We start from the raw sequence: 87,652 nt of genomic DNA on the forward strand, positions 1-87,652 counted from the left end.
GCCGAGCTTGCCCTTGACCAGGTCACCGGCGGCGGCGATCTCGTCGGCGACCGCCACCTCCGTCACCACCAGTTCGTTGCCCTGACTGTCCCGGGCCCCGGCGTAGGCGTGCAGCACCGGAAGCCCGACCGCACCGATCGCGGCATCGATCTGACCGTTGCGCCACGCCCGGCCCATCGTGTCGGTGACCACCACCGCCACCCGCACCCCGAGCGCCACCTCGATCGCGTCCCGCAGGGCGGCGGCGCTGGCATCGGGATCCTCCGGCAGCAACGCGAGTTCGGAACCCGCCACGTTCGAGCCGTCGATCCCCGACGCCGCCTGCACGATCCCGAGCCGGTTCTCGGTGATCAGGGTCCGCCCCTTGCGGGCCACGATCCGGACCGCCTCCTGCTCGACCAGCCGCCGCCGGGCCGCATCGCGCTCCTCCGGGTCCGTCGGCGAGGACACGATCCGGCCCTCCACCTTCGAGAACACCTTGCTGGTGACCACCAGCACATCACCTTCGGCCAGCCACGGCGCCGCCGCGACCACCGCCGCGGCGAGGTCGTCGCCGGGCCGGAACTCGGGCAGACCGGTCACCGGCAGGATCTCGATCGCACCGCCCGGCGCGTGATCGAGCCGGGACACCCCGGCGGGGTCGGTCACAGCGTCACCCCCGCCACGTCCAGCGCCGCCCGCACCATCGCCGCGGTCACGTCGGGGTCCGACATGATCAGCGGCACCCTGGCCACCTCGACGCCGGGGACCTCGGCGGTGTCGGTGTCGTGGACCAGCCAGCCGTCGAGGATCCCGGTCCCGCCCCTGGCCCCGTACCAGCGGCCGATCGCCTCCGCCGACGTTTCCACCCCGATCACGTCGAGGCATTCGTCGGCCATGCCGCGCAACGGTTTTCCCCCGACGATCGGCGAGATCCCGACCACCCTCGCCGCGGTGGTGCGCAACGCACCCCGGATCCCGGGCACCGCCAGGATCGCCCCGACACTGACCACCGGATTCGACGGCGCCAGCAACACGATGTCGGCGTTCTCGATCGCCTCGACCACCCCCGGCGCCGGGGCCGCCTGCTCGGCGCCGATGTGCGCGAAGCTGTGCGTCGGCACCCGCGCGCGGTACCGCACCCACCACTCCTGGAAGTGGATCGCCCGCTGCTCCCCGTCCTCGGGATCGGTGATCACGACGTGAGTTTCACTACGGTCGTCGGTCACCGGCAGCAGCGTCACACCCGGCCGCCACCGGTTGCACAACGCCTCGGTCACCGCCGACAACGGATACCCCGTCCGCAGCATCTGGGTGCGAATCAGATGCGTCGCGATGTCCCGGTCACCGAGCCCGAACCAATCCGGTTTCGCACCATAGGCGGCGAGTTCCTCCCTGGCATTCCAGGTTTCACCGGCATGCCCCCACCCACGCTCGGTGTCGATACCGCCGCCGAGGGTATACATGCAGGTGTCCAGGTCCGGGCAGATCCGCAGCCCGTGCATCCAGACGTCGTCACCGACATTGACCACAGCAGTGATGCAATGGCCGGAATCGGCGCCCCCACCACCGGGCGCATCGGCCCCGAGCAACCTCCGCACACCTAGCAGGAACCGGGCCCCACCCACCCCGCCAACCAATACAGTCACGTTCACGATGCAAGCCTAGGCGGTGGCCGTCCGCCTCCTGTGAGCTGCTTCCCCGGAGCGATTCGCGAGCGCGAAATAGTAATCGACTTTGGGCGGTTAGCTTGACCGCGACACGCTGGGCGTGTCTAATCACAAATATGTCATTCCGACGTTGCGGGCGTGGAATCACTTGCAGCGGGGATCAATTCGAACGAATGTTCGAACGGGTGGCAGGGGTGTTCGGGTCGGGGTACATGATCGATCGAAATTTTCTGCGCTATCACAGGTGAGGAGGCGGAACGATGCCCAATGAGCAGATCGAGTCGGAGACTCGCTGGAGCACAGTAAGCGACGAACCGCAGACCAATTCCGAAGCAGGCGCAGCGGACGGCGTCTGTGTTCAAGAAGTCTGTGTGCAAGTAATTCCTGTGCCGGAACTCGTCGCACAGGAAGTCGAGACGACGGGCCCCCGCCCGGCGTTGAGTCTGGTGACAGGTTTCGACGAACTGTTCGAGACCATCGAGGATCAGTGGCAGGAACGAGCGCTCTGTGCGCAGACCGACCCTGAGGCCTTCTTCCCCGAAAAGGGAGGCTCCACCCGGGAAGCGAAGCGCATCTGCCTGGGCTGCGAGGTGCGGGACGAATGCCTCGACTACGCACTGGCCAACGACGAGCGGTTCGGTATCTGGGGTGGCCTGTCGGAGCGTGAGCGCCGGCGCCTGAAGCGGGGGATCGTCTAGTCAGTCTTCGTCGCCCGGCAAATCCGGGTCGATGACCTCGGGTTCGACTCCGAGGTACGTACTCACCTGCTGTACGAGCACGTCGTGCACCAGGTCGGTGAGGTCGTCCGGATCCTTGGCGCGCTGTTCGAGCGGTCGCCGGAACAGGACGACTCGCGCCCGCGTCGTGGATCCGTGCCGGTCGATGCCGGCCGGGATCAGTCGGGACAGCGGCACGGGCCCGTCCGCCACGACCTCGGCGGGCCAGTTGACCGAATCCGGGTCGAGCGCATGAATCTTCGGGACCTCGTCGACGGCGATGTCCAGCTTCGTCAGGCGTTCACGCCAGCGCGCGTCGATCGGCGCGAACGCCTCCAGGACCACCAGATCGAACTTCTCTGCGCGGCTCCGTCGTGCCGGCGCGTCCGGAGGGAAAACGGACCCGCGGATTCCCCGTCCCCGTCGGTCGACGGATCGGGTGGTCACGGGACGCCTGCGTCGTGCTCTGGACATGGTGTGGACATTACGACAGCCGCACACTCTCGGTGTGTCCGAGTAGGTGTCGGGCCTTCGTGGGGCTAGGCTCCCTAGCTGTGAGATCTCTGCGTCGATGCTGCCGCCCCGGGTGCAAGAACCCCGCTGTCGCGACGCTCACGTACGTCTACTCCGACTCCACCGCCGTCGTCGGCCCGCTCGCCACGGTCGACGAACCGCACTCGTGGGATCTGTGCGAAACGCACGCGTCGAGGATTACCGCACCCAAGGGCTGGGAACTGGTTCGGTACGAGGGTGGGTTCTCGTCGAGCACCCCCGACGAGGACGATCTGACCGCGCTGGCGGAGGCCGTGCGGGAGGCGGGCCTCGGCGATCGCGGGCGGTCCGAACGGGCCCTGTCCACCGAGGATCGCGCGGAGACCGGCACCCAGCCCGGCCCGGCGCGCACCGGTCGTCGTGGCCACCTGCGGGTACTTCCCGACCCGTCCAACTGACGTCCCAGCCTGTTCCGGGCCTGCGGTCCGCGGCGTGCCGTGCCCGCGACGGGCAGGCATTAGGCTTGCGCCAGCACTGGTGCTCGTAAAGGAGAAACAAGAAGTGGCGCGATCAGCCGAGTCCGTACATGCCGTGATCAAGGCTTACGACGTGCGGGGTGTCGTCGGTGAACACATCGACGCCGCGTTCGTGCAGGACGTGGGTGGCGCATTCGCACGACTCGTTCGCGAGGAGAGCGCCACGAAGGTCGTGATCGGCTACGACATGCGCGCGTCCTCGCCGGATCTGACCCGCGCGTTCGCCGACGGCGTCACCGCCCAGGGCCTGGACGTCGTCCTCATCGGACTCGCGTCCACCGATCAGCTGTATTTCGCTTCGGGGATGCTCGACTGTCCGGGTGCGATGTTCACGGCGAGCCACAATCCGGCGAAGTACAACGGCATCAAGCTGTGCCGCGCAGGCGCGAAGCCGGTGGGGCAGGAGACGGGCCTCGCCACGATCGCGGCCGAGGTCGTCGACGGGGTTCCCGCGTTCGCCGGCGCTCCCGGCACGGTGTCCGAGGAGGACGTGCTCGAGCAGTACGCGAGTTTCGTCCGCGGACTGGTGAACCTCTCCGACCTCCGTCCGCTGACGGTGGCCGTCGACGCGGGCAACGGAATGGGCGGGCACACCGTTCCCGCCGTGTTCGAGCCGATGCCGGTGAAGCTGGAACCGCTGTACTTCGAGCTCGACGGCACGTTCCCGAACCACGAGGCGAATCCGCTCGACCCGGCCAACCTCGTGGACCTGCAGCGGTACGTCCGTGAGACCGGTGCCGACATCGGTCTGGCCTTCGACGGCGACGCCGACCGCTGCTTCGTCGTCGACGAGCTCGGCAACCCGGTGTCGCCGTCCGCCGTCACGGCCCTGGTCGCCGAGCGGGAGCTGGCCAAGGAGCCCGGCGCGACCGTCATCCACAACCTCATCACGTCCCGCGCGGTGCCGGAGCTGGTGACCGAGCTGGGCGGACACCCGGTCCGCACCCGGGTGGGGCATTCGTTCATCAAGCAGCAGATGGCCGAGACGGGCGCGATCTTCGGCGGCGAGCACTCCGCGCACTACTACTTCCGCGACTTCTGGGGCGCCGACTCCGGCATGCTCGCCGGACTGCACGTCCTCGCGGCACTGGGGGAGCAGGATCGTCCGCTGTCCGAGCTGATGGCGAAGTACGAGCGGTACGCGGCGTCGGGAGAGATCAACTCGACCGTCGCGGACGCCGCCGAACGGACCGACGCGGTGTTGTCGGCGTTCGCCGAGCGCACCACGTACGTGGATCGGCTCGACGGTGTCACGGTCGAACTGACGGACGGCGCGTGGTTCAACGTGCGGGCCTCCAACACCGAACCGCTCCTGCGACTCAACGTGGAGGCGCCGACGACGGCCGAGGTAGATGCACTCGTTACCGAGATACTGGGCATCGTCCGAGCCTGACTGCCATAGTTGGAACTACAGGTTCTGCTCGTGCTGCGAATGTGGCTTGCACTGATGAAGGAAGGGGGTGCGGTGTCATGACAGCGCCGACGCCCCTGCTCGATCTAGACGACGGGGACGCACTGGTTGCGGCGGACACCGAGGGTGCGTTGCGTTCCGCCGCCATGGGTGGTGCCCAGATCCGGGCCACCCGGTCCGCGGTCGAGGAGGGGGCTCTCGAACGACTGCAGGGGCTGCGTCCGCGCAGCGTGGTGGTGGTGACCGGCGCGGGGCGTGCCAGCCGTGGGGCGGCGATCCTGACGGCGGTCCTCGCCGAACGGATCGGTTTCCCGCTGGTGCGCGCCACCCGGACCCCCGTGTGGGTGGGCCCGCTCGACGTGGTGGTGGTGGCCGGCGACGACGCAGGCGACCCCCGGCTCGTGCAGGCCATCGACGCGGCGGTGCGCCGCGGCGCGGAAGTGGTGGTGGCGGCACCGGACGAGGGACCCTTGCAGGCCGCGGCGGCCGGACGCGTCGTCATGTTCGCGCCACGTGTCCGGGCACTCACCCGGCACGGTCTGCTGCGGTACTTCGCCGTTCTGCTGGCCGTCCTCCGGGTGCTCGGTTCGGAACGTTGGGGCGACGAGGTTCCCGACCTCGAGCAGATCGCTGACGCCGTCGACGGTGAGGCGCTGCGCGACAGGCCGAACAGCGAGGTGTTTCACAATCCCGCGAAATCGTTGGCCTCCCGCATGCAGGGACGCCGCATCGTGCTCACGGGCGATACGGAGAGCACGGTGGAACTGGCCCGGCACGGCGCCGAAGCGCTACTGCACGCGGGCCGCGTGGCGACCGCGTCGGAGCTTTCGGACGTGCTGAGTGCGGCGGGTACGTTCCGTGTCGACCAGGCGCTCTCCGCGCACGACTCGATATTCCACGATCCCGAGCTGGACGGTCCGCCGCCGGCGAGCCCGGTGCGCACGTTCGTATTGTCCGCCGACGCCGATCGGATGCTCGTCGAACGCAGGATCGCAGCCCTGGGCGACGTCGACCTCGTCGTCGCGTCCTCGGACGAGGGTCTGGTTCCGTCTCAGCGTCCCGAGCTGGAACAGGCGGCGGTCCTCGTCGGCAGACTCGACATGACGGCCGCGTATCTCCAGTTGATCGGCGGTATCTAGTGCACCGACTCGAAGGTGCGCTCCGGTCCTACGCGTGGGGATCGCGCACAGCCATCGCACAGCTGCGTGGACTTCCGGTTCCCACGGCGCATCCGGAGGCGGAACTGTGGTTGGGCGCGCACCCGGGTGATCCCGCCCGCGTCCTCACCGAGGAGGGGCCCCGGTCCCTTCTGGACCTGGTGCATTCGGAACCCGAACGCCAGCTCGGCAAGCGGAGTGTGGAGACGTTCGGCGAACGGCTCCCGTTCCTGCTGAAGTTGCTCGCGTCGGAGGAACCACTGTCGTTGCAGGCCCATCCGAGCGCCGAGCAGGCGTGGGAGGGATTCGCCCGGGAGAACGAAGCGGGAATCCCCCTCGAATCCTCGGTGCGCAACTACAAGGACGCCAGCCACAAACCCGAACTCGTCGTGGCCCTCAGCCGGTTCCACGCGCTCGCCGGATTCCGGGACCCTCAGCGGACGGTCAAACTGCTCGAGGCGATCGCGGTTCCGGAGCTGCAGCCCTACGCCGGCCTGATTGCCGGGCAACCCGACTCGGACGGTCTCCGCGCGCTGTTCACCACGTGGATCACGTTGCCGCAGCCGGTGCTCGGCGCGCTGATGCCGAGGGTGCTCGACGGATGCGTCGCCTATCTGTCGAACACCAAGGACGGTGAGTTCACGGCGGAGATCCGCACGGCCCTCGAATTGAGTGAGGTGTATCCGGGGGACGCGGGTGTTCTCGCCGCGCTCCTCCTGAACCGGGTCACTCTCGAACCAGGGCAGGGCCTGTACCTCGACGCGGGCAACCTCCACGCCTACCTGCACGGGATGGCCGTCGAGATCATGGCCAACTCCGACAACGTGCTGCGCGGGGGACTCACGCCCAAGCACGTTGACGTTCCGGAGTTGCTGCGCGTCCTCGACTTCGACACCGTCGACATTCCGATTCTGGAGGCGGAAGAGCGCCCGAGCCGTGGCGAATTCGTGTACTCGACGCCGGCGCCGGAATTCGTCCTCGCGCGGATCGACCTGTCGCCGGACGGCCCCACGGAGCACCGGCTCGACTCGGAGGGGCCGCACATTCTGCTGTGCACCTCGGGTTCGGTGGAGTTGCGGTGCGGAACCGATGCCCTCGAACTGTCCCAGGGCAACGCCGTCTGGATCGCGGCCGAGGACCCCGAAGTGGTGGTGACCGCAGGCACCGAGTGTGCCCAGTTGTTCAGTGCGAGAGTCGGCCCGCCGATCGCGTAGCCTGTGATCCGCCCTGCGATCCGAGAAGGGCTCCGCGGCCCGTCGTGAGGGTCGTGTGCGACCGAGAGGAGAATTCAGTTGTCGGCTCATGGGGGAAAGAAGGCGATTCTCGCCGCGCTCGGCGCCAATGCCGGTATCGCGGTAGCCAAGTTCGCCGGCTTCCTGATCACCGGCTCGTCGTCCATGCTGGCGGAATCCGTGCACTCGGTGGCCGACACCTCCAACCAGGGCCTGCTCCTGCTCGGCCAGAAGAAGGCCGAACGCGCCGCCGACGATCTGCACCAGTTCGGTTACGGGCGTAGCCGGTACTTCTACTCGTTCGTCGTCGCGCTCGTGTTGTTCAGCCTCGGTTCGCTGTTCGCGATCTACGAGGGCATCCACAAGATCCAGCACCCCGAGGGACTCACGTCGCCCCTCGTGGCGGTGGTCATCCTGGTGATCGCCATCGGGCTCGAGACGTTCAGCTTCCTCACCGCCGTGCGGGAGTCGCGTCCCCTCAAGGGACGGGCGAGCTGGTGGGGATTCATCCGCACGTCGCGCAGCCCGGAGCTTCCCGTCGTGCTGCTCGAGGACACCGGCGCACTGGTCGGTCTGGTTCTCGCGCTCGGTGGTGTCGGACTGACGATGCTCACCGGGGATCCGGTGTGGGACGGTGTCGGCACCCTCTGCATCGGCGCCCTGCTCGGAATCATCGCGATCATCCTCATCGTCGAGATGCAGAGCCTGCTGATCGGTGAAGGAGCCACCGCCGACGAGGAGTCGCGTATTCTCGCCGCTCTCGTCGACGGCGAGAAGATCGAGCGCGTCATCCATTGCAAGACGCAGTACCTCGGACCCGAGGAAATCCTCGTGGCCGCGAAAGTGGCCGTGGCCGCCGGATCGGACATCAGCGCGGTCGCCGAAGCCATCGACGAGGCCGAGGCGCGAGTGCGCGGCGCAGTCCCCGCGGCTCGACGCATCTACATCGAACCCGACCTGTTCCGGGCAACCGAAGGCATAGGCTGAACGGCAACTTTCGATTGAGGAGGCTGATATGGCCATCCAGGACAAAGGCAGCGGAGAACCGCACCTAGGCGGCAGGCCGACCGGATTGTTCCGCACCAAGTCGATCGAGCAGTCGATCCGGGACACGGACGAACCGGAAACCAAGCTCCGCAAGGATCTGACGGCGTGGGACCTGACCGTCTTCGGTGTCGCCGTCGTCATCGGCGCCGGAATCTTCACGCTCACCGCGCGCACCGCAGGCAACGTCGCCGGTCCCGCCGTGTCGGCGGCGTTCGTGATCGCCGCCATCGCGTGCGGGCTCGCCGCGCTCTGCTACGCCGAGTTCGCCTCGACTGTCCCGGTGGCGGGCAGTGCGTACACGTTCTCCTACGCGACGTTCGGTGAACTGATCGCGTGGATCATCGGCTGGGACCTCATCCTCGAATTCGCGCTCGCCGCGTCGGTCGTCGCGAAGGGCTGGTCGCTCTATCTCGGTGAGGTGATCGGCAACCACACACCGGTGGCGCAGATCGGCTCGGTCACGTTCGACTGGGGTGCGGTACTCATCGTCGCCATCATCACCGTCGTGCTGGCAACGGGCACCAAGCTGTCGTCGCGGGTCTCACTCGTGATCACCTCGATCAAGGTGGCCGTGGTGCTCGTCGTGGTCGTGGTCGGCGCGTTCTACATCGACACCGACAACTACTCCCCGTACATCCCCCCGTCCGAGGCGGGCAGCACGGGCGAGGGTATCCATCAGTCCTTGTTCTCCTACATCACGGGCGCGGGCGGCAGCACGTTCGGCTGGTACGGACTGCTGGCGGCGGCGAGCCTGGTGTTCTTCGCGTTCATCGGGTTCGACATCGTCGCCACCACCGCCGAGGAGACGAAGGATCCGCAGAAGGCGTTGCCCCGCGGAATTCTGGGATCGCTGCTGATCGTGACGGTCCTGTACGTGGCGGTGACGCTGGTGCTCACCGGGATGGTCGACTACCACGAATTGTCCGGGGACAGTTCCAATCTGGCCACCGCGTTCGGCATTCACGGAATTACGTGGGCGAAGAACCTGATCTCGTTCGGCGCGCTGGCGGGCCTCACCACCGTGGTGATGGTGCTGATGCTCGGGCAGACCCGGGTTCTGTTCGCCATGTCCCGGGACGGGCTGATGCCGCGGCGGCTGGCGCCGACCGGCAAGCACGGCACACCCGTTCGGATCACCGTGCTCGTCGGTGTCGTGGTGGCCGTGCTCGCGGGCATCTTCCCGATCGGCACCCTCGAGGAGATGGTGAACATCGGAACGCTGTTCGCGTTCGTCCTCGTGTCGATCGGCGTGATCGTGCTGCGCCGGACCCGCCCGGACCTGCCCCGCGGATTCCGTGTCCCGCTGGTGCCGTGGGTGCCGGTCCTCGCCGTCCTCGCCTGCCTGTGGTTGATGGTGAATCTGTCCGTCGAGACGTGGATCCGGTTCATCGTGTGGATGGCGCTCGGCGTGATCATCTACTTCGCCTACAGCCGCCGCCACTCGATGATGGAGAGACGAAGCCGCGGCGAGGTCTGACACGCAACGGGATTGGACGTCCGGGGGTCGGAGCGGCAGTACCGGGCGAGTGCCCCGGAGGCGGCGGGCACTAATGTCGTCGCCATGACTTCGTCGCGTGTCCGGGTGCCCTATCAGGAGGCTGCGCGGCTGCTGCTGCGTCAGTCGGTGCTCGATGCGATGCGGGATCTCCTGTTCGAGAAGGACTGGTCGGACATCACGATGTCGGATGTCGCGGCCGGCGCCGGGGTGAGCAGGCAGACGCTCTACAACGAGTTCAAGTCCCGGCAAGGGCTGGCGGAGGCGTATGCCCTCCGGCTGGCCGACGAGCTGGTCGACGCGGTCGACGAGGCGCTCGTGGCGAACGTCGGGCAAGGTCGCGCCGCGCTGCTCTCCGGATTCACCGCGTTCTTCGCCGCCAGCTTGTCCGACCCTCTAGTGCAGTCACTTCTGCGTGGCGAGACCAAGCCCGATCTGCTGCGCCTGATCACAACCGAGAGCGCGCCGATCATCGAGCGGGCCTCCACTCGGCTCGCCGACGTCTTCCAGCGGGGCTGGGTGCGGGCGAACCCGTCGGACGCGGGGATTCTCAGCCGCGCCATCGTGCGCCTCGCTATGAGTTACATCTCGATGCCACCCGAATCCGAGGCCAACGTCGCCGAGGATCTGGGTGCCCTTCTGGGACCTTTCGTGGACGAGGCGGTCGACGGGGCCGATCGGGAGTGACCGCCCCGCGGCGCAGCCTCACGTGAGTGTGACCCTCGGGCCGCAGTACCGATAGCCTTGACCGAAACAGCAGTCAACCAGGAGAGGCAGATGACGACCTCAGTTTCAACCACGCCCGTGGCCGAGAGCCGAAACGGGATCGATTTCAAGGTGGCGGACCTTTCGCTCGCCGAGTTCGGCCGCAAGGAGATCCGGCTCGCCGAGCACGAGATGCCGGGACTGATGGCGCTTCGCCGCGAGTACGCAGAGGTGCTGCCGCTCAAGGGTGCTCGCATTTCCGGTTCGCTGCACATGACCATCCAGACGGCCGTCCTCATCGAGACGCTCACCGCGCTGGGCGCCGAGGTCCGCTGGGCCTCGTGCAACATCTTCTCGACGCAGGATCACGCAGCCGCCGCGATCGTCGTCGGCCCGCACGGCACGCCCGAGGAGCCGCAGGGCACCCCGGTCTTCGCGTGGAAGGGCGAGACGCTCGAGGAGTACTGGTGGGCCGCCGAGCAGATGCTCACCTGGCCGGACGCCGACAAGCCCGCGAACATGATCCTCGACGACGGCGGCGACGCCACGATGCTCGTCCTCAAGGGCGCGCAGTTCGAGAAGTCCGGCGTCGTGCCGCCCACCGACGACGAGCGGGATTCCGACGAGTACAAGGTGTTTCTCGCCCTGCTGCGTCAGTCCCTCGAAGCGGACAAGACCAAGTGGACCAAAGTTGCGGAGTCGGTCCAGGGCGTCACCGAGGAGACCACGACCGGTGTCCTTCGTCTCTACCAGGTCGCGGCCGCCGGTGAACTCGTGTTCCCGGCCATCAACGTCAACGACTCGGTCACCAAGAGCAAGTTCGACAACAAGTACGGCACCCGGCACTCGCTGCTCGACGGCATCAACCGGGGCACCGACGTGCTGATCGGCGGCAAGGCCGCGCTCGTCTGCGGTTACGGCGACGTCGGCAAGGGTTGCGCGGAGGCTCTGCGCGGACAGGGTGCCCGCGTCGCGGTCACCGAGGTCGACCCGATCAACGCCCTCCAGGCGCTGATGGACGGCTTCGAGGTGAAGACGGTCGAGCAGGCCATCGGCTGGGCCGACATCGTGATCACGTCCACGGGCAACAAGGACATCATCACGTTCGAGCACATGCAGCAGATGAAGCACCAGGCCATCCTGGGCAACATCGGCCACTTCGACAACGAGATCGACATGGCCGGCCTCGAGCGTTCCGGCGAGGTCACGCGCATCAACATCAAGCCGCAGGTGGACGAGTTCCGGTTCAAGGACGGCCACTCGATCATCGTGCTGTCCGAGGGCCGTCTGCTGAATCTCGGCAACGCCACCGGCCACCCCTCGTTCGTGATGAGCAACAGCTTCTCCAACCAGGTGATCGCGCAGATCGAACTGTGGACGAAGCCGGAGGAGTACGACAACGAGGTGTACCGCCTCCCGAAGCACCTCGACGAGAAGGTCGCGAAGATCCACGTCGAAGCGCTCGGTGGCACGCTCACCAAGCTCACGAAGGAGCAGGCGGAGTACATCGGCGTCGACGTCGAGGGTCCGTTCAAGCCCGAGCACTACCGGTACTAGAGATCGCGGCGTCCCCCGGTCCGTCGCGTACGGGCCGGGGGATAGCCTTCTTCCTCGTGGGAAAACTGATTGCGCTGGAAGGCCTGGACGGCGCGGGCAAGCGAACACTCGTCGGCGCAGTGGTAACACGCCTCACCGACCAGGGTCTGACGGTCGGCACCCTCGACTTTCCGCGGTACGGCAGGTCCGTGCACGCTGATCTGGCGTCCGAGGCTCTCAAGGGTGCGCACGGTGACCTCAGTGACTCCGTGCACGCGATGGCCGTGATGTTCGCGCTGGACCGGTCCGGTGCCGTCGGGGAGCTGTCAGCGCTGCTCGCCGAACACGACCTGGTGATTCTCGACCGCTATGTGGCGTCCAACGCCGCGTACGGTGCGGCCCGGTTGCATCAGGGGGCGGACGGGGAGTTCGTGGGTTGGGTGGAGAACCTCGAATTCGAGCGGCTGGGGTTGCCTCGGCCCGACCTGCAGCTGTATCTGGACGTTCCCGTCGCGCTGGCCGCGCAACGCGCCCGCGGCCGCGAATCGGCGGATGCGAGCCGGTCGCTCGACGCCTACGAACGCGACCGTGGACTGCAGGAACGCACCGGCGAGGTGTACCGCGAGCTGGCCGTGAAGGACTGGATTTCGCCGTGGTGGGTACTCACCCCGGACACCGATCCGGTCACGCTCGCCGAAAACCTGGCACTCTTGAGTGACGACACGGCACGCCGTGACGAGAAAGAACACGGCACGCCGTAACGGCGAACGGGCTGTTACGGCCTCCGAAGATGCAACGATAGGGACATGAAGCCAAGGATTCTGGTTGTCGACGACGACACTGCGCTCGCGGAGATGCTCACGATCGTCCTCCGCGGCGAAGGATTCGATCCGTATGTGGTGGGGGACGGGACCCAGGCGCTCACCGCGGTCCGGGAGACACGCCCGGACCTGGTGCTGCTCGACCTGATGCTGCCCGGCATGAACGGCATCGACGTGTGTCGGGTCCTGCGAGCCGATTCCGGTGTCCCCATCGTGATGCTGACCGCGAAGACGGACACCGTCGACGTGGTCCTCGGATTGGAATCCGGCGCGGACGACTACATCATGAAGCCGTTCAAGCCGAAGGAGCTGGTGGCGCGGGTCCGGGCACGGCTTCGCCGGACCGAGGACGAGCCGGCCGAGCTGCTCAGCATCGCCGACATCGTCATCGACGTCCCCGCCCACAAGGTGAGCCGGGGCGAAGAACTGATCTCCCTCACCCCCCTCGAGTTCGACCTTCTGGTGGCTCTGGCGCGCAAACCGCGACAGGTGTTCACCCGTGAGGTCCTGCTCGAGCAGGTGTGGGGTTACCGACATGCAGCCGACACCCGACTGGTCAACGTGCACGTTCAGCGTTTGCGGGCCAAGGTCGAGACTGATCCCGAGAATCCCGAAGTGGTTTTGACGGTCAGGGGGGTCGGCTACAAGGCCGGACCGCCGTGACAGGTGTTTCCCGATGGCGGCGTCGTGTCAACCGACGCGTTTCGCCGATCCTTCGGTGGGGTCACTCACTGAGCAATACCCTCGCGCACACGTGGCGTCGTTCGCTGCAGCTGAGGGTCGTCGTCTCGACGTTGACGTTGTCGCTCATCGTCATCGTCGTGCTCGGCGTCGTGCTGACGAGCCAGATCACCGACCGTCTGCTCGAAACGAAGATCAACGCGGCGACCGAGGAGATGGACCGTGCCCGCAGCACGGTCGAAGGGCAGCTGGCCGGCGCGGACGACAGTAGTTCGCCCACCACCCAGCTCGACGGTGCCCGGGCCGCGCTGACGAACCGGGAGCCCGACGCCGGTCAGGCGTCGGGGTCGGCGGGAACGTTCGATCCTGTGCTGATCGTGCCGGGTGACGGTCCCCGCGCCCCGACGTCCAGCGGTCCGGCGGACCAGATCCCGGAATCACTGCGGGCGTTCGTCCAGGCCGGTCAGGTGGCCTACCAGTTCGCCACCGTGAACGATCCCGAAGGCTATTCGGGGCCGGCACTGATCGTCGGAAGCCCGACCGCGTCCGCTATCTCCACGCTCGAGCTGTACCTCGTGTTCCCGCTGGCCAGTGAGGACCGCAGCCTGTCACTGGTGCGCGGCACGCTGCTGGTGGGTGGTGCGGTGCTCGCCGTGCTGCTCGCGGCCATCGCGCTCCTCGTCGCCCGGCAGGTGGTTCTGCCCATCCGGTCGGCGTCCCGGATCGCGGTGCGCTTCGCCGACGGCCGGCTGAAGGAACGCATGCCCGTGCGCGGCGAGGACGACATGGCCCGGCTGGCGATGTCGTTCAACGAGATGGCGGAGAGCCTGTCGAAACAGATCACCCAGCTCGAGGAGTTCGGAAATCTCCAGAAGAGATTCACCTCCGACGTGAGCCACGAGCTGCGGACACCGCTGACGACGGTGCGGATGGCGGCCGACCTCATCCACGACGGCAGCGACGATCTCGACCCCGTGCTCCGGCGGTCGTCGGAGTTGCTGGTCGCCGAACTCGACCGGTTCGAAGGGCTGCTGGCCGATCTCCTCGAGATCAGCAGGCACGACGCCGGTGTCGCGGAACTGGCCGCCGAGCAACTCGACGTCCGCATGTGTGCGCGTGCGGCGATCTCGACGGTCCGTCACCTCGCGCGCGAGAGCGGAACCGAACTGATCGTGGACCTGCCCGATCAGGCAATCATGGCCGAGGTGGACCCGCGTCGCGTGGAACGCATTCTGCGGAACCTCCTCGCGAACGCGATCGATCACGGAGAAGGCAAACCGGTGCTGCTGCGCCTGCGCGCCGACGACAGCGCTGCGGCGTTCATCGTGCGCGACCAGGGTGTGGGCCTGCGGCCTGGCGAGGAGAAGCTGGTGTTCAACAGGTTCTGGCGGTCCGACCCGTCGCGTGTGCGACGGTCGGGCGGTACCGGCCTCGGACTCGCGATCAGTGTGGAGGACGCGAATCTCCACGACGGCAGGCTCGAGGCATGGGGCGAACCCGGCGAAGGGGCCTGCTTCCGGCTGACACTGCCGCGGGTGCGGGGCCGCAAGGTCGTGTCGAGCCCGCTGCCGCTGAAGCCGGGAACCGCGAAATACGTTCAGGGGCAGCCTGTCCCGGGCGACACCACGTTGCCGGTGCGCAACGAGAGCCCGGAGACGGCGGCCGACGAGTCTCACACGGTTCCCCAGAAGCGTGAGCGTGCGCACGTCGGTGACCGAGACGGTTCGCACCTTCCGGAGCGGGACCTGTGACGCCCGGCAGGCGATCCGCCCTGCTGTCGCGGTCGGTGTGCGGAGCGATCGTCCTCGCGGTGCTCGTCACGGTCAGTGGGTGCGCGAGCCTCCCGGATTCGTCCACACCGCAGGCGATCGGCACGATCAACCGTGACTCGCCGGGATCGAGTGTCGCGGCCCCCGCGCCGGGGCGCGAACCCGACCTGCTGCTGCGTGACTTCTTCAAGGCCAGTACCGATCCGTCCGACCGGCACCTCGCGGCCCGCCAGTTCCTCACCCCCGGTGTGTCCGGCAGGTGGGACGACGCGGCCAGCGCGACCATCGTCGACAAGGTCGACGTCCTCCCGGAGACACGGTCGGCCGACCAGGCGACGTACACGATCCGCGCCAACAAGGTGGGGCAGCTCGAGCCCGGTGGACTGTACGTGGCGGAGGAGGGCAGTTTCGAGACGAAGATCAGTCTCGAGCTGCAGGGCGGTGAGTGGCGGATCTCCGAGCTCCCCGCAGGCGTGATCCTCGACCGGGCGCAGTTCCTGAACACGTACCAGCGCAAATCGCTGTACTTCCTCGACCCGGCCGGGACGACGGTCGTGCCGGATCCGCGCTGGGTGTCGGGCGCCCAGGACCAGATGGCGTCGCAGCTGATCGGTCTGCTGATCGACGGGCCGAAGGCCGCCCTGGCCCCGGCGGTGCGCAACGAGCTCGGCGACGGCGTGTCGGTGCGCGGCCCGATCACGAAGGCCGACGGCCGCACCGCGCAGGTGGGGGTGGGGCTCGGCGGGATCCGGATCGACTTCGCCGGCGTGCCGCCGATGGACGCGCAGGCGAAGCAGCTGTTCGCGGCGCAGGTGATCTGGACGCTGGCCAACGCGGAGATCTCGGGCCCCTACGTGCTGCTCGCCGACGGCGAGCCCTTCGACGAGCGGTTCCCGAACGGGTGGACCACCGCCGACGTCGCGTCCATGAATCCGTTTGCGACGTCGAGCGCCACCGTGGGGTTGCACGCGCTGCGCGAGGGTTCGATGGTGAGCGTCACCGAGACCGGTGTCACTCCGGTGCCCGGGTACTTCGGTTCGGCCCGCAACATGCGTTCGCTCGCGCTGTCGCAGGACGGAAAGCTGGTCGCCGCCGTCGCGGACACCGGGCGTCCCGCGCCGGAACCCGCGAGTTCGCTGATGGTCGGCGCGTACGAGGACGGTGCCGCGTCGGTGCTCGAGGGCGGCGCGATCACCCGCCCGACATGGGCGCCCGACAATTCGGCGATCTGGGCAGCGGTCAACGGCAACACGGTCATCCGAGTGTTGCGCGAGCCCGGCACCGGCCGGACGTCGGTGGTCAACGTCGACGCCGGCGCCGTCACCGCGCTGGGTGCCACGATCACCGAGTTGCGGCTGTCCCGCGACGGGGTGCGCGCGGCTCTGATCGTCGACGGCAAGGTCTACCTCGCGATCGTCACCCAGATGCCGGGCGGTGAGTACGCCTTGACGAATCCCCGTGCGGTCGCGATCGGTCTGGGCAGCCCGGCGCTGTCCCTGGACTGGAGCACCAGTGACACGATCGTCGTCGCGCGCGCGGCCTCGGACATCCCGGTGGTGCAGGTGGCCGTCGACGGTTCGCGGATGGACGCGCTGCCGAGCCGCAACCTGACCGCGCCGGTGGTGGCCGTGGACGCGTCGACGACCACGGAGTTCGTCGCAGACTCCCGGGCGGTGTTCCAGTTGAACAACAACGATCCGGCTGGTGACCGGTACTGGCGGGAGGTTCCCGGGTTGACGGGTGTGAAGGCGATCCCGGTCCTGCCGGGCTGAGGCTGTCGGCGCGGTCGCCGATACTGCCCGCATGCGCGCCCTGCCCGGCCTCCGGAACCTGCTCGACCTGATCCTGCCCGCCGAATGCGGCGGGTGCGGGGTGCCGGGCACGCAGTGGTGTGCCCGCTGCGCCACGGAGTTGGCCGACGATCCCGTGCTGCTCCGGCCCCGCGTCGATCCCGGGGTCGGGGTGTGGGCCCTCGGAACGTACTCGGGTGCCCGCCGCCGCGCCGTGATCGCCGCGAAGGAACGCGGGCGGCGCGATCTCGCTGCGCCCCTCGGATCCGCCGTCGCGGGCGCCCTGGGCCGTCTGCAGCAGTGGGGTGAACTCGTCCCACCGGACGTGGCCCCGGTGGTTCTGGTGCCGGCTCCGACGCGTCCCCGGGCGGCCCGTGCACGCGGCGGCGACCCCGTCACCCGGATCGCCGTCGCCGCGGTGGGGGACAGGCGCGTGTGCCCCGCGCTCGTGATGCGGCGCGCCGTGCGCGATTCGGTCGGACTGAGCGCGGATCAACGTCGAGTAAACCTCGAGGGTGGCGTCCGGTTGACGCGCAAGGGTGAAGGATTCGCGCGGCACCTCGCGTCGGAACCGGCAGCACTGCACCGGGTCTCGGTGGTATTGCTGGACGACGTGTCGACCACCGGGGCGACCGCGGCCGAGTCGGTCCGGGTGCTGTCGGGGGTGGGTATCCGAGTGAGCGCGGTGGTCGTCGTGGCGGGTGTCAGATGAAATTCTGCCGAACAGTGGCACTCGCGCGCGTTACGTACTAGCGTCGCGGACACACCCGAAAACACAGGTAGGAGGTGGAACTTCGAACCTGGTGCCGGGCGGACCCCCTTCCGGCATTGCTCAAACTCGCCGCCGCCCATCAAGGGGCGGGGCCGTAATCGGGAGGTACGAGTGACGACCCCTTCGCAAGCCTCGGTTTTCGTCGACGACAGCACATCGGATGCACAAGAGAAGACGGATACCCCCAACGCCGAGATCGTCGTCAAGGGACGCAACGTCGAGGTACCCGACCACTTCCGCGTGTACGTCTCCGAGAAGCTGTCGCGCCTCGAGCGCTTCGATCCCTCCATATTTCTGTTCGATGTCGAACTTCACCACGAACCCAATCGACGCCAGAGGAAAAACTGCCAGCGCGTCGAGATCACTGCCCGAGGCAAGGGGCCGGTAGCCCGAGCCGAGGCATGCGCCGACAGTTTCTATGCAGCATTCGAGTCGGTGACCGCCAAGCTCGAGAGCAGGCTCCGCCGCACCAAGGATCGCAAAAAGGTCCACTACGGGGAAAAGACCCCGGTGTCGGTGGCGGAGGCCACCGCCGCACTCGCCGAGGACGACAGTCTCGGCATCAGTCCCGACATCTCCCTGGACGGTCAGGTGTCGGACGAGCACACACCGGGTCATGTCGTGCGTACCAAGGAACACAAGGCCACGCCGATGACCGTCGACGACGCTTTGTACGAGATGGAGCTGGTAGGACACGATTTCTTCCTGTTCCACGACAAGGAGTCGGACAAGGCGACCGTCGTCTACCGGCGGCACGCGTTCGACTACGGATTGATACGTCTGGCGTGATGTACACCCGTTCCGCCTGACGATCGGAGCGGTCGGTCTACTCGTCCGATCGCGGAAGCGCCTACCATGGAATCCGGCCGGGGTTCTCGGACCTCCGGCCGGATTTTGTGTGTCACCCATCCACTGCCGAAGATTGAGGACGAACAAGACTGTGCCGTCGCTGTCGCTATCGAAGCTGCTCCGTGTTGGTGAAGGTCGCATGGTCAAGCGGCTCAAGCACATCGCCGACCACGTTTCCTCGCTGTCGCCCGAGGTCGAAGACCTGACCGACGAGCAACTCCGCGCGAAGACCGAGGAGTTCCGCGCCCGCTACCGTGACGGCGAGACGCTCGACGAGCTGCTGCCCGAGGCGTTCGCGGTCGCCCGCGAGGCGTCCTGGCGGGTCATCGACCAGCGGCACTTCCACGTGCAGATCATGGGCGGCGCCGCCCTCCACTTCGGCAACATCGCCGAGATGAAGACGGGTGAGGGCAAGACCCTGACCTGCGTGTTGCCGGCGTACCTCAATGCGATCGCCGGGGACGGCGTGCACGTCGTCACGGTCAACGACTACCTCGCCAAGCGCGACTCCGAGTGGATGGGCCGTGTCCACCGCTTCCTCGGCCTCGACACCAGCGTGATCCTGTCCGGCATGTCGCCCGCCGAGCGTCGCGCAGCCTATGCGGCCGACATCACATACGGCACCAACAACGAGTTCGGGTTCGACTACCTGCGCGACAACATGACGCACTCCCTGGACGATCTCGTCCAGCGCGGTCACAGCTTCGCCGTCGTCGACGAGGTCGACTCCATCCTCATCGACGAGGCCCGGACACCCCTCATCATTTCCGGCCCCGCCGACGCGTCGAGCAAGTGGTACGCGGAGTTCGCCCGCATCGCGCCGCTGCTCAAGCGTGACGTGCACTACGAGGTCGACATCCGCAAGCGCACCATCGGCGTCCACGAGGCCGGCGTCGAGCTCGTCGAGGACCAGCTCGGCATCGACAACCTGTACGAAGCCGCCAACTCGCCGCTCGTGAGCTACCTGAACAACTCCATCAAGGCCAAGGAGCTCTACACGAAGGACAAGGATTACATCGTCCGTGACGGCGAAGTGATCATCGTCGACGAGTTCACCGGCCGCGTCCTCGTCGGTCGCCGGTACAACGAGGGCATGCACCAGGCGATCGAGGCCAAGGAGAAGGTCGAGATCAAGGCCGAGAACCAGACCCTCGCCACGATCACGCTGCAGAACTACTTCCGCCTCTACGAAAAGCTGTCGGGCATGACGGGTACGGCCGAAACCGAGGCCGCCGAGCTGCACCAGATCTACAACCTCGGTGTCATCCCGATCCCCACCAACCGGCCGATGGTCCGCGTCGACAACGGCGACCTGATCTACAAGACCGAAGAAGCCAAATTCGACGCCGTCGTCGACGACGTGGTGGAGCGGCACGAGAAGGGCCAGCCGGTCCTGATCGGCACCACCAGCGTCGAGCGGTCCGAGTACCTGTCGAAGCAGTTCACCAAGCGCGGCGTGGCGCACAATGTGCTGAACGCGAAGTTCCACGAGCAGGAAGCCCAGATCATCGCCGAGGCCGGCAGGTCGGGCGCCGTCACCGTGGCGACCAACATGGCCGGTCGTGGTACCGACGTGGTGCTCGGCGGCAACCCCGACATCATCGCGGACATCGCGCTCCGCAAGCAGGGCCTCGACCCCGTCCACACGCCCGACGACTACGAGGCGGCGTGGGACGACGTCCTCGACCAGGTCAAGGCCGAGGTGAAGGCCGACGCGGACAAGGTTCGCGAAGCGGGCGGGCTCTACGTCCTCGGCACCGAGCGGCACGAGTCCCGGCGTATCGACAACCAGTTGCGCGGCCGGTCCGGCCGTCAGGGCGATCCGGGTGAGTCGCGGTTCTACCTGTCGCTCGGCGACGAGTTGATGCGACGGTTCAACGGCGCGGCGCTCGAGTCGATCATGACCCGGCTCAACCTGCCCGACGACGTCCCCATCGAGGCGAAGATGGTCTCGAAGGCCATCAAGAGCGCACAGACGCAGGTCGAGCAGCAGAACTTCGAGATCCGCAAGAACGTCCTCAAGTACGACGAGGTGATGAACCAGCAGCGCACCGTCATCTACAACGAGCGCCGCCAGATCCTCGAAGGCAAGGACATGGAGGGCCAGGTCGAGAAGATGATCACCGACGTGGTCACCGCCTACGTCGACGGCGCCACCGCCGAGGGATACGTCGAGGACTGGGATCTCGAACAACTGTGGACGGCCCTCAAGACGCTGTACCCGGTCGGCCTCGACTACAAGGAACTGGTCGGCGACAGCGACGACGGTGAGACCACGGACATCACCGCCGACGAGCTGCGCGAGACCCTGCTGAAGGACGCCCACGACGCGTACGCCCGGCGCGAGGCCGAGATCGACGGCGTCGCCGGCGAGGGGTCGATGCGCGAACTGGAGCGCCGGGTCCTGCTGAGCGTGCTCGACCGCAAGTGGCGCGAACACCTCTACGAGATGGACTACCTCAAGGAAGGCATCGGCCTGCGGGCGATGGCCCAGCGTGATCCGCTCGTCGAGTACCAGCGTGAAGGTTTCGACATGTTCGGCGGCATGCTCGAGGGTCTGAAGGAGGAGTCGGTCGGATTCCTGTTCAACCTTCAGGTCGAGGCGGCCGCCCCACAGGCGGCACCGGCCCCGGGCGTCAGCGTCACCGCGGCGTCCGCAGCGGCGACGGCGTCGGCCTCGCCCGCTCCGGCAGCACCGCGGCCACTGCCCACCCAGGAGGCGGCGCAGCGGGCGCAGGGCACGGCGGCACCGTCCGCTCTCCGCGCGAAGGGACTGGACGACGGCGAGCCCCGCGGGCTCACGTACTCCGGGCCTGCCGAGGACGGCAACGCCCAGCTCAGCCGCCGCGGGGCGGCCGAGTCGGACGATGCCGCCGACGCCGGAACCCGTCGCCAGCGGCGTGAGGCCGCGCGGTCGCAGTCGAAGAGCAAGAAGGCCCCGCGGACCAAGCGCAAGCGCTGACCGCAGGAGCAGAAGATCAGCCGATCACCAGCGAGGTGACGGTCCAGCCCGTGTCGGACTGCTGTTCGACACGGGCTGCGATCACGAAGATCCGCGGACCCCGGCCGTAGGTGCCGAAGGCCTCGAACGCGCGCGGCTCCACCGCGCGCAGGTGCACGCGGACGAGCGTCGCGACACCGAGTCGCCGGGCGGGCGACTCCGACAGAGCGAGCGTGCGCACGACGTCGACGAGCGACGGCGTCACCAGCGGCCGCAGTTGCCGCACGTTGCGGCGCCGATCCAGCACTTCGAGGACCAGCCGGAACGCCTGCTCCGTGAACCGCTGGACGTCCGGCGACGGAAGAGGAAGCGTTCCCGGCTGCGTCACGGCGGTGCGCGGCGACGCTCCCGAGTGGGGCGACGAGCGGTGCCTGCTGCGCCCGGGTGCGTGCCGCCCGCCCGACGGCGCCGCCGAACGCCCCGGCAGAGGCGGCGCGGGAACGTCGCCGGCCACCGGCTCGAAGCGCGGCACCCGTGACAGGAACGTGTAGGACTCACTCATTTCTTACCCCCCGGTTTCGGCATGAGACGGCCGTCGTAGCGGTCATACTCGCACGGATCCCGTCGTCGTGTCGCCGAACCGGGGAGCGGACCCTAGGGTGGGGACGTGCGGGGATTGATATTGGACTTCGGAGGAGTTCTCGCGGGTCCCGGTTCGGACATGGACGGCCTGTCGTCCGTCCTGGCCGGTGCCCGGATCCGTGGGGTGCGGACCGCGATCCTCAGCAACGATCCCGGTGGTCCTGGCGCGCAGTGGCTGCGGGAACTCGGTGACGGCCGGCTGGTCGATCAGGTCGTGCTGTCCGGGGATGTCGGTGTCGCCAAACCTGATCCGCGGATCTACCGGATGACGGCCGACGCGCTCGGTCTGACCCCGGGGGACTGTATCTTCGTCGACGACCTGTCGGTCAATGTCCGGGGTGCGGTGGCCGTCGGGATGGTGGGTATCCACCACGTCGACGGCGGCGCCACCGCGGACGAGATAGCGATACTTCTCGAGGTCGATCGAGACGGGATGCAAGGGGGACAGGCGCCGACATGGTGACGAGACTGACTACGCAGGACGCGTCGTTCTATTTTCTCGAGGCGAGCAGTACGCCGATGCACGTGGGGTCGCTCGCGATCTTCCGCAAGCCGCGAAACGGGTTGTCCTACGAGGAATTACTGAGCCTCGTCGAGGAACGGCTGAGCCTGGTGCCGCGCTACCGGCAGAAGGTGCGGGAGGTGGCGCTGGGACTGTCGCGGCCGGTGTGGGTGGACGACCAGGACTTCGACATCGAATACCATGTCCGGCGGTCGGCGCTGCCGAAGCCCGGATCGGATGCCCAGTTGCACGATCTGGTCGCGCGGCTCACGTCCCGGCCACTCGACAACACGCGACCGCTGTGGGAGATGTACCTGGTGGAGGGGTTGTCGAACAACCGCTTCGCCATCTTCACGAAATCCCATTCCTCGCTGGTCGACGGCGAGACGGCGCTCGAGATCGGTCAGGTGATCCTGGACCCGGCGAAGACCCGGCGGCCCATGGCCGAGGAACTGTGGATGCCGAGCCCCGCCCCCAGTGAGTCCACTCTCATCGCCGGGGCACTGGCGGAGATGGTGGCGAGGCCGGGCGAAGGGTTGGCGGCGCTGCGGATGACGTTGGGTGACATGGCGTCTGCGCTCGGCGAGACAGTGCGCGCCGTCGGCAAGGTCGCCGCCGTCGTGCGCACCGCCACGCAGGTGGCGCCGGCGAGTCCGCTGAACGCGACCATTTCGCGCAATCGACGCTTCGCGGTGGTCAAGACCGAACTGGGTGACTACCGGAAGATCCGCGCGCAGTACGGGTGCGAGGTCAACGACGTCATCCTCGCCGTCGTATCGGGCGCGATGCGGTACTGGCTGCTCTCGCGCGGCGAACCGGTGGCCGAGTCGACCACGGTCCGGGCCATGGTCCCGATGTCCGTGTACGCGACGGATCCCGAGGCCGACGACGAGGCGTCACGCCGCGGTGAGTGGGCGGATCCGCGGAGCATGGTGTCGTCGTTCCTCATCGACCTGCCGGTCGGGGAACCGAATGCCGTGGTGCGGCTGTCGCACGTGGCGCACGCCATGGAGGCGCACGCCAAACAGAGTCAGCGGGTCACCGCGGAGACCCTGGTGCGTTTGTCGGGTTTCGCGCCCGCCACGCTGCACGCGATGAGTGCCCGTGTCGCGAGCAGTTTCTCGCAGCGGATGTTCAACCTGATGATCACCAACGCACCGGGCCCGCAGCTGCCGCTGTATGTCGGGGGAGCGCGGATGCTCGAGATGTATCCGGTGTCGCCGCTGCTGAAAAACCAGACTTTGAGCATCGGCCTGACGTCCTACGACGGCAACGTCTACTACGGTTTGAATGCAGACCGTGACGCCATGGCCGACGTGGACGTGGTGGCGGCGCTGCTGTACGAATCTCTCGAGGAGTTGTTGGATGCCAGCCGGTGAGAAGTCCGCGGTGCGAATGACGGGTGACGCATGACGAGGGTGTACGTTCCCGCGACGATCGAGATCCTCCACCGGCTCGTCACCGACCGGGAGTTCGATCCGATGAGCCGTACCGCCTTCGCCGTCACCCCCACGCTCCGCGAGGCGTACTCGTCGGGCGACGACGAAGAACTGGCCGAGGTCGCGATGGCCGAGGCGGCCCGGGCCTCGCTGCGACTGATCGCCGGCCGGGTGGGGGAGAGCGGGAGCGACGGGGTTCGCTTCCGTCGCGCCGTGGTCGCGGCGGACGTGGACGACGTGACGCCGCGGCCGGACCTCGACGACGCCGTGGTCCGGTTGCCCGGTCCCGTGACGATCGGCACGGTCGCGTCGGTGCACGTGGACCTCGCGGAGGCGGAGCCGGACATCGAACGAGCCGTGTCGGCGATCGACGAGGCCGATCTCGGGGACCCGGACGCCGAGTTCGTTCTCGGTGACGCGGAGGATCATGTGCTGGCGTGGTACGCCACCCAGGAGCTTCCGTTCCTGCTCGAACTGCTCTGACCGGCACGTCCTCTTACTTCGGGGTAACCTACGGTACCGTAACTTGATAACCTACGGTAGCGTAGGTCGTGACGGAAAAGGTGGAGGTCGGATGGGTCTGAAGGATTGGATCGAGGCGCCCGCAGCAGCGGTCGTGCCCGCCAAGCGGTCCAAGCTCAATTGGTTGCGGGGCGCGGCGGCACGGCTCACGACGCCGTTGCTGCCCGACGACTACCTGCATCTGGCCAACCCGCTGTGGTCGGCTCGTGAACTGCGTGGGCAGATCGTGGAGGTGCGCGCGGAGACCGCGGACTCGGCCACGATCGTCATCAAGCCGGGCTGGGGATTCGACTTCGACTACGAGCCCGGCCAGTACATCGGCATCGGTCTGCACATCGACGGACGCTGGCACTGGCGCTCGTACTCGCTCACCTCGCCGCCGAACTGGGACGACAAGCTCATCTCCATCGCCGTCAAGGCGATGCCCGAGGGATTCCTGTCGAGTCACCTCGTCAACGGTGTGCCCTCGGGAACGATCGTGCGGCTCGCGACCCCCACGGGCAACTTCGCGCTGCCCGACCCGCCGCCGGAGCGGATCCTGTTCCTCACCGCGGGCAGCGGCATCACGCCTGTCATGGCGATGCTGCGCACGATGAACCGGCGCGGTCAGCTCCCCGACGTCTTCCACGTCCACTCGGCACCCACCGACGCCGACGTGATGTTCGCCGACGAGCTGATCCAGCTCCACGAGGAGCACGACGACTTCAGGTGCAAGATCCAGCTCACCCGCAGCCAGGGCAAGTTCGCGTTGTCCTCGCTCGACGAGGTGTGTCCCGACTGGCGTGAACGGCAGACGTGGGCCTGCGGGCCGCTGCCGATGCTCGACGAGATCGAGACGCTGTGGCGCGACGAGGGCATCGAGGGCAAGTTGCACCTCGAGCGGTTCGCCGTCTCCCGCGCGGACACGTCCGGCGAGGGCGGGACCGTCACGTTCGCCAAGGCAGACAAGACCGTGACGATCGACGGCGCCACCACTCTCCTCGAGGCCGGTGAGCAGGTTGGTGCACTGATGCCGTTCGGCTGCCGGATGGGTATCTGCCAGACCTGTGTCGTGCCGATTCTTGCCGGGCACGCCATCGACCTGAGGTCCGGCAAGCAGCACGCCGAAGGTGACCGAGTCCAGACTTGTATCTCCGCGGCGGCAGGGGACTGCACGCTCGACGCGTGAGCGTGAGCGTGTTGTTCACCTGACTCCGCTATTCTCGGACTCTCACCAGACGGAGGAGCACGGTGGCGATCACCGACATCAAAGAGTTCGCGCATCTGACCGAAGCGGACATCGAATCGCTCGGGCGTGAGTTGGATGCGATCCGGCTCGACGTGGAGGATTCGCGGGGCGTTCGCGATGCCCGCTACATCCGCCGGGCCATCAGGGCGCAACGGCTGTTGGAGCTCGGTGGCCGGCTTGCGTTGTTCGGAAGCCGCTACCGCCCGGCGTGGCTTGCGGGCACCGCCTTGCTTTCCCTCTCGAAGATCATCGAGAACATGGAACTCGGTCACAACGTGATGCACGGCCAGTGGGACTGGATGAACGATCCGGAGATCCACTCCATGTCGTGGGAGTGGGATCAGACGGGCCCCTCGGAGCATTGGAAGCGGGCGCACAACTACTCCCACCACACGTTCACCAACATTGTGGGAATGGACTCCGACGTCGGATTCGGCATCCTCAGGATGACCCGCGACGAGGAGTGGCGGCCGATCAATCTGCTGCAACCCGTCGCCAACGTCATCCTGGCCGCCACGTTCGAGTGGGGGATCGCGCTCCACGACCTCACCTTCGCCGCCGAACTCGAGGGTGCCGAGAAGGGGCAGCTCAATTCTCAGGCCAACAAGGATTTCGCTCGCAAGATCTTCCGCCAGGTCGGCAAGGACTTCCTCCTGTTCCCGGTGCTCGCGGGGCCTGCGTGGAAGTCGACGTTGTCGGCCAACGCCACCGCCAACCTCGTGCGGAATCTGTGGGCCTATGTGGTGATTTTCTGCGGGCACTTCCCGGACGGTGCCGAGAAGTTCACAGTGGACGAATACGAGAACGAGACCCAGCACGAGTGGTATCTCCGGCAGATGCTCGGTAGCGCCAATTTCGACTCCGGCAAGATCATGGGATTCATGAGCGGCAATCTCAGCTACCAGATCGAGCATCACCTGTTCCCGGACCTGCCGAGCAACCGGTACCCGGAGATCGCGGTGAAGGTCCGGGCGCTGTGCGAGAAGTACGACCTGCCGTACACGACGGGTTCACTCGCCAAGCAGTACCTGCTGGCTCTGCGCACGATCCACAAGCTCGCCCTGCCCGACCGGTTCCTGCGGGCGACGGCGGACGACGCCCCGGAGACGTCCTCGGAACGCAAATTCCGCGACGCCCGTGATGCGGGTGCCGCCATGGTCGAGACGTTGCGCACGGATCCCGTCACGGGGCAGCGGCGGGGTCTGCTGTCGGCGTTGCGCGCCCGCGCGGAGGCCAAGATTCCTCGACGCCGACGGTGATTTCACTCACACCTACACTCAGGTAACCTACGGTGTCGTAACTTACGGTACGGTAGGTCGAGTCAGCGCCTATCGGGTGTGAACTGTCGACCCAGCCAGGAGGAGGTCCCCCATGGCGATTGCAGACGTCAAGGAATACGCACATCTCACCGAAGCCGACATCGAGTCGCTCGGACGCGAGCTCGATGCGATCCGGCGCGATATCGAAGAGTCCCGCGGGGAGCGTGACGCGCGCTACGTGCGAAACACGATCAGACTGCAGCGTTCCCTCGAAATCGGTGGCCGAGCCGTCCTCTTCGCGAGCAAGCGGCGTCCCGCCTGGCTGGCGGGCACGGCCTTGCTTTCCCTCTCGAAGATCATCGAGAACATGGAGCTCGGCCACAACGTCATGCACGGCCAGTGGGACTGGATGAACGATCCCGAGATCCACTCCACCTCGTGGGAGTGGGACGTCACGGGACCGTCCGCTCACTGGAAGCAGACGCACAACTACATTCACCACAAGTACACCAACGTCCTCGGCATGGACGACGACGTGGGATACGGGCTGCTGCGCGTCACGCGGGACCAGCGGTGGAAGCCGTTCAACGCCGGCAATCTCCTGTACAACACCCTGCTTGCGCTGTTCTTCGAGTACGGAATCGCGGCGCAGCATCTCGAACTCGGCAAGGTCGCCAAGGGGCGCGTGCCGAGCGAGGAGACCCAGCGCAAGCTCCGCGAGGTGGGCGAGAAGGTCGGCAAGCAGATCCTCAAGGACTATGTCATCCACCCCGCGGTCACGGGTCCCGCGTGGAAGAGCACCCTCACTGCCAACATCGCCGCGAACATGATCCGCAACGTGTGGACCAACGCGATCATCTTCTGCGGGCACTTCCCGGACGGCGCCGAGAAGTTCACCAAGGCGGACATCGACAAGGAAACGCCGGCCCAGTGGTACCTGCGGCAGATGCTCGGTAGCGCGAACATCGAGGGCGGCAAGCTCATGGACTTCATGTCCGGCAACCTCAGCTACCAGATCGAGCATCACCTGTTCCCCGACCTGCCGAGTAACCGCTACGCGGGGATCGCCGTGCGGGTGCGGGAACTGTGCGACAAGTACGACCTGCCGTACACGACCGGGCCCTTCCTCGTGCAGTACGGGAAGTCGTGGCGAACCATCGCCAAGCTGTCGTTGCCGAACAAGTACCTCAAGGCGACCGCGGACGACGCACCGGAGACAGCGTCGGAGCGCAAGTTCGGTGGAAACACCACGGCGACAATCGATCCCGTGACCGGCCGCCGTCAGGGTCTGAGTACCGCGATCAAGCGCACCCGCAAGCGCCGCGGTCTGCGCGCGCTGCTGTCGCGCTAGAAAGTTCCGCTACAGACGCGGTTCGTCCCTCACCAGGCTTCGTTGGACGCGATGGCCGTGAGGAGGTGACGGACCGCGTCGACGCGTTTGGCGGCCTTGCCCTCCAGCTGGTCGAGCGCGCATTCCGGGTCCGCGGGCGGGCCGAGGTGGGTACATCCTCTCGGGCAGTCCTCGATGGCCGCGGCCAGATCGGAGAACGCGGCCACCACGTTCTCCGGGGAGATGTGGGCCAGTCCGAACGACCGGATGCCGGGAGTGTCGATCGCCCAGCCGCCCGTCGGAAGCGGCAGCGCGACCGATTGCGTGGACGTGTGGCGGCCCTTGCCGACACCGGAGACCACGCCGACAGCCCGGTCGGCATCGGGCACGAGGCGGTTGACGAGAGTCGACTTCCCGACCCCCGAATGGCCGATCAGCGCAGTGAGTCGGCCCGACAGCATCGACAGGACCTCTTCGACCGGATCGTCGCGACCGGCCACGATGACGGGGACGTCGAGGTCGGCGAACGCGCTCGCGAACTCCTCGGGCGGTTCGAGATCGCTCTTCGTCAGGCACACGATGGGACTCAACCCACCCGCGTACGCGGCGACGAGCGCACGTTCGACGAATCCGGTCCGTGGCGGCGGGTCGGCGAGCGCCACGACGATCAGCAGCTGCTGGGCGTTGGCTACGACGATCCGCTCGTACGGATCGGTGTCGTCGGCGGTGCGTCGCAGCACCGTGGAGCGTTCGGCGACCCGCACGATCCGTGCCAGGGTGTCGGGCTTGCCGGACAGATCACCGACGACGCTCACCTCGTCGCCGACCACGATCGGGGTGCGGCCCAGTTCCCGGGCGCGCATGGTGACGAGGGGACGCTCTGGGTCGCCGCCCAGCACGCAACCCCACCGGCCGCGGTCGACCGAGACGACCATCGCCGACTCCGCGGCGAGGTGCTCCGGCCGGGTCTTCGTGCGCGGGCGCGTTCCTCTGCCCGGGCGTACCCGGACGTCGGACTCGTCGTACTGCCTGCGACTCAGAAGCTCGCCTTCCGCTCGGTGCCCGAAGCTGCGGACAGCATTGTGGCCCAAAGGTTCTCGAAGCCGGGCAGGGTCTTGGCCGTGGTGCCGACATCCTCGATCTCGATGCCGTCGACCCGCAGCCCGACGATGGCACCCGCGGTCGCCATGCGGTGGTCGGCGTAGGAGCGCCACGTCCCGCCGTGCAGCTCTGCCGGGACGATCGTGAGGCCGTCCTCGGTCTCGGTGACGTTTCCGCCGAGCGAGTTGATCTCGTGTGCGAGTGCGGCCAGCCGGTCGGTCTCGTGACCGCGCAGATGCGCGATGCCCCGCAGGTGCGACGGCCCGTCCGCCAATGCGGCGAGCGCCGCGACGGTCGGCGTGAGTTCGCCCACGTCGTGCAGGTCGATGTCGATGCCGGTCAGCTGCTGCGGGCCGCGGACGGTGAGGTTCGCGCCGTCCAGCCGGACGTCCGCGCCCATCGCCAGGAGTATCTCGCGGATCGCGTCTCCGGGTTGCGTGGTCCTGCTCGGCCACAGGGGAACGGTCACCTCACCGCCGGTGACGGCGGCGGCGGCCAGGAAGGCGGTGGCATTCGACAGGTCGGGTTCGATGGCCCGGTCGACGGCCCGGACGACACCGGGGCTCACCCGCCACGTGTCGGCCTCCCCGCCCGTCGCCGGGGTCGTGACCTCGACACCCGACTCGCGCAGCATCTCGACCGTCATGTCGATGTGCGGCATGGACGGGACCGTCTTGCCGTCGTGATGCACCGTGATGCCCTCGTCGAAAGCGGCCGCCGACAACAACAGCCCGGAGACGAACTGTGACGAGCCGGACGCGTCGATCGTGACCCGTCCACCGCGCAGCGAACCCGCACCGCGGACGGTGAACGGGAGGGAGTCGCCGTCGATGTCCGCTCCGAGACCGCGCAGCGCGTCCAGGATCGTGTCGAGGGGCCGGGTGCGCGCCTGCTCGTCCCCGTCGAAGTGAACCGTTCCGCTCGCAAGCGCGGCGACCGGCGGAAGGAACCGCATGACGGTGCCCGCGAGGCCGCAGTCGACCGCACCACCCTGGAGGGGTCCGGGGGTGACTTGCAGCGTCGTGTCGGCGCCGGCCGTTTCGATGCTGATGCCGAGCGTGCGGAGCGCGCCGATCATGAGGTCGGTGTCCCGGCTGCGCAGTGCCCCGGTGAGGGTGGACGGACCGTCCGCGAGTGCGGCGAGGATCAGTGCGCGATTGGTGATCGACTTCGATCCGGGGAGGGCGACCGTCGCGACGACGGGCGCTTCGGCACGGGGGGCGTTCCACAGGCTCAGGCTCACGGTCTCCATCTTCGCCTATCGGGCGGGTCGCCGGGCCGGGTGGGCGGCGTATCGCGGGTGTCGGTGGTTCGTGCCACTCTGGTGGGCATGTGCGGCAGGTATGCGACCACTGCGAATCCGGCGACACTCGCGGCCGACCTCGATGCGATCAACGAGGCGGGCGAGGAGGAGGGTCCGCCCGACTACAACGTGGCGCCCACAACGCAGGTCCTGACGGTGGTCGACCGCCACGACGCCAGGCGGATCCGGCGGATGCGGTGGGGGCTCGTGCCGTCGTGGACGAAGGAGCTCGGCAAGGGGCCGGTGCTGTTCAACGCGCGAGCGGATTCGGTCGACAACAAACCCGCCTTCCGGAATGCGTTCAAATACAAGCGCTGCCTGGTTCCGATGGACGGCTGGTACGAGTGGCAGGCCGAGGTCGATGCGGCGGCCGCAGGCAAGAAGACCGGCAAGGCGAAGAAGATCCCGTACTACATGTCGCCGGAGGACGGCTCCCGCCTGTACATGGCTGGGCTGTGGTCGGTCTGGCACGATCCCGCGGTCGAGGAGTCGCCCCCGGTCCTGAGCTGCAGCATCATCACGGTCGACTCCGCCGCCCAGCTGGAGGACGTGCACGACCGGATGCCGCTGGTCATGCCGCGCGACCGGTGGACCGCGTGGCTCGATCCCGAGCATCCCGCGTCGACGGATCTGCTCGCGGTGTCACCCGACGCCATCGCCGACATCACCATCCGGCGGGTGTCCACACTGGTGAACAGTGTGAAGAACAACGGACCGGAACTCCTCGACCCCGACACGGCCGGTCGTGACGACGCGCAGGTGGGGGAGCAGATCAGCCTGCTGTGACCGCCGCGGTGACGGCTCCGCTGAGCCGCACCAGGTCTGCGGGCGCGAGTTCGATCTCGAGTCCGCGCCTGCCGGCGCTGCACAGTACCCGGTCCCAGTCGAGCGCCGACGCGTCGACGACCGTCGGGAGTGCCTTGCGCTGTCCGAGCGGTGAGATGCCCCCGAAGACGTACCCGGTGGAGCGCTCCGCCTCGGTGCGTTCCGCCATCACGGCCTTGCCCGCGCCCAGCGCCGCGGCCGCCGCTTTCAGCGACAGTTTCTCCGGCACCGGCACGACCGCCACCGCCAGCTTGCCGGTGTCGAGTTTTATCACCAGCGTCTTGAACACCTGGTGGGCGGTGACGCCGACCGTCTCGCCCAGGGCGTCGACGGCCTCCGAACCGTACGATTCCGCCCGCACATCGTGTGCGTAGCTGTGCACGGTGTGGTCGATACGGTGTCTGACGAGCAGCTTCGTCGCGGGAGTGGCAGTTCCGGCCATGGACAGACACTCTGCCACGCGGTCGGGAACACAGCGGACGGGAGGCGTGTTGGTACCTGCAGAAGAACAGTGCATCGAAGGGAGTGGTCCGTATCGTGATGTCCTCGGTGATGGAGCCCACGTCGCGTCTGCAGTTGGCGGTAACGTTGACGCCCACGGCGACCGAAGGGATCAGCGTGCAGGAACATGACCGTCCGACGGCAGACCAGGCCGAGCCACAGGACGAGTTGATCGCGCGTTTCGAAAGGGATGCGCTCCCACTTCTGGATCAGCTGTACGGCGCTGCTCTGAGGATGACCAGGAACCCGGCGGACGCCGAGGACCTCGTGCAGGAAACGTATGTGAAGGCCTACACGGCGTTCCGTTCGTTCCGCGAGGGCACCAACCTCAAGGCGTGGCTGTACCGGATTCTCACGAACACGTACATCAACTCGTACCGCAAGAAGCAGCGCCAGCCCGCGCAGTACCCCACCGACGAGATCACCGACTGGCAGCTGGCGGCGACGGCGGAACATTCGTCGACCGGTCTGCGGTCCGCCGAGGTCGAGGCCCTGGACGCGCTCCCCGACGACGACATCAAGGAAGCACTCCAGGCCCTGCCCGAGGAGTTTCGGATGGCCGTCTACTACGCCGACGTCGAGGGATTCCCGTACAAGGAGATCGCCGAGATCATGGGCACCCCGATCGGGACCGTGATGTCGCGACTGCACCGCGGGCGCAAGCAGCTCCGGGGTCTGCTCGCCGATGTCGCACGCGAACGTGGATTCAACCGTGGGGAAACCGGCGAGGTGCCCGGCGGCAGTGTAGTGAGCGCGGAGCAGGAGGTTTCTCGGTGAGCGAGCAGGACGAATTCGAGCAGCTCGATTGCTCCGCCGTCATCGCGGACGTCTGGCTGATGCTGGACCGTGAATGCGACGAGGCGTCGAGGGCGCGGCTGCAGAGGCACCTCGACGAGTGCGGGTCGTGCCTCGAGGCGTACGGGATCGAGGAGAAGGTGAAGAGCCTCGTGAACCGCAAGTGCGGCGGTGAGCACGCACCGGAAAGCCTGCGTCAGAGGCTCTCCATCGAGTTGCGGCGGACGATCCTCATCACGAATACCGAACCTGACGCATAACCCGTCAGAACAGCAATCAGGGGCCGGAAAGCAGTGATGCTTTCCGGCCCCCGGTGCGTTCTACGGCGCGTCAGGCGTTGGGACGCTTGCCGTGGTTTGCGGCGTTGCCCTTGCGACTGCGCTTCTTACGACCACGCTTACCCATGAGTAGATCTCCCTTCTTTTCACCACAGTCTTCCACGTGTGGTTGGGTGTCCTTGCAACAGGGCTTTCTCGATACCCGGGAGTGAAGGATCACAATGGCAGAAGACGTGCGCGCCGAAATGGTTTCGACGGTGTATCAGGTTGTGGTGAGCGCGGGTGACGAGGTGAAGGAGGGCGACACCCTCGTCATCCTCGAATCGATGAAGATGGAGATCCCCGTCATCGCCGAAGAGCCCGGCACGGTCACGTCCGTGGACGTCAAGGTCGGCGACGTGATCCAGCAGGGCGATCTGATCGCAGTCATCTCCTGAGCTGACACCCACCGACGATGTCCACACTGAGCGACCTGCTCGCCGAACACACCGACCTGCCCGGCGAGGCCGTCGATCATCTCCAGCGAGTCGTCGGCGAATGGCAGTTGCTCGCCGACCTCTCCTTCGCGGACGTTCTGCTCTGGGTCGGAACGGATTCCGCCGCCACCAACCCGACCGGCACCGTGATCTGCGTCGCGCACTGCAGGCCCACCACCGCGTCGACCGCGTTCCCGGAGGACGTCGTCGGGACCGTCGTGTCGGAGTCGGAACACCCGCAGGTGCTGCAGGCGCTGCTCGAGGGCAGCGTCGTCCGCCCCGAGAACGGCGGCGGGCACGCGGGTCTGCCGCCGCGCGGGGAAGCGGTCCCGGTGCGGTGGAACGGCGAGGTGATCGCGGTCCTGAGCCGGGACACCAACCTGTCGCACCAGCGGGCGCAGAGCCCGCTCGAGGTCGCGTATCTCGACTGCGCCGAGGATCTGTGCCAGATGATCAGCGACGGCACCTTCCCGATCCGGGAGGCCCGGTCGGACACCAACTCGAGTCCCCGTGCCGGCGACGGCTTCATCCGCCTCGACACCGACGGCAGCGTGGTCTACGCGAGTCCCAATGCGCTGTCGGCCTATCACCGGATGGGTCTCAGCTCGGACCTGATCGGTCAGAACCTCGCCGCCACCACACGGTCGCTCGTGACGGACCCGTTCGAGTCGCAGGAGGTCGCCGGGTACATCCGCGACACCATCGCCGACAAGCCGGGCCGCCGCATGGAGATCGAAGCCAGGGGAGCGACCGTCCTGCTCCGGGCGCTGGTCCTCAAACCCGGCGGGAAGCGGGTCGGCGCCGCTGTCGTCGTGCGGGACGTCACCGAGGTGAAGAGGCGGGATCGCGCCCTGCTCAGCAAGGATGCGACGATCCGCGAGATTCATCACCGGGTGAAGAACAACCTGCAGACCGTGGCGGCACTCCTGCGACTGCAGGCACGGCGCACCAACAACGAGGAAGCCCGGCAGGCGCTGAGCGAATCGGTGCGCCGTGTCACGTCGATCGCCCTCGTGCACGACACGTTGTCGATGTCGGTGGACGAGGAAGTGAACCTCGACGAGGTCGTCGACCGCCTCGTGCCGATCCTGTCCGACGTGGCGACGGTGAGTACGCCGATCAAGGTCCGCCGGGAAGGCAGCTTCGGGGTGTTCTCCGCGGAGCGGGCCACGCCGCTGGTGATGGTGCTGACCGAACTCGTGCAGAACGCGATCGAGCATGCCTTCGAACCCGGCGCTCCGGGCACGGTCACCATGCGGGCCGAACGCTCTGCGCGGTGGCTGGACGTCGTGATCCACGACAACGGCAGGGGATTGCCGCCCGGTTTCAGCCTCGAGCGGTCCGACCGTCTCGGTCTGCAGATCGTCCGGACCCTGGTGGCCGCCGAGCTGAACGGTTCCCTCGGGCTGCATCCCGGGGCGGAGGGTGGAACGGATGCCGTGTTACGCGTACCGCTGGGCCGTCGTGGGCCGCGGTACTGACCGGCGGGCAAGCAAAAGGCCCGGCACCATGTGGTGCCGGGCCCGTCTCTTCGGAAGTATCAGACGGTGGTGCGGGCACGCGTCCGAGCGTTGCGACGCTTGAGTGCGCGTCGCTCGTCTTCGCTCATGCCGCCCCACACACCGGCGTCCTGGCCCGACTCGAGTGCCCACGAGAGGCATTCGGCGGTCACCGGGCAGCGGTTGCAGACAACCTTGGCATCAGCAATCTGCGCGAGAGCCGGACCGCTGTTGCCCACAGGGAAGAACAACTCGGGGTCTTCGTCGCGACAGATTGCCTTGTGGCGCCAGTCCATCCTTCTGCTCCTTAACTGGGTGCGTAGTGCACCATTTCGTCTTCATGAGTTCATGTGTGCGTAGAGAATGTTTCCGCACTGTTGCTTGTGAATGCTTTCACGAACTGGCGGGATGTCAATAGAAAACCGCCGCACCGTGGGGGAGCTCACGTAGTTAGGCTGCCCTTCGAGGCGCGCCGTCCTTTGTACCCCATGCAGGCACTTCCCGCTAGGTGAAAACGGGGATTCTCGAGATCTGCTCAGGCTCGCGCCGGCGCGACCACATCCAGCGCTTCGGGCACCGACACGAACTCGACGACCTTGCGAAGTCCGATGTAGTCGCCGTCCATCTGCAGTCCGATGGGCTCCGACGCGGAGATCCGCACGCACGGCACGTCGTCGACCCGGACCAGCTTCTTCGCCTTCGGGCGGGTTCCGGGGGTCAGCAGCTGGCGGGCCACCCGCAGCGTGGTGAGGATCGCGGTGGACCGCATCGCGAAGACCCCGAGGCCGGTGTCGTAGGTGGTGTCGGGATTCGTGTGGACCTCCCGCTTGTTCAGATATGTCCAGGGACTCGCGTTCGACACGAATGCGTAATGAACGCCCTCGACCGGATCGTGATCGGGAACCTCGACGGTGAGCGTCGGCTCGGCGTATTTCGATCGGAAGAACACGCGCACGGCCGCGCGGACATAGTGCGCCGGCGTGGCCGGCCGGCCGTTCTTGCGGTGCATGTCGACCGCCTCACACACCTGGGCGTCCCAGCCGAGACCGGCGTTGAACGTGAACCAGCGGTTGTCGCAGTGGGCGAGACCGATCCTTCGCCGCTGTCTGCGGGCGAGGAGATCGATGAGCTGGTTGGTGGCGTCCACCGGGTCGGGCGCGATGCCGAGCGAGCGGGCGAATACGTTCGCCGACCCACCGGGGACCACGGCGATCGGGGGAATCGGCCCCACCGTCACCGCGCTCATCGACTTCGGCGCCGGGGTGCCGAGCAGTCCGTTGACCACCTCGTTCACGGTGCCGTCTCCGCCGTGGACGATGATCAGGCCCATCCCGTCCACGCAGGCCTGCTGCGCCAGTTCGGCGGCGTGGCCGCGGTGTGTCGTGTGCGCGACCGTCAACCGCACCCGGCTCGACAGCGCGTGGGCGAGGAGATCACGCCCGGCCGGGGTCGTCGATGTGGCATTCGGGTTGACGATCAGCAGCGCGCGCACGGGGCCCAAGCCTAGCGGGGGCGGCACGTGTCACCATCCGAGGCCGCCGGCGACGGGGTGTTCTAGGCTGGCCGACGTGCCGAAGCCGTCTCTCAGCAAGTCCACGCCCACCACGGTCCGCGCGGCGGGCGCCCTGGTGTCGCTCGAGGGCGCGGTGGCGGTCGGTGTCGCCGTGGTGCTGGTGATCCGGGGACTGCTGGGGCACGACCAGAGTGTCAGCAGTGGATACGGCACCGCGGCCTGGTTCGCGATTCTCGGTGGCGCCGTGCTCGCCGCCGGGCTCGCCCTGATCTTCGGCCGGCGCTGGGGGCGGGCGATCGCGATCGTCGCCCAACTGCTCCTGCTCCCGGTGGCGTGGTCGCTGCTCACCGATTCGCACCAGCCGTTCTTCGGTGTGCTGCTCGGAGTCGTCGTCGTGGCGGCCCTCGGGTGCCTGTTCAGCAGTCCCACGTCGAAATGGATGGCTGCCGAGTACGGCCAGGAGGCCGACGCCGACGCCGACAATTCGTCGGACCGCTAGCTCACCTCGGACGCGAGGCGGCCGAGCGGATCCCCGGTCAGCCGGTACGTGGTCCACTCGTCCTGCGGGTGGGCGTCCAGCGACTCGTAGAACGCGATCGACGGCTTGTTCCAGTTGACCACCGACCACGACAGTCGCGTGTAGCCGTTGTCGACGCATTCCTTCGCGAGTGTGGCGAGCAGAGCCTTGCCGTGCCCGGAACCGCGCTCGGACGGGCTGACGAACAGGTCCTCGAGGTAGATGCCGTGTGTTCCGTCCCAGGTGGAGAAGTTCCGGAACCACACCGCGATCCCGACGACCCGGTCGTCGTCGTTCGCCGCGACGTGGGCGAACGTGGACGGGTGCGTACCGAACAGGGCGTCGTCGATCTGGTCGGCGGTGACGGTGCACTCGTCGCGGGCCCGCTGGTGTTCGGCGAGTTCGTAGATCATCGCGGTGATCGCGGAGACGTCCTCGGGTACTGCGCGTCTGATCATCGGGCACCTTCCTCGCTTGTCACGTTGTGGCTGACCACCTGTTGCGCCCCGTGCTCGAAGCCGAGGACGGAGTACGCGCCCGGCGACATCGCGAATCTGCGTCCCTCGCTGATGGGAAGCTCCGCCCAACGGGCGATGAGCGCGCGCGAGAAGTGGCCGTGCCCGACGAGGATCACGTCGCGGTCGACGAGTTGCGAATGCGCGACGGACAGTACGAGGTCGCACCGGGTGTGGACCTGCTCGGCCTGCTCGCCGCGAGGGCACGGATGCGTCCACACCGTCCAGTCCGGCACCTGCTGCCTGATCTCGGGGGTCGTCATGCCCTCGTAGATCCCGTAATCCCATTCGGCGAGTGCATCCCAGGTGCGCTGGATCTTCAATCCCGCCAGCTCCGCCGTCTCCTGGGCGCGTTGCCGCGGACTGACGATGACGAGGGGGTCGCGCAGTTCGAGGGCATCCATTGCCGGGCCCACCCGCCGCGCCTGGGCTTCACCGAGTTCGGTGAGGTGGACGTCGGTCCGACCGGTGTGTTTACCCCAACGGGCCCATTCCGTTTCGCCGTGTCGGAGGAGGACGATCCGACGGCCGCGCGGCGAATCACTGGGTGGCATCCATCCATCATGTCAGTCAATCTGCGTGTATGGCTCGCCTCCGGGGACGAAGTAGGTAAGGATCGAGCCGTGACAACGGTTCTTGCAGTGGCAAATCAGAAGGGTGGGGTCGCGAAGACCACCACGGTCGCTTCTCTCGGCGCAGCCCTCGTCGGGCTGGGCCAGAAGGTTCTGGTGGTGGATCTCGACCCGCAGGGATGTCTGACGTTCTCCCTCGGACACAACCCGGACCGCCTGGACGCCTCCGTCCACGAGGTGCTGACGGGTGATCTGGCGGTGCAGGACGCCGTGATCGACACCGAGGACGGTGTCGCCCTCCTGCCTGCGACGATCGACCTCGCGGGCGCGGAAGCGTTGCTGCTCATGCGCCCCGGTCGCGAGTTCGCCCTCAAGCGCGCTCTGGCGCCGCTGCTGGACGACTACGACACGATCATCATCGACTGTCCGCCGTCTCTCGGTGTGCTCACGCTCAACGGGCTCACGGCGGCGCAGTCGGTACTGGTGCCGCTGCAGTGCGAGACGCTCGCCCACCGTGGTGTGGGGCAGTTGCTGCGGACGGTCACCGAGGTACAGCAGATCACCAACCCCGACCTGGTCCTGCTCGGAGCGCTGCCGACGCTGTACGACGCCCGCACGACGCACAGCCGGGACGTGCTCTCCGACGTGTCCGACCGCTACAACCTGCCGGTCCTCGCTCCGCCGATCCCGCGGACGGTGCGATTCGCGGAGGCGACGGCGTCGGGTGCCACCGTGCTGGCGGGGCGAAAGAACAAGGGTGCCCAGGCGTACCGGGACCTGGCCGAGAACCTCGCCAAGCACTGGGCGGGATCCGAACTCGCTACGTTCTCGCCTGGAAGTGCCGTGTAAGTTCTTCCGGCGTCGGATTCCACGCGGCGGGCCAATCCTGTTGGCGTAACTGGGCGTCCGTGCCCCCGTCGGCGAAGACGATGCTGCCGCAGAACAGTGTCGACCCCGGTCCGAGCAGGAACTCGACGAGCGCGGCGATCTCGTCAGGACGTCCGCGTCGGCCCAGCGGCACCGGATAGAAGTCCAGCGCCTTCGCCAGTTCGGGGTCGAGGTCGTCCCCGCTGGTCATCGGTGTGTCGATCATGCCCGGCGCGATCGCGTTGAGGCGGATGCCGTTGCCGATCCACTCGGGCCGTACCGCTTCACGTCGAACCCACCAGGCCAGCGCGAGCTTGGACGCCGGGTACGCCGGGATGGCGGTCACCTGGTCGCCGATGCGCACAGCCTCCGCCTCGTCGCCGTCGAGGCACGCGGTCACCAGATTCCCGGGTATCCCCGGCTGCGTGGTGGTGCTGCTCGACGAGATCACCACCACCGAGGCGCCGCCCGCGCGCTCGAGGGCGGGCTTCAGGGCCGTCACGAGTTCCACGGCCCCGAAGTAGTTGACGGCGACGAGCTTGCCGCCCGGGACGTGCGACAGCGACCCGAGTCCGGCGCAGCAGACGAGACCGTCCACGACGCCGCCGCTCGCCTCGTTCACGGCGTCGGCCGCCGCGGTTCGTCCGCCGGGGGTCGACAGGTCGGCGGTCACATCGGTGTGCGCGAGGTCGACTCCGATGACGGTATGACCGCCCGACTCGAGTGTGCGGCGGCTCGCCGCCCCGATGCCCGAGGCGGCACCGGTGATCACGTAGGTTGCCATGCCGTGAATTAGAACACGTTACAGATCGCAGTGGTGCGGACTTCGTCGGCGTAGTGGGCGCGCAGGCCCGTGACGCCCGGCGCCCGGTCCTCGTGCAGCACGAACCGGGCGTCGTAGTCGCCGCCGTTCTGTGAGCGGAAGGGCAACGGCGCGTCGGTGAACAGGCCGGACAGGCGATCGATCAGCCGGGCCGCGACGCCGGGGTAGTGCTCGGCGGGCAACCGGTCCGCGCTGTCGATCAGGACCGGGGGCAGCACGGACATCCCCGTGTACCAGAAGATTCCGTGGTGGATCGGGAACAGGAGTTCGTCCATCTGGCCGTTGATCCCCCGCGGGCCCGCGCTGTCGGCGCTGCCGCCGAAACTGACGACCGTCATCGCCCGCTTGCCGGCGAGGGTTCCGTCGCCGTACCGCCGGGTGGAGCCGTCCTCCCGGCGTAGTCCGTAGCCGTAGCCTTCGACGAAGACCCGGTCGAACCAGCCCTTGAGGATCGCGGGCATGCCGTACCACCACAGCGGGAACTGCACGATCACCGCGTCGGCCCACGCGAGTTTGCGCTGCTCGGCGCGGATGTCGGGGGCCAGGGTGCCCTCGGTCAGGGCCTGACCCGACCGCGCGCCGACCAGGAGGCGATCGTGGGGGTCGTGTCCGAAATCGTCTGCCGTCACCACCGGGTTCCATCGCATCCCGTACAGGTCCGAGGTCCGGATGTCGTGGCCGGCGCCGCGCAGTGCCGCGAGGGCATCGCTGCGGAGTGCCGCATTCAGGGACTTCGGCTCGGGATGTGCCGATACCAACAGGATCTTCATGGTCCACCTTCCGCTCGGTCGTCCTGACCCCTTCGATCATGGACGCGCGGCGGTGGTCGCGACAGTGGCCCGCCGGACGATATATGAAAGAATCGGGCCATGTCCGAATCGAGACGCGGGCGGACCGTGCACCGTCATCGCGTAGTCGTGTTCGTGCGCGACGGTCTCCTCCCGATCGAGTTCGGGATCGTCCATCGGCTGTTCGGTGAGGCGAGATCGCGCGATGGCGAACCGCTGTACGAGGTCCTCACGTGCGCCCTCACCCCCGGCGCCGTCCGGACCGACACCGACGTGACCATCTCGGTCGAGCACGGCCCGGCGCTGCTCGCCACGGCCGACACAGTCGTGATCCCGGCATCCGATCAGGACTACGACCCGCCGGAGGACGGGCGCCTGCCCCGTCGCCTCGCGGACGCCCTCGCGCACATCCGTCCGGGCACGCGGGTGGCATCGATCTGCACGGGCTCGTTCGTGCTCGCGGCGGCCGGCCTTCTCGAGAATCGGCGTGCCACGACGCACTGGAAGTCGGCGGACGCGTTCCGGCGGCTGTACCCGGACGTGCACCTGGACCCCGGCGTGCTCTACACGCACGACGACGGCGTGCTCACCGCCGCCGGCGTCGCATCCGGAATCGACTTGTGCCTGTACATGATTCGTCTCGACCACGGTGCGTCGGTGGCCAACGAGGTGGCGCGGGGAACGGTCGTGCCGCCTCATCGCAGCGGCGGTCAGGCGCAGTTCATCACCGAGCCCGTCCCGGAGGCCGACGGTGCGTCCACGGCGCGAGCGCGCGCCCGGGCGCTGTCACATCTCGATCGACCGCTGTCGCTGCGGGAGCTGGCCACGTGGGAGTCGATGAGCGTGCGCACGTTCACCCGGCGATTCCGGGCCGAGACGGGGGTGTCGCCGACGCAGTGGATTCTCGAGCAGCGGATCATCCGCGCCCGCGAACTGCTGGAGAACACCGACCTGCCGGTGGACGACGTGGCCGAGGCCGCGGGATTCGGCACCGCGACATCGCTGCGACAACACCTCTCGCGCACGGTCGGCGTCTCGCCGTCCGCGTACCGCGCCACTTTTCGTTGACGGCATGCTCATTCGTCCAAGTGCTGAGGAGTGCACGGCGCTAACGTCGGGGCCATGACAGTCTCGGATACGCCTCGGAGCAACACCCTGACGATGCGGGCTCAGCCGCTCCTCGCCGTCGACGACGTCGAACGCGCAGGCGAGTGGTACCGGAAGATCCTGGACGCGCGCAGCGGCCACGGCGGACGCGACTACGAGCAACTCCGCGTCGACGGGCACATGATCCTGCAACTGCACCGGCTCGACGAAGGCCACCACCACGGCGCCCTCGGCGATCCTTCGCTCCCGCGCGGAAACGGGGTGGCGATCTGGTTCGAGACCCCCGACTTCGACGGCACCGTCGCGCGGGTGCGGGAGGCGGGCGCCGACGTGGTCGCGGACGAGCACGTCAATCCCAATGCCGGACATCGCGAGATCTGGATCCGCGACCTCGACGGCTATCTCGTGGTGTTCGCCGAACCCGCGTGAGGGGTGACCTCAGCGCAGCGCCACGACATCATTGCCGCGCTGTTCGAGCACGACGTCGCCGGCCACCGTCGTCGTGATCGGCCCCGCCGCGACGTCACGCGTCACCGGGATCGTGCGCAGCAACGCGCCGGTCGACAGGTCGAGCACGGCGATGCCGGATTCCACCGGAACCAGCAGGTTTCCGGCCATCACGGCGCCCGGGCCGAGAGCGCCGGGGAAGATCCAGCGCGGTGCGAGATCGGAGGCACCGAGAGACACCACGTCCGAACCGGTCCACCAGGTGACCACCGAACTGCTCGTCGACGTGACGGGATCCGGTCCGACCCGGAGGGAGAGCGCGTATTCGGACACGGCGTTGCCGGTGCCGTCGAACAGGCCGATCCGCGGTCCGTACGACGTGCCCGCGGGGAGGTAGACGGCTGTGGTCTCGCCCGACACCCCGAGGATGCGCGCACCCTCGACGCCGGCATCCACCCCCGCCAGGACGCTCGACCCGTATTCCTCGGGTTCCTGATTGTCCTTCGGCGACGGGTTCATGACCGTCAGGCGATCGGCCACCTCGCCGGGGCAGCGCTCGAGAACGGACAGCCGGCTGCTGCTCGAACCGACATCGATCAGCGTGCATCCGCTGCGTGGCTGCTTCTTGGGATTCACCGGCGCGTCCACCCGTCCGTACTCGACGGTGCGGACGAGGTCGGAACGCCACAGTTCCAGCCGGCGGTCGCCGAGGGACGCCACATAGGTTCCGTCGGCCTTCAGCGTCACCCCGGAATCGGCGTCGCTGCTCCGCTGCGCCAGGCGCTCGCCGGTACCGCCGTCGAGTTCGGTGACCTGGGAGCAGCCGCGGTCGTCGCGGTAGGCGGCCACGACCTTCTCCCACGACGCCGTCACACCGCACAGGTCGAGATCACGCTCGTACCGCCACAGCTCGGTACCCGACATCCGGTCCCGTCCCACGACGTCCCCACCGTCGGCGGTGACGACCGCACCACCCACGACGAGGGGTGCAGTGGTGGTGGAACTGGCGGAGTCCCAGATCGGGCTCAGCGTCTCCGGAACCGTCAGGGCCGTGACGAGCCCAGGCGGCGGCTCGGCGGCGGTGACCGAGGTGGTGCCCCGGGCATCGCTGCGGAACCACACCACGGTGAGGGCGACCACCACCGCAGCAGCGATTCCGGCAGCGACGACGAGATCGGCGCGCGAGCGCCGCTCAGGTGCGAGCACGGTGGTTGTTTACTCCGCGTTCGTCGCGGCGGCGCCGACCTTCGTGGTCCGGCGGCGACGACGCCGGCGGGGCTTGGAGGCACCCTCGCCGTCGGCGTCTCCGCTCGCAGCGGCGGATTCGGGTGCCGTCGGCTCCGGCGACACGGACTTGGGGCCCACGGAGTCCGCGGGGCGGCCACCACGGGTGCGCCGGCGGGCGCGGGTGCGTGCCGGACGTTCCGTGCGCTCGGCCTTCTCGCCCTGCTCGGTGTCCGTGTTCTCGCTCCGCTCCGGTGCGACCTTCTCGGTCTTCTCCACCCGGGGGCGCTTGATCGTGCCGGTCGCGTCGGCCGGGATCGACAGCTCCTCGAACAGGTGCGGGGAACTGGAGTACGTCTCCGCCGGATCGGGGAGGCCGAGGCCGAGAGCCTTGTCGATGAGCTGCCAGCGCGGGATGTCGTCCCAGTCCACCAGCGTCACGGCGATACCGGTGCGGCCCGCCCGGCCGGTGCGGCCGATCCGGTGGACGTACGTCTTCTCGTCCTCCGGGCACTGGTAGTTGATGACGTGGGTGACGTCGTCGATGTCGATACCGCGGGCCGCGACGTCCGTTGCGACCAGCACGTCGATCTTGCCCGTGCGGAACGCCTTCAGCGCCTTCTCGCGAGCGACCTGATTGAGGTCGCCGTGGACGGAGCCGACGGAGAAACCGCGCTCGGCGAGATCGTCGGCGACCTTCTGGGCGGTGCGCTTGGTGCGGGTGAAGATCATCGTCGCGCCGCGGCCGTCGGCCTGCAGCACGCGGGCCACCATCTCCGCCTTGTCGAGCGCGTGGGCCCGGTAGATGTGCTGGCTGGTCCGGTCGTGCACCGCCGAGTCGTCGGCCTGCTCGGCGCGGATGTGCGTCGGCTGGGTGAGGAACGTGCGGGCGAGCGTGATGATAGGACCCGGCATGGTGGCCGAGAACAGCATCGTCTGACGCTTGTCCGGCACCATCCCGAGGATGCGCTCGATATCGGGCAGGAAGCCCAGGTCGAGCATCTCGTCGGCCTCGTCGAGGACGAGGACCTCGACCTTGCCCAGAATCAGATGACCCTGGTTGGCGAGGTCGAGCAGACGGCCCGGGGTGCCCACGACGACGTCGGCGCCCTTCTGGAGGGTCGCGATCTGCGTCTCGTAGGGACGGCCACCGTAGATGGCGAGGACCTCGAGCTTGTTCTTCTCGCCCTTCAGGTACTTCGCGGCGCCCTCGAGGTCCTTGGTGACCTGGATGCACAGCTCGCGGGTGGGGACGATGACCAGCGCGCGGGGAGTGCCGTCGAGTGCGGCCGTCCCGGTGGTGCCGCTGGAGATGCGGTGGAGAAGCGGGACGCCGAACCCGAACGTCTTGCCCATGCCCGTGCGGGCCTGACCGATGAGATCGTCGCCGGCGAGGGCGAGGGGGAGCGTCAGCTCCTGGATCGCGAACGTGCGCTCGATGCCGATCTCGTCGAGTGCGCGGACGATCTCGTCACGAACTCCGAGCTCGGCAAAGGTGGGGGCGACGTGCGTGGAGTCGAGTTGCGCCGACAGCGTGGTCTCGGTTGCGTCGTCTTCATGGTCGACAGTGATCTTGCTCAGGGGACTGGCCTTCCTCGTAGCTGCACGCACGCACGAGGTAAGGGCCAGGCCGCTGGTCGGCCCGATTTCCCAGTCGACGCTCGTCGATGTCCTCTTCCGAGTCGATCCTGCCTCTGCCTCAGCGCAGAAATCGAAGATTTCGGCGAGGCGCGGCTGGGACCGTCGATCAGGTGCGCGCACATTATCGGTGGGAACCGCTGATCGGATCGTGATCGATCATCACTCAAACCGCGTTCTCCGTGGAGACGAACGTGGTGACGAGCGGTTGCCCATGATCATTGTAGCCGGAGAACGCCCCACAACCGGTTACGCATGGCAAACATCACTGGCCGACGCACTAGGCTGTGGCGCCATGGAGCCCAACACGCCTGCATCCTCTGATTCCACCATTCCCGCTGATCACCCCGGCGTCAGTGAACTCTTCGCGGTCCTCGCGTACGGCGAGATCTCCGCGTTCTACCGGCTGTCCGAGGACGCGCAGATGGCGCGGACCCTGCAGGGCAAAGTGGCGCTCGCGAGCATGGCCGCCGCCGAGATGGGCCACTTCGAGATGCTCGAGACGGCGCTGACAGCGCGCGGGTTTGACATCTTCGAAGCGATGGATCCGTTCGTTCGCGCCCTGGACAACTACCACGCGTCCACCACCCCGTCGACGTGGCTCGAGGCGCTGGTGAAGGCGTACGTCGGCGACGGGATCGCCGCCGACTTCTACCGTGAGATCGGGCACTCGCTGCCCGCCGAGGTCTCGCGGACGGTCGAGGAGGTGCTTTCGCAGACCGGCCACTCGGAGTTCGTCGTCCACGAGGTGCAGCAGGCGATCAAGGCCAGTAACCGCGACAAGGACCGCCTCATGCTGTGGGGCAGGCGACTGCTCGGCGAGGCCATCACCCAGGCACAGTTCGTCCTGGCGCAGCGGGAGGCGTTGACCGAACTCGTCATCTCCGCGTCCGGCGACCTCAACGGCGTCGTCGCACTGTTCGACCGCATGCAGGAGATGCACGCAGAACGCATGGCCGTGCTGGGCCTGGTGTGACGGCACCGCCGCCGCACCTGGTGTGACGGCACCGCCGCCGTGCCTGGTGTAGCAGGCGTGTTCGCTCAGGGCACAGCCCACAGACGCGCACCGGTGGCGGCCGCTGCATTAGCCTGGCCTGGACAGCTGATGTTTCTCGGAGAGTTCGGAGGTTGACCGTGGAGGTCAAGATCGGTGTAATCGACAGCCCGCGTGAGCTCATCGTCAGCAGCGAGCAGACCCCGGACGAGGTCGAGACATTGGTCTCGGACGCCCTCACCGGTGGCGACGGGATCTTGTCTCTGCAGGACGACAAGGGACGCAAGTACCTCGTGCAGTCCAGCAAGATCGCCTACGTGGAGATCGGCCCGTCCGATATCCGCAAGGTCGGATTCGCTCCGACCAAGTGAACACATGAGAAAGGGCCCGCAGTCGACTCGACTGCGGGCCCTTTCTCATGCACGGTGTCAGCGCTGTTCGGGATGCAGCGGCACGCGGGACAGACCGCCCCACGCGAGCGTGACCGTCGTGTCGACCGCTTCTTCCTTCGGGATCGGGCGCGCCGCCTCGAGCCAGTACCGCGCGGTGAACTGGCTGGCGCCGACGAGGCCGACAGCGAGGATGCGGGCGCGGTAGGGGTCGAGACCGGAGTCGTGGCTGACGAGGTCGAACACGGCGTCCACGCACGCCTCGGTGGCCTGCTCGACGCGGCTCTGCACCTGCGGCTCACCCATGAGGTCCGACTCGAACACGAGCCGGAAGCCCTGCGAGTCGTTGTCGACGAAGTCGAAGAACGCCTGCACCGCGGCGCGGACACGCTGCTTGTTGTCCGTCGTCGAGCGCAGCGCCTGCCGGACGCCGGATATCAGGCTGTCGACATAGCTCTGCAGCACGGCCACGTACAGCTCGAGCTTGCCTGGGAAGTGCTGGTAGAGGACGGGCTTGCTCACACCGGCGCACTCGGCGATCTCATCCATACCGGCAGCGTGGTATCCGCGTGTGACGAAGACCTCGCTGGCTGCGGCGAGTAGCTGCAGTCGCCGGGCGTCACGGGGGAGTCGCGTGCTGCGACGAGCCCCGGTGCCCTTTCCGGGGGTGGCATCGCGATCGGAGTTCGTCCGATCCGCGAGTTCAGTCATAGCGCTTCCAATCTGCACAAGTATTCCGCGTCACATTCTGTGTAACCCTGTGAACGATACCCGCGCGTAGTGAACCGTTCATGGTGGACTCGCTGGACTCGCCCGGTCAAGGATATTGCCTGACCGGTAACTGGGGCCCTGCAGGGGTCGGGGACACCTGGTGATCCGGGTAGCCGCGACGTTGCGGATCGTATCCGCGTGACACGCCGAATGACCTGCGGACGGTGCGCTGGGACGAGGCGGTGCCGGACTGTGAGATTCTGGGCTGCGTGACTGACCGAGGAGGACCGCGTGTTCGCGGCCGGGCTCCCCAGAGCTCCGAGGACGGGGAGCGACGATCGCGCAGCATCGACCAGCGTGACGTCCGTCCCCGCGCTTCGCAGTCGGCACCGGGGGCGCAGTCGCATCAACCACTCCGCGCGCAGTGGGACCCGACCAGCCGCGAAGTCGGCAGACCCCGGAACCCGCGCCCAGAGCGGCAGGCGAGGAAGCAGAGCCGCATCGGCCGGTTCGTCTCCACCTACGGCTGGCGGGCCTACGCGATCCCGATCCTGCTGGTGGTCTCCGTTCTCGTCGTGGTCGACGCGGTCCGGGACACCGGTGGCAGCGAGACGACGGCCGAGACCGACACCCCCGGATTCGGCACCCTCACCCGGGACACCGACGGTTCGAGCGTCATCGGGATCCCGCCGGAGGCCGACGGAAACTTCGCCGCCGAACTTCCCTCGGGCGCGCTGCCCGAGGGAGGACCGTTCACGGCGGTGGGCGCAGGCACCTGGCACGTGGTTCCCGGAAGCGGGACCAAGGTCGGGCAGGGCACCGAGCGCGAATTCACGTACAGCGTCGAGATCGAGGACGGGGTCGACACGTCCGGATTCGGCGGCGACGAGTCGTTCGGCCGGATGGTCGAACAGACGCTGTCGAATCCGAAGAGCTGGACGAAGGACCCGCGGTTCGCGTTCCGCCGCGTCGACCAGGGCGACCCCGACTTCCGGGTGTCGCTGACGTCGCAGATGACCATCCGCGAGGCGTGCGGCTACGACATCCAGCTGGAGGTGTCCTGCTACAACCCCGGCATCGATCGCGTCGTCCTCAACGAGCCGCGCTGGGTGCGGGGCGCGATCGCGTTCCAGGGCGACATCGGGTCGTACCGGCAGTACCAGATCAACCACGAGGTCGGGCACGCCATCGGCTACCAGGACCACCAGCCGTGCGAGACCGAAGGCGGCCTCGCACCGGTGATGATGCAGCAGACGTTCGGGACGGCCAACAACGACATCGCGCAGCTCGACCCTGAGGGTGTCGTCCCGATGAACGGTCTGACCTGCCATTTCAATCCGTGGCCGTTCCCGAGGGCGTGAGCGGGGGCCGCCCCGCGCGACTGCCGGCGGGAGGGGAAGAATGGACCCCGTCGGGGCGTTGAAGTCAGTGCTGCCCGACGTATCGGAAGCTGTCGCGCAATCGTCAGGAGTGGACCGTGTCGCTTGACCGTTCTGTGAAGACCACCGAGGCACTGCCGCCGCTGGTGGAACCGGACGCCGAACTTTCCCGCGACGAGGTGGCGCGGTACAGCAGGCACCTGATCATCCCGGACGTCGGCATGGCGGGGCAGAAGCGCCTGAAGAATGCGAAGGTCCTCGTCATCGGCGCGGGCGGACTCGGCTCACCCGCCCTGCTGTACCTGGCGGCGGCGGGTGTCGGGACGCTCGGCATCGTCGAGTTCGACGAGGTCGACATGTCGAACCTGCAACGACAGGTGATCCACGGCCGGTCCGACGTGGGCCGTCCCAAGGCCGAGAGTGCGCGTGACTCGATCCGCGAGATCAACGACAACGTCGACGTCCGGTTGCACGAGTTCCGGCTCGAGCCCGACAACGCCGTCGAATTATTCGAGCAGTACGACCTGATCCTCGACGGCACCGACAACTTCGCCACCCGGTACCTCGTCAACGACGCCGCCGTCCTGGCGCACAAGCCGTACGTGTGGGGCTCGATCTACCGATTCGAGGGCCAGGCGTCCGTGTTCTGGGAGGACGCGCCGAACGGTCGCGGACTCAACTACCGGGACCTGTACCCGGAGGCGCCCCCGCCGGGCATGGTCCCGTCGTGCGCCGAGGGCGGGGTGCTGGGTGTGCTCTGCGCGTCGATCGGTTCGATCATGGCCACCGAGGCGGTCAAGCTGATCACCGGCATCGGGGAATCGCTGCTCGGACGGCTGATGGTCTACGACGCGCTCGACATGACCTACCGCACCATCACGTTGCGCCGGGATCCGGCGCGGACCCCGATCACCGAACTGATCGACTACGACGCGTTCTGCGGCGTGGTGTCCGACGAGGGGCAGGCGGCGGCGGCCGGTTCGACCATCACGGCCACGGAGTTGCGCGATCTCCTCGACTCCGGCAAGGAGATCGAACTGATCGACGTACGCGAGCCGGTCGAATGGGACATCGTCCACCTGCCCGGTGCCGTGCTGATCCCGAAGGACCGCATCCTGTCGGGGGAGGCGCTGTCGGAGCTTCCGCAGAACAAGCCGATCGTGCTGCACTGCAAGACCGGGGTCCGGTCGGCGGAGGCGCTGGCCGCACTGAAGAAGGCCGGCTTCTCCGACGCCACGCATCTGCAGGGTGGCGTGATCGCGTGGGCCAAACAGGTGGACACGAGCCTGCCCGTCTACTGACCTCCGTCGCGGCGTGATTGCCCTCTCCGGGCCAGCGCGCCTTGCAGTGTCACCGGCCCACCCGGCGGTAGCGTTGAGTCCGTGAGCACAGGCCAACCCCCTCAACACGTGTGCTCCACGTTCGGCCTCCGGGAAGTCGAGCCCATCCCACTCGGTGCGGACTGGGACGGCGGGTGGCTCTGTGGAGACGTAGTCCTGTCAGCCGTCGCCGACCACGCGCGCGCCGCATGGTCCGCCAAGGTACGTGAGACGCTCGAGGTGGACGGGGTGCGGCTCGCCCGTCCCGTGCGGTCCACCGACGGCAGGTACGTGGTGTCCGGGTGGCGCGCCGACACGTTCATCGAGGGCACACCCGAACCGCGTCACGACGAGGTCGTGTCGATGTCGGGGCGGCTCCACGCCGCCACCTCGCAGCTCGACCGTCCCCGGTTCCTCGTGCAGCCCCCGGTCGCGCCGTGGGCGGAGGTCGACGTGTTCGTGGCGGCGGATCGGGCCGCCTGGGAGAAGATCCCGCTGCGCAGCGCGAAGGGTGCGGACCAGCTCGAGACGCCGTCCCCCGACGGTCGCAAGAGTCTGGAGCTGATCACCGGGCTCGCGACGCTGCGCAAGCCCGTCACGAGCCCGGACCAGCTGGTGCACGGGGACCTGTTCGGCACCGTCCTGTTCGCCGGTGCGCTCGCACCCGGGATCACCGACATCACTCCGTACTGGCGTCCCGCGTCGTGGGCGGCGGCAGTCGCGGTGGTGGATGCCATTTCCTGGGGTGGAGCCGACGAGGCCCTCATCGGCCGCTGGGAAGATCTGCCCGAATGGCCGCAAATGCTTCTGCGTGCGGTCCTGTTCAGGCTCGCCGTCCACGTGCTGCACCCCCGGTCGACCGCGGAGGCGTTTCCCGGACTCGCCCGCACGGCCGACGTGGTACGCCTCCTGCTCTAGGTGAGCAGCTCCGCGAACAGATCGCGGGCGGCCGTGGTCGCGGCGGGCTCGTCCCCGTCGATCACCGCCTGGATCAGACGCCCGTGCTCGTCGTGAAACCCCGCACCGGTCGCGTGCACGTGGCGGTCGACGGTCTGGGCGATCGAGGGCAGTAGCGAGTCGTAGAACTCCAGGTACACGGCGTTGTGACTCGCTTCGACGATCGCGCGGTGCAGGCTGATGTCCGCCGCGACGGCGGCCTCGGTGTCGGATTCGGCCCAGCAACGGGAGCGCTCGTCGAGGAGGCTTTTCAGGCGTGCGACGTCGTCCGGGGTGCGACGCCGGGCGGCGAGGGCGGCGGCGGTGACGTCGAGCGCCTGCCGCAGTTCCGTGACGTCGCGCTCGTGCGCGCCGGCGAAGTACTTGCCGAGTGTTCCCCCGACGTCGGAGGTGGCGACGACGTACGTGCCGGATCCCTGCCGCCGTTCGAGCAGTCCGGTGTGGACGAGGGCCTGTACTGCCTCGCGGACGGTGTTGCGTCCAGTTCCGGTGAGTTCGGACAGCGCGGTCTCGGTAGGGATCTTCGCGCCGACCGCCCACCGACCACTGCAGATCTCGTCGCGCAGTTGCTCGGTGACCTGTGAGATCAGACTCGAGCGGCGCACGGGTTTTCCAAAGGTCATCCTGTCATCCTATGATTTCTCTCGTGACTCTTCTACGCGGCCGCCTCCTCGTCTTCTGTGCGATCGCCATGTCTGCCCTCGTGCTGAGGCTGGCGGTCACCTCGTTCTCCCCGCTGGCCTCGCAGATCCGGGAGGACATCGGATTCTCGCCGACGGTTGTCGGGGTGTTCGGGATGGTGCCGACGGCGATGTTCGCGCTGTTCGGGCTGGGAACGCCGCTCATCGCCAAGCGGTGGGGACTGGAACGGACCGCCCTCGTCGCGATGCTGATGGCCGCGGTCGGCATGCTCACGAGAGCCCTGATGAGCGACACCTGGTCGTTGCTGGCGCTGTCGGCGCTCGCGCTGGCCGGCATGGGGATCGGCAACGTGGTGATTCCGCCGCTCGTCAAACGCTACTTCTCCGACCGGCTGGCCGTGATGAGCTCGGTGTACATCGTCGGCGTGCAGATCGGCACCATCGCGCCCGCGTTCGTGGCCGTCCCACTCGCCGAGGCATTCGGCTGGCGGTTCTCGATCGGCGTCTGGGCGCTCCTCGGCTTCGCCGCGGCCATCCCATGGATCCTTCTTCTCACCCGCGAACGCCGTCGCGCCGTGGTCTTGACGGCGCAACCGCCCGCGGACGTTCCGGCCGACCGCCCCCACGGGAAGGCCTGGCGGTCGCCCGTCGGCTGGGGAATGGCCGGCATGTTCGGGATGACGTCGATGATCACGTACTCGATGTTCACCTGGATCCCCGACATCCTGTCCGACGCGGGCGCGAGCGAGGCGTTCGGCGGCGCCATGGTGGGACTGTTCTCGTTCATGGGCCTCGTCGCGGCGTTCGGCGCCCCCACGCTGTGCGCGCGCATGCGCAACCCGTTCCCGATCGTGATCGGGTGCGCGGTCTGCTACCTCGTGTCCTTCAGCGGACTGCTGCTCGCCCCGATGAGCGCGCCCATCCTGTGGATCGTGCTGCTCGGGCTCGGGCCCAGCACGTTCCCGATGTCGCTGACACTGATCAATCTCCGCACGCGCAGCCACATCGGCTCGGCGACGCTGTCCGGTTTCACCCAAGGAGTGGGCTACGCCGTCGCGTGCCTCGGACCGTTGCTGTTCGGGGTGTTCCACGACGGCACCGGCGGGTGGACCCTGTCGTTCGGATTCTTGACGTTCGGCGTGGTGATCCTCCTCATAGCAGCGTTCCAGGCGTGCAAGCCGCGCATGCTCGAGGACAGCTGGCACGTCGATTCGGAGCCGCAGGACGCTCTTCGACACGCCTAGGAAACATGCAGGAAACCTCACATCGGCCCAGCCAAAAAGTGAGGATCAGTTGACGCCCCGGTCACCGACCGCAGCACCGCCGCAACACCGGTTTTCTACCTTTGGGTCTCCCACACAACGAGGAGGCCCGGGTGAACAAGCACTACATCGAGCACTGGGACGCGGAAGACGTCGACGCCTGGGAGGCGGGCGGCAAGGACATCGCCAAGCGGAACCTGATCTGGTCGGTAGTCGCTGAGCACGTCGGCTTCTCCGTCTGGTCGATCTGGTCCGTCATGGTGTTGTTCATGCCGACCGACATCTACGGGATCGACGCGGCGGGCAAGTTCTTCCTCGTCGCGGTCCCGACCCTCGTCGGCTCCATTCTGCGAATCCCGTACACGGTGGCGACGGCCCGCTTCGGCGGCCGCAACTGGACAGTCTTCAGTGCGCTCGTCCTGCTCGTGCCGACGCTGTTCACTCTGTACCTGATGATGAACCCCGGCGCGTCGTACACGACGTTCATCCTCGTGGCCGCCCTCGCCGGCGTCGGCGGTGGCAACTTCGCCTCGTCGATGACCAACATCAACGCGTTCTACCCGCAGCGCCTCAAGGGCTGGGCACTCGGCCTCAACGCCGGCGGCGGCAACATCGGCGTCCCGATGATCCAGGTGATCGGCCTGCTCGTGATCGCCACCCTCGGTAACACGGAACCGTGGATCGTCTGCGCCGTCTACCTGGTCTTCATTGCCGTCGCCGCGGTCGGCGCCGCCCTGTTCATGGACAACCTCGGCAACCAGAAGTCCGATCTCCGGTCGATGGCCAAGGCGCTGAAGTTCTCCGACTCGTGGGTCATCAGCTTCCTCTACATCGGCACGTTCGGATCGTTCATCGGATTCAGCTTCGCGTTCGGTCAGGTGCTGCAGATCAACTTCCTCGCCGGTGGCGCCACCCCCGCGGAGGCTGCGCTGCGCGCCGCGCAGATCGCCTTCATCGGACCGCTGCTCGGCTCCATCGCGCGACCGATGGGCGGCAAGCTCGCCGACCGCATCGGCGGCGGCAAGATCACGCTGTACACGTTCGTCGCGATGGCGCTCGCCGCCGCAGTGCTGGTAACCGCGGGGACTGTCGACGACGGCACGCCCGGCGCGGCCACGGCCGGAGTGCTGGTGGCATTCGTGTTCGGCTTCATCACCCTGATCCTGCTGGCCGGCATCGGGAACGGCTCGGTCTACAAGATGATTCCGTCGATCTTCGAGGCCAAGGCGCAGGGACTCGAAGGCGTCAGCCGGGAGGCCAAGGCGGCGTGGTCGCGGGCGATGTCCGGTGCCCTCATCGGTTTCGCGGGCGCCATCGGTGGCCTCGGCGGCGTCGGCATCAACCTGGTGCTTCGCGCGTCCTACGGCGGCACCGCGAAGTCGGCGACGATGGCGTTCTGGGTGTTCCTCGCCTTCTACGTCGCCTGCATCTTCGTCACCTGGTTCGTCTTCCTGCGCCGCCCGTCCGACACTCGTGGGCTCACCGTCTCCGATGGCGACGACGAAAAGGTGTCGGTCTCGGCGTGACCTCACGCAGTACCGCATGAACTCGAGCAATTCAGCTAGAAGGAGCGACGGCATGAGCCGCAAGTCAGCAGTGGTCATCGGACACGGAATGGTCGGACATCGATTCGTCGAGGCGTTGCGTGCGCGCGACGAGTCGGACGACTGGTCGGTGACGGTGCTCTGCGAGGAGCCCCTCCCCGCGTACGACCGGGTGGGACTGTCCTCCTACGTGGGGGCGTGGGACCCCAAGGAGCTTGCGCTCGCGGGTAACGACTACCCGGACGACGCTCTCGTCGACCTCCGGATCGGCCGCCGGGCCGTGACCATCGATCGGGAGTCCCGCAAGGTCACCACCGATTCGGGCGAGGTCGTCGCGTACGACGCTCTCGTGATGGCCACCGGTTCGTACCCGTTCGTGCCGCCGATCCCCGGGCACGACCGACCGGAGTGCTTCGTCTACCGCACGCTCGACGACCTCGACGGAATCCGGAAGCGTGCCGACGCGGCCGGCCCCGGCGCCGTCGGTGTCGTCGTCGGCGGTGGTCTGCTCGGACTCGAGGCCGCGAACGCCCTCAAGCTGATGGGCATGACACCGCATGTCGTCGAGTTCGCGCCCCGGCTGATGCCGCTGCAGGTGGACGAGGGCGGTGGGGCGCTGCTCGCCAACCTGGTCACCGACCTGGGTGTCACCGTCCACACGGGTGTCGGCACCGCAGGCATCGCCGAGGGTCCGGACGGGATCAACGTCGAACTGTCCGACGGTTCGGTGATCGAGGCCGCGCTGCTGGTGTTCTCCGCGGGTGTGCGGCCGCAGGACCAGCTGGCCCGCGACGCCGGACTCGACGTCGGCGAGCGGGGTGGGATCATCACGGACCTCGGCTGCCGCACGTCCGACGAGAACATCTACGCGGTCGGCGAGTGCGCGGCGGTGGAGGGACGGTGCTACGGCCTCGTCGCTCCCGGCTACACCACCGCGGAGATCGTCGCGGACCGGCTGCTCGGCGGGGCGGCGGAGTTCCCGGGCGCCGACCTGTCCACCAAGCTCAAGCTGATGGGTGTGGACGTCGCCAGCTTCGGCGACGCGCACGCTCAGACAGCCGGCGCCCTGGAGGTGGTCCTCAGCGACGCCGCCAAGGGCACCTACGCCAAGCTGGTCGTGTCCGACGACGCGAAGACGCTGCTCGGCGGCATCCTCGTCGGCGACGCCTCCGCGTATGCGTCGCTGCGCCCGCTCGTCGGTCGCGAGCTGCCGGGTGATCCGGCGTCGCTCATCTCGCCGGCGGGGGAGAAGCCCGGCGCCGGGTCCCTGCCCGACGACGCCGAGGTCTGCTCGTGCAACGGCGTCACCAAGGGTTCGATCTGCGGGGCCATCGCCGACGGAGCCTGCGACATCGCGCAGGTAAAGAGCTGCACCAACGCCGGCACCACGTGCGGCGGCTGCCTGCCGACCATCAAGCAGCTCCTCGCGTCGTCCGGCGTGGTGATGTCGAAGGCGCTGTGCGAGCACTTCGAGCAGTCCCGCGCCGAGCTGTTCGAGATCGTGCAGGCCACCGACACGCGCACGTTCTCCGCGCTCATCTCGAAGTACGGGAAGGGCTCGGGCTGCGACATCTGCAAGCCCGTCGTCGCGTCGATCCTGGCGTCCACCGACTCGGACCACATCCTGCACCGCAATCAGGCGGGCCTGCAGGACACGAACGACCACTTCCTGGCCAACATCCAGAAGAACGGCACCTACTCGGTGGTGCCGCGCATGCCCGGCGGCGAATGCACGCCCGACCAGCTCATCGTCATCGGCGAGGTGGCCCGCGACTTCGGCCTCTACACGAAGGTCACCGGCGGTCAGCGCATCGACCTGTTCGGCGCCCGCGTCGAGCAACTGCCCGCGATCTGGAAGCGTCTCGTCGACGCGGGCATGGAGTCGGGTCAGGCCTACGGCAAGTCGCTACGCACCGTGAAGAGCTGCGTCGGATCGACCTGGTGCCGGTACGGCGTGCAGGACTCCGTCGGTATGGCGGTCGATCTCGAAAACCGGTACCGCGGCCTGCGGTCCCCGCACAAGATCAAGTTCGGTGTCTCGGGTTGTGCCCGCGAATGCGCCGAGGCGCGCGGCAAGGACGTCGGCGTCATCGCCACCGAGAACGGCTGGAATCTGTACGTCGGCGGCAACGGCGGTCAGTCCCCGAAGCACGCCCAGCTGCTCGCCGGTGGGCTCGACGACGAGACCCTGGTCCGCTACATCGACCGGTACCTCATGTTCTACATCCGCACCGCGGATCGTCTTCAGCGCACTGCACCGTGGGTCGAGTCCCTCGAAGGCGGGCTCGACCACCTCAAGGCCGTGGTGTGCGAGGACAGCCTGGGCATCGCCGCCGACCTCGAGGCGGCCATGGCCAAGCACGTTCTGGGATACAAGGACGAGTGGGCGGGCGTGCTCGAGGACCCGGAGAAGCTGTCGCGGTTCGTGTCGTTCGTCAACGCGCCCGAGGAGGCCGATCCGACCGTCTCGTTCGACGACACGGGCGTCCGGAAGGTCCCGGTGTTGATGGGAATGCCGAAATTCGCAGCTTCTACATCGGAGTAATCCCCGCTTAACGCTGCGGAAACACCGACCACGAACGATGTATCCAAGCACGGATACACACCAGCCCGAAGGAGGACTGTGATGACCGTCGTCGACATGAACGTGCACGGTGCCAGTGGAACCAGGCGTGAGAGCGTCAAGTCAGGCCGTCTCGAATGGACGTCCGCGTGTCCGCTCAGCCAGCTGATTCCCGGTCTCGGGGTGGCGGTTCTGCTGCGGGGCGGGGAGCAGGTGGCACTGTTCCTGCTCGAGGACGGATCACTGCGCGCCGTGGGCAACATCGACCCGTTCGGGCGCGCCGCCGTGATGTCCCGCGGCCTCGTGGGTGACCGGGCCGGCGAGCCCACCGTGGCGTCGCCGCTGCTCAAGCAGGTTTTCTCGCTGGTCGACGGTCGCTGCCTCGACGACGAGTCGGTGCGGCTGCCCGTGTACGACGTGCGGGTGTGGGCCGGCGTCGTCCAGGTTCACAGCACGAACGCGTGAACGACGACGCGCCGCTGTGCGGGTTCACGATCGGGATCACGGCGTCCCGGCGCGCGGAAGAATTCGCCACGCTGCTGACGCGGCGCGGTGCCACCGTGGTGCACGCTCCGGCCATCCGCATCATCCCGTTGGCCGACGACACGGAACTCGAGCGCGTCACACGCCAGATCATCGACAATCCGCCGGAGATCGTCGTCGCGACGACGGGGATCGGCTTCCGCGGCTGGATGGAGGCCGCGGACGGCTGGGGTGAAGCGGAGGAGCTGGGCCGGGCACTGGCGTCGAGCCGCCTGCTGGCCCGCGGACCCAAGGCGAAGGGTGCGATCCGGGCCGCGGACCTGCGGGAAGAGTGGTCGCCCGCCTCGGAGTCGTCGGCGGAGGTGCTCGATCACCTGCTCGGTGAGGGCGTCGACGGCAAGCGCATCGCGGTCCAGCTGCACGGTGCCACCACGGAATGGGAGCCGGTCGCCGACTTCTGCGAGGTGCTCCGCTGCGCGGGCGCCGACGTGATCGCCGTCCCCGTCTACCGGTGGACGCCGCTCGAGGACCAGGCCCCGATGGACCGGATGATCGAACTGATCGCCTCCGGCGGGCTGGACGCGGTCAGCTTCACCAGCGCACCGGCGGTGGCCTCGCTGCTGACCCGCGCCAAGGAGACCGGAATGATCGAGATGGTGCTGCACTCGTTCCGGCACCGAGTTCTCGCGGCCTGCGTGGGGCCGGTGACCGCCGGACCGCTGCGCGAACTCGAGGTGCCGACGACGATGCCGGCGCGCTCGCGGCTGGGGGCGCTCGCCCGGCACATCGCCGACGAGCTGCCGAGACGGGCGAACAAGATCCAGACCGCCGGACACGAGCTGAGCATCCGCGGCGGCTGCGTCGTCGTCGACGGCGAGGTGCGGCAGCTGCCCCCCGCCGCGATGTCGCTGATGCGCACGCTCGGCGCCCGTCCGGGCCGGGTCGTTCCGCGGGACGAACTGCTCGCAGCGCTGCCCGGTGGCGGCGGCGACACCCACGCCGTGGAGACGGCCGTGGCGAGGCTGCGCGCGTCCCTGGGTGCACCGAAAGCCGTCCAGACGGTGGTCAAGCGGGGATACCGCCTCGCTCTCGATCCCGTCGACTGCGTCGATTCACGTGAGGAGGGACAGCAATGAACGAGACAGCACTGGTACTGGTGGCACACGGAACGCGGAGTCCCCGAGGCGTGGAGATGATCGCCGCGCTCGCCGACGCCGTCGCCGAGCAGGTCGGACCCACCCGGGTGTCCTTCGTGGACGTTCTCGGGCCGTCGCCTGCCGAGGTGCTCCGCGACATCCCCGGCCCCGCCGTCGTGGTGCCGGCGTTCCTCGCGTCGGGTTACCACGTCCACACCGATGTACCGCGGGAAGTCGCGGACAGTGGTCACCCCTCGGCGGCCGTGACCCGGGCGCTGGGACCGGACCCCGTTCTCGCGGAGGTCCTGCTGCGGCGTCTCGTCGACGCGGGCTGGCGGCCCGGCGACGCGGTCGTGCTCGCCGCGGCCGGATCGTCCGACCCGCGGGCCCTGCGTGACGTCCGGCGCGCCGCGGCGCTGCTGTCGGAACTCGTGGCGTCGCGGGTCCGGATCGGGTACGTGGCGACAGCGCAGCCGCGCGTCCCCGACGTGGTGGCCGGATTGCGTGCGGGCGGCGAGAAGCGCGTGTTCGTCGCGTCGTATCTCCTGGCCCACGGACTGTTCCACGCGCGTCTCGCCGATGCCGGAGCGGACGGAGTGGCCGAGCCGCTCGGTGTCGATCCGGCCATCGTCGACCTCGTGGCGGAGCGCTACCGCAGCGGAATTCCGGCCGCGCTGCGCACACTGTCGTTCCAGCGCTGACCTGTCAGCGCGGTAGCGGCACCAGCTCGGCCAGATCACCGTCGGCCGCCCCCGCTGGGACCAGCGCCAGCGCGTCGCGGTCGATCAGGCCGGCGAGATGCGCGGTCCGGATTCCGGGGTCGACGCGCCACGTGCCGTCCGGTTGCGGGACCGCGGGCAGGATCCGGGTGGCGTCACCACTGACCTCGGACGCATTCGCGATCCGCGCCAGCTGACGCGGTGACGGGATGCGACCCGTGAGTGCGGCGGCGATGGACGGAACCGTGGTCAGGAGCGTCACGACCGCGGCGTACGGGTTCCCGGGCAGCCCGAGCACCACCCGTCCGTCGGGCAGCAGTGCGGTCACCTGCGAACCGCCCGGTCGGCACCGCACCCGCCCCACCACGATCCTGGCCTCCGCCCGGTCGAGCGCGGCACGCAACTGGTCGGCCGCGCCGCCGCCGGTGGCTCCGACGATCACGATCAGATCGGGCTGGCGGACTTCCCGGAACAGTTCGTCGAAGCTGTCGGACGTGTCCCGCAGGTGGGTGTCCGCGACCGTCCGGATGCCGCACCACGAGAGGAACTGGGGGAGAACGGGTCCCAGAGCGTCCCGCGTCTGCCCTCGTCGCAGCGGACCTTCCCGCCGGATCTCGTCTCCCGTCACCACCACGTGCGCGCGGACGGGTCCGCGGACCCCCGCGGTGGTCACCTCCGCGCTCGCGGCGGCGGAGACGAGGGCGGGCGTGACGGCCGTGCCCTCCACCGCGAGCCGGTACCCCTCGTGCCAGTCCTCGCCGCGCCGCCGCGCGTCGTCGCGCACGGGGGCGTCCTCCCTGCGGGACAGTCGCGGTCCCTCGGATGTGTCTGTCGCCATGGCGAATTCGTCCCGCACGACGGCGGTGGCGCCGCTGGGGAGGTGCGCTCCCGTCGCGATCCGGGCCGCCTCGCCCTCCGTCAGCTCGAGTTCCTCGGAGCTTCCCGCATACCGGATGTCGTCGCGCAGCACCCACGGACCGTCGCCTGCGACGGCGTATCCGTCCATGGCTGAGACGGCGATGCGCGGCAGAGCTTCGGCGGCGAGCAGCGGCTCGGCGAGTGTGGCGCCGAGCGACGTGCCGAGCGCCGCGGACCGCGGTGGGAGTGGGGGGACAGTCGTAAGGATCGCGTTCCTGGCCTCGGCGACCGTGACCGGCGTCGCCGCGGCCCTGCTCCGGGCCCGCTCGACGTCCTCCGGTGTGTCGCAGTCGGTGACGCCGCGGAAGAGGACCGTGTCGAACGTGTCCGGAACGAGCGCCTTCATGGGCTGATTGACCGCCGACCCGAGCGAGCGCACACGATCGGTCAGCGCGCCGACGCGCCACGCGGACAACAGGAACTGCAGGCGGCCCGACTCGTCGATCGCGAACACGGTGTCGGCGCCCTGCACGGCGGCGGCGAGGGCCTCCACCATCGTGGGTTCCGCGAACGGCAGGTCCGACGCGAGCAGAATCACCCGGTCTTCCGGTTCGGCGTCGAGCACCGCGAGTCCGGCGGCCACCCCTGCGACCGGTCCGGCGCCCGGGGGCGTCTCCTGCGTCTGGAGCACCGTCGAATCCAGGTCGGCGCGCCGGGGTCCCACGACGACGATGCGCTCACAGTCGTCGACGGCGTCGAGAGCGGTGTCGAGCATCCGGCGTCCGCCGACCACCACGGCCGGCTTGTCGACGCCGCCCATCCGGGTGGCTCGTCCACCGGCGAGGACGATCGCGTGAACGGGTGCGGCAGAGTTCATTCCCTCATGCTGCCGCACACCCTCAGTCGCTGTGCAGGTGGCTGCGCGGAGGTCCGGCGAGCCCGGACCGTCCGCCGTGCGCCGTGCTGACGCAGAGCCAGGCCACCGACGCTAGGCTGAGGGCGAAGAGGATTCCAATTACCAACATGTATCGATTGTCGGTGCAAAGTGGCCCGCAATTTCCAGTCCTCTGTGGGAAAGTGGCCTGTATGAGTGTTGAACCAGTCCGAACCGTGTCGGCAGCCGAGTTGGCGGTGCTGCTCGGTGCGGCGCCCACCGGCGGACAACCGCTGTACCGCGGGCTCGCCGACGCCCTCCGCGAGAGGGTCGCCGACGGGTCGATGGCCGTGGGAGTCCGGCTGCCCGCCGAACGGGCCCTCGCGGAGGAGCTCCGGCTCAGCCGGGTGACCGTCAGTGCCGCGTATCGCGAACTGCGCGAGGCCGGTTGGGCGTCGGCGCGCCACGGATCGGGGACATTCGTGGCGATGCCGTCGGGACCGCCGGCGTGGGGAAGCATGGTGGGCGCGCCGGTGGACGGTGTCATCGACCTCGTCAACGCCGCGCCGGCAGCCGCCCCCGAGCTCAGGGAGGCCTACCTGGACGCCGTCGACGAGTTGCCCCGTTTCATGCCCCAGCACGGATACCATCCCGGCGGACTGACGACGCTCCGGGCGGCGATCGCAGGCCACTACACACGCCGGGGTCGCCCGACCACCGCGGACCAGATCCTCGTGACCGGTGGCGCGGGCGATGCCACCGAGGTGGTGTTCGAGGCTCTGGTCGAGGCGGGCGATCGCGTCCTGGTCGAACATCCGACCTACCCCGGCGCGGTCGAGTCCGTGCAGGCGGCCGGCGGCAGGCCTGTTCCGGTGCCGATCGATGCGACCGACCCGGACGCGTTCGTCGCCGAGGCGGACCGGGCCGCGCGGCAGAGCGCCCCGACGGTGGCGTACCTGATGCCGGACTTCTCCAATCCCTCGGGAGCCAGGGCGACTCCCGAAGGCAGGCGGCGGCTGGCCGCGACCCTGGCCCGCCACGGCGTGGTGACCGTCGTGGACGAGGTGTCGGCGGAACTCGTGCTGGACGGCTCGGACGACCTCGAGCCGTTCGGCGTCCCGGTCCCGGAATCGTCGACGGTGGCGATCGGCAGTCTCAGCAAGACCGTGTGGGGTGGTATCCGCATCGGCTGGGTGCGCGCCGAGGCCGCCCGTACCGCGCAGATGGCGAAGATCATGGCGCGCAGGCAGTTGTCGGTCTCGGTGCTGGATCAGCTTGCGGCCGTGCGCTTGTTCGCCCGGCACGACCGTCTGGTCGCGCAGCGCCGCCGCGACCTCGGGGTGCAGCGGGACGCGCTCGCGGCGGCGGTCGACGAGAGGTTGCCCGGGTGGGAGTACGTGCTGCCCGCCGGGGGGCTGTCCCTGTGGTGCATGCTCCCCGCCGGAACGAGATCGACGGAACTCGTCGCCGCCGCGCGGTCGAGGGGCCTGCTACTGGCTCCCGGACCCCGATTCGGCACCGGCCATCTGTTCGACGACCACCAGCGGTTGCCCTTCACGCGGCCGGTGTCCGAGTTGACCGCGGCCGTGAATATCCTTGCCACCCTGGTCGTGTCCGGGGACGCGTCGATGTCTGCGACGCCGACGCTCGTCGTGTGACGCGGGGGCGTTCGACGGCAAAGTACCCGTGAATTCAAGTATCAGTCAGAGACCAGTTCGGTACCGGGAAAGGTGCTGATCTTTATCGACGCTCTGGCATAGTGATGCCGTCGACCCGCTCGCTGAATTGTGGGGTATGTCATGGGCTCGTTGTTCCGCAGATCCTTCGGCACCGCTGTACTCGGCTCGGTCCTCGCGATGACTGCCGCCCTCGTGGGCGCAGGCACCTCCGCGGCAGAACCACCGTTGCTGTTGCCCCCCTTGCTGTCTCCACCCGCTGCCGACGCCATCTTCCCCGTCGCCGACCCGGACCCCTTCTACATCCAACCCACGGATGTCGCCGACCATGCTCCGGGCGACGTCCTGAAGATCCGCCAGCTGCCGCCGTCGTACTACTTCCCCGGTAGCGCGATGTGGGAGCTGCTGTTCCGGACCACCGACTCCGAGGGCAGGCCGATCGCGGCGAACACCACGTACGTGCTGCCCCCGAACCACGTCCAGGACGGCCCGCTGGTGTCGTACCAGCACATCATCAATTCGCTGGGCAACAAGTGCAAGATCGCCACCGAGCTCTACACCACCGACCCCCTGCACCAGATCCGCGAGGCCGCCGCACTCAACATCGCACTCGCGCGCGGGTGGGCAGTGGCGCTGCCCGACCATCTGGGACCGAGGATGGCGTACGGCGCGGCGAAGCTCGGTGGCCAGATCACCCTCGACGGCATCCGCGCCGTCCAGCGGACTGGGCGGATATTCCGGCGGCGGCATGGCCACGGCCTGGGCGGCGGCGCTGGCACCGAGCTACGCCCCCGAACTGAACATCGTCGGCGCCGCCGAGGGCGGAACCCCGATGAACCTGGTGAAGATGGCGGAGGCACTGGGCGCCAACCCGCACCCCGCGTTCGGTCTCGCGATGGCCGCCGCGCTGGGCCTGGAACGCGAATACCCGGACCGCATCGACGTCAGCGGCCAGCTCAACGATGAGGGCCGCTTGATGAAGCAGATGATCGGCAACGGATGTACCAACGAGATCATGCTGTTCGGACTCGGACACAGCGCATCACAGATGACCGACAACAAGAACTTCATGGATGATCCGGAAGCGTGGAAGGTGATGGAGGAGAACAGCCTGGAGCTGTATCCGGGCGTGCCCACCACGCCGATCTTCGAATGGCACAGCCCGACGGACGCACTGATCCCCGTCGATTCGATCGACACCACCCTGCGGCGGTACTGCGACGCGGGCACTCCGGTGCAGACGCTGCTCACTCCGACCCCCGACCACCTGTCGGCGGCGGCGCTGGGACTGCCCCAGGCGCTGGACTGGATGGACGCCCGGTTCCGCGGTGATCCCGCGCCGAGCACCTGCTGAGGCGGGCGGGACTCAGCCGGACCGATCGAACCGGTGCCGGGCCGCCGCGAGATCCACGCGGCCGTCCCGGATGGGAACACCCTCGAGTTCGAGCTTCGCGATCTGCCGGCGCGCGAGGTGCGGCGCCGGTCGTCCCGAAGCGCCCAGCACCCGGTGCCAGGGGAGGTCGGCGGAGTCGGTGCGCATGATCCAGCCGACCGTCCGCGCACTGGACAGCCCTGCCGCCGAGGCGATGTCGCCGTAGGTGGCCACCCGGCCGGGTGGAATCGACGCGACCAGCGCGCGGACCGCCTCGACCTGTTCCTCCGTCGTCGCGACCATCAGAGGAGCGTGCGGACGAGCTCGGCGACCTCGTCGGGGCGGGCCTGCGGCACCATGTGATCGCAGTCGAGGTCGACGGCGGTGAGGTTGTCGCCCAGATGGTCGGTGAGAGCCTTGCGGAACTCGGGTGTGACGTACGGCGGCTGCACCTTCGACGCCTGCACGAGGACGGTCGGCAGGTGCGCGGGCGGCAGGATGGCCTCGCGTGCGAGCTCGCCCCACGCCGTGACGACGGCGGGGGTGGACAGTCGCCAGTTGACCCGGCCGTTCGCCAGCGGCACCAGGTGTTCGGCGATCTCGTTCTCGAGGACGTCGCGGGCTACTTCACCCCACGAGCCGTGTACCTTCTCGGACCGGGCCTCCGCGATGTCGGTGTAGTCGGGGGAGGAGATGGTGAGATCCGCCACGGACTGCATCAGCTCGGGATCGAGCCCGATCGCGGGATCGAGCAGCACGAGTCCCCGGACGCGGTCGGGGACTGCGCGCGACAGGTGCAGCGCCAGGGCGCAGCCGAACGAGTGGCCCACGACCAGGACGGGTCCGTGGGCGTGTGCGTCGAGCGTGTCGACGAGGCTGGCGACGTGGGCCTCGAGGTTCCACGGCGGCGACCACGTGGAGCGGCCGTGCCCGAGTAGGTCGGGGGAGATCCAGCGGGCGTCCGGCAGCTGGTCGGTGGCCAGCGCCTCCCACCGTCTGCCGTGACCGGAGAGTCCGTGCAGGGCGAGGATCTCCGTGCCGTCCTCGGCGCCGAACAGGTACGTATTCAGTGCTGACACGTGATCCATGATGCCGGATCGGGTCGCTGCACGAGATGTCAGACCGTTCTGGTGGAATGCCACCCATGACGGAATCGGCGGTGCGCACCAGGACGTCGGTTCCCCGTGCCAGGCTCGTGCACCGCCGGAACCCGGTCCGCGAGGCCCGGGTGTGGGACGACGCCACGCGGCGGGTCCTCACCGCACCGTCCCTCGGCCTGGGCTGGAATCCCTGGCAGGTGCTCGGCGGCCCGGGAACGGGCAAGACGTCGCTTCTCGTCGATGTCGCGGTGGACCGGATCGCCGGCGGCGAAGACCCGGAGTCGGTGCTCGTCCTGACGCAGTCGAAGCGAGCGGCGAGCCGGGTGCGCGAGGAGGTCACCGCCGCCCTCATCGGCCACGACGAACACCACGGCCCCCGGGCCACGCGCGAACCACTCGTACGCACCGTCCACTCCTACGCCTTCGCTGTGCTGAGACTGCAGGCCGCCGCCCACGGAAATCCGCCCCCGCGCCTCATCACCGGCGCCGAACAGGACGCCGTGCTGCGCGAGATGCTGCACGGCGACATCGCGGACGGCGGCGAGATGTGGCCCGAACGTCTGCGTCCCGCACTGGCACTGGGCGGCTTCGCCGTCGAACTGCGCGACCTCATGCTGCGCTCGAGCGAGCGCGGTCTCGGCCCCGAAGATCTGATCAGGCTGGGACAGCGGCACGCCCGTCCCGAGTGGGTGGCGGCGGGAATGTTCGCCGCCCGGTACGAGCACGGCATGCTGCTACGCGGTGCCGTCGGTGTCGAGGCCCCCGAGGCCACGGCGCCTGCGCTGGACGCCGCCGAACTCATCGGTGCGGCCCTCACCGCCTTCGCCACCGACCCGGACCTGCTGCGCACGGAGCGGGCCCGGGTGCGGCACCTGCTCGTCGACGACGCCCAGCACCTCGATCCGCAGGCCGCGGAACTCGTCCGGCTCGTCGGCACCGGTACCCGCACCACGGTCGTCGCCGGCGACCCGGACCAGTCGATCTACGGCTTTCGCGGAGCAGACCCGACATTCCTCGCCGAGCTGGCCGACAAGGGCGATCCCCGGCAGGTGTTGCTACCGGTCAACTTTCGCAGTTCGGCGGAGGTCGCGACCACGGCGGCCCGGATCACGTCTCGGCTTCCGGGTCATCTGCCGCATCGGATCTGGAGCCCGGCGCAGGACGGCGGACGGACGTCGGTCCGGGTCCTGAGCACGGCGGCGAAGGAGGCTGCGCTCATCGCCGACACCCTGCGTCGCGCCCACCTCCTCGACGGGGTGCCGTGGTCGGAGATGGCGGTGATCGTGCGCTCGGTGCCGCGCGCCCTCGCGCCGCTGCGCCGCGCCCTGCTGGGTGCGGGTGTGCCTGTCACCACCGCGGCGTCCGAGTTGCCGCTGGCCCGTCAGCACGGGGTGTCGGGACTGATGCTGGTGCTGCGGGCACTGTCGGGGCAGGAATTCACGGGCGAGGACGCTCTCGCCCTGCTCGCCGGCCCGGTCGGCGGCGCAGAACCCGTGGCGCTCCGGCGTCTTCGCCGGGGACTGCGGCGCGCCGAGCTGGCGTCCGGCGGCGACCGCGACTCCGCGGAGCTCCTCCGTCTCGTACTGGTGGGCGAGACCGACAGCACCCGCAGGGTCACGGCCAAGCTGACCGACGTCGAAGCGGCATCCCTGAACCGGGTGCTGTCCGTGCTGCGCAAGGCGAAGGTGCCCCTGGACCGTGGGCGCGGCATCGAGGACGTTCTGTGGGCGGCATGGCAGGCCACCGGACTCGAACGCCGCTGGTCGGCGGCCTCCGCTCGCGGGGGTCCGATCGGGGCACAGGCCGACCGCGACCTCGACGCCGTGGTCGCCCTGTTCGACGCCGCGGCGAGTTACGTCGACCGCCTCCCGCGCGCGCAGCTCGCCGGGTTCGTCGACTACCTCACCGGGCAGGCCATTCCCACCACGCGGAACGTCTCCGCCGTTCCGGTCGACGCCGTCTCGGTGCTCAGCGCCCACTCGGCTGCCGGCCGCGAATGGGATGTCGTCGCGGTCGCGGGTGTGCAGGAAGGGTTGTGGCCGAGTCTGCGGGCCCGCGGAAGCCTGCTCGGCACCGAGGCGCTGATCGACCTGACGGCCGGAGTGTCCGACGGCAGCGAGACGGCCGCCGACCGGATGTCGCGCACCGCACCGCTTCTGGCCGAGGAACGCAGGCTGTTTCTGGTGGCGTGCAGCCGGGCGAGGCGGAGTCTGCTCGTCACCGCGGTCGACTCGGCCAGCGGCGACGCCGATCTCGTCCACTCCCGATTCGTCGACGAACTGCTCGCCGGAGACCAGGATTCGGACGTCGAGGAGGCGGTCGTGCATGCGGAGGATCCGGCGACCCGGGTCCTGGCCCTGCCCGCCCTCGTCGCCGAATTGCGCAGCGTGGTCTGCGATCCGGACGTCGCGGAATCCGATCCCGCCCGACAGGAACGCGCGGCGCGCCAACTCGCCCGGCTCGCCGAAGCCGGAGTGCGCGGCGCACACCCGGACCAGTGGTACGGCACCGCCGAACCGAGCACCGGCGTGGCGTTGTGGAACGAGGAGGACGGGCCGGTGTCGCTGTCGCCGTCCACCATCGACCTGCTCAACACGTGCCCGTTGCGGTGGCTGCTCGAACGCCACGGCGGGACGGACGGAGACAACACCCACGCCATCGCCGGTACGCTCGTGCATACGCTGGTGCAGGCGCTCGCCGGGCGGATCCCGCCCGATCAGGTGGAACGCGCGCTCGAGAACGCCTGGGAGTCGATCGATCTGGGATCTCAGTGGTACTCACGGCGCGAACTCGACCGCACCCGGGACATGCTCGCCACGTTCACTTCCTGGCTGGGCAACACCCGGTCCGAACTCACCGAGGTTGGCGTCGAGGTGGCGGTCGACGGCGTCCTGGAACCGCGGGAAGAGGGTTCCCCGACGATCCGGCTGCGGGGGCGGATAGACCGGCTCGAGCGCGATGCCGAGGGCAGGCCCGTCATCGTCGACGTGAAGACCGCCCGCTCACCGGTCACCAAGGACGACGCCCAGCAGCACGCCCAGCTGGCGGCGTACCAGGTGGCGGCGGCGACCGGCGCGATCGACGGGGAGCCGGCGTCGAAACCGGGTGGTGCGCGGCTGGTCTTCGTCGCCAAACCGCACAAGAAGGAAGGCGCGACCCAGCGGGTGCAGGCACCGCTGTCGGACGAGGACCTCGAGACGTCGCTCGCGGTCATCCACGCGGCAGCGGCGGCCACCAAGGGGCCGGAGTTCCTCGCCCGCGTCAACGACGGTTGCCGGCACTGCCCGGTGCGCACGAGTTGCCCCGCGCACGACGAGGGACGGCAGGTGACGTCGGAATGATGATCCGTATCGACCCGGTGGAACTCGCTATCGGCCTGGGGCAGCACCCACCGACTCCGGAGCAGGCCGCAGTCATCGCGGCCCCCCTCGGCCCGACCCTCGTCGTCGCGGGGGCAGGCGCGGGCAAGACCGAGACGATGGCGGCCCGCGTCGTCTGGCTGGTGGCCAACGGTGTCGTCGACCCCGAGGCGGTGCTGGGGCTGACGTTCACCCGCAAGGCGGCGCAGCAGCTGACCGCCCGGATCAGGAAACGCCTTGCCCGGCTGGCGGGGTCGGACCTGCTCCGCAGGGTCGACCCGGGCGGCGACCTGCGATCGCGGATCCTCGCGGGCGAACCGGAAGTCAGCACCTACCACTCCTATGCCGGGCGACTGCTGTCCGAGCACGGGCTCCTGCTGCCCATCGAACCGTCGGCGACGCTCCTGTCGGAGACGGAACTGTGGCAGCTGGCGCACCGGGTGGTCAGCTCGTGGGACGGCGACCTCGACACCGACCGGAACCCGGCGTCCGTCACCGAAGCCGTGCTCGCGCTGTCCGGGCAACTGGCCGAGCACCTCGTCGAACCGGACGATTTGCGGGAGGCGCACACCGAGCTCGACAAGCTCGTCCACACCCTGCCCGCCGGACCGCGGCAGCGCGGCGGCCCCGGCAAGGAACTGCTCGACATCCTCGACACCCAGCACCGCCGGGTGGAGCTTCTTCCGCTGGTGCAGCGTCTCGCGGACACGCTGCGCCGGGAAGGTGCGCTCGACTTCGGCAGCCAGATGTCGCTGGCGGCACGGGTCGCCGCGGACCATCCCGAGGTCGGACTCGCCGAGCGCACACGTTTCCGGGTGGTGCTCCTCGACGAATACCAGGACACGGGACACTCGCAGCGGGTGCTCCTGTCGTCGCTGTTCGGCGGCGGTCTCGACGGCGAACTCGCGCTCACCGCGGTGGGCGACCCCATGCAGTCGATCTACGGCTGGCGTGGTGCCTCGGCGGCCAACCTGCCCCGCTTCGCGACGGATTTCCCGCTGGCGAACGGAGATCCGGCGCCGACCCTGGAACTGCTCACGAGCTGGCGCAACCCGCCGGAGGCCCTGGCGCTGGCCAACATGGCGTCGGCGTCCCTGCGTGAGCGGGGCGTGCCGGTCAGCACGCTGCGGGCACGACCACAGGCCGTCCCGGGCGATGTGCGGCTGGCCCTCACAGGTGACGTCGTGCAGGAACGCGAATGGGTGGCCGACCGCATCGCCGAACAGTACGCGGACGCCACGAGCCGGGACGAGGACCCACCGACCGCCGCGGTGCTGATCCGCCGCAACGCGGACGCCGCACCGATCGCGGAGGTCCTGCGGTCCCGGGGGCTGCCGGTCGAAGTGGTCGGTCTCGGCGGACTGCTCCACACGCCCGAGGTGGCCGACGTGATCGCGATGCTCCGGGTGGTCGCCGACCCGATGGCGGGCAGTGCCGCCGTGCGGATGCTGACCGGGGCGAGATGGCAGATCGGGGCGGCCGACCTTACGGCGCTGTCGCGGCGAGCCTCCGAACTGGCCATCGGAACCGGCTACGGCACCACCGGCGCCGTCACCGATTCGTCCGCTCTGGCCGACGCCGTCGGCGAGGCGCTTCCCGGTGAACACGCGGAGCAGGCCGGGCTGGCGGACGCACTGGCGGATCCCGGTCCCGCCGAACGTTATTCGCAGGTCGGCTACGCGCGGATCACCGCCGTCGCGGCGGAGTTGGCGTCTCTGCGTGAGCGGATCGGGCAGCCACTCACCGAGCTGGTGGCCGAGGTCGAACGGGCGCTGGGTATCGGCATCGAGGCACAGGCCCGGACGCGTCGGTCGGCGCAGGGGAGTGCCGGCCGTGAACATCTCGACGCCTTCGCCGACGTCGTCGCCGGATACGCGAGCCGCACGTCGGCCACCGTCACCGGCCTGCTCGCGTTCCTGTCCGCCGCGGAATCGGTCGAAAAAGGTTTGGCGCCGGGCGAAGTCGAGGTGGATCCGCACCGCGTCCAGGTGCTGACGGTGCACTCCGCCAAGGGGCTGGAGTGGGAAGTGGTGGCGGTACCGCACCTCACGGCCGGCGTCTTTCCGTCGCGGACGGCGTCCGGGTCCTGGCTCGGTGCCGTCGGTGAACTGCCGCCCTCACTGCGCGGCGATCGTGCGCGGCCGGGGGAGTCGGCAGACGGCGTGCCCGTTCTCGAACTCGAGAACCTGTACGACCGGAAAGACCTCGAGGAGACCGTGAAGGCCCACAAGGCGGCGCTGGCCGCGCGCAAACTCGACGAGGACCGCCGGTTGTTCTACGTCGCACTCACCCGGACCGAACGGGTGCTGTTCGCTTCGGGTCACCACTGGGCAGAATCGGGAACCGAGCCGAAGGGTCCGTCGGAGTTCCTCACCGAACTACGCGAAACCGTGACCGACGAGGAGCACGAGGGAATAGGGGTCGTCGACATCTGGGCGCCCGCACCAGAACCCGAGGAGCAGAACCCGCTGACCAGTACCCCCAAGTCGGCGGTGTGGCCGCGGGATCCGCTCGGGATCCGCCGCGAGTCGGTCGAGCGGGGCGCGGCGCTGGTCGTCGCGGCGCTGAAGAGCGTCGGTGAGCCGGTGCCGGCCGGCGAGGACGACGATCCCGAGAACTGGGCAGCCGACGTCGACGCCCTTCTCGCGGAGCGGGAAGCGCGGGCGAACGCCCGCACCGAGGTGGTGTTGCCCGGTCAGTTGTCGGTGAGCCAGCTCGTCGAACTCGAAGCCGACCCGGACGCCCTGGCCGCCCGGCTGCGGCGTCCGCTGCCGTACCCGCCGAATCCGCTGGCCCGGCGCGGCACCGCGTTCCACGCCTGGGTGGAGCGCCGCTTCGGGGCCACCCGGCTGCTCGACCTCGACGAGCTGCCCGGTGCCGCCGACACGGGTGCGGGCCCGGACATCGACCTCGCGACCCTGCAGGATGCGTTCCTGCGCTCGTCCTGGGCCGACCGCAACCCGACCGAGGTCGAGGTGCCGTTCGAGACGTCGGTGGCCGGGACCGTGCTGCGCGGCCGGATCGACGCGGTGTTCACCGACCCCGACGGCGGGTGGACGGTGATCGACTGGAAGACCGGAGCCGAACCGAGCGCGGCCAACGAGAAGGCCGTCGTGATGCAGTTGGCCGCGTACCGGCTGGCGTGGGCCGAGCTGGTGGACGTTCCGATCGAGCGGGTGCGCGCCGCGTTCCACTACGTGCGGACCGGACGGACGATCGCGCCGGACCACCTGCCCGACGCCGACGCGCTCGCCCGTCTGCTCCGTTCGGCCGGTTCTTCCGAAGCGGAGATCAGGCCTGACGCCGAGCCTTCAGCGACTCGGTGACCAGCGGGATCTGCAACGGAAGGCGCAGCAGTGCACCGGCTTTCTGCACGTTCGTCGTCTTGGAGCTCTTCAGCCAGTCCACCGCCATGTTGACGTTGGCGGGGAAGACGGCGACGAACAGCAGAGCAGCGAGGCCGCCACCGAGCCTGCGGGTTCGCGGCACGGCGAGCGCGGTACCGATGGCGAGCTCGCCCACCCCCGACACGTACGTGTAGGTGCGGGCCTCGCCCGGAAGCTGGGTGGGGACGATGGAGTCGAAGAACTTGGGGGCGACGAAATGCATCGTGCCCGCGCCGAGCAGCAGCGCGGCAAGGCGGAGTGCGGGCTTCTGGCTCGGTCGTGGTGTGGGGCTCTCTCGTTGCATGACGCCAGCTTGCCCGAACAACTCGGTTCGCGACAACGAGGCTCCGACATGTCACCGATGGCGCAATCGGGGATAGGCTGCCAGCCGATGTCGGAGTTCAGTGCAACGTGGAGACGAACATATGGCCGGTAGGCTGCGTGAGAGATTGAGCAGGTCGGACACCCTGACCGACCGGCCCGACTTCGCGTTGGTGGGTGTGCTCCGGATTCCGGAGCTGCAGACCAGTCCGGCGCGGGCGATCTACCGCCGCGTGGGTATCGCCCTGGCGGCGTTGGGGTTGGCGGTTCTCATCGTCTACATCGACCGGGCGGGTTACCGCGACGCGCAGGACAACGAATTGTCGCTGCTCGACTGCATCTACTACGCGACGGTGTCGTTGTCGACGACGGGCTACGGCGACATCACGCCGTTCACCCCGTCCGCGAGGCTCGTCAACGTTCTCCTGATCACGCCTCTTCGAATCTTCTTCCTCATCGTCCTGGTCGGTACGACTCTCTCCGCGCTCACGCAGAGCTCCCGGCAGGCGTTCAAAATTCAGCGTTGGAGGCAGCACGTGCGCAATCACACCGTGGTGATCGGCTACGGAACCAAGGGACGCACCGCGATTGACGCGATGCTCGGCGACGACGTTCCGCCATCGGAGATCGTGGTGGTCGACACCGACCACGTGGTGCTCGACTCGGCGGCCAGCAAGGGCCTCGTCACGGTCCACGGGTCCGCCACCAAATCGGACGTGCTGCGGTTGGCGGGCGCGCAGAATGCGTCGGCGATCATCGTCGCGGCCAACCGTGACGACACCGCGGTGCTGGTGACGCTGACGGCCCGCGAGATCGCACCGAAGGCGAAGATCGTCGCGGCGATCCGCGAATCCGAGAACACACATCTGCTCCGGCAGTCCGGCGCCGATTCGGTCGTCGTGTCCTCCGAGACCGCGGGCCGGCTCCTCGGCATCGCCACGAAGACGCCGAGCGTCGTCGAGATGATGGAGGACCTCCTGACTCCGGAGGCCGGTTTCGCCATCGCGGAGCGCCCGGTGGAGCGGGACGAGATCGGCGGCTCCCCGCGTCACCTCGCGGACATCGTGCTCGGTGTGGTGCGGGACGGGCGGCTGATCCGGGTCGGCTCACCGGAGGTCGATTCGATCGAGGAGAACGACCGACTGCTGTACATCCGTCGGGTCGCGAACTGATCGGCAGTAGTGTCGACGGCGTGACTGCATTCCGGCTGAACGACACCCCGCTCCTGTCCCGCTCCGCTGTCGGGCGGGCCGAGGAATTGCGTTCGGACACGGACGCGCTGCGAGCGGGCTGGCGGGATGCGCTGCTGCTGCGCGTCAATCACCGCGGACAGGTGCGGGTAGGCGACGACGGACTGGTGTTCGCGGACGCCACCGAACTCGGCCCGGAACCGCAACGGGGGGCGGTGTTCCTCGGCATCCGCAAGGACCGGCACGTGTGGGCGGTGCGGGTGCAGGCGCTGACCGGCGAGCTGGCCGATCTCCGGATTCTGGGCGGGACGCTGGACGACGCGGACGCCGGCGTGCTCACGGGGGCCCTCGCGATGCTCAATTGGCACGACAGCGCAGGTTTCAGCGCGCTGGACGGTGCGCCGTCGGAGCCGACGATGTCGGGGTGGTCGCGGATCTCGACGAGCACCGGGCACGAGGAGTTCCCCCGCACCGATCCGGCGGTCATCTGCCTCGTGCACGACGGCGGAGATCGCGTCCTGCTGGCCCGGCAGCCCACGTGGCCGGCGCGGCGGTTCTCGATCCTGGCCGGATTCGTCGAGGCCGGTGAATCGCTCGAGACGTGCGTCGTGCGGGAGATCAAGGAAGAAGTGGGTGTCGACGTCCGTGACGTGCGTTACCTCGGCAGTCAGCCGTGGCCGTTTCCCCGTTCGGTGATGATCGGGTTCGCGGCCGTCGGCGATCCCGAGGCCCCGCTGACGTTCGCGGACGGCGAGATCGCCGAGGCCCGGTGGTTCACCCGGGACGAGGTGCGCACGGCACTCGAACTCGGCGACTGGGCGTCGGACACCGACGCCCCGCTGCTGCTCCCGGGCTCGATTTCCATCGCCCGCGGAATCATCGAGTCCTGGGCGGGAGCAGCGACGGAGTCCTAGACGCCGAGGAGCGTCTTGACCTGCGACAACGACGGGTTGGTCGCGGTGCTGCCGTCGGCGAACTTGACGGTGGGGACGACGTGGTTGCCGCCGTTGACGCTGCCGACGAACTCCGCCGATGCCGGATCGTCCTCGATGTCGATCTCCTCGTAGCCGATGCCGGATTCGTCCAGCTGCGTCTTCAGGCGCCGGCAGTAGCCGCACCAGGTGGTGGAGTAGATGGTCAGGGCAGGGGTGTCGGTAGCAGTCACGGCGGATATAACACCACGACCCCGTCGTGTGTTCCCACTGCGGTGTTCGTCCGCTTCGCGCCGTGTCGGTTGCCCCTGTCATGATGGACGCCATGTCAGCAGCCGGCGCAGCAGAGGTGACGAGTACCGGTCTCGATCCCGAACAGTCCGCAGCGGTACTCGCTCCCCGGGGCCCGGTGTGTGTGCTGGCGGGGGCCGGAACAGGGAAGACCCGGACCATCACCCGGCGTATCGCGCACCTCGTGGCCAGTGGGCACGTCGCCGCGGGCCAGGTGCTGGCGGTCACGTTCACGGCACGCGCGGCAGGCGAGATGCGCGGCCGGCTGCGCAGCCTGGGGATCGGCGACGGGGGAGCGCAGGTCCAGGCGCGCACGTTCCACGCCGCCGCGCTGCGACAGTTGAGGTACTTCTGGCCGCAGGTGATCGGCGACACGGACTGGCGGCTGCTGGACCGCAAGTACGCGGTCGTGTCGTCCGCCGCCGGACGGGTGGGCTTGTCCACCAGCACGGAGAGCGTCCGCGACCTGGCGAGTGAGATCGAGTGGGCCAAGGCCTCGCTGATCGCGCCCGAGGACTACCCGCGGGCAGTGGCGAAGTTACGCCGGGAGGCGCCGGTCGACGCGGCGAAGGTCGCCGAGGTGTATCACGGCTACGAGCAACTCAAGGCCCGGGGCCAAGACGGGATGCTCCTCGACTTCGACGATCTGCTGCTCCACACGGCGGCGGCACTCGAGGAGCATTCGGCTGTCGCCGAGGAGTTCCGCGACCGGTACCGGTGCTTCGTCGTGGACGAGTATCAGGACGTCACTCCGCTGCAGCAGCGTGTCCTCGACGCCTGGCTCGGGGAGCGGGACGACCTCACCGTCGTCGGCGACGCCAACCAGACCATCTACTCGTTCACGGGCGCCACACCCAATTACCTGCTCGACTTCTCGCGCCGGTTCCCCGAGGCCACCGTCGTGCGCCTCGAGCGCGACTACCGTTCCACCCCCGAGGTCGTGTCGATGGCGAACCGGGTGATCGGAGCGGCCCGCGGCAGGATCGCGGGCACCCGTCTGCAGCTGATCGGTCAACGCGACTCCGGACCGGAGCCGAGTTTCGTCGAGTTCGACGACGAGCCGGCGGAGGCCGCCGGGGTGGCGCGCACGATCAAGCGGCTCATCGCGTCCGGCACTCCGGCCGCGGAGATCGCGGTCCTGTACCGGATCAACGCCCAGTCCGAGGTGCACGAGCAGGCGCTGACGAAGCTCGACATCCCGTACCAGGTGCGGGGCGGTGAGGGATTCTTCACGCGCACCGAGGTGCGTCAGGCGGTGGCGGCGCTGCGGCAGGCCGCGGGTCGCGACGACCTGCCGGATGCGGTCGGCGCCGACCTGGTCACGCTCGTCCGCGCGGTCCTCGCTCCGCTGGGGCTGACGGACGCGGAACCGGCGGGTGCGCAGGCTCGCGAACGGTGGTCGTCGCTGTCGGCGCTGGTCGCGCTCACTGAGGAACAGCTGACCCAGGATCCGGAGTTGACCCTCGACGCGCTGTTGCGCGAACTGAGCCTGCGGGCCGAGGCGCGGCACCCACCCGTCGTGCAGGGTGTGACACTCGCGTCCCTGCACGCCGCCAAGGGACTCGAGTGGGACGCCGTGTTCCTCGTCGGGCTCACCGACGGAACGCTGCCCATCCAGCACGTGCTCGGCGACGCCAACTCGGCACCGGACGAGGCGGCTGTCGAGGAGGAGCGCCGGTTGCTGTACGTCGGCGTGACCCGCGCCCGGGAGCACCTGCAGATGTCGTGGGCGCTGTCCCGGAACGAGGGCGGCCGCAAGTCACGGCGCCGTTCGCGGTTCCTGCACGGACTCATCCCCGAAGATTCACCTGCCTCGCGGATCGCGGCGCCCGTCAAGAGCAACAAGAAGCGTCCGCGGTGCCGGCTGTGCGGAAAACCGCTGATCGGGACGACCGCGACCATGCTCGGTCGCTGCGAGGGGTGCCCGTCGAACGTCGACATGGAACTGCTCGAATCGCTGCGGTCGTGGCGGCTCGAGAAGTCGCGGGAACTGAGTGTCCCGGCGTACGTGGTGTTCAGCGACAACACGTTGACGGCTCTCGCCGAGCAGCGGCCGCAGGACGATCGCGGGCTCGTCGCGATCCCCGGGATCGGGGCGAAGAAGCTCGAGCAGTTCGGCGAGGACGTCCTCGGTGTGATCAAGGGAAGCGGTAGTCGCTGAACGATTCCCACGGGGCAGGGAAGTAGTTCGCATCACTGCAGGTCAAAAATAGGTTGTGCGGTTCTGGAGAATTGCCTACTGTGGTTTCAGTGCGCGGGGAGACCCGTGTGGTTCACATCGGATCGAAAAGAAATGGAGGTGGCAGTGAAATGACGAAGTTCCAAGCACATGAGACGGCAGTCGCTGCTGCCTCCGCACTGTTCGGCATGAACGCGGCGGAAGCGGCACCGGCGATTGCCTGGTCGGCAGCCCGTCGTCGTCCCGCAGCAGCAGTCGAGTCCGTGTATCGGAGTTGTCGAGGAATTCCTCGGTAGATCAACTCCCACCGTCTTTTCAAGGCCACGGACCCGCATCGCGGACCGTGGCCTTTGTAGTTCGAGCACTTTTCCCGCTCGCAGCCTCGGCTCTGGTTCGCACCCACTTCATCGAACCGAAGAGATTGACCGTCGCAATGAGAGCAGAGGAGAAGGACGTGTCTACCGTGACATGCCGAGGAGTATCCGAAACCTCAACCGCCACAAGCGGATTTGTTCAGAAAGTGTCCGCCCGTGGTGACCTGCCCTGCCGGGTCGATGATCCCGACCTGTGGTTTGCGGACTCTCCCACCGAGCTGGAACAGGCGAAGGCGCTGTGCGCGTCCTGCCCGATCCGCTCCCGCTGCCTCGACGCGGCCCTCGATCGGGGTGAGCCGTGGGGCGTGTGGGGTGGGGAGATCTTCGACCAGGGTGTCGTGATCGCCCGCAAGCGCTCCCGGGGACGTCCACGCAAGACGCAGACTCTGGTCTGTGCGTAGAAACCGATACGGGGCGGGAGAATTCGGGCGTTCGCCCGGCCACTCACACGAGTGGGCCGGGCGAACGCCCGTTCTGCGACTTCGGGTCAGACGGTGTCTTCGTCCTCGGGGGCAGGCTCGGCGAACCCGGGGAGCCACCGCGTGAGGATCTCCATGTACGGCGCGTATGCGTCCAGCTGAGCGCAGATTCCCACCGAGCCGACGAGAACCCGGAAGATCATCAGATACTCCGCAGGCAGATTCAGTGCCCGGGCCGTCCGGAACTGCGCACTGTTGAAGTCGGTGGCGGAACCCGCGGCCTTCTGCAGCCAGGAGCGGGTGAAGTGGAACGATTCGGTACGGATCGGGTCGGTGACGGGACGCAGGTAGTCCGCGATCTCCTTGTCGGTGACCGTTCGGCCGGGCAGGACGAATCCGTTGGCGTGCAGCAACTCCGTCAGTTCGTCGAACTGCTCGTGGAGCGCCAGCCGGACCATCGACCCGAGCACCGGGGGAAGGCCGTGCGGAAACGGTGCCGCGGCACCGAAATCGATGACACCGAGGCGGCCGTCGCTGTGCAGCATGAAGTTACCCGGATGCGGGTCGCAGTGAAGCAGGCCGACGCGGGTGGGGGAGGCGAAGTGGAACTCCGCGAGCAATGCGCCCGCGGTATTGCGTTCCTCGGGGGTGCCGTCGGCGATGATGGCCGACAGCGGCTTCGCCGACATCCATTCGGTGACCACCACCTTGGGGGCACTGGCGACCACGTGCGGAATTGCGAACTGCGGATCCCCGTCGTACACCTTGGCGAAGCGGCGCTGATTGTTCGCCTCGATCCGGTAGTCGAGCTCTTCCTCGGTGCGGGCCGTGAACTCGTCGATGACCGGGCGCACGTCGACGCCGGGCATGACCGAGGCGAACAGTCCCGCGAACCGGCCGAGCGTCTTCAGGTCGGCGCGCAGGGCCTCGTCCGCGCCGGGGTACTGAACCTTGACGGCCACGTCGCGACCGTCGGCCCACACCGCGCGGTGCACCTGGCCGATGCTGGCCGATGCGGTCGGGGTGTCGTCGAACGACTGGAACCGGTCACGCCACTTGGTGCCCAGCTGCTGGTCGAGCATTCTGTGGACTGCCCGCGCGGGCAGGGGAGGCGCCTGCGCCTGCAGCTTGTTCAGCGATTCACGGTAGGGCTCCGCGAACTCCTCGGGGATCGCCGCCTCCATGACGCTGAGCGCCTGCCCCAGTTTCATGGCGCCGCCCTTGAGTTCGCCGAGGACCGCGAACAATTGCTCGGCGGCCTTCGCGCTCAGCTGGGCGTCGATCTCGTCCCTGTCGCCGCCGGTCAGCTTCCGGCCGAAGCCCATCGCAGCACGCCCCGCGATCCCCAACGGGATGCTCGCGAGTTTGGCGGTGCGGGCGGAACTCCTGCGGGGGATGTCGGACACCCCACCATCATGCATCATGACCGAAGCCGGTTCGATTCGCCCACGGCGGGTGCCAGATACGTGCAGCTGCAGCTCGCCTGCCGCGGCCAGCGCCGGGTCACCAGCCGGTGCGCGCCGAGATCGATCTCGAGCGTCGTATCGAGGCTGCTGGGCGGCGCGCCTCGCGGGGCGGACAAGACGGCCTCGAGCTGGCCGAGGGCGACTGCGGCCGTGGCCATGATCACGGCGGGGCTCGCGTGCCCGACCGTCCCGAGGAGCTGAGCGGACAGGTGCGGCCAGTCCTCGTCGTACGCGGCGCGGAGAAGGTCGGCGCACCGCAGGCAACTGGTGTGGCCCGGGAGCACCAGCGGGCCGACCACACCGCGACCGTCACGCAGCCGGACCTGCAGGTGCGGTATCCCGTTCTGGACCAGATCCGCGACGAGCCGAGGGTCCGCCACCAGATCGTCCGCGAGCACGACGCACAGGGCGTTCCACCGCCGGACGTCGCCGTCGGCGGAATAACGGAAGGAGCGTGAGACTCGGATGCCGCCGTCCGTGAGTCCGGCCGACACCGCATCCGACAGCGGTCCGCGCCCGTGCACGCGGATCGGGATCGTGTCCGCGACGGGGGACGTGCCGGCGACATCGATCAGACCGGCCCGGTCGAGGTCGCCGAGAAGCTTCGACACGTCCGTGGGTGCCAGGCCGTGCCCGACGGCAGTCCACAGGATGTGCGGCCGCGAGTTCTTCCCGTCGAGCAGTCGGACGACGGCGAGGAGTTGCTCGGTCCGGACACCGGGCGGCGGGGCGAGTACGAGCGCGCGCTCGGGATCCCAGCCGAACTGCACGCGCCCGTCAGGGCGGACGAGTACGGCGATCCGGGGATCGAGAGTGACACCGACGTGAGGTGTGGGCTGGATGGTCACCCGCTGAGGATCGCAGGCCACGACCGGGCATCAGCGCGGAAAAAGCGGGTTGTCCACAGGCCGAAACGCGCTTCGACCTGTGGATTTCCCGCTATCGAAAATTGGTGAGATCAGGAGGTCAGGACTCGGGCTGGTCGTCCTTGCCGGACTTGCCGCGTTCGGCCTCCTCGGCCCGCTCGCGGGCCTCGGTTGCCTCCAGCTGCGCCATCGGATTGTCGAAGTCGCCGCCGTCGCCGCCGCCGAGCACACGTTCGACGAACGAATCCGGGCTGTCGAGATCGGACGAGTCGGGCAACAGGTCGGGGTGGGCCCACACACCGTCACGGGCGTCGACGGTCGACTCGGACGTGAGGCGGGTCCACAGCTGCGCGGCCTCCCGGACCTTACGGGGACGCAGTTCGAGTCCGACGAGCGTCGCGAACGTCTGCTCGGCGGGTCCGCCGGTCGCACGCCGACGGCGCAGCGTCTCGCTGAGGGCCGCGACGCCGGGAAGGCGGTCGTTCAGCGCCGACGCGACGACGACCTCGACCCAGCCCTCGATGAGGGCGAGCAGTGTCTCGAGTCGCTCGAGCGCCTGCTTCTGTTCGGGTGTGGTCTGCGGTTCGAACGCGCCCTGCTGCAGGATGTTCTCGAGCTGCGACGGATCGGTCAGCGCGGACGGGTCGAGTCCCTTCGCCATGTCCTCGATGGCCGAGAAGTCCATCGTGATGCCGCGGGCGTATTCCTCGACGGTGGCGAGGAGACGCTGACGCAGCCACGGGACGTGGCTGTACAGGCGCTGGTAGGCGGCCTCGCGTGCGGCGAGGAAGACGAGGATCTCGCGGTCGGGCTGCTCGAGCCCCTTGCTGAACCGCTCCACCGCGGCGGGGAGCAGTGCGCCCGTGCCTGCCGGACCGAGGGGGAGACCGATGTCGGTGGAGGTGAGCACCTCCTTCGACAGCTGGCCCAGGGCCTGGCCGAGCTGGGAGCCGAACGCGAGGCCACCCATCTGGCTCATCATCCCGATCATCGGGCCTGCCATCTGCTGCGCTTCTTCGGGCAGCCCCTGCACCCACATGCCGGACACCTTCTCCGCGACGGGGTCGCACAGCCGCTTCCAGGTGTCGAGGGTGTTGTCGAGCCAGTCGTTGGGCGTCCACGCGACAGTCTTCGTCGCGCCCGCGGGCAGCGTCGTCGCGGCGTCGAGCCACAGTTCGGCGAGCCGTGAGGCATCGGCGATCGCCTCGGAGTTGCCCTGGGTGATGGGCGCGACGGACCCCATCTGCTGGCGCGCGAGTTTCTTCGCGATCTCGTAGTTGACCGGGCCGGTCTGCTCCCCGGAACCCATCGACGTGCCCATCCCGCTCAGCATCTGGCCGAACTGGGTCAGCATCTGGCCGAGGGAGGCCGGGTCGAAGCCCCCGGCGGGGAAACCACCCGCCCCGAAACCGAAGTCGTCGGAACCGCCCGCGTTCTTGTCGCGGTCGGGCCCGTTCTGATCCCCCGTGTTCTTGTCACGATCGGGATCGTCGTCGGGTTTGGAGAAGCCGAAGGGCGGATTGCTCATGACTCAACGGTACAAGGCGCATGGTTCCGTGGCTGTCCACCACGTCACGCTGACGGCGAACACGCGGACGGCCGACAGCGGCGTCTACGGGTTCGCGCTCTACGCTGGTCCAGGTGAATCGACGGATCGTGACGCTTCTGGCTGCGCTGGCCCCGATCGTGGTACTCGGAATTCTCGGCACGGTGATCAAGGTGCCGTATGTGGCCCTCGGGCCGGGACCCACGTTCAACACGCTCGGCGAAGTGGGTGGTGAGGAAGTCGTCGCCATCGAGGGAACGGAGGTCGACGACACCACCGGCCACCTCAATATGACGACGGTCGCCGTCCGCGACGACCTCAACGTGTTCGAAGCGTTCGGATTGTGGGCCAGTGGGCGGCAGGGCATCGTCCCCCGCGAGGAGGTCTACCCGCCCGACAAGTCGAAGGACGAGGTCAAGCAGGAGAACGACGCCGACTTCCAGCAGTCGGAGGACAGCGCCGAACTCGCCGCACTCCACTTCCTGGGCCAGCCGGTGGACCTGCGGATCGCCAAGGTCGGTGAGGACGGCCCCTCCAACGGACTACTGCGCGAGGGCGACGTCTTGGTGAGTGTCGACGGGAAGCCGGTGTCGACGGTCGGTGGCGTGCAGGAGGCGGTGGCCGATGTGCCCCCGAACACCGAGGTGCCGATCGTGATCCGGCGTGACGGCGCGGAGACGACGGTGCGGGTGGTGCTCGGCGCACGCCCGGACGACGAGTCCAAGGGCTACCTGGGGATCACTCCCGAGGAGATCCCGGACGTCCCGTTCACGATCGACTTCAACCTCGCCGACGTCGGCGGCCCCTCGGCAGGGCTCATGTTCACCCTCGCCGTGATCGACAAACTCAGCCCGGGCGAACTCAACGGTGGCAAGTTCGTAGCCGGCACCGGAACGATCGACTCCGACGGCGACGTCGGCCCCATCGGCGGCATCAAGTACAAGTTGATCGCCGCGGAGGAGGCGGGCGCCGAGACGTTCCTCGTGCCGGCGAAGAACTGCGACGAAGCACGCCAGGGTGCACCCGACGGGCTCCGGCTGGTGAAGGTCGAGAACCTCGACGGAGCCGTCGACGCGCTCGAGGCTATCGATGCCGGAGCCGACGCGCCGCACTGCTGAGCGGTCAGTCCTCCTCGGTCGCGTCGAGGGTGGCGTACAACGCGCTGATGAGATTCGGCGCCAGATCCTCGTAGGTGAGGAGTTCGATCCCGGCGTACGGGTCGGCGTCCTCGTCGGGGCGCAACTGCATCAGGCACAACGACGGTCCGTCGCGCAGCACGGCGGCGATCAACCGGGCGGACCGGCGGTCGGGGTGCGACTCGGCCGCGGCCCGCGCGGCGTCGTCGGCGGCATCGCGATCGGACAGCAGGGGGACGAGTGCGTCGTCGAGATCGGACTCCGCCTCGGGCGGCAGAACGACGATCTCCTGAACGAGGGCGCACCCCACCACGGACTCCGGCCAACTGGTGGTGGCGAGGAACTCGTCGAGTGCGCGCGACCCGCCGTCGATGTCGTCGGGAAACGGATCCTGTTCCACCGGCGTCAATTCCGCGCCGTCGGCGAGTTGGTCGAGCAGGCTCGGTTCGGCGGCCGCGAGCAGTTCGGTCGGGACGAGTGCGAACATCTGGGGCGGCTGATCCCACCCTCCGGCATCGACGAATTCGACCACCTCGCGCACACAGCGGGCGAGGGCGTCCGTCACTCGGTTCACATTCTCTTCACTCACGAGACCCATCTTCGCACCCCCGGAACAGGACCGGCGGCGGCATCTCTCGGTTGTTACGTAGAGTGGGACGAAACGGTCACGCCCTCGCTGTTCGGGTGTGGACGAACGAACGGTGCAGATGATCGCGGCGCGACAGCGTCGCCGAGTTCTTGGAGTGTGGCACGTGGGCATGCGGCCCCCCGCAGGTTTACCGTCGTTGTCCAAACGCAGCCGAGTGCTGCTGGTGCTGGCGCTTGTCGTCGCGGCCCTGTTGCTGGTGGGCCCTCGGCTCATCAGTACCTACACGGACTGGTTGTGGTTCGGTGAGGTCGGATTCCGTGGTGTCTTCACCACGGTCCTCGTCACCCGTCTGCTGCTCTTCCTCGTAGTCGGGGTCGTGGTCGGCGGAATCGTCTGGCTGGCACTGCTGCTCGCCTACCGTTCGCGGCCGGTGTTCGTCCCGGTGTCGGGTCCCAACGATCCGGTGGCGCGGTACCGCACCACGGTGATGACTCGGCTGCGCCTGTTCGGCCTGGCCATTCCGATCGCGGTGGGACTGCTCGCCGGGTTGATCGCCCAGTCCAGCTGGGTGACGGTGCAGTTGTTCATCAACGGCGGCGCGTTCGGCGTCGCCGATCCCGAATTCGGCCTCGACGTCGGCTTCTACACGTTCGATCTGCCGTTCTACCGTTTCGTCCTCAACTGGCTGTTCGTCGCGGTTCTGCTGGCGTTCTTCGCGAGCCTGGTGACGCACTACATCTTCGGCGGTCTCAAGCTGGCGGGCCGGGGCGGGGCACTGACCAATGCGGCGCGAGTCCAGTTGGCGGTGCTCGCGGGAACGTTCATTCTCCTCAAGGCAGTCGCGTACTGGTTCGACCGCTACTCGCTGCTGTCGAGTAGCCGCAAGGAACCCACGTTCACCGGTGGTAGCTACACCGACATGAATGCGGTGCTGCAGGCGAAGCTGATCCTGCTGGCCATCGCGGTCATCTGTGCGGGCGCGTTCTTCGCGGCGATCTTCCTCCGCGATCTGCGGATTCCCGCAATGGCGACAGCTCTTCTCGTGCTCTCCTCGATCCTGGTCGGCGCGGTGTGGCCGCTCGTGGTGGAGCAGTTCTCGGTGCGTCCCAACGCCGCCGACAAGGAGAGCGCGTACATCGAGCGGAACATCGCCGCCACCCGACAGGCATACGGAATCACCGACGACAAGGTCGAGTACCAGGACTATCAGGGGTACGGAACGACGCCGCCGCGGGACGTGCCCGCCGACGTCACGACCATCGAGAACACGCGACTGCTCGATCCGAACATCCTGTCGCGGACGTTCACCCAGCAGCAGCAGTTGAAGAACTTCTACGGTTTCCCGCCGACGCTCGACATCGACCGCTACGACATCGACGGGCAGTTGCGTGACTACATCGTCGCGGCGCGCGAATTGTCGTCCAAGAGCCTGACGGGTAACCAGACCGACTGGATCAACAAGCACACGGTCTACACGCACGGCAACGGGCTGGTCGCGGCCCCCGCGAACCGGGTGAACGCCGCTGCCGGCGAGTCCGCGGAGGAAGCCGCCAACAGTAACAGCGGTTACCCCGTCTATATGGTCAGCGACATCGCCTCGCAGGAGGCGGGTAATCAGGTCATTCCGGTCGAGCAGCCGCGCATCTACTACGGCGAGGTCATCGCCGACACGGACGCCGACTACGCGATCGTCGGCGGATCCGAGGGTTCGGACCCGCGGGAGTACGACACCGACACGTCGCGCTACACGTACACCGGTTCGGGTGGTGTGCCGATCGGCAACTGGTTCAACCGGTTGGCGTTCGCGGCCAAGTACACCGAGCGCAATATCCTGTTCTCCGGTGCCATCGGTTCGGATTCCAAGATCATCTACAACCGGGACCCGCGGGACCGGGTCACGCACGTCGCCCCGTGGCTGACCGCGGACGGCGACTCGTACCCGGCCGTCGTCGACGGCAAGGTCGTGTGGATCGTGGACGCCTACACCACTCTGCAGGACTACCCGTACGCCCAGCGCAGTTCGCTCGACGGACTCGTCGAGGACAGCATCGACCAGAACACCGGCCGCCTGCTGCCCCGTAAGGAGGTGTCCTACATCCGCAACTCGGTGAAGGCCACCGTCGACGCGTACGACGGCACCGTGAAGCTCTACCAGGTGGACCAGAACGATCCGGTGCTCGATGCGTGGATGGGTGTGTTCCCGGATGCGGTTCAGCCGGCGGATTCGATTCCCGACGAGCTGCGTGCGCACTTCCGCTATCCCGAGGACCTGTTCAAGGTGCAGCGAGAGATGCTCGCCAAGTACCACGTGGACGATCCGAAGGAGTTCTTCACCAACAACGCGTTCTGGTCGGTGCCGAGCGATCCCACGATCGACACGAGCGCGAACCAGCCGCCGTACTACGTGCTGGTCGGTGATCCCGAGACCGGGAAACCGTCGTTCAATCTGACCAGTGCGATGGTGGGTTACAGTCGCGAGTTCCTGTCCGCATATCTGTCGGTGAAATCGGATCCGGAGAATTACGGCAAGTTCACGGTGCTCCAGTTGCCGACCGACACGCAGACCCAGGGTCCGCAGCAGACGCAGAACTCGATGATCTCGGATCCACGGGTGGCGTCGGAGAGAACCCTGCTCGAGAGATCGAACAAGATTCAGTACGGCAACCTGCTGACCTTGCCGATCGCGGACGGCGGCATCCTCTACGTCGAACCGATGTATACGGAGCGAAGTTCGACGGGCCCGAACACGTCGACGTTCCCGCAGCTGTCCCGAGTGCTGGTGAGCTACCGCGAGCCACCGCCGAGTAACAGTGTGCGCGTCGGGTACGCCCCGACGTTGGCGCAGGCGCTCGACCAGGTGTTCGGTGCCGGCACGGGCTCGGTGGCGACGGCACCCAGTGCGGAAGAAGGAACGCCTCCGGAGACCGGAGCCACGCCGCCAACCGGTCAGGGTGCGGCACCGGCGCCGACCGCCCCGGCGACACCGCCGTCCGGCACGGATGTCTCGGCGGCCGTGGCGGAGTTGGACGCGTCGCTCGACGCCTTGACGTCGGCGCAGCGCAGCGGTGACTTCGCGGCCTACGGCGCCGCCCTCGCCCGCGTCCAGAAGGCGGTCGCCGCGTACGAGGCGATCCCGAAGTAGAGGCGCTTCAGCCGCAGAGAGAACGAGGCCCTGTCATCCGGTTCGGATGACAGGGCCTCGTTATGTCTGATCGGAAGATCAGCGCAGTGCGTCGACCAACTGCGGGTTGGCGTCCACCAGCTGCTGGAACTGCTGCCCGTAGCCGTTCTGCTCGGCGACCTGACGCGCGGAGTCCAGTGCCTGCTGTGCGGCGGGCTGGACCGGGGCGGGTGCCTGGACCTGAGCCGGAGCCGCGGGGGCGGGAGCCGGGGTGGGCTCCGGAGCGGGTGCGGGAGCCTCGGCGACGCCGCCGCCACCGGTGGACAGGTACTGACCGCACACCGGCCACGCACCCTGGCCCTGCGTCGCGAGAACATTCTCGGCGACGCGGACCTGCTCGGCCTTGCTGGCGCTCGATGCCGAACCGGCGCCGCCGTTGGCCTCCCAGGTGCTCTGCGAGAACTGCAGGCCGCCGTAGTAGCCGTTTCCGGTGTTGATTCCCCAGTTGCCGCCGCTCTCGCACTGGGCGACGCCGTCCCAGTTGTGGGAAGCGGCGGAGGCGGTGCCGGTGCTCAGTCCGAGTGGGACGGCGACGACGGCTCCGGTGACGGCGATCCAGCCGAGGGCACGCTTGCTGATGCTGTGATTGGTCATGCGGGTCAATCCTCTCCGCGCTTGCTGGCGTGGCCGGCCTGCGGGCGACGACGTCAGCGTCGTCACGCCGGGCTGCGATTCTGTGCCGCGTCCCTGCCCCTCGAAGGTTTCGGGGATTCCGAACCCGCGGGGCAGAGCTAGCAGCGGCGGGCCGGCTTTCGCCCGGTTGTTTCGGGCCGAGAGCGACCGTACGGGAGCTTCGCCCGCAGTTCACCTGGCGAAAATGGTGGACAGCTGTCCGGCGTCGACGGCAAATTTTCCTTGTTTGCGCAGGTCAACCGGCCTCGATATCGTTTCGGACCCTATTCGTTACCCCGCTGTTATGTGGTGGGGATCACCACGAATTTGTGCAGCGGCTCACGTCGAAATGGCCGGGAATCGGATCCCGGTGGTGTAGGGCGAGGCCGTGCAATGCAGGAGTGCCCCGCGCGCAGTCGTGGGGCGCCCCGGGCCCCCCCCGCCACTGTGTGGTGGGGGTAAGAGGTACCAGTATCTTTTAAAAAAAAGAACCGGCCGACGAAAATTAGAGTGTATAT

Annotated in this window: 81 protein-coding genes and 1 pseudogene; 52 read left to right on the forward strand and 30 right to left on the reverse strand. The window is 68.2% G+C overall.

All coding sequences use genetic code 11. The annotated features are described in order from the left end of the window. Together ACFWAY_RS29120 and cofD are read right to left on the reverse strand one after the other, a co-directional pair. Positions 1-648: coenzyme F420-0:L-glutamate ligase (locus ACFWAY_RS29120; RefSeq protein WP_378513027.1), on the reverse strand; the 648-nt coding region annotated here is incomplete at its 3' end. Further along, entirely contained in the window at positions 645-1,634 is a 990-nt protein-coding gene (cofD, locus tag ACFWAY_RS29125; RefSeq protein WP_378513028.1) for a 2-phospho-L-lactate transferase, read from the reverse strand. The genes cofD and ACFWAY_RS29120, both read right to left, overlap by 4 nt. Positions 1,635-2,086: 452 nt before the next feature. On the opposite strand from cofD, the gene ACFWAY_RS29130 reads away from it, so the two are divergent. Beyond that, the gene (locus ACFWAY_RS29130; RefSeq protein ID WP_166680705.1) at positions 2,087-2,347 is read left to right on the forward strand and encodes a WhiB family transcriptional regulator; all 261 of its coding nucleotides are present in this window, start codon (positions 2,087-2,089) and stop codon (positions 2,345-2,347) included. Here the strand turns inward: ACFWAY_RS29130 and ACFWAY_RS29135 are convergent, their stop codons facing one another. Continuing rightward, complete coding sequence (locus ACFWAY_RS29135) at positions 2,348-2,839, reverse strand: metallopeptidase family protein (protein ID WP_029539455.1); 492 nt, start codon at positions 2,837-2,839, stop codon at positions 2,348-2,350. 80 nt (positions 2,840-2,919) lie between these two features. Between ACFWAY_RS29135 and ACFWAY_RS29140 the strand changes: the two genes are divergently transcribed. From ACFWAY_RS29140 to secA, 15 genes are all read left to right on the forward strand, one after another. Beyond that, positions 2,920-3,315 (forward strand): DUF3499 domain-containing protein, encoded by a 396-nt coding sequence (locus ACFWAY_RS29140; protein ID WP_378456707.1) that lies wholly within the window; start codon positions 2,920-2,922, stop codon positions 3,313-3,315. A 103-nt stretch (positions 3,316-3,418) separates the two neighbouring features. Next, entirely contained in the window at positions 3,419-4,786 is a 1,368-nt protein-coding gene (locus tag ACFWAY_RS29145; protein WP_378513029.1) for a phosphomannomutase/phosphoglucomutase, read from the forward strand. 77 nt (positions 4,787-4,863) lie between these two features. Further along, the gene (locus ACFWAY_RS29150; protein ID WP_378456705.1) at positions 4,864-5,943 is read left to right on the forward strand and encodes a tobH protein; all 1,080 of its coding nucleotides are present in this window, start codon (positions 4,864-4,866) and stop codon (positions 5,941-5,943) included. Further along, positions 5,943-7,175: a mannose-6-phosphate isomerase, class I gene (gene manA / locus ACFWAY_RS29155; protein WP_378456704.1), complete on the forward strand. Its 1,233-nt coding sequence runs from the start codon at positions 5,943-5,945 to the stop codon at positions 7,173-7,175. Before ACFWAY_RS29150 ends, manA begins: the two co-directional genes overlap by 1 nt. 78 nt (positions 7,176-7,253) lie before the next feature. After that, on the forward strand, positions 7,254-8,180 hold the full coding sequence (locus ACFWAY_RS29160) for a cation diffusion facilitator family transporter (RefSeq protein WP_378456703.1): 927 nt from the start codon (positions 7,254-7,256) through the stop codon (positions 8,178-8,180). A gap of 28 nt (positions 8,181-8,208) precedes the next feature. Next, the gene (locus tag ACFWAY_RS29165; protein WP_378456702.1) at positions 8,209-9,717 is read left to right on the forward strand and encodes an amino acid permease; all 1,509 of its coding nucleotides are present in this window, start codon (positions 8,209-8,211) and stop codon (positions 9,715-9,717) included. A gap of 84 nt (positions 9,718-9,801) precedes the next feature. Next, on the forward strand, positions 9,802-10,422 hold the full coding sequence (locus ACFWAY_RS29170; protein ID WP_378456701.1) for a TetR family transcriptional regulator: 621 nt from the start codon (positions 9,802-9,804) through the stop codon (positions 10,420-10,422). Positions 10,423-10,512: 90 nt separating this feature from the next. Continuing rightward, positions 10,513-11,997, forward strand: a complete 1,485-nt coding sequence (ahcY, locus tag ACFWAY_RS29175; protein ID WP_378456700.1) for an adenosylhomocysteinase — start codon at positions 10,513-10,515, stop codon at positions 11,995-11,997. A 56-nt stretch (positions 11,998-12,053) separates the two neighbouring features. After that, a complete protein-coding gene (locus ACFWAY_RS29180) occupies positions 12,054-12,737 on the forward strand; it encodes a dTMP kinase (protein ID WP_378513030.1) in 684 nt (227 codons plus the stop codon). A 45-nt stretch (positions 12,738-12,782) separates the two neighbouring features. Further along, the gene (mtrA, locus tag ACFWAY_RS29185; protein ID WP_005240059.1) at positions 12,783-13,460 is read left to right on the forward strand and encodes an MtrAB system response regulator MtrA; all 678 of its coding nucleotides are present in this window, start codon (positions 12,783-12,785) and stop codon (positions 13,458-13,460) included. Next, the gene (mtrB, locus tag ACFWAY_RS29190; RefSeq protein WP_378456698.1) at positions 13,457-15,229 is read left to right on the forward strand and encodes an MtrAB system histidine kinase MtrB; all 1,773 of its coding nucleotides are present in this window, start codon (positions 13,457-13,459) and stop codon (positions 15,227-15,229) included. Before mtrA ends, mtrB begins: the two co-directional genes overlap by 4 nt. Further along, positions 15,226-17,019: an MtrAB system accessory lipoprotein LpqB gene (gene lpqB, locus ACFWAY_RS29195; protein ID WP_378456697.1), complete on the forward strand. Its 1,794-nt coding sequence runs from the start codon at positions 15,226-15,228 to the stop codon at positions 17,017-17,019. Before mtrB ends, lpqB begins: the two co-directional genes overlap by 4 nt. Positions 17,020-17,050: 31 nt before the next feature. Beyond that, positions 17,051-17,749 (forward strand): ComF family protein, encoded by a 699-nt coding sequence (locus tag ACFWAY_RS29200; protein ID WP_378513031.1) that lies wholly within the window; start codon positions 17,051-17,053, stop codon positions 17,747-17,749. A gap of 171 nt (positions 17,750-17,920) precedes the next feature. Next, entirely contained in the window at positions 17,921-18,598 is a 678-nt protein-coding gene (hpf, locus tag ACFWAY_RS29205; RefSeq protein WP_378456695.1) for a ribosome hibernation-promoting factor, HPF/YfiA family, read from the forward strand. 151 nt (positions 18,599-18,749) lie between these two features. Further along, entirely contained in the window at positions 18,750-21,620 is a 2,871-nt protein-coding gene (secA, locus tag ACFWAY_RS29210) for a preprotein translocase subunit SecA (RefSeq protein WP_378513057.1), read from the forward strand. A 16-nt stretch (positions 21,621-21,636) separates the two neighbouring features. Here the strand turns inward: secA and ACFWAY_RS29215 are convergent, their stop codons facing one another. Next, positions 21,637-22,161 carry an Rv3235 family protein gene (locus tag ACFWAY_RS29215; RefSeq protein WP_378513032.1) on the reverse strand — a complete coding sequence of 175 codons (525 nt, stop codon included), beginning with the start codon at positions 22,159-22,161 and terminating at the stop codon, positions 21,637-21,639. A 105-nt stretch (positions 22,162-22,266) separates the two neighbouring features. Here ACFWAY_RS29215 and ACFWAY_RS29220 point away from each other — a divergent pair, with 105 nt between their 5' ends. The 6 genes from ACFWAY_RS29220 (at position 22,267) to ACFWAY_RS29245 (ending at position 28,542) form a co-directional block, all read left to right on the forward strand. Continuing rightward, positions 22,267-22,704 (forward strand): HAD-IA family hydrolase, encoded by a 438-nt coding sequence (locus ACFWAY_RS29220; RefSeq protein WP_378456693.1) that lies wholly within the window; start codon positions 22,267-22,269, stop codon positions 22,702-22,704. Continuing rightward, positions 22,698-24,122 carry a wax ester/triacylglycerol synthase family O-acyltransferase gene (locus tag ACFWAY_RS29225; RefSeq protein WP_005240072.1) on the forward strand — a complete coding sequence of 475 codons (1,425 nt, stop codon included), beginning with the start codon at positions 22,698-22,700 and terminating at the stop codon, positions 24,120-24,122. Before ACFWAY_RS29220 ends, ACFWAY_RS29225 begins: the two co-directional genes overlap by 7 nt. Positions 24,123-24,152: 30 nt before the next feature. Further along, positions 24,153-24,665, forward strand: coding sequence for a DUF6912 family protein (locus ACFWAY_RS29230; RefSeq protein WP_378456692.1), 513 nt, complete (start codon positions 24,153-24,155; stop codon positions 24,663-24,665). 91 nt (positions 24,666-24,756) lie between these two features. Further along, positions 24,757-25,872, forward strand: a complete 1,116-nt coding sequence (locus ACFWAY_RS29235) for a ferredoxin reductase (protein ID WP_378456691.1) — start codon at positions 24,757-24,759, stop codon at positions 25,870-25,872. A 62-nt stretch (positions 25,873-25,934) separates the two neighbouring features. Further along, positions 25,935-27,191, forward strand: coding sequence for a fatty acid desaturase family protein (locus ACFWAY_RS29240; protein WP_378513033.1), 1,257 nt, complete (start codon positions 25,935-25,937; stop codon positions 27,189-27,191). Between the two features lie 112 nt (positions 27,192-27,303). Beyond that, positions 27,304-28,542, forward strand: a complete 1,239-nt coding sequence (locus tag ACFWAY_RS29245) for a fatty acid desaturase family protein (RefSeq protein WP_378456689.1) — start codon at positions 27,304-27,306, stop codon at positions 28,540-28,542. A 29-nt stretch (positions 28,543-28,571) separates the two neighbouring features. Here ACFWAY_RS29245 and rsgA read toward each other — a convergent pair whose 3' ends face one another. After that, on the reverse strand, positions 28,572-29,612 hold the full coding sequence (gene rsgA / locus ACFWAY_RS29250) for a ribosome small subunit-dependent GTPase A (protein WP_378456688.1): 1,041 nt from the start codon (positions 29,610-29,612) through the stop codon (positions 28,572-28,574). Beyond that, positions 29,558-30,874, reverse strand: coding sequence for a 3-phosphoshikimate 1-carboxyvinyltransferase (gene aroA / locus ACFWAY_RS29255; protein ID WP_378456687.1), 1,317 nt, complete (start codon positions 30,872-30,874; stop codon positions 29,558-29,560). Before aroA ends, rsgA begins: the two co-directional genes overlap by 55 nt. A 78-nt stretch (positions 30,875-30,952) precedes the next feature. On the opposite strand from aroA, the gene ACFWAY_RS29260 reads away from it, so the two are divergent. Further along, the gene (locus ACFWAY_RS29260) at positions 30,953-31,711 is read left to right on the forward strand and encodes an SOS response-associated peptidase (protein WP_378513034.1); all 759 of its coding nucleotides are present in this window, start codon (positions 30,953-30,955) and stop codon (positions 31,709-31,711) included. Here ACFWAY_RS29260 and ybaK read toward each other — a convergent pair. Further along, a complete protein-coding gene (gene ybaK, locus ACFWAY_RS29265) occupies positions 31,698-32,192 on the reverse strand; it encodes a Cys-tRNA(Pro) deacylase (protein ID WP_378456686.1) in 495 nt (164 codons plus the stop codon). The genes ACFWAY_RS29260 and ybaK overlap by 14 nt on opposite strands. A gap of 98 nt (positions 32,193-32,290) precedes the next feature. On the opposite strand from ybaK, the gene ACFWAY_RS29270 reads away from it, so the two are divergent. Continuing rightward, the gene (locus tag ACFWAY_RS29270) at positions 32,291-33,028 is read left to right on the forward strand and encodes a sigma-70 family RNA polymerase sigma factor (RefSeq protein ID WP_378456709.1); all 738 of its coding nucleotides are present in this window, start codon (positions 32,291-32,293) and stop codon (positions 33,026-33,028) included. Further along, positions 33,025-33,306: a mycothiol system anti-sigma-R factor gene (gene rsrA / locus ACFWAY_RS29275; RefSeq protein WP_005240092.1), complete on the forward strand. Its 282-nt coding sequence runs from the start codon at positions 33,025-33,027 to the stop codon at positions 33,304-33,306. The genes ACFWAY_RS29270 and rsrA overlap by 4 nt, the downstream gene beginning before the upstream one ends. Positions 33,307-33,376: 70 nt before the next feature. On the opposite strand, the gene ACFWAY_RS29280 is transcribed toward rsrA, so the two are convergent. Then, positions 33,377-33,451: a 50S ribosomal protein bL37 gene (locus ACFWAY_RS29280; RefSeq protein ID WP_022597109.1), complete on the reverse strand. Its 75-nt coding sequence runs from the start codon at positions 33,449-33,451 to the stop codon at positions 33,377-33,379. A gap of 94 nt (positions 33,452-33,545) precedes the next feature. On the opposite strand from ACFWAY_RS29280, the gene ACFWAY_RS29285 reads away from it, so the two are divergent. Beyond that, positions 33,546-33,761, forward strand: a complete 216-nt coding sequence (locus tag ACFWAY_RS29285) for a biotin/lipoyl-binding carrier protein (protein ID WP_005240095.1) — start codon at positions 33,546-33,548, stop codon at positions 33,759-33,761. 17 nt (positions 33,762-33,778) lie between these two features. Beyond that, positions 33,779-35,281, forward strand: a complete 1,503-nt coding sequence (locus ACFWAY_RS29290; protein WP_378456685.1) for a sensor histidine kinase — start codon at positions 33,779-33,781, stop codon at positions 35,279-35,281. A gap of 59 nt (positions 35,282-35,340) precedes the next feature. Here ACFWAY_RS29290 and ACFWAY_RS29295 read toward each other — a convergent pair whose 3' ends face one another. Both ACFWAY_RS29295 and ACFWAY_RS29300 read right to left on the reverse strand, forming a co-directional pair. Beyond that, entirely contained in the window at positions 35,341-35,595 is a 255-nt protein-coding gene (locus tag ACFWAY_RS29295) for a WhiB family transcriptional regulator (protein ID WP_005240099.1), read from the reverse strand. A gap of 239 nt (positions 35,596-35,834) precedes the next feature. After that, positions 35,835-36,791, reverse strand: a complete 957-nt coding sequence (locus ACFWAY_RS29300; RefSeq protein WP_378513035.1) for a diacylglycerol/lipid kinase family protein — start codon at positions 36,789-36,791, stop codon at positions 35,835-35,837. 76 nt (positions 36,792-36,867) lie between these two features. Here ACFWAY_RS29300 and ACFWAY_RS29305 point away from each other — a divergent pair, with 76 nt between their 5' ends. Beyond that, the gene (locus ACFWAY_RS29305) at positions 36,868-37,311 is read left to right on the forward strand and encodes a hypothetical protein (protein ID WP_378513036.1); all 444 of its coding nucleotides are present in this window, start codon (positions 36,868-36,870) and stop codon (positions 37,309-37,311) included. On the opposite strand, the gene ACFWAY_RS29310 is transcribed toward ACFWAY_RS29305, so the two are convergent. Both ACFWAY_RS29310 and ACFWAY_RS29315 read right to left on the reverse strand, forming a co-directional pair. Then, complete coding sequence (locus tag ACFWAY_RS29310; protein ID WP_378456682.1) at positions 37,308-37,787, reverse strand: GNAT family N-acetyltransferase; 480 nt, start codon at positions 37,785-37,787, stop codon at positions 37,308-37,310. The genes ACFWAY_RS29305 and ACFWAY_RS29310 overlap by 4 nt on opposite strands. Beyond that, a complete protein-coding gene (locus ACFWAY_RS29315; protein WP_029539453.1) occupies positions 37,784-38,398 on the reverse strand; it encodes an acid phosphatase in 615 nt (204 codons plus the stop codon). The genes ACFWAY_RS29310 and ACFWAY_RS29315 overlap by 4 nt, the downstream gene beginning before the upstream one ends. Positions 38,399-38,467: 69 nt before the next feature. Between ACFWAY_RS29315 and ACFWAY_RS29320 the strand changes: the two genes are divergently transcribed. Next, positions 38,468-39,265 carry a ParA family protein gene (locus tag ACFWAY_RS29320; protein WP_378456680.1) on the forward strand — a complete coding sequence of 266 codons (798 nt, stop codon included), beginning with the start codon at positions 38,468-38,470 and terminating at the stop codon, positions 39,263-39,265. On the opposite strand, the gene ACFWAY_RS29325 is transcribed toward ACFWAY_RS29320, so the two are convergent. Together ACFWAY_RS29325 and ACFWAY_RS29330 are read right to left on the reverse strand one after the other, a co-directional pair. Continuing rightward, complete coding sequence (locus ACFWAY_RS29325; protein ID WP_378456679.1) at positions 39,237-40,067, reverse strand: SDR family oxidoreductase; 831 nt, start codon at positions 40,065-40,067, stop codon at positions 39,237-39,239. The two genes, ACFWAY_RS29320 and ACFWAY_RS29325, sit on opposite strands and share 29 nt — an antisense overlap. 8 nt (positions 40,068-40,075) lie before the next feature. Beyond that, positions 40,076-40,876: an NAD(P)H-dependent oxidoreductase gene (locus ACFWAY_RS29330; RefSeq protein WP_378513037.1), complete on the reverse strand. Its 801-nt coding sequence runs from the start codon at positions 40,874-40,876 to the stop codon at positions 40,076-40,078. A 99-nt stretch (positions 40,877-40,975) separates the two neighbouring features. On the opposite strand from ACFWAY_RS29330, the gene ACFWAY_RS29335 reads away from it, so the two are divergent. Together ACFWAY_RS29335 and ACFWAY_RS29340 are read left to right on the forward strand one after the other, a co-directional pair. Continuing rightward, on the forward strand, positions 40,976-41,962 hold the full coding sequence (locus ACFWAY_RS29335; RefSeq protein WP_378513038.1) for a GlxA family transcriptional regulator: 987 nt from the start codon (positions 40,976-40,978) through the stop codon (positions 41,960-41,962). Between the two features lie 54 nt (positions 41,963-42,016). Next, positions 42,017-42,430 (forward strand): VOC family protein, encoded by a 414-nt coding sequence (locus ACFWAY_RS29340; RefSeq protein ID WP_378456676.1) that lies wholly within the window; start codon positions 42,017-42,019, stop codon positions 42,428-42,430. A 9-nt stretch (positions 42,431-42,439) separates the two neighbouring features. Here ACFWAY_RS29340 and ACFWAY_RS29345 read toward each other — a convergent pair whose 3' ends face one another. Both ACFWAY_RS29345 and ACFWAY_RS29350 read right to left on the reverse strand, forming a co-directional pair. After that, positions 42,440-43,654 (reverse strand): hypothetical protein, encoded by a 1,215-nt coding sequence (locus ACFWAY_RS29345; RefSeq protein ID WP_378456675.1) that lies wholly within the window; start codon positions 43,652-43,654, stop codon positions 42,440-42,442. A gap of 9 nt (positions 43,655-43,663) precedes the next feature. After that, a complete protein-coding gene (locus ACFWAY_RS29350) occupies positions 43,664-45,283 on the reverse strand; it encodes a DEAD/DEAH box helicase (protein WP_378456674.1) in 1,620 nt (539 codons plus the stop codon). Positions 45,284-45,605: 322 nt separating this feature from the next. Between ACFWAY_RS29350 and ACFWAY_RS29355 the strand changes: the two genes are divergently transcribed. Both ACFWAY_RS29355 and ACFWAY_RS29360 read left to right on the forward strand, forming a co-directional pair. After that, positions 45,606-46,286, forward strand: a complete 681-nt coding sequence (locus tag ACFWAY_RS29355; protein WP_037245178.1) for a ferritin-like fold-containing protein — start codon at positions 45,606-45,608, stop codon at positions 46,284-46,286. 158 nt (positions 46,287-46,444) lie between these two features. Beyond that, positions 46,445-46,675, forward strand: coding sequence for a DUF3107 domain-containing protein (locus tag ACFWAY_RS29360; RefSeq protein ID WP_005259708.1), 231 nt, complete (start codon positions 46,445-46,447; stop codon positions 46,673-46,675). 57 nt (positions 46,676-46,732) lie between these two features. Here ACFWAY_RS29360 and ACFWAY_RS29365 read toward each other — a convergent pair whose 3' ends face one another. Further along, positions 46,733-47,404, reverse strand: a complete 672-nt coding sequence (locus tag ACFWAY_RS29365; protein ID WP_005259707.1) for a TetR/AcrR family transcriptional regulator — start codon at positions 47,402-47,404, stop codon at positions 46,733-46,735. A gap of 224 nt (positions 47,405-47,628) precedes the next feature. Here ACFWAY_RS29365 and ACFWAY_RS29370 point away from each other — a divergent pair, with 224 nt between their 5' ends. From ACFWAY_RS29370 to ACFWAY_RS29380, 3 genes are all read left to right on the forward strand, one after another. Continuing rightward, complete coding sequence (locus tag ACFWAY_RS29370) at positions 47,629-48,765, forward strand: DUF3152 domain-containing protein (RefSeq protein ID WP_378456673.1); 1,137 nt, start codon at positions 47,629-47,631, stop codon at positions 48,763-48,765. A 134-nt stretch (positions 48,766-48,899) separates the two neighbouring features. Further along, positions 48,900-50,084, forward strand: coding sequence for an adenylyltransferase/sulfurtransferase MoeZ (moeZ, locus tag ACFWAY_RS29375; protein ID WP_037245180.1), 1,185 nt, complete (start codon positions 48,900-48,902; stop codon positions 50,082-50,084). Between the two features lie 81 nt (positions 50,085-50,165). Then, on the forward strand, positions 50,166-51,020 hold the full coding sequence (locus ACFWAY_RS29380) for a TIGR02569 family protein (RefSeq protein WP_065490438.1): 855 nt from the start codon (positions 50,166-50,168) through the stop codon (positions 51,018-51,020). On the opposite strand, the gene ACFWAY_RS29385 is transcribed toward ACFWAY_RS29380, so the two are convergent. Beyond that, entirely contained in the window at positions 51,017-51,682 is a 666-nt protein-coding gene (locus tag ACFWAY_RS29385; protein ID WP_378513039.1) for a FadR/GntR family transcriptional regulator, read from the reverse strand. The two genes, ACFWAY_RS29380 and ACFWAY_RS29385, sit on opposite strands and share 4 nt — an antisense overlap. Before the next feature lie 11 nt (positions 51,683-51,693). On the opposite strand from ACFWAY_RS29385, the gene ACFWAY_RS29390 reads away from it, so the two are divergent. The 6 genes from ACFWAY_RS29390 (at position 51,694) to ACFWAY_RS29415 (ending at position 59,389) form a co-directional block, all read left to right on the forward strand. After that, positions 51,694-52,944 (forward strand): CynX/NimT family MFS transporter, encoded by a 1,251-nt coding sequence (locus ACFWAY_RS29390; RefSeq protein ID WP_378456670.1) that lies wholly within the window; start codon positions 51,694-51,696, stop codon positions 52,942-52,944. Between the two features lie 131 nt (positions 52,945-53,075). Continuing rightward, the gene (locus ACFWAY_RS29395; protein ID WP_378456669.1) at positions 53,076-54,488 is read left to right on the forward strand and encodes an MFS transporter; all 1,413 of its coding nucleotides are present in this window, start codon (positions 53,076-53,078) and stop codon (positions 54,486-54,488) included. Positions 54,489-54,540: 52 nt separating this feature from the next. Continuing rightward, on the forward strand, positions 54,541-57,051 hold the full coding sequence (nirB, locus tag ACFWAY_RS29400) for a nitrite reductase large subunit NirB (protein ID WP_378513040.1): 2,511 nt from the start codon (positions 54,541-54,543) through the stop codon (positions 57,049-57,051). Positions 57,052-57,132: 81 nt separating this feature from the next. Beyond that, the gene (nirD, locus tag ACFWAY_RS29405) at positions 57,133-57,534 is read left to right on the forward strand and encodes a nitrite reductase small subunit NirD (protein ID WP_378513041.1); all 402 of its coding nucleotides are present in this window, start codon (positions 57,133-57,135) and stop codon (positions 57,532-57,534) included. After that, positions 57,531-58,688, forward strand: coding sequence for a uroporphyrinogen-III synthase (locus ACFWAY_RS29410; protein WP_378456667.1), 1,158 nt, complete (start codon positions 57,531-57,533; stop codon positions 58,686-58,688). Before nirD ends, ACFWAY_RS29410 begins: the two co-directional genes overlap by 4 nt. Next, entirely contained in the window at positions 58,685-59,389 is a 705-nt protein-coding gene (locus ACFWAY_RS29415) for a sirohydrochlorin chelatase (protein WP_378513042.1), read from the forward strand. The genes ACFWAY_RS29410 and ACFWAY_RS29415 overlap by 4 nt, the downstream gene beginning before the upstream one ends. Positions 59,390-59,393: 4 nt before the next feature. Here ACFWAY_RS29415 and ACFWAY_RS29420 read toward each other — a convergent pair whose 3' ends face one another. Continuing rightward, positions 59,394-61,142, reverse strand: a complete 1,749-nt coding sequence (locus tag ACFWAY_RS29420; RefSeq protein ID WP_378513043.1) for an NTP transferase domain-containing protein — start codon at positions 61,140-61,142, stop codon at positions 59,394-59,396. A 22-nt stretch (positions 61,143-61,164) separates the two neighbouring features. Next, the gene (locus tag ACFWAY_RS29425) at positions 61,165-61,290 is read right to left on the reverse strand and encodes a hypothetical protein (RefSeq protein WP_378456664.1); all 126 of its coding nucleotides are present in this window, start codon (positions 61,288-61,290) and stop codon (positions 61,165-61,167) included. 61 nt (positions 61,291-61,351) lie between these two features. Here ACFWAY_RS29425 and ACFWAY_RS29430 point away from each other — a divergent pair, with 61 nt between their 5' ends. Beyond that, positions 61,352-62,797, forward strand: a complete 1,446-nt coding sequence (locus ACFWAY_RS29430; protein ID WP_378513044.1) for a PLP-dependent aminotransferase family protein — start codon at positions 61,352-61,354, stop codon at positions 62,795-62,797. A gap of 392 nt (positions 62,798-63,189) precedes the next feature. Here ACFWAY_RS29430 and ACFWAY_RS29435 read toward each other — a convergent pair whose 3' ends face one another. Continuing rightward, positions 63,190-63,363 (reverse strand): hypothetical protein, encoded by a 174-nt coding sequence (locus ACFWAY_RS29435; protein WP_378513059.1) that lies wholly within the window; start codon positions 63,361-63,363, stop codon positions 63,190-63,192. A gap of 79 nt (positions 63,364-63,442) precedes the next feature. On the opposite strand from ACFWAY_RS29435, the pseudogene ACFWAY_RS29440 reads away from it, so the two are divergent. Next, positions 63,443-64,169: pseudogene (locus tag ACFWAY_RS29440) on the forward strand (lipase family protein). Between the two features lie 12 nt (positions 64,170-64,181). On the opposite strand, the gene ACFWAY_RS29445 reads toward ACFWAY_RS29440, so the two are convergent. Beyond that, on the reverse strand, positions 64,182-64,490 hold the full coding sequence (locus tag ACFWAY_RS29445; protein WP_378513045.1) for an MGMT family protein: 309 nt from the start codon (positions 64,488-64,490) through the stop codon (positions 64,182-64,184). Beyond that, entirely contained in the window at positions 64,490-65,275 is a 786-nt protein-coding gene (locus ACFWAY_RS29450) for an alpha/beta fold hydrolase (RefSeq protein ID WP_378513046.1), read from the reverse strand. Before ACFWAY_RS29450 ends, ACFWAY_RS29445 begins: the two co-directional genes overlap by 1 nt. Positions 65,276-65,331: 56 nt before the next feature. Between ACFWAY_RS29450 and ACFWAY_RS29455 the strand changes: the two genes are divergently transcribed. Then, positions 65,332-68,628 carry an ATP-dependent helicase gene (locus tag ACFWAY_RS29455; RefSeq protein WP_378513047.1) on the forward strand — a complete coding sequence of 1,099 codons (3,297 nt, stop codon included), beginning with the start codon at positions 65,332-65,334 and terminating at the stop codon, positions 68,626-68,628. After that, the gene (locus ACFWAY_RS29460; RefSeq protein ID WP_378513048.1) at positions 68,625-71,972 is read left to right on the forward strand and encodes an ATP-dependent helicase; all 3,348 of its coding nucleotides are present in this window, start codon (positions 68,625-68,627) and stop codon (positions 71,970-71,972) included. The genes ACFWAY_RS29455 and ACFWAY_RS29460 overlap by 4 nt, the downstream gene beginning before the upstream one ends. On the opposite strand, the gene ACFWAY_RS29465 is transcribed toward ACFWAY_RS29460, so the two are convergent. Further along, positions 71,938-72,336, reverse strand: a complete 399-nt coding sequence (locus tag ACFWAY_RS29465; RefSeq protein ID WP_378513049.1) for a hypothetical protein — start codon at positions 72,334-72,336, stop codon at positions 71,938-71,940. The two genes, ACFWAY_RS29460 and ACFWAY_RS29465, sit on opposite strands and share 35 nt — an antisense overlap. 121 nt (positions 72,337-72,457) lie before the next feature. Between ACFWAY_RS29465 and ACFWAY_RS29470 the strand changes: the two genes are divergently transcribed. Further along, the gene (locus ACFWAY_RS29470) at positions 72,458-73,525 is read left to right on the forward strand and encodes a potassium channel family protein (protein WP_378513050.1); all 1,068 of its coding nucleotides are present in this window, start codon (positions 72,458-72,460) and stop codon (positions 73,523-73,525) included. A gap of 20 nt (positions 73,526-73,545) precedes the next feature. Further along, a complete protein-coding gene (nudC, locus tag ACFWAY_RS29475) occupies positions 73,546-74,457 on the forward strand; it encodes an NAD(+) diphosphatase (protein WP_378456656.1) in 912 nt (303 codons plus the stop codon). On the opposite strand, the gene ACFWAY_RS29480 is transcribed toward nudC, so the two are convergent. Further along, entirely contained in the window at positions 74,454-74,708 is a 255-nt protein-coding gene (locus ACFWAY_RS29480; RefSeq protein WP_378513051.1) for a mycoredoxin, read from the reverse strand. The two genes, nudC and ACFWAY_RS29480, sit on opposite strands and share 4 nt — an antisense overlap. Before the next feature lie 80 nt (positions 74,709-74,788). Here ACFWAY_RS29480 and ACFWAY_RS29485 point away from each other — a divergent pair, with 80 nt between their 5' ends. Both ACFWAY_RS29485 and ACFWAY_RS29490 read left to right on the forward strand, forming a co-directional pair. Continuing rightward, a complete protein-coding gene (locus ACFWAY_RS29485; protein ID WP_378513058.1) occupies positions 74,789-76,927 on the forward strand; it encodes an ATP-dependent DNA helicase UvrD2 in 2,139 nt (712 codons plus the stop codon). Between the two features lie 451 nt (positions 76,928-77,378). Beyond that, positions 77,379-77,720 carry a WhiB family transcriptional regulator gene (locus tag ACFWAY_RS29490; RefSeq protein WP_378513052.1) on the forward strand — a complete coding sequence of 114 codons (342 nt, stop codon included), beginning with the start codon at positions 77,379-77,381 and terminating at the stop codon, positions 77,718-77,720. 86 nt (positions 77,721-77,806) lie between these two features. Here ACFWAY_RS29490 and ACFWAY_RS29495 read toward each other — a convergent pair whose 3' ends face one another. The 3 genes from ACFWAY_RS29495 to ACFWAY_RS29505 form a co-directional block, all read right to left on the reverse strand. Then, positions 77,807-79,162, reverse strand: coding sequence for an ABC1 kinase family protein (locus tag ACFWAY_RS29495; RefSeq protein ID WP_378450115.1), 1,356 nt, complete (start codon positions 79,160-79,162; stop codon positions 77,807-77,809). Beyond that, positions 79,159-80,052, reverse strand: coding sequence for a hypothetical protein (locus tag ACFWAY_RS29500; protein ID WP_378450116.1), 894 nt, complete (start codon positions 80,050-80,052; stop codon positions 79,159-79,161). The genes ACFWAY_RS29495 and ACFWAY_RS29500 overlap by 4 nt, the downstream gene beginning before the upstream one ends. Positions 80,053-80,170: 118 nt before the next feature. Continuing rightward, the gene (locus ACFWAY_RS29505; protein WP_378513053.1) at positions 80,171-81,598 is read right to left on the reverse strand and encodes a zinc-dependent metalloprotease; all 1,428 of its coding nucleotides are present in this window, start codon (positions 81,596-81,598) and stop codon (positions 80,171-80,173) included. A 113-nt stretch (positions 81,599-81,711) separates the two neighbouring features. On the opposite strand from ACFWAY_RS29505, the gene ACFWAY_RS29510 reads away from it, so the two are divergent. Further along, positions 81,712-82,734: a PDZ domain-containing protein gene (locus ACFWAY_RS29510; protein WP_378513054.1), complete on the forward strand. Its 1,023-nt coding sequence runs from the start codon at positions 81,712-81,714 to the stop codon at positions 82,732-82,734. A gap of 4 nt (positions 82,735-82,738) precedes the next feature. Here ACFWAY_RS29510 and ACFWAY_RS29515 read toward each other — a convergent pair whose 3' ends face one another. Then, positions 82,739-83,350 (reverse strand): PPA1309 family protein, encoded by a 612-nt coding sequence (locus tag ACFWAY_RS29515; protein WP_378513055.1) that lies wholly within the window; start codon positions 83,348-83,350, stop codon positions 82,739-82,741. Positions 83,351-83,504: 154 nt separating this feature from the next. Between ACFWAY_RS29515 and ACFWAY_RS29520 the strand changes: the two genes are divergently transcribed. Next, entirely contained in the window at positions 83,505-86,483 is a 2,979-nt protein-coding gene (locus tag ACFWAY_RS29520) for a UPF0182 family protein (protein WP_378450120.1), read from the forward strand. 78 nt (positions 86,484-86,561) lie between these two features. On the opposite strand, the gene ACFWAY_RS29525 is transcribed toward ACFWAY_RS29520, so the two are convergent. Next, positions 86,562-87,116 (reverse strand): transglycosylase family protein, encoded by a 555-nt coding sequence (locus ACFWAY_RS29525; protein WP_378513056.1) that lies wholly within the window; start codon positions 87,114-87,116, stop codon positions 86,562-86,564. Positions 87,117-87,652: the final 536 nt, after the last annotated feature.

Source organism: Rhodococcus sp. NPDC059968 (assembly GCF_042738615.1).
Lineage (GTDB): Bacteria > Actinomycetota > Actinomycetes > Mycobacteriales > Mycobacteriaceae > Rhodococcus_F.

Coding starts and splice junctions, on each gene's coding strand:
- ACFWAY_RS29135 (WP_029539455.1), bottom strand. CDS start 2,839: ATGTCCAGAGCACGACGCAGGCGTCCCGTGACCACCCGATCCGTCGAC.
- ACFWAY_RS29150 (WP_378456705.1), top strand. CDS start 4,864: ATGACAGCGCCGACGCCCCTGCTCGATCTAGACGACGGGGACGCACTG.
- ACFWAY_RS29165 (WP_378456702.1), top strand. CDS start 8,209: ATGGCCATCCAGGACAAAGGCAGCGGAGAACCGCACCTAGGCGGCAGG.
- ACFWAY_RS29170 (WP_378456701.1), top strand. CDS start 9,802: ATGACTTCGTCGCGTGTCCGGGTGCCCTATCAGGAGGCTGCGCGGCTG.
- ahcY (WP_378456700.1), top strand. CDS start 10,513: ATGACGACCTCAGTTTCAACCACGCCCGTGGCCGAGAGCCGAAACGGG.
- mtrA (WP_005240059.1), top strand. CDS start 12,783: ATGAAGCCAAGGATTCTGGTTGTCGACGACGACACTGCGCTCGCGGAG.
- ACFWAY_RS29200 (WP_378513031.1), top strand. CDS start 17,051: ATGCGCGCCCTGCCCGGCCTCCGGAACCTGCTCGACCTGATCCTGCCC.
- ACFWAY_RS29215 (WP_378513032.1), bottom strand. CDS start 22,161: ATGAGTGAGTCCTACACGTTCCTGTCACGGGTGCCGCGCTTCGAGCCG.
- ACFWAY_RS29225 (WP_005240072.1), top strand. CDS start 22,698: ATGGTGACGAGACTGACTACGCAGGACGCGTCGTTCTATTTTCTCGAG.
- ACFWAY_RS29230 (WP_378456692.1), top strand. CDS start 24,153: ATGACGAGGGTGTACGTTCCCGCGACGATCGAGATCCTCCACCGGCTC.
- ACFWAY_RS29235 (WP_378456691.1), top strand. CDS start 24,757: ATGGGTCTGAAGGATTGGATCGAGGCGCCCGCAGCAGCGGTCGTGCCC.
- ACFWAY_RS29245 (WP_378456689.1), top strand. CDS start 27,304: ATGGCGATTGCAGACGTCAAGGAATACGCACATCTCACCGAAGCCGAC.
- aroA (WP_378456687.1), bottom strand. CDS start 30,874: ATGGAGACCGTGAGCCTGAGCCTGTGGAACGCCCCCCGTGCCGAAGCG.
- ACFWAY_RS29260 (WP_378513034.1), top strand. CDS start 30,953: ATGTGCGGCAGGTATGCGACCACTGCGAATCCGGCGACACTCGCGGCC.
- ybaK (WP_378456686.1), bottom strand. CDS start 32,192: ATGGCCGGAACTGCCACTCCCGCGACGAAGCTGCTCGTCAGACACCGT.
- ACFWAY_RS29270 (WP_378456709.1), top strand. CDS start 32,291: ATGTCCTCGGTGATGGAGCCCACGTCGCGTCTGCAGTTGGCGGTAACG.
- ACFWAY_RS29285 (WP_005240095.1), top strand. CDS start 33,546: ATGGCAGAAGACGTGCGCGCCGAAATGGTTTCGACGGTGTATCAGGTT.
- ACFWAY_RS29290 (WP_378456685.1), top strand. CDS start 33,779: ATGTCCACACTGAGCGACCTGCTCGCCGAACACACCGACCTGCCCGGC.
- ACFWAY_RS29295 (WP_005240099.1), bottom strand. CDS start 35,595: ATGGACTGGCGCCACAAGGCAATCTGTCGCGACGAAGACCCCGAGTTG.
- ACFWAY_RS29310 (WP_378456682.1), bottom strand. CDS start 37,787: ATGATCAGACGCGCAGTACCCGAGGACGTCTCCGCGATCACCGCGATG.
- ACFWAY_RS29315 (WP_029539453.1), bottom strand. CDS start 38,398: ATGCCACCCAGTGATTCGCCGCGCGGCCGTCGGATCGTCCTCCTCCGA.
- ACFWAY_RS29325 (WP_378456679.1), bottom strand. CDS start 40,067: ATGGCAACCTACGTGATCACCGGTGCCGCCTCGGGCATCGGGGCGGCG.
- ACFWAY_RS29330 (WP_378513037.1), bottom strand. CDS start 40,876: ATGAAGATCCTGTTGGTATCGGCACATCCCGAGCCGAAGTCCCTGAAT.
- ACFWAY_RS29335 (WP_378513038.1), top strand. CDS start 40,976: ATGTCCGAATCGAGACGCGGGCGGACCGTGCACCGTCATCGCGTAGTC.
- ACFWAY_RS29340 (WP_378456676.1), top strand. CDS start 42,017: ATGACAGTCTCGGATACGCCTCGGAGCAACACCCTGACGATGCGGGCT.
- ACFWAY_RS29355 (WP_037245178.1), top strand. CDS start 45,606: ATGGAGCCCAACACGCCTGCATCCTCTGATTCCACCATTCCCGCTGAT.
- ACFWAY_RS29365 (WP_005259707.1), bottom strand. CDS start 47,404: ATGACTGAACTCGCGGATCGGACGAACTCCGATCGCGATGCCACCCCC.
- ACFWAY_RS29385 (WP_378513039.1), bottom strand. CDS start 51,682: ATGACCTTTGGAAAACCCGTGCGCCGCTCGAGTCTGATCTCACAGGTC.
- ACFWAY_RS29390 (WP_378456670.1), top strand. CDS start 51,694: ATGATTTCTCTCGTGACTCTTCTACGCGGCCGCCTCCTCGTCTTCTGT.
- nirB (WP_378513040.1), top strand. CDS start 54,541: ATGAGCCGCAAGTCAGCAGTGGTCATCGGACACGGAATGGTCGGACAT.
- nirD (WP_378513041.1), top strand. CDS start 57,133: ATGACCGTCGTCGACATGAACGTGCACGGTGCCAGTGGAACCAGGCGT.
- ACFWAY_RS29415 (WP_378513042.1), top strand. CDS start 58,685: ATGAACGAGACAGCACTGGTACTGGTGGCACACGGAACGCGGAGTCCC.
- ACFWAY_RS29420 (WP_378513043.1), bottom strand. CDS start 61,142: ATGAACTCTGCCGCACCCGTTCACGCGATCGTCCTCGCCGGTGGACGA.
- ACFWAY_RS29425 (WP_378456664.1), bottom strand. CDS start 61,290: ATGTTGGTAATTGGAATCCTCTTCGCCCTCAGCCTAGCGTCGGTGGCC.
- ACFWAY_RS29430 (WP_378513044.1), top strand. CDS start 61,352: ATGAGTGTTGAACCAGTCCGAACCGTGTCGGCAGCCGAGTTGGCGGTG.
- ACFWAY_RS29445 (WP_378513045.1), bottom strand. CDS start 64,490: ATGGTCGCGACGACGGAGGAACAGGTCGAGGCGGTCCGCGCGCTGGTC.
- ACFWAY_RS29450 (WP_378513046.1), bottom strand. CDS start 65,275: ATGGATCACGTGTCAGCACTGAATACGTACCTGTTCGGCGCCGAGGAC.
- ACFWAY_RS29455 (WP_378513047.1), top strand. CDS start 65,332: ATGACGGAATCGGCGGTGCGCACCAGGACGTCGGTTCCCCGTGCCAGG.
- ACFWAY_RS29460 (WP_378513048.1), top strand. CDS start 68,625: ATGATGATCCGTATCGACCCGGTGGAACTCGCTATCGGCCTGGGGCAG.
- ACFWAY_RS29465 (WP_378513049.1), bottom strand. CDS start 72,336: ATGCAACGAGAGAGCCCCACACCACGACCGAGCCAGAAGCCCGCACTC.
- ACFWAY_RS29470 (WP_378513050.1), top strand. CDS start 72,458: ATGGCCGGTAGGCTGCGTGAGAGATTGAGCAGGTCGGACACCCTGACC.
- ACFWAY_RS29485 (WP_378513058.1), top strand. CDS start 74,789: ATGATGGACGCCATGTCAGCAGCCGGCGCAGCAGAGGTGACGAGTACC.
- ACFWAY_RS29490 (WP_378513052.1), top strand. CDS start 77,379: ATGAGAGCAGAGGAGAAGGACGTGTCTACCGTGACATGCCGAGGAGTA.
- ACFWAY_RS29495 (WP_378450115.1), bottom strand. CDS start 79,162: ATGATGCATGATGGTGGGGTGTCCGACATCCCCCGCAGGAGTTCCGCC.
- ACFWAY_RS29505 (WP_378513053.1), bottom strand. CDS start 81,598: ATGAGCAATCCGCCCTTCGGCTTCTCCAAACCCGACGACGATCCCGAT.
- ACFWAY_RS29515 (WP_378513055.1), bottom strand. CDS start 83,350: ATGGGTCTCGTGAGTGAAGAGAATGTGAACCGAGTGACGGACGCCCTC.
- ACFWAY_RS29525 (WP_378513056.1), bottom strand. CDS start 87,116: ATGACCAATCACAGCATCAGCAAGCGTGCCCTCGGCTGGATCGCCGTC.